At 69.6% G+C, this 112898-nt stretch carries 101 protein-coding genes and 1 tRNA gene (1 of these 102 running past the window's edge); 61 read left to right on the forward strand and 41 right to left on the reverse strand.

Annotation, left to right across the window (positions count from 1 at the left end):
- Positions 1–269: 269 nt before the first annotated feature.
- Positions 270–1634, forward strand: a complete 1365-nt coding sequence (locus E2L08_RS02290) for an L-serine ammonia-lyase (RefSeq protein WP_133395447.1) — start codon at positions 270–272, stop codon at positions 1632–1634.
- On the opposite strand, the gene aroQ is transcribed toward E2L08_RS02290, so the two are convergent.
- The 6 genes from aroQ to E2L08_RS02320 all read right to left on the reverse strand — a co-directional run bounded on the left by aroQ (position 1619) and on the right by E2L08_RS02320 (position 6412).
- Positions 1619–2077, reverse strand: a complete 459-nt coding sequence (aroQ, locus tag E2L08_RS02295) for a type II 3-dehydroquinate dehydratase (protein ID WP_133395448.1) — start codon at positions 2075–2077, stop codon at positions 1619–1621. The genes E2L08_RS02290 and aroQ overlap by 16 nt on opposite strands.
- Before the next feature lie 39 nt (positions 2078–2116).
- Entirely contained in the window at positions 2117–2800 is a 684-nt protein-coding gene (gene gph / locus E2L08_RS02300) for a phosphoglycolate phosphatase (protein WP_133395449.1), read from the reverse strand.
- Between the two features lie 8 nt (positions 2801–2808).
- Positions 2809–3507, reverse strand: coding sequence for a ribulose-phosphate 3-epimerase (gene rpe / locus E2L08_RS02305; RefSeq protein ID WP_133395450.1), 699 nt, complete (start codon positions 3505–3507; stop codon positions 2809–2811).
- Positions 3508–3663: 156 nt separating this feature from the next.
- Positions 3664–4749, reverse strand: a complete 1086-nt coding sequence (locus E2L08_RS02310; RefSeq protein WP_133395451.1) for an N-acetylglucosamine-6-phosphate deacetylase — start codon at positions 4747–4749, stop codon at positions 3664–3666.
- A complete protein-coding gene (locus tag E2L08_RS02315) occupies positions 4746–5462 on the reverse strand; it encodes a GntR family transcriptional regulator (RefSeq protein WP_133395452.1) in 717 nt (238 codons plus the stop codon). Before E2L08_RS02315 ends, E2L08_RS02310 begins: the two co-directional genes overlap by 4 nt.
- A complete protein-coding gene (locus tag E2L08_RS02320; RefSeq protein WP_133395453.1) occupies positions 5462–6412 on the reverse strand; it encodes a glucosamine kinase nucleotide-binding domain-containing protein in 951 nt (316 codons plus the stop codon). Before E2L08_RS02320 ends, E2L08_RS02315 begins: the two co-directional genes overlap by 1 nt.
- Positions 6413–6574: 162 nt before the next feature.
- On the opposite strand from E2L08_RS02320, the gene E2L08_RS02325 reads away from it, so the two are divergent.
- The 6 genes from E2L08_RS02325 to E2L08_RS02350 all read left to right on the forward strand — a co-directional run bounded on the left by E2L08_RS02325 (position 6575) and on the right by E2L08_RS02350 (position 12738).
- Positions 6575–7456 carry an N-acetylmuramic acid 6-phosphate etherase gene (locus E2L08_RS02325; protein WP_133395454.1) on the forward strand — a complete coding sequence of 294 codons (882 nt, stop codon included), beginning with the start codon at positions 6575–6577 and terminating at the stop codon, positions 7454–7456.
- A gap of 40 nt (positions 7457–7496) precedes the next feature.
- On the forward strand, positions 7497–8756 hold the full coding sequence (locus tag E2L08_RS02330) for an ABC transporter substrate-binding protein (protein WP_133395455.1): 1260 nt from the start codon (positions 7497–7499) through the stop codon (positions 8754–8756).
- A gap of 78 nt (positions 8757–8834) precedes the next feature.
- Complete coding sequence (locus E2L08_RS02335; RefSeq protein ID WP_240758077.1) at positions 8835–9794, forward strand: carbohydrate ABC transporter permease; 960 nt, start codon at positions 8835–8837, stop codon at positions 9792–9794.
- Between the two features lie 85 nt (positions 9795–9879).
- Complete coding sequence (locus tag E2L08_RS02340) at positions 9880–10683, forward strand: carbohydrate ABC transporter permease (protein WP_240758079.1); 804 nt, start codon at positions 9880–9882, stop codon at positions 10681–10683.
- Between the two features lie 4 nt (positions 10684–10687).
- Positions 10688–11773: an ABC transporter ATP-binding protein gene (locus E2L08_RS02345; protein WP_133395456.1), complete on the forward strand. Its 1086-nt coding sequence runs from the start codon at positions 10688–10690 to the stop codon at positions 11771–11773.
- The gene (locus E2L08_RS02350) at positions 11770–12738 is read left to right on the forward strand and encodes a serine hydrolase domain-containing protein (RefSeq protein ID WP_133395457.1); all 969 of its coding nucleotides are present in this window, start codon (positions 11770–11772) and stop codon (positions 12736–12738) included. The genes E2L08_RS02345 and E2L08_RS02350 overlap by 4 nt, the downstream gene beginning before the upstream one ends.
- On the opposite strand, the gene E2L08_RS02355 is transcribed toward E2L08_RS02350, so the two are convergent.
- Together E2L08_RS02355 and E2L08_RS02360 are read right to left on the reverse strand one after the other, a co-directional pair.
- Positions 12735–13541, reverse strand: coding sequence for a MipA/OmpV family protein (locus E2L08_RS02355; protein ID WP_133395458.1), 807 nt, complete (start codon positions 13539–13541; stop codon positions 12735–12737). The genes E2L08_RS02350 and E2L08_RS02355 overlap by 4 nt on opposite strands.
- A gap of 131 nt (positions 13542–13672) precedes the next feature.
- Positions 13673–14893, reverse strand: coding sequence for a capsule polysaccharide biogenesis protein (locus E2L08_RS02360; protein ID WP_133395459.1), 1221 nt, complete (start codon positions 14891–14893; stop codon positions 13673–13675).
- A 187-nt stretch (positions 14894–15080) separates the two neighbouring features.
- Between E2L08_RS02360 and E2L08_RS02365 the strand changes: the two genes are divergently transcribed.
- From E2L08_RS02365 to E2L08_RS02405, 9 genes are read left to right on the forward strand one after another with little or no spacing between them, the layout of a single operon-like run.
- Entirely contained in the window at positions 15081–22097 is a 7017-nt protein-coding gene (locus E2L08_RS02365; protein WP_168771028.1) for a type I polyketide synthase, read from the forward strand.
- Complete coding sequence (locus tag E2L08_RS02370) at positions 22081–23382, forward strand: aminotransferase class I/II-fold pyridoxal phosphate-dependent enzyme (RefSeq protein ID WP_168771029.1); 1302 nt, start codon at positions 22081–22083, stop codon at positions 23380–23382. The genes E2L08_RS02365 and E2L08_RS02370 overlap by 17 nt, the downstream gene beginning before the upstream one ends.
- 31 nt (positions 23383–23413) lie before the next feature.
- Positions 23414–25222, forward strand: a complete 1809-nt coding sequence (locus E2L08_RS02375) for an SDR family NAD(P)-dependent oxidoreductase (protein WP_133395462.1) — start codon at positions 23414–23416, stop codon at positions 25220–25222.
- On the forward strand, positions 25219–26196 hold the full coding sequence (locus E2L08_RS02380) for a glycosyltransferase family protein (protein ID WP_133395463.1): 978 nt from the start codon (positions 25219–25221) through the stop codon (positions 26194–26196). Before E2L08_RS02375 ends, E2L08_RS02380 begins: the two co-directional genes overlap by 4 nt.
- On the forward strand, positions 26196–27824 hold the full coding sequence (locus E2L08_RS02385) for a hypothetical protein (protein WP_168771030.1): 1629 nt from the start codon (positions 26196–26198) through the stop codon (positions 27822–27824). Before E2L08_RS02380 ends, E2L08_RS02385 begins: the two co-directional genes overlap by 1 nt.
- Positions 27821–29065 (forward strand): glycosyltransferase, encoded by a 1245-nt coding sequence (locus E2L08_RS02390; RefSeq protein WP_168771031.1) that lies wholly within the window; start codon positions 27821–27823, stop codon positions 29063–29065. Before E2L08_RS02385 ends, E2L08_RS02390 begins: the two co-directional genes overlap by 4 nt.
- The gene (locus E2L08_RS02395; RefSeq protein ID WP_133395466.1) at positions 29065–30141 is read left to right on the forward strand and encodes a hypothetical protein; all 1077 of its coding nucleotides are present in this window, start codon (positions 29065–29067) and stop codon (positions 30139–30141) included. Before E2L08_RS02390 ends, E2L08_RS02395 begins: the two co-directional genes overlap by 1 nt.
- A 4-nt stretch (positions 30142–30145) precedes the next feature.
- A complete protein-coding gene (locus E2L08_RS02400) occupies positions 30146–31144 on the forward strand; it encodes a hypothetical protein (protein ID WP_133395467.1) in 999 nt (332 codons plus the stop codon).
- Positions 31141–33582, forward strand: coding sequence for a glycosyltransferase (locus E2L08_RS02405; RefSeq protein ID WP_133395468.1), 2442 nt, complete (start codon positions 31141–31143; stop codon positions 33580–33582). Before E2L08_RS02400 ends, E2L08_RS02405 begins: the two co-directional genes overlap by 4 nt.
- On the opposite strand, the gene E2L08_RS02410 is transcribed toward E2L08_RS02405, so the two are convergent.
- The 6 genes from E2L08_RS02410 to E2L08_RS02435 form a co-directional block, all read right to left on the reverse strand.
- Positions 33572–34375, reverse strand: a complete 804-nt coding sequence (locus E2L08_RS02410) for a Stf0 family sulfotransferase (protein ID WP_133395469.1) — start codon at positions 34373–34375, stop codon at positions 33572–33574. The two genes, E2L08_RS02405 and E2L08_RS02410, sit on opposite strands and share 11 nt — an antisense overlap.
- A 130-nt stretch (positions 34376–34505) precedes the next feature.
- A complete protein-coding gene (gene gdhA / locus E2L08_RS02415; RefSeq protein WP_133395470.1) occupies positions 34506–35855 on the reverse strand; it encodes an NADP-specific glutamate dehydrogenase in 1350 nt (449 codons plus the stop codon).
- Positions 35856–35948: 93 nt separating this feature from the next.
- Positions 35949–36572, reverse strand: a complete 624-nt coding sequence (locus E2L08_RS02420) for a 5-formyltetrahydrofolate cyclo-ligase (RefSeq protein ID WP_133395471.1) — start codon at positions 36570–36572, stop codon at positions 35949–35951.
- Positions 36569–37051, reverse strand: coding sequence for a hemerythrin domain-containing protein (locus E2L08_RS02425; RefSeq protein ID WP_133395472.1), 483 nt, complete (start codon positions 37049–37051; stop codon positions 36569–36571). The genes E2L08_RS02420 and E2L08_RS02425 overlap by 4 nt, the downstream gene beginning before the upstream one ends.
- Positions 37052–37066: 15 nt before the next feature.
- Positions 37067–37528, reverse strand: a complete 462-nt coding sequence (locus E2L08_RS02430; RefSeq protein WP_133395473.1) for a group III truncated hemoglobin — start codon at positions 37526–37528, stop codon at positions 37067–37069.
- A gap of 188 nt (positions 37529–37716) precedes the next feature.
- A tRNA-Ser gene (locus E2L08_RS02435) sits at positions 37717–37806 on the reverse strand.
- A gap of 121 nt (positions 37807–37927) precedes the next feature.
- Between E2L08_RS02435 and E2L08_RS02440 the strand changes: the two genes are divergently transcribed.
- From E2L08_RS02440 to E2L08_RS02470, 7 genes are all read left to right on the forward strand, one after another.
- The gene (locus E2L08_RS02440; protein WP_168771032.1) at positions 37928–38743 is read left to right on the forward strand and encodes a DUF2059 domain-containing protein; all 816 of its coding nucleotides are present in this window, start codon (positions 37928–37930) and stop codon (positions 38741–38743) included.
- Positions 38744–38936: 193 nt separating this feature from the next.
- Positions 38937–39674, forward strand: a complete 738-nt coding sequence (locus tag E2L08_RS02445) for a 50S ribosomal protein L21 (protein WP_133395475.1) — start codon at positions 38937–38939, stop codon at positions 39672–39674.
- Positions 39675–39680: 6 nt separating this feature from the next.
- Positions 39681–39950 (forward strand): 50S ribosomal protein L27, encoded by a 270-nt coding sequence (gene rpmA / locus E2L08_RS02450; protein WP_133395476.1) that lies wholly within the window; start codon positions 39681–39683, stop codon positions 39948–39950.
- A 143-nt stretch (positions 39951–40093) separates the two neighbouring features.
- Positions 40094–40672 carry a GNAT family N-acetyltransferase gene (locus E2L08_RS02455; RefSeq protein WP_133395477.1) on the forward strand — a complete coding sequence of 193 codons (579 nt, stop codon included), beginning with the start codon at positions 40094–40096 and terminating at the stop codon, positions 40670–40672.
- Complete coding sequence (obgE, locus tag E2L08_RS02460; protein ID WP_133395478.1) at positions 40669–41712, forward strand: GTPase ObgE; 1044 nt, start codon at positions 40669–40671, stop codon at positions 41710–41712. The genes E2L08_RS02455 and obgE overlap by 4 nt, the downstream gene beginning before the upstream one ends.
- Entirely contained in the window at positions 41700–42827 is a 1128-nt protein-coding gene (gene proB / locus E2L08_RS02465; RefSeq protein WP_133395479.1) for a glutamate 5-kinase, read from the forward strand. The genes obgE and proB overlap by 13 nt, the downstream gene beginning before the upstream one ends.
- Positions 42824–44089, forward strand: coding sequence for a glutamate-5-semialdehyde dehydrogenase (locus E2L08_RS02470; RefSeq protein ID WP_133395480.1), 1266 nt, complete (start codon positions 42824–42826; stop codon positions 44087–44089). Before proB ends, E2L08_RS02470 begins: the two co-directional genes overlap by 4 nt.
- Before the next feature lie 18 nt (positions 44090–44107).
- Here the strand turns inward: E2L08_RS02470 and E2L08_RS02475 are convergent, their stop codons facing one another.
- Entirely contained in the window at positions 44108–44725 is a 618-nt protein-coding gene (locus tag E2L08_RS02475; protein ID WP_133395481.1) for a histidine phosphotransferase family protein, read from the reverse strand.
- A gap of 15 nt (positions 44726–44740) precedes the next feature.
- Between E2L08_RS02475 and E2L08_RS02480 the strand changes: the two genes are divergently transcribed.
- The 3 genes from E2L08_RS02480 (at position 44741) to olsA (ending at position 46725) form a co-directional block, all read left to right on the forward strand.
- Positions 44741–44917 carry a DUF3553 domain-containing protein gene (locus E2L08_RS02480; RefSeq protein WP_133395482.1) on the forward strand — a complete coding sequence of 59 codons (177 nt, stop codon included), beginning with the start codon at positions 44741–44743 and terminating at the stop codon, positions 44915–44917.
- Between the two features lie 159 nt (positions 44918–45076).
- Positions 45077–45844, forward strand: coding sequence for an L-ornithine N(alpha)-acyltransferase (gene olsB / locus E2L08_RS02485; protein ID WP_133395483.1), 768 nt, complete (start codon positions 45077–45079; stop codon positions 45842–45844).
- The gene (olsA, locus tag E2L08_RS02490) at positions 45841–46725 is read left to right on the forward strand and encodes a lyso-ornithine lipid O-acyltransferase (RefSeq protein WP_133395484.1); all 885 of its coding nucleotides are present in this window, start codon (positions 45841–45843) and stop codon (positions 46723–46725) included. Before olsB ends, olsA begins: the two co-directional genes overlap by 4 nt.
- Here olsA and E2L08_RS02495 read toward each other — a convergent pair.
- Positions 46669–47289 carry a thiamine phosphate synthase gene (locus E2L08_RS02495; RefSeq protein WP_133395485.1) on the reverse strand — a complete coding sequence of 207 codons (621 nt, stop codon included), beginning with the start codon at positions 47287–47289 and terminating at the stop codon, positions 46669–46671. The genes olsA and E2L08_RS02495 overlap by 57 nt on opposite strands.
- A gap of 93 nt (positions 47290–47382) precedes the next feature.
- Here E2L08_RS02495 and E2L08_RS02500 point away from each other — a divergent pair, with 93 nt between their 5' ends.
- The 3 genes from E2L08_RS02500 to E2L08_RS02510 are packed head-to-tail and all read left to right on the forward strand — an operon-like array spanning position 47383 to position 50786.
- On the forward strand, positions 47383–48120 hold the full coding sequence (locus tag E2L08_RS02500) for an RNA methyltransferase (RefSeq protein ID WP_133395486.1): 738 nt from the start codon (positions 47383–47385) through the stop codon (positions 48118–48120).
- 57 nt (positions 48121–48177) lie between these two features.
- Complete coding sequence (ctaA, locus tag E2L08_RS02505; RefSeq protein ID WP_133395487.1) at positions 48178–49320, forward strand: heme A synthase; 1143 nt, start codon at positions 48178–48180, stop codon at positions 49318–49320.
- Positions 49317–50786, forward strand: a complete 1470-nt coding sequence (locus E2L08_RS02510) for a carboxypeptidase M32 (RefSeq protein ID WP_133395488.1) — start codon at positions 49317–49319, stop codon at positions 50784–50786. Before ctaA ends, E2L08_RS02510 begins: the two co-directional genes overlap by 4 nt.
- On the opposite strand, the gene E2L08_RS02515 is transcribed toward E2L08_RS02510, so the two are convergent.
- The 5 genes from E2L08_RS02515 to E2L08_RS17350 all read right to left on the reverse strand — a co-directional run bounded on the left by E2L08_RS02515 (position 50774) and on the right by E2L08_RS17350 (position 55969).
- Positions 50774–51973, reverse strand: a complete 1200-nt coding sequence (locus E2L08_RS02515; RefSeq protein WP_133395489.1) for a cytochrome P450 — start codon at positions 51971–51973, stop codon at positions 50774–50776. The two genes, E2L08_RS02510 and E2L08_RS02515, sit on opposite strands and share 13 nt — an antisense overlap.
- 71 nt (positions 51974–52044) lie before the next feature.
- A complete protein-coding gene (locus tag E2L08_RS02520) occupies positions 52045–53364 on the reverse strand; it encodes an HlyC/CorC family transporter (RefSeq protein ID WP_240758001.1) in 1320 nt (439 codons plus the stop codon).
- A 37-nt stretch (positions 53365–53401) separates the two neighbouring features.
- Positions 53402–54331 carry a tyrosine recombinase gene (locus E2L08_RS02525; protein ID WP_133395490.1) on the reverse strand — a complete coding sequence of 310 codons (930 nt, stop codon included), beginning with the start codon at positions 54329–54331 and terminating at the stop codon, positions 53402–53404.
- A complete protein-coding gene (locus E2L08_RS02530) occupies positions 54328–55845 on the reverse strand; it encodes a hypothetical protein (RefSeq protein WP_133395491.1) in 1518 nt (505 codons plus the stop codon). The genes E2L08_RS02525 and E2L08_RS02530 overlap by 4 nt, the downstream gene beginning before the upstream one ends.
- Complete coding sequence (locus E2L08_RS17350; RefSeq protein ID WP_276321511.1) at positions 55835–55969, reverse strand: hypothetical protein; 135 nt, start codon at positions 55967–55969, stop codon at positions 55835–55837. The genes E2L08_RS02530 and E2L08_RS17350 overlap by 11 nt, the downstream gene beginning before the upstream one ends.
- A gap of 104 nt (positions 55970–56073) precedes the next feature.
- On the opposite strand from E2L08_RS17350, the gene E2L08_RS02535 reads away from it, so the two are divergent.
- Positions 56074–56667: a shikimate kinase gene (locus E2L08_RS02535; protein ID WP_276321516.1), complete on the forward strand. Its 594-nt coding sequence runs from the start codon at positions 56074–56076 to the stop codon at positions 56665–56667.
- On the forward strand, positions 56664–57782 hold the full coding sequence (gene aroB / locus E2L08_RS02540) for a 3-dehydroquinate synthase (RefSeq protein WP_133395493.1): 1119 nt from the start codon (positions 56664–56666) through the stop codon (positions 57780–57782). Before E2L08_RS02535 ends, aroB begins: the two co-directional genes overlap by 4 nt.
- A gap of 51 nt (positions 57783–57833) precedes the next feature.
- On the opposite strand, the gene ssb is transcribed toward aroB, so the two are convergent.
- Complete coding sequence (gene ssb, locus E2L08_RS02545; RefSeq protein WP_133395494.1) at positions 57834–58340, reverse strand: single-stranded DNA-binding protein; 507 nt, start codon at positions 58338–58340, stop codon at positions 57834–57836.
- Between the two features lie 138 nt (positions 58341–58478).
- Here ssb and E2L08_RS02550 point away from each other — a divergent pair, with 138 nt between their 5' ends.
- Positions 58479–59078 carry a lytic transglycosylase domain-containing protein gene (locus E2L08_RS02550; protein WP_133395495.1) on the forward strand — a complete coding sequence of 200 codons (600 nt, stop codon included), beginning with the start codon at positions 58479–58481 and terminating at the stop codon, positions 59076–59078.
- A gap of 3 nt (positions 59079–59081) precedes the next feature.
- Here E2L08_RS02550 and E2L08_RS02555 read toward each other — a convergent pair whose 3' ends face one another.
- From E2L08_RS02555 to miaA, 8 genes are all read right to left on the reverse strand, one after another.
- Entirely contained in the window at positions 59082–59918 is an 837-nt protein-coding gene (locus E2L08_RS02555) for a DUF1206 domain-containing protein (protein ID WP_133395496.1), read from the reverse strand.
- Positions 59919–59981: 63 nt separating this feature from the next.
- Positions 59982–60728 (reverse strand): class I SAM-dependent methyltransferase, encoded by a 747-nt coding sequence (locus E2L08_RS02560; protein WP_133395497.1) that lies wholly within the window; start codon positions 60726–60728, stop codon positions 59982–59984.
- Positions 60729–60732: 4 nt separating this feature from the next.
- Positions 60733–62850, reverse strand: a complete 2118-nt coding sequence (locus E2L08_RS02565) for a dipeptide ABC transporter ATP-binding protein (RefSeq protein WP_133395498.1) — start codon at positions 62848–62850, stop codon at positions 60733–60735.
- A 51-nt stretch (positions 62851–62901) separates the two neighbouring features.
- The gene (locus tag E2L08_RS02570) at positions 62902–64356 is read right to left on the reverse strand and encodes an ABC transporter permease (protein ID WP_133395499.1); all 1455 of its coding nucleotides are present in this window, start codon (positions 64354–64356) and stop codon (positions 62902–62904) included.
- Positions 64357–64405: 49 nt separating this feature from the next.
- The gene (locus E2L08_RS02575) at positions 64406–65455 is read right to left on the reverse strand and encodes an ABC transporter permease (RefSeq protein WP_133395500.1); all 1050 of its coding nucleotides are present in this window, start codon (positions 65453–65455) and stop codon (positions 64406–64408) included.
- 104 nt (positions 65456–65559) lie between these two features.
- The gene (locus tag E2L08_RS02580; RefSeq protein ID WP_133395501.1) at positions 65560–67236 is read right to left on the reverse strand and encodes an ABC transporter substrate-binding protein; all 1677 of its coding nucleotides are present in this window, start codon (positions 67234–67236) and stop codon (positions 65560–65562) included.
- A gap of 191 nt (positions 67237–67427) precedes the next feature.
- On the reverse strand, positions 67428–68231 hold the full coding sequence (locus E2L08_RS02585) for a helix-turn-helix domain-containing protein (protein WP_133395502.1): 804 nt from the start codon (positions 68229–68231) through the stop codon (positions 67428–67430).
- An 88-nt stretch (positions 68232–68319) separates the two neighbouring features.
- Positions 68320–69207, reverse strand: coding sequence for a tRNA (adenosine(37)-N6)-dimethylallyltransferase MiaA (miaA, locus tag E2L08_RS02590; protein ID WP_206076956.1), 888 nt, complete (start codon positions 69205–69207; stop codon positions 68320–68322).
- 77 nt (positions 69208–69284) lie between these two features.
- Between miaA and pyrH the strand changes: the two genes are divergently transcribed.
- From pyrH to lpxB, 13 genes are all read left to right on the forward strand, one after another.
- Positions 69285–70019, forward strand: a complete 735-nt coding sequence (pyrH, locus tag E2L08_RS02595) for a UMP kinase (protein ID WP_133395503.1) — start codon at positions 69285–69287, stop codon at positions 70017–70019.
- A gap of 90 nt (positions 70020–70109) precedes the next feature.
- Positions 70110–70673 carry a ribosome recycling factor gene (frr, locus tag E2L08_RS02600; protein ID WP_133395504.1) on the forward strand — a complete coding sequence of 188 codons (564 nt, stop codon included), beginning with the start codon at positions 70110–70112 and terminating at the stop codon, positions 70671–70673.
- Between the two features lie 141 nt (positions 70674–70814).
- The gene (gene uppS, locus E2L08_RS02605; RefSeq protein ID WP_133395505.1) at positions 70815–71537 is read left to right on the forward strand and encodes a polyprenyl diphosphate synthase; all 723 of its coding nucleotides are present in this window, start codon (positions 70815–70817) and stop codon (positions 71535–71537) included.
- Positions 71534–72322 (forward strand): phosphatidate cytidylyltransferase, encoded by a 789-nt coding sequence (locus E2L08_RS02610; protein ID WP_133395506.1) that lies wholly within the window; start codon positions 71534–71536, stop codon positions 72320–72322. The genes uppS and E2L08_RS02610 overlap by 4 nt, the downstream gene beginning before the upstream one ends.
- Positions 72323–72326: 4 nt before the next feature.
- Entirely contained in the window at positions 72327–73484 is a 1158-nt protein-coding gene (gene dxr, locus E2L08_RS02615) for a 1-deoxy-D-xylulose-5-phosphate reductoisomerase (RefSeq protein ID WP_133395507.1), read from the forward strand.
- Positions 73485–73630: 146 nt separating this feature from the next.
- A complete protein-coding gene (gene rseP, locus E2L08_RS02620; protein ID WP_133395508.1) occupies positions 73631–74983 on the forward strand; it encodes an RIP metalloprotease RseP in 1353 nt (450 codons plus the stop codon).
- A gap of 100 nt (positions 74984–75083) precedes the next feature.
- Positions 75084–75209 (forward strand): hypothetical protein, encoded by a 126-nt coding sequence (locus E2L08_RS17355; protein ID WP_276321512.1) that lies wholly within the window; start codon positions 75084–75086, stop codon positions 75207–75209.
- A gap of 158 nt (positions 75210–75367) precedes the next feature.
- Entirely contained in the window at positions 75368–77704 is a 2337-nt protein-coding gene (gene bamA / locus E2L08_RS02625; protein WP_133395509.1) for an outer membrane protein assembly factor BamA, read from the forward strand.
- The gene (locus E2L08_RS02630; protein ID WP_133395510.1) at positions 77679–78302 is read left to right on the forward strand and encodes an OmpH family outer membrane protein; all 624 of its coding nucleotides are present in this window, start codon (positions 77679–77681) and stop codon (positions 78300–78302) included. Before bamA ends, E2L08_RS02630 begins: the two co-directional genes overlap by 26 nt.
- Positions 78303–78406: 104 nt before the next feature.
- On the forward strand, positions 78407–78859 hold the full coding sequence (fabZ, locus tag E2L08_RS02635) for a 3-hydroxyacyl-ACP dehydratase FabZ (RefSeq protein ID WP_133395511.1): 453 nt from the start codon (positions 78407–78409) through the stop codon (positions 78857–78859).
- Entirely contained in the window at positions 78856–79653 is a 798-nt protein-coding gene (lpxA, locus tag E2L08_RS02640) for an acyl-ACP--UDP-N-acetylglucosamine O-acyltransferase (protein WP_133395512.1), read from the forward strand. Before fabZ ends, lpxA begins: the two co-directional genes overlap by 4 nt.
- Positions 79650–80459: an LpxI family protein gene (locus E2L08_RS02645; RefSeq protein WP_133395513.1), complete on the forward strand. Its 810-nt coding sequence runs from the start codon at positions 79650–79652 to the stop codon at positions 80457–80459. The genes lpxA and E2L08_RS02645 overlap by 4 nt, the downstream gene beginning before the upstream one ends.
- On the forward strand, positions 80456–81589 hold the full coding sequence (gene lpxB, locus E2L08_RS02650; protein WP_133395514.1) for a lipid-A-disaccharide synthase: 1134 nt from the start codon (positions 80456–80458) through the stop codon (positions 81587–81589). Before E2L08_RS02645 ends, lpxB begins: the two co-directional genes overlap by 4 nt.
- Here the strand turns inward: lpxB and mnmA are convergent.
- Entirely contained in the window at positions 81586–82725 is a 1140-nt protein-coding gene (gene mnmA / locus E2L08_RS02655) for a tRNA 2-thiouridine(34) synthase MnmA (RefSeq protein WP_133395515.1), read from the reverse strand. The two genes, lpxB and mnmA, sit on opposite strands and share 4 nt — an antisense overlap.
- 126 nt (positions 82726–82851) lie before the next feature.
- On the opposite strand from mnmA, the gene sciP reads away from it, so the two are divergent.
- The 4 genes from sciP to recG all read left to right on the forward strand — a co-directional run bounded on the left by sciP (position 82852) and on the right by recG (position 88346).
- A complete protein-coding gene (sciP, locus tag E2L08_RS02660) occupies positions 82852–83130 on the forward strand; it encodes a CtrA inhibitor SciP (protein ID WP_133395516.1) in 279 nt (92 codons plus the stop codon).
- Positions 83131–83221: 91 nt separating this feature from the next.
- Positions 83222–83935 (forward strand): response regulator transcription factor CtrA, encoded by a 714-nt coding sequence (ctrA, locus tag E2L08_RS02665; RefSeq protein WP_133395517.1) that lies wholly within the window; start codon positions 83222–83224, stop codon positions 83933–83935.
- A gap of 74 nt (positions 83936–84009) precedes the next feature.
- A complete protein-coding gene (ligA, locus tag E2L08_RS02670; protein WP_133395518.1) occupies positions 84010–86265 on the forward strand; it encodes an NAD-dependent DNA ligase LigA in 2256 nt (751 codons plus the stop codon).
- On the forward strand, positions 86262–88346 hold the full coding sequence (gene recG, locus E2L08_RS02675) for an ATP-dependent DNA helicase RecG (RefSeq protein WP_133395519.1): 2085 nt from the start codon (positions 86262–86264) through the stop codon (positions 88344–88346). Before ligA ends, recG begins: the two co-directional genes overlap by 4 nt.
- A gap of 393 nt (positions 88347–88739) precedes the next feature.
- Here recG and E2L08_RS02680 read toward each other — a convergent pair whose 3' ends face one another.
- Positions 88740–89189 carry an iron-sulfur cluster assembly scaffold protein gene (locus E2L08_RS02680; RefSeq protein ID WP_133395520.1) on the reverse strand — a complete coding sequence of 150 codons (450 nt, stop codon included), beginning with the start codon at positions 89187–89189 and terminating at the stop codon, positions 88740–88742.
- 66 nt (positions 89190–89255) lie between these two features.
- Here E2L08_RS02680 and hisI point away from each other — a divergent pair, with 66 nt between their 5' ends.
- Positions 89256–89612: a phosphoribosyl-AMP cyclohydrolase gene (gene hisI, locus E2L08_RS02685; RefSeq protein ID WP_133395521.1), complete on the forward strand. Its 357-nt coding sequence runs from the start codon at positions 89256–89258 to the stop codon at positions 89610–89612.
- Here hisI and gluQRS read toward each other — a convergent pair.
- The 3 genes from gluQRS to gyrA all read right to left on the reverse strand — a co-directional run bounded on the left by gluQRS (position 89596) and on the right by gyrA (position 94678).
- Entirely contained in the window at positions 89596–90426 is an 831-nt protein-coding gene (gene gluQRS, locus E2L08_RS02690; protein ID WP_133395522.1) for a tRNA glutamyl-Q(34) synthetase GluQRS, read from the reverse strand. The genes hisI and gluQRS overlap by 17 nt on opposite strands.
- A 4-nt stretch (positions 90427–90430) precedes the next feature.
- The gene (gene trmFO / locus E2L08_RS02695) at positions 90431–91786 is read right to left on the reverse strand and encodes a methylenetetrahydrofolate--tRNA-(uracil(54)-C(5))-methyltransferase (FADH(2)-oxidizing) TrmFO (protein ID WP_133395523.1); all 1356 of its coding nucleotides are present in this window, start codon (positions 91784–91786) and stop codon (positions 90431–90433) included.
- A gap of 111 nt (positions 91787–91897) precedes the next feature.
- Positions 91898–94678, reverse strand: coding sequence for a DNA gyrase subunit A (gyrA, locus tag E2L08_RS02700; protein WP_133395524.1), 2781 nt, complete (start codon positions 94676–94678; stop codon positions 91898–91900).
- A 193-nt stretch (positions 94679–94871) separates the two neighbouring features.
- On the opposite strand from gyrA, the gene E2L08_RS02705 reads away from it, so the two are divergent.
- Entirely contained in the window at positions 94872–95144 is a 273-nt protein-coding gene (locus tag E2L08_RS02705; RefSeq protein ID WP_133395525.1) for an usg protein, read from the forward strand.
- Positions 95145–95188: 44 nt separating this feature from the next.
- On the opposite strand, the gene E2L08_RS02710 is transcribed toward E2L08_RS02705, so the two are convergent.
- Both E2L08_RS02710 and E2L08_RS16935 read right to left on the reverse strand, forming a co-directional pair.
- Positions 95189–96373, reverse strand: a complete 1185-nt coding sequence (locus E2L08_RS02710) for a type III PLP-dependent enzyme (protein WP_133395526.1) — start codon at positions 96371–96373, stop codon at positions 95189–95191.
- 206 nt (positions 96374–96579) lie between these two features.
- Positions 96580–96756, reverse strand: a complete 177-nt coding sequence (locus E2L08_RS16935; RefSeq protein WP_168771033.1) for a hypothetical protein — start codon at positions 96754–96756, stop codon at positions 96580–96582.
- Between the two features lie 199 nt (positions 96757–96955).
- Here E2L08_RS16935 and E2L08_RS02715 point away from each other — a divergent pair, with 199 nt between their 5' ends.
- The 4 genes from E2L08_RS02715 to E2L08_RS02730 are packed head-to-tail and all read left to right on the forward strand — an operon-like array spanning position 96956 to position 100904.
- Positions 96956–98374 carry a circularly permuted type 2 ATP-grasp protein gene (locus E2L08_RS02715; RefSeq protein WP_133395527.1) on the forward strand — a complete coding sequence of 473 codons (1419 nt, stop codon included), beginning with the start codon at positions 96956–96958 and terminating at the stop codon, positions 98372–98374.
- 4 nt (positions 98375–98378) lie between these two features.
- Positions 98379–99332 (forward strand): alpha-E domain-containing protein, encoded by a 954-nt coding sequence (locus E2L08_RS02720; RefSeq protein WP_133395528.1) that lies wholly within the window; start codon positions 98379–98381, stop codon positions 99330–99332.
- Positions 99329–100147 (forward strand): transglutaminase family protein, encoded by an 819-nt coding sequence (locus E2L08_RS02725; RefSeq protein WP_133395529.1) that lies wholly within the window; start codon positions 99329–99331, stop codon positions 100145–100147. The genes E2L08_RS02720 and E2L08_RS02725 overlap by 4 nt, the downstream gene beginning before the upstream one ends.
- Before the next feature lie 40 nt (positions 100148–100187).
- Complete coding sequence (locus E2L08_RS02730) at positions 100188–100904, forward strand: proteasome-type protease (protein WP_133395530.1); 717 nt, start codon at positions 100188–100190, stop codon at positions 100902–100904.
- Between the two features lie 87 nt (positions 100905–100991).
- On the opposite strand, the gene E2L08_RS02735 is transcribed toward E2L08_RS02730, so the two are convergent.
- On the reverse strand, positions 100992–101978 hold the full coding sequence (locus tag E2L08_RS02735) for an alpha/beta fold hydrolase (protein ID WP_240758003.1): 987 nt from the start codon (positions 101976–101978) through the stop codon (positions 100992–100994).
- Complete coding sequence (locus tag E2L08_RS02740; protein ID WP_133395532.1) at positions 101975–102259, reverse strand: SCP2 sterol-binding domain-containing protein; 285 nt, start codon at positions 102257–102259, stop codon at positions 101975–101977. The genes E2L08_RS02735 and E2L08_RS02740 overlap by 4 nt, the downstream gene beginning before the upstream one ends.
- An 85-nt stretch (positions 102260–102344) precedes the next feature.
- On the opposite strand from E2L08_RS02740, the gene E2L08_RS02745 reads away from it, so the two are divergent.
- The 5 genes from E2L08_RS02745 to E2L08_RS02765 all read left to right on the forward strand — a co-directional run bounded on the left by E2L08_RS02745 (position 102345) and on the right by E2L08_RS02765 (position 107347).
- Positions 102345–102899, forward strand: coding sequence for a tetratricopeptide repeat protein (locus E2L08_RS02745; RefSeq protein WP_133395533.1), 555 nt, complete (start codon positions 102345–102347; stop codon positions 102897–102899).
- 69 nt (positions 102900–102968) lie between these two features.
- Positions 102969–105827: a helicase-related protein gene (locus E2L08_RS02750; protein ID WP_133395534.1), complete on the forward strand. Its 2859-nt coding sequence runs from the start codon at positions 102969–102971 to the stop codon at positions 105825–105827.
- Positions 105824–106204, forward strand: coding sequence for an RNA-binding S4 domain-containing protein (locus E2L08_RS02755; RefSeq protein ID WP_133395535.1), 381 nt, complete (start codon positions 105824–105826; stop codon positions 106202–106204). Before E2L08_RS02750 ends, E2L08_RS02755 begins: the two co-directional genes overlap by 4 nt.
- 68 nt (positions 106205–106272) lie before the next feature.
- Complete coding sequence (gene fdxA, locus E2L08_RS02760) at positions 106273–106608, forward strand: ferredoxin FdxA (protein ID WP_133395536.1); 336 nt, start codon at positions 106273–106275, stop codon at positions 106606–106608.
- A 220-nt stretch (positions 106609–106828) separates the two neighbouring features.
- On the forward strand, positions 106829–107347 hold the full coding sequence (locus E2L08_RS02765) for a CarD family transcriptional regulator (protein WP_133395537.1): 519 nt from the start codon (positions 106829–106831) through the stop codon (positions 107345–107347).
- 69 nt (positions 107348–107416) lie between these two features.
- Here the strand turns inward: E2L08_RS02765 and E2L08_RS02770 are convergent, their stop codons facing one another.
- Entirely contained in the window at positions 107417–109369 is a 1953-nt protein-coding gene (locus E2L08_RS02770) for a cation:proton antiporter domain-containing protein (RefSeq protein ID WP_133395538.1), read from the reverse strand.
- A 99-nt stretch (positions 109370–109468) separates the two neighbouring features.
- Positions 109469–112552 carry a hypothetical protein gene (locus tag E2L08_RS02775; RefSeq protein WP_133395539.1) on the reverse strand — a complete coding sequence of 1028 codons (3084 nt, stop codon included), beginning with the start codon at positions 112550–112552 and terminating at the stop codon, positions 109469–109471.
- Between the two features lie 160 nt (positions 112553–112712).
- Here E2L08_RS02775 and E2L08_RS02780 point away from each other — a divergent pair, with 160 nt between their 5' ends.
- Positions 112713–112898, forward strand: the 5' portion of a protein-coding gene (locus E2L08_RS02780) for an SIMPL domain-containing protein (RefSeq protein WP_133395540.1). It continues 531 nt past the right edge of the window; the window shows 186 of its 717 coding nt (coding positions 1–186); its start codon is at positions 112713–112715; its stop codon lies beyond the right edge, outside the window.

A 112898-nucleotide genomic window follows, 5' to 3' on the forward strand; every position in this document is an offset into this window, starting at 1 on the left:
GGTACTGCGTCTCAAGACGTGGGAGAGTAGGTCACCGCCAGACCTGGCGAACGACATCTAAACGTATCTCTGAAACGATACAAAACACCCCCGCCAGAAATGGCGGGGGTGTTCGTGTGTTTGCCTTTTGCCTCGCTGTATGGATCTGGCACCGTCTTCCCGCCCGAACCCCGCTTGCGCATCGCGAACGTATCGCGGTCGGTCGCCCGTGGATGGCGGTTGGCTCCCACCTCGGCTAGCCTTCGGGCAAATCACCGGAGGCCCATGCCATGTTCCTGTCCGTGCTCGAACTCTTCAAGATCGGGATCGGCCCGTCCTCGTCGCATACGATGGGCCCGATGACGGCGGCCCGGCGGTTCGCGGCCGCGCATCTCGACGGGCAGGCGTCCGATCTCGGGGTCGAGGTCACGCTTTGGGGCTCGCTCGCCTATACCGGCAAGGGGCATGCCACCGATACGGCCGTGCTGCTGGGGCTGGCGGGATTCGAGCCCCGCCATTTCGACCGCGACGCGGCCGACGCCGTTCTCGCCCGGCTCAATGGCGACCAGATCCTCGGCTGCCATGACGGGGTGCAACGCGCGCTCGACCCCGAAGCGGCGGTCGTCTTCGCACGGGGCAAGAAGCTGCCCGGCCATACCAATGCCCTGACTTTCCGAACCTTTTCGCCCGAGGGCGAGACGCTGGCCGAGGAAACCTGGTACTCCATCGGCGGCGGCTTTGTCTTGCGCGATGACGAGATGGCGGCTGCAGCGGACGCGCCCGATACGGGCAGCCCGGTCCCGTTCCCCTTTTCCTCGGCGGCCGATCTGCTGGCGATGGCCACGGAAAGCGTCCTGTCGGTCAGCGAGATGAAACTTCGCAACGAGCTGTCGCGCCATGACGCGGTGTTCCTCTGGTCCGAGCTCGACGCCATCGTGGATGCCATGCGCCTGTGCATGGATCGCGGGCTGCGCGCGCAGGGCACCTTGCCGGGCGGCCTTAACCTCGACCGGCGGGCGCGCGGGCTGGCGTCGGGCGGCGATGCGACCGGCTTGCCCCATGCCGCGTTCGAGAAAGTCGCCGCCTATGCCGTCGCCGTCAACGAGGAAAACGCGGTCGGTGGCCGGGTCGTCACCGCGCCCACCAACGGCGCGGCGGGCATCGTTCCGGCGGTCATGCGCTACGCAGTCGAGGCGCTCGGCATCGGCTGGGACGACGTGAGGCTGCGCCGCTACCTGCTGACGGCGGCGGCCATCGGCGGGATCATCAAGACCAACGCCTCGATCTCGGGGGCCGATTGCGGGTGCCAGGCCGAGGTCGGCTCGGCCTCGGCCATGGCGGCGGCTGGGCTGACCGAGCTTCTTGGCGGCACGCCGCCACAGGTCGAGAACGCCGCCGAGATCGCGCTCGAGCATCACCTGGGCATGACCTGCGACCCGGTCCGTGGACTGGTGCAAGTGCCCTGTATCGAGCGCAACGGAATGGGCGCCATAAAGGCGATCACGGCGGCCGCGCTCGCGATGCGGGGCGACGGGCGGCATTTCATATCGCTCGACGACTGCATCGCGGCGATGTTGCAAACCGGGCGCGACATGCACGATAATTACAAGGAAACCAGCCTCGGCGGGCTGGCCGTCAATCACCCCAATTGCTGATCCACGTCTCCGCGGCCGATCAGCGTCAGCACCCGGCGGATCGCGGCCTCGTAGCCCTCGATCCCCAACCCGGCGATCACGCCCTCGGCCCGCGCCGAGACGAAGGAGTGGTGGCGAAAGCTCTCGCGGCGGTGGATGTTCGAGATATGCACCTCGATCACCGGCCCCTCATAGGCCGATAACGCGTCGAGTATCCCGACCGAGCTATGGGAATAGGCGCCGGGATTGATCACGATCCCCGCGGCCGTTCCGCGCGCGTCCTGGATCGCGTCGATCAGCGCGCCTTCGTGATTGGATTGCACGGCGCGCAGGTCGACCCCCTCGGGCAGGAGCGCGCGGCACCGCCTTTCGACATCGGCCAGCGTCTCCGCGCCGTAGATCTCGGGTTCGCGCTGTCCCAGCAGGTTCAGGTTCGGACCGTTGATCAAGAGGATCGTCTGCATGGGATGGGCCTGCCGGGGTCGGGTGAATCGTGCCGCAGCCTAGCGCGCCGTGGCCGGATCGGGAATGCCCGCCAGCATCCCGGCGACCAGATCGGGTAGCGCCGCGTGATCGTCGAAGAGCGCGTCATGCGGCAGATCGCGCGGTGCGGCCTTGCGATAGCCGCCGGTGAAGAGGAGAAAGGGCACGCTTGCGGCCCGCGCCGTCTCGGCATCGGTTTCGCTATCCCCCACGAAAAGGCAGGGCCCTTTGCCCAACGCCTCCAGCGCGGCGCGTAACGGCGCGGGGTCGGGCTTGCGCACCGGCAGCGTGTCGCCCCCGATGGAGACCTCGAACCGGCGCGCCAGATCGAACGCGTCGAGCACGGCGGCCAGCGGGCCGACCGGCTTGTTCGTGCAGATGCCCAGCCTGTGGCCCGCGGCGCGCAACGCGTCGATCGCCTCGACCGCGCCCGGATAGGCCCGCGTCAGCCCGGTTGCGCCCTCGTAGGCGTCGATGAAGGTTGCGAGCAGCGCCGGGTGGGCGGCGGCATCGATCCCCCGCGCGGCGCGCATTCGCGCGACGAACTGATCGGCACCCGACCCGATGAAGCCGGTGGCCTCGCCAAGGCTCAGCGGCGCGGGGCGGGGGGCGGGCAGTGTGGCGAGGGCGGCATTGCCGGCGGCGCAGATATCGGGCGCCGAATTCAGCAGCGTGCCGTCGAGGTCAAAGACGATGCGGGCCATGGACGGGCTCAGGCCATCGTTCCGGTGGCACCTTCGGCGGCACGGCGGAGCGCGGCGATGTTGCGCCCATAGGCCTCGGGCGCATCGACCGAGCCGCCGCGAAACACCGCGCTGCCCGCGACCAGCGCATCGGCGCCGGCTCGTGCGACCCGCGGCGCGGTCTCGGGGGTGATCCCGCCATCGACCTGGATATGAACGGGCCGGTCCCCGATGGCCGCGCGCAGCGTCGCGATCTTGTCCGTCAGATCGATGAAGGACTGCCCGCCGAAGCCGGGGTTCACCGTCATCACCAGCACGAGGTCGACGAGGTCGAGCAGATGCATTGCGGCTTCGGCCGGGGTGGCGGGGTTGAGCGCCACCCCCGCCGTCATCCCCGCGTCGCGGATCGCCTGAACCGTGCGGTGGATATGCGGTCCGGCCTCGACATGGGCGGTCAGCCGGTCGGCCCCCGCATCGGCAAAGGCCGCGATATAGGGATCGACCGGCGCGATCATCAGGTGGACGTCCATCAGCGTTTTCACGTGGGGGCGGAACGCAGAGACGGCCTGCGGGCCGAAGGTCAGGTTCGGGACGAAATGCCCGTCCATCACGTCGATATGGACCCAATCCGCGCCCTGATCCTCGACGGCGCGGATCTCGGCGCCGAAATCGGCGAAATCGGCCGAAAGGATCGAGGGGGCGATCCTGATGCGGCGGTCGAAGGACATGGGCAGGCTCCGGTTCGATGCGGCTGACCCCCTGATAGGCGAGCGCGGGGCGAAGGTTAAGAGCGCTCGGCGCAGGGGGCCGCGATGCGCGGGACGCGGGCCTCGGGATATGGGTATTTGGGAAAGAGAAGATTCGGTGCAGGGGCGTCGGTCGGCTCAGCCGATCTCGGCGCCGCCGATGACGGTGCGGATCAGCGCGAGCTCGCCGTCGAAGATCGCGAGATCTGCCCGCGCGCCCGGCCGCAGGCGTCCGCAATCGGCCGCGCCGATCCAGTCGGCGGGCAGGGTCGACAGGCGGCGCGACGCCTCGGCCAGCGGCAGGCCGATGGATACGAGGTTGCGCAAGGCCCGGTCCATCACCAGCGCCGATCCCGCCAGCGTGCCGTCGGGCAGGCGCATGGCCCCCTGTGCGCGGGTCACGGTCTGCCCGCCGAGGTGATAGGTGCCGTCGGGCATCCCCGCGCCGGCCGTCGCGTCGGTCACGCCGTAGAGGTTGGGGATGGCCCGTCGGGCGGCGAGGATCGCGCCTGCCTCGACATGGATCAGGTCGGGGATGATCTCGGCCCAGTCGGCATGGGCGAGGGCCGCCCCCGCCAACCCGTTGCCGCGATGGCTGATGCCGCTCATCGCGTTGAAGAGATGCGTGGCGCCCGCACCGCGCGCGAATCCCGCGCGGGCGCAGGCGTGATCGCAGAGCGAATGGCCCATCTGCGCCTTGATCCCCAGCCGGTCGAGCGCGTCCATGAGCGCGCCGTCGGCGTCGATCTCGGGGGCGAAGGTCATGATGATGACCCGCGCACGGGCGGCCCAGGCCTCGATCTGCGCGATATCGGGATCGCGGGCATGGGGCGGTTGCGCACCGAGCTTGCCGGGGTTGATGAAGGGCCCCTCGAGATGCGCGCCCAGCACGCGCGCACCCTGCGGCTCGGGTCTTTGCATGACCGCGGCGACCGCGTCGAGAAACGCCTCGGTCTGCGCGTCGGGCGCCGTGACCGATGTCGCGGCAAGCGCCGTCGTGCCGTGGCGGGCATGGGTGCGGACGGCGCGGCGCAGCGCCTGCTCGCCCTCCATCATGTCGGCGCCGCCGCCGCCGTGATTGTGCAGATCGACGAAGCCCGGCAGGATATGGGGCGCCCGCGGGGCGTCCGTCGGCGCCCCCTCGATGGCTTCGATCGTCGCGCCGAGATGGATCTCGCCCGCGCGCCAGCCGTCGGGCGTCAGGATGGAACCTTCGATCTTCATGACATCTCCGTTACGAAATCCCAGCGGTCGCCGCGAAAGGTCGAGCGCGTGAACTCGACCGCGCGATCGCCCGCGGCGTATCCGACCCGCGTGACAAGCAGCCCCGGCGCGCCGGGCGCCACGTCGAGCAGGGCGGCCAGCGCCGCGTCGACGGCGACCGCGGTCAGGCGCTGGACCGCGCGCACCGGCCGAAGCCCATGCGCGGCCATCGCGGCGTAAAGCGAGGTTCCGACCGCGCCGGGATCGGGCAGCGCCTCGGGCAGCACGGTCGATGCCTCGACCGCCAGCGGTTGCCCGTCGGCGGTGCGCAGCCGCGTGATCCGCGTCACCGGATGGCCGGGCGTCAGCCCGAGGCCCAGCACCTCGTCGGGCGTCGCGATGCCGGTGCCGCTGCTGACGACGCGCGATCCGGCGACCATGCCGCGCGCGGCCACGTCCTCGGAGAACGAGGTGAGCCGCGCCGTGGGACGCAACCTCTGTCTTGTGACGAAGGTGCCCGCCCCGCGCCTTTGCTCCACCAGCCCCGCGCGGCTCAGCCGGTCGAGCGCCTTGCGCACCGTCACGCGCGACAGGCCATGCGTCTCGGCCAGCACCCTTTCGGGTGGCAGCGCGGCGCCCGGCGCGATCTCGCCCCGCTCGATCTCGCGCGCGAGGCGGTCGGCCAGCGCGCGGTAAAGCGGTTGCGCCTCGGGATGGGGGCCGGGCTGTCGCATCAGGCCCGCAACCCCGTCCGGGCCGCTTGCCAGCCGCGCCAGCCGGGGGGCGGCGTCGGCCCGGCCGGGGCGGGGGCGATGGCCTCGCCGCGCCAGCCGCGCGCGGCCATCAGCGCCAGACCGTCCAGCGCGCCGCCCTGCGGCGGTGTCAGCCGGGCGGCCAGCCGGTGCGGCAGGCGCGGGGCGACGACCGGGGCGAGCCCGCCGAGCAGCGCCAGCGGCCCCGCGGGCGCCACGGCATCGACCGCGCGCGTCAGCTCGGCGATCGCGTCCGACAGGATGGCGCCCGCGACGGGGCACCCGTTTTCGGCCTCTTCGACCACGGCCGGGGCGAGCGTGGCGAAAGTCGTCGCGGTCGCGCCCGAAAGCCATGACTGGATCGCGTCGAACCCGCCGCCCACGATCCCCGCCAGCCGGGGGCAAAGCGTCCCGCCCTCGATCTGCCGCCCGTCAAGCCATTGGCTGAGCGCCGTGACCGCGCGCCGCCCCATCCACGCTCCGCCGCCCTCGTCGCCGATGGCGAAGCCCCAGGCGCTGGCGCTGCTCACCGCGCCGTCGTCCCCCAGTGCAAAGGCGGCGACGCCGGTCCCGACGGCAAGCGCGGTGCCCGGTCGGCCGGCATGGGCGCCGACCAGCGACGCGAACCCGTCGGTGACGATGACGATCTCGGTGCAGTCGAACGGGTCGGTCGCGCGGAACTCGGCCTGGCGCGCGGGGCTGCGGCCCCCGGCAAGCCCGCACCACAGCCGCGGGGCGCGCGGCGCCGGACCCGGCGCGCAGGCGCGGGCCAGCGCGTCGGCGATGCTGTTCCAGGATAGCGCCACGCCCAGCGTCAGGCTGGCCGGTCCGGCCGTCGCCTCGCCGGCGATGGTGCCGTCGGGGGCCACGAGGCGCAGCCGCGAGCCGGTGCCGCCGCCGTCGACCAGTGCAAGAAATCCGCCATCGCTCATCCGGGCGCTCCGTCCTTGGCGGGAAAGGTATGGCCCGCGAGCATGGCCCGCAATACCAAAGGCGAAAGCGGTAGGGACAGGCGCGATAATGGTATTGCGTCGGGTATGGTCTGCGATGATCCTGACCGAACCCGCCCCGATTCGTCACCCCCAGAGGATTGCATGACAACCGAAACCGTGAGCCCCCGTTTCGCCGGCCTCGATCTCTGGCCGACCGACGAGGCCGTCGCGGCATTGGTCGAGGGGCAGCTCGGCGCGGCGGCCGCCGTGCGCGCGGTGCAGGCCGATCTCGCCCGCGCGGTGGATGCGGCGGCGGCGCGGCTGGCCGATGGCGCGGGGCGGCTCGTCTATTGCGGGGCCGGGGCCTCGGGGCGGATCGCGGTTCAGGACGGGGTCGAGCTGTTTCCGACTTTCGGCTGGCCCGATGCGCGGCTCGTCTATCTCATGGCGGGGGGCGACGCGGCGCTGGTGCGCTCGATCGAGGGGGCCGAGGACGATGCCGGCGTCGCCCGCAGCATCGACGATCTGGGGCTCGGGCCGTCCGATGTGCTGGTCGCCGTCGCGGCGAGCGGGCGCACGCCCTATGCGCTGGCCGCCGCCGGGGCCGCCCATGCGCGCGGCGCGCTGACCGTGGGGCTGTTTAACAACCCCGGCGCGGCGCTGGCGGGGGCGGTCGCCCATCCGATCGCGCTGGACACGGGGGCCGAGGTTCTTGCAGGCTCGACCCGCATGGCGGCGGGCACGGCGCAGAAGATCGCGCTCAACGTATTCTCGACGGCGCTGATGGTGCGGCTGGGGCGGACCTATTCCAACCTCATGTCGCATCTCGCCTCGTCGAACGCCAAGCTCGACGAGCGGCGCGTCGAAATCCTGCGCCGGATCGTGCCGGCCGAGGACGCCGCGGCGCGGGCCGCGCTGGCGCAGACGGGCGGCGATATCGGGACGGCGGCTCTTGTCCTGACGGGCGAGGATCGCGAGGGGGCAAAGGCGCGGATGGCGCGCCATGGCGGCGTTCTGCGCGCCGCACTGGCCGAGCCGCAATAAGACGCGCGCACGGCGCGGGAACCAAAGGGAGAGAGACAAGATGAAACCGACGATGTTCACCACCACGGCCGGGCTGGCGTTGTGCCTCGGGGCGGGCGCCGCGCTCGCGCAGGAGGTCACGCTGACGGTGGAAAGCTGGCGTTCCGAGGATCAGGCGATCTGGAACGACACGCTGATCCCGGCCTTCGAGGAAAAGCATCCCGACATCAATATCGAGTTCACGCCCACCGCGCCCACCGAGTACAACGCCGCGCTCAACGCCCGGCTCGAGGGCGGCACGGCGGGCGATCTCGTCACCTGCCGGTCCTTCGACGGCTCGCTGCCGCTTTTCAACAAGGGTCAGCTTGCCGATATCTCGGATCTTGACGGGCTGTCGAACTTCCCGGATTTCGCGCGGGCGGCGTGGTCGACCGATGACGGCGCGTCCACCTTCTGCGTGCCGATGGCCTCGGTCATCCACGGCTTCATCTACAATGCCGACGCCTTTGCCGAGCTCGGCCTCGAAGAGCCAGAGACGGTCGACGAGTTCTTTGCCGTGCTCGACGCCATCAAGGAGGATGGCAGCTATATCCCGCTCGCTATGGGCAGCGCCGACCAGTGGGAAGCGGCGACCATGGCCTATACCAATATCGGCCCGAACTACTGGAAGGGCGAGGAGGGGCGCCAGGCGCTGATCGACGGCACCGCTGCCTTTACCGATCCGCAATTCGTCGCCCCCTACGAGCAGATGGTGCGCTGGACCGACTACATGGGGCCGGCCTACCAGGCGCAGGGCTATTCCGACAGCCAGAACCTGTTCACGCTGGGCCGCGCGGCGATCTACCCCGCCGGCAGCTGGGAGATCACGGGCTTTACCGAGGCCGCGGATTTCGAGATGGGGGCCTTTCCGCCGCCGGTGCAGAACGCGGGCGATACCTGCTATATCTCGGACCACACCGATATCGGGCTCGGCATGAACGCGGCGACCGACCATCCCGAAGCCGCGCGCACCTTCCTCGAATGGGTGGCAAGCCCCGAGTTCGCCGAGCTCTATACCAACGCGCTGCCCGGCTTCTTCTCGCTGTCGGATGCCCAGTTCGAGGTCGACAACCCGCTCGCGCAAGAGTTCATCGAGTTCCGCGAGAACTGCGAAAGCACCGTGCGCGTCGCCTCGCAGATCCTGTCGCGCGGCGAGCCGAACACCTGGAACAACATGTGGGTTCTTTCGGCCAACGTGCTGAACGACGCCGCCACCCCCGAGGAGGCGACGGCCGAGCTTCAGCAGGGTCTCGCAAGCTGGTACGAGCCCCAGCAGAACTGAGCCGCAGCCCGGCCCCGCCGCATCGCGCAGGGGCCGGGCCCTCACCACGCGCCCAGCCAGGAGCGGCCCTTGACCGACGTGATAACCGACACCGTCGAGCGGCGCCCGACGCCGCGGCGCAAGCGTCGCCTCGGCGGCCGGACCCATATCGTCGTGTTCCTCGCGCCCGCGGTGCTGATCTATACCGTCTTTTCCATCTATCCGCTGATCGAGTCGCTGCGCCTGTCGCTTTTCGACGGGCTCGACGACGGCTCCGCCGTATGGACGGGGCTCGGCAATTACACGACGCTCTTGTCCGATCCGAACTGGGCGGTGCGGTTCTGGAACGCCCTCTGGAACAACCTGATCCTGTTTTTCATCCACATGGTCGTGCAGAACCCTCTGGGCCTGTTGCTGGCGGCGCTGCTGTCGCTCGCGCCGCGCTTTGCGGGGGCGTATCGCACGCTGATCTTCGTGCCGACCCTGCTCTCGGTCGTCATCGTCGGCTTCGTATGGGAACTGATCCTCTCGCCGCTCTGGGGCGTGGCGCAGACCATGCTGGGCGCGGTCGGGCTGGGTTGGCTCTATGCGCCGTGGCTGGGGCTGGAAAGCTCGGCGCTGACGGCGGTATCGCTGATCTCGGTCTGGCAATATGTCGGCATCCCGATGATGCTGATCTATGCCGCGCTGCTCTCAATCCCCGACGAGCTTCTGGACGCGGCGCGGGTCGACGGGCTGTCGGGCGTGGCGATCTTCTGGAAGGTCAAGCTGCCGCTCATCCTGCCCACGCTCGGGATCGTCGCGATCCTGACCTATATCGGCAATTTCACCGCGTCCTTCGACCTGATCTATTCAATCCAGGGCGTGCTCGGGCCGCCGGATTATTCGACCGACATCATGGGCACGCTCATGTTCCGCACCTTCTTCGGGCAGCAGACCCAAATCGGCGACATCCACATGGGCGCGACCGTGGCCAGCATGATGTTCTTCATCATCCTGATCGGGGTGACGATCTACCTCGTCGGCGTGCAGCGCCGCCTGACCCGCTACGAGATGTGAGGATCGCCGCGTGACCCAAACCGCCCCGCCCGAGACCCGACGCTCGCGCCGCGGCCGTTCCAGACGCACGGGCGCCGCGGCGGGCGTGCACCTCGTGCTCGCGGGCTACACGCTGATCGCGCTGTTTCCCGTCGTGCTGGTGGTGATGAACAGTTTCAAGAACCGGCGGGGCATCTTCGGCGATCCGCTGGGACTGCCCGACGCCCGGAGCTTCAGCCTCGAAGGTTATGCGACCGTGCTGGGAGAGGGTAATTTCGCGCTCTATTACGGCAACTCGCTGATCGTCACCGTCGCCTCGCTTTTCCTGATCCTGCTTCTGGGCGCCATGGCGGCACATGCGCTGGCCGAGTACCGGTTCCGGCTGAACACGCTTCTGGGGATCTACATGATCCTCGGCATCATGGTGCCGATCCGGCTGGGCACGGTGGCGATCCTTCAGCTCATGGTCGATCTGGATCTCGTCAACACGCTGCTGTCGCTCATCCTCGTCTATACCGCGCAGGGGCTGCCCATCGCGGTGTTCATCCTGTCGGAGTTCATGCGCACGCTCAGCCGCGACATCAAGGATTGCGCCCGCGTCGACGGGCTGTCGGAATACCGCATCTTCTTCGAGGTCGTGCTGCCGCTGATCCGCCCCGTGCTGGCGACGGTCGCGGTGTTCTCGATGATCCCGATCTGGAACGACCTGTGGTTCCCGCTGATCCTCGCCTCGTCGGATGCCACCAAGACCGTGACGCTGGGCGTGCAGCAATTCATCGGGCAATACACCGTGAACTGGAGCGCGGTGCTCGCCTCGCTGTCCATCGCCATCCTGCCGGTACTGGCGCTCTATGCCATCTTCTCGCGCCAGCTCATCGCCGGGATCACCTCGGGCGCCGTGAAAGGATAGATCCATGTCGCAACTCGTCCTGCGCAAGGTCCGCAAGAGCTTTGGCCGCATCGACGTCATCCATGGCGTCGATCTCGAGGTGCGCGACGGCGAGTTCGTGGTCTTCGTCGGGCCGTCGGGCTGCGGGAAATCGACGCTCTTGCGGATGATCGCCGGGCTCGAGCCGATCTCGGGCGGCGAGATCGCCATCGGCGACGAGGTGGTGAACGACATCGCCCCCGCCGACCGGGGCATCGCGATGGTGTTTCAGAGTTACGCGCTCTACCCGCACAAGGACGTCTATGGGAACATGGCCTTTGCCTTGCGTCACGCGGGCGAGGACAAGGCGGTGATCGACAAGCGCGTGCGCCACGCCGCCGATATTCTTGGGCTCGAGCCGCTGCTCAAGCGCAAGCCCAAAGAGCTTTCGGGCGGGCAGCGTCAGCGCGTGGCCATCGGGCGCGCCATCGTCCGCGACCCCGAGATATTCCTGTTCGACGAGCCGCTGTCCAATCTCGACGCGGCGCTGCGGGTGCAGATGCGGGTCGAGATCCTGCGCCTGCACAAGCGGCTCAAGACGACGATGATCTACGTCACCCACGACCAGGTCGAGGCGATGACGCTGGCCGACCGCATCGTCGTCCTGCGCGACGGCCGGATCGAACAGGTGGGCACGCCGCTCGAACTCTATCATCACCCCGAGAACCGGTTCGTCGCGGGGTTCATCGGCAGCCCCAGGATGAACTTTCTGCCCGCCGCGCGCGACGGGCAGGGCCATGTCACCGCCGCCGGGTCACGCCCCCTCGATCTGCCGGTCGAGCCGGGCAGCGACGTGGTCGAACTGGGCATCCGCCCCGAGCATGTCGGGCTCTGCGCGGCGGGCGAGGGCCATCTGACCGGCGAGGTCCTGGTGGCCGAGCGTCTGGGCGGCGAGACGTTCCTCCATGTCGATCTGGGCGAGCCCGAGCCGTTCGTCGTGCGCGCCGATGGCTCGGTCACGCAGCAAAGCGGCGAGAGCGTCGGCCTGCGCTTGCGCCCCGAAAGCCTGCATGTCTTTGACGGCGAGGGCCGCGCGCACCCGCATCGCGAGCGCCACGCCTTGATCGCGTGAGGGGGTTCGACCGGGCGGCGGCGCTGCTCGACGCCGCGGTGTCGGCCGGACGGATTCCCGGCGGCGTGCTGGCGGCCCGCGACCAGGGCGGCGCACGGCGTTACCATTTCACGGGCCATGCCAGCCTGCTGCCGACACGCCGCACGATGACGCGCGACACGGTGTTCGACCTCGCGTCGCCCACCAAGGTGCTGTTCACCACGAGGCGCATCCTCGACCATGCCGAGGCGGGGCGGATCGCGCTCGACGCGCCGCTGGGCACGGTGCTCGACGATGCCGCGGGCGCCGTGCGGGGGGTGAGTTTCGCCGATTGCCTGGCCCATCGCACCGGCTTTCCCGCGACATGGCCGCTTTACGCGCGGGGCGACGGTCCGGCGGCACTGCGAGCCTTCGTTCTGGGGCAGGACTGGCCGCGCGGCGATCCGGTCTATTCCGACCTCAACTTCATCCTGCTGGGCATCGCGCTCGAACGGATCGAGGGGCGGTCGATCCTGTCCATGCCGCCCCGCGCGGGGCTGACCTTTGCCCCCGATCCGGCCGATTGTGCCGCGACCGAGGCCTGCCCCTGGCGCGGGCGCATCCTATGCGGCGAGGTGCATGACGAGAACGCCTTTGCTCTCGAAGGTGCAGGCCATGCCGGGCTTTTCGGAACGGCGGCGGCCGTGCTGGCGGCGGGCGAGACGCTGCTCGACCTCGGACCCGACCATCCCGAACGGCGGCGCATGTCGGCGCGTCGCGGCATAGGGTGGGAGGCCCGCCATGACGGCTGGCCGGGCGGGGACGGGGCGTCCGAGGCGGCGCGGGGTCACACCGGCTTTACCGGCACGGGGGTCTGGGTCGATCCCGCGCGGGGGCTCGCCTGGGCGCTGCTGACCAACCGCGTGCATCCCTCGCGCCATGCCGAGAGCGGCATCGACGCGCTGCGCCGGGCGGTTGGCGACGCGCTGACCTCGGGCGCGCCCTAGAAGCTGAAGGCCCGCCGGATGCCGAACTTGACCGTGAACTGGTCGTTGTCGCCATTCGCGATCACGTCGCTAGGATGCGCATGTCCGGTGAGATTGTCATAGCGCAGCGCGCCCTCGAGCGCGAGCTTGTCGGTCAGGCGATATTCCATCCCCGCCTCGAGCCCGATACTGACCAGACCGCCATCGGGCTGGTAGAACTTGTAATCCGGCCCGATCTCGGAGGTCGAGATGCCGAAATAGGTCTGGTTGTAGTCCTCGTCGCCGAACAGAACGCGCGGGCCCAGCGTCAGCGTCATGCGGTCCGAGGCGCGGTAGATGGCATCGCCGCCCACCTCGACCACGAAACCTTCGTGCCCGCCGAAACCGCGGCGCAGATCGGCAAAGACCGACAGGTTCTCGCCCTCGTAGCCCAGCCCGAACCCGACCTCGAGCGTGGCGTCGATATCGTCCAGCGTGCCGACATCCTCACGTTCCGAGATGTACCGGAACGACCCGCGCAACGACAGGCCCTCGCCGGGCGCGAAGGGATCGGGGTCGCCAAAGCTGCGGCCATTGCCGAAATTGAGGAAATGCAGCTTGAAGCCGAGGCTGGGGCCGAACTCGTAATCGTCGCTGCCGAAATATTCGGGCGCCGCCTTGACCCCGCCGAGCACCGAGAACACCAGCCGCGGCGCGGGCGGCACCGACTTCGGGGCAGGGGTATAGACCATCGTCTCGGGAAGCGGCTCGAGCATCCCGGCGGCAAGCACCGGCCCCGAAACGAGGGCGCCCGTGGTGGCGAGAAGGATGGCGAAACGGGTCATGGAAACCTCGGGCTTCGGGCGCGCCGCGCGCGCGTGGCTCTTGATCCCGCTTCTAGGCAGTTTGCGTGGTGCGGGACACGGGCGGCGGCGTTTCCCGCGGGATCGTGGCCGAAACGCCTCAGGTGGCCGCGTCACCCGTCGCGCGGATCGGCGGCCAGCAAGCGCGCGACCAGCCCCGAGACGGCCAGCGCCCGGCCCTCGGGGTGGTAGAACGATCCCTTGACCTGCCGCGCGGCGAGGGCGCGAAAGAAATCCCGCGCGAGGGGGGCATCGACGGGGTCGGGCGCGGCCCAGAACCGGTCTAGTCCGCCCTGGTGGGTCAATCCCGGCACGTCATAGACCGCCCGGCCCAGCGCGCAGACGGGAATACCCGCGCCGATCGCGGGGATCGCGGCGGTGGAGTTGATCGTGACCGCCCCCTTTGCACCGCGCAACCAGGCGCGCAGATCGCCGCCCTTGATGCAGGCGACCCGGTCCGGGACGCCCATCTCGCGAGCGATCCCCGTGGTCAGGTCGGGCCAGCGCTCGGCCCCGTTGTCGAGCGGATGGCGCTTGACGACCAGATGGTGCCCGGCGGGGGCATGGGCCGCAAAGGACGCGAGCACATGGCGCAGGAACGCCTCGGGGGTGGGAAACCCGGCGCCCTGCCGCACCTGGTAATCGCTGAAAAGTTGAAGAAGCACAAGGTGATAGGTCACGGCCTCGGCGCTCAGCCGCGCCGACAGCCCGTCGGCGCGCCGCGCCTCATGGGGCCCGCGCGCCCAGGTGCGAAACGCGGCCGGCGCCTGCGCGATCAACCCGTTGGGCCGATCGGCGCGAAACCCCGGATAGAGCGGCCGCCCGAGGGTCTCGAGCGCCTGCCACGCGATCTCGGTGGCGATCTCGCGCGCGGGGCTGTGGGTATGGCGCACGACGAAATCGGGGTCGGGCTGCCCGCGGGCCAGGGTGCGGATCGCGTGGGGATCGCGCGGAAAATCCGAGAACGCCCCCATCCCGCCACGCTCCAGCACCAGCCAGTCGGGGCGGAAATAGCCGAACTCGACCACCCAGGGCAGGGCCCCATGCCGCCCCGCGACCGCCTGCGCGGTGCGGTGATAGGGATGCGCCTCGCCGTGATAGAGGATGTCGGTGATCCCCTCGCGCGCGACCAGCGCGTCGAGCCAGCCCTCCCACCGCTCGAGCCGCCCGCGATAGGACCGCGCGCCTTTCGGCCCCCAATGCGCGGCATCGGCCAGCGACAGCGCGACACGCCGCACGGGGCAGCCCTCGGCCTCGAGCGCGCGCGCGAGCGCGGGCCAGAGCGGCGAGGCATGGCCGCGCAGGAACAGGAACCGCCGGGTGCGCGCGCTCATCCCGCGGACACCGTGCTGGCGGCATGGCGGGGCAAAAACTTTGCACGGGGGCGTGACGGGGCTGTGACAGGGATCACAAATGCCATTACGGTAGCGGTCCAATCATGCGGTGCCGGACGTGAAGACAGGGGCCGGAAGGGGAAAAGGCCGCGATGCGGCCGTCGCGTCCAGTTTCGGGGAATTGCGCTTGAAGATCCAAGGGAAAGATCCTGCCGCCGTCGCGGTATTGGGCTATGCCTGCCGGCTGCCCGGCGCCGACAGCGTCGCGGAGGCGTGGGACGTGCTGCGCGAGGGGCGGTGCACGGTCTCGGAAATCCCCGAGGATCGCTGGACCTCGCTGCGCTATCTCGACCCGTCGGGCGCGAACAGGGGGCGGTCGCTCGTGCGCGCGGCCGGGATCGTCGAGGATGTCTGGAGCTTCGACGCCAACCTCTTCGGGATCTCCCCGCGCGAGGCCGAGGGGATGGACCCGCAGCAGCGCATGATGCTCGAGGTGGCGCATCGCGCGATGGATCACGCGGGGGTCGACCCCCATGCGCTCGAACCCGCGCGGGTGGGCGTCTATGTCGGCGCCTCGAACCCCGATCACATGACCATCGCGATGCTCGATCCGCGCCGGATCGACGCGTTCTCGGGGCTGGGCAATACGCTGTCGCTGCTGTCGAACCGCATCTCGTATCACTGGAACTTCCATGGACCGAGCTATACCGTCGACACGGCCTGCTCTTCGGCGATGGTCGCGCTCGACCGGGCGCGGCGCGATATCGCGGATGAGCTGATCGACACGGCCATCGTCGGCGGGGTGAACGCGCTGCTCTCGCCCATGGCCTTCGTCGCCTTCAGTGCCGCGGGCATGTTGTCGCCCAGGGGGCTCTGTCGCGCCTTTGCCGAGGATCCCGATGGCTATGTCCGCGCCGAGGGGGCGGTGGCCTTTGTGCTGCAACGCGAGGATGTCGCCCGCGCGGCGGGGCGGCGGGTGCGCTCGATCCTCGCGGGCACCGGCGTGTCGACCGATGGCCGGACGGTGGGCGTCGCCGTCCCGTCCGAGCGGCGGCAGGCCGATCTCGTGGCCTCCGTGCTGGCCGCCGCGCGGGTCGCACCCGACGAACTCGCCTTTGCCGAGGCGCATGGCACGGGAACCGCCGTGGGCGACCCGCGCGAGGCGTTGTCGCTCGGCCGCTCGGTCGGAATGCAGCGCGACCGGCCGCTTCCCATCGGCTCGGCCAAGTCCAATTTCGGTCATCTCGAACCGGCCGCAGGGCTGCTGGGGCTGCTGAAATGCCAGCTTGCGCTGGAGCATGGGCTTTTGCCCGCGACGCTTCACGCGGAAACCCCGAACCCCGAGATCGACTTTGCCGGGCTGAACCTCTCGGTGGCCCAGGCGCCTATCGAGATCGCCGCGCGGGGCCGCCCCTGGGCGGGGCTGGTCAATTCCTTCGGCTTCGGCGGGGCCAATGCGACCGCCGTGCTGACACAGCCGGGCGCGCAGCCGGTCGCGGCGGGGCGTGTCCCGATGCCGCCTGCGCTGATGCTGTCGGCGGGATCGCCCGCATCGCTCGAGCGCTTGGCGCGGGCCTGGCGCGACCGGGCAGCCACCGTGCCCGAGGGTCTTGCGGGGGCCGTCGCGGGGGCGAACCGCCATATCGGACGGCTGCGCCACCGGCTCGTCGCGCCCGCGGGCGACGCGGATGCGCTGGGCGTCGCTCTGACCGGCTGGCTCGATGGTGAGAGCGGCCCGCGCGCGCCCGTGCGCCGGGCCGAGGCGGTGGGGCGCGACGCGCCCGTGGCCTTTGTCTTTTGCGGCAACGGCGCGGTGCACGAGGGCATGGCGCGCGAGATATACGAGGGCGACCCGATCTTTGCCGCCACCATCGCCGAGATCGCCGATCTGGCGGGGCCGATCGAGGGGCGCGGCCTCGTCGATCACCTGTGCGCCCCCGAGGATGGCGCCTATCGCGGCGGGCTGGTGGCGCAATCGCTTCTCTTTGCGGTGCAGATGGGCCTGGTCGAGGCGATGGCGGCGCGGGGCCTGCGCCCCGGCGCGGTGCTGGGCCATTCGGCGGGCGAGATCGCGGCCGCCACGGTCGCGGGCCACCTGTCGCGGGACGAGGCGCTGGGCCTGATCCGCACGCGCTGCGCATCGGTCGAGGCCCTGCGCGGGCAGGGGGGCATGGCGGCGCTGGGCGTCGGGCGCGCCGCCGCGCAGGGCCTGATCGACCGGCTGGGCCTCGCGCTCGAGATCGGGGCCGAGAACGCGCCCGACAACGTTACGCTGACCGGTCCCGTGCCCGCGCTCGAAACCGCCCTGCGCCGCGCGCGGGCCGATGGCATCGCGGGCAAGCTGCTCGCGATGGATTACCCCTATCACAGCCGGTTGCTCGACCCGTCCGAGGCGATGTTCATGGCCGGGCTGCCCGCCTTCGGGCAGACGCCGCCGCGCGCGGCCGATGCCCCGGCCTTCGTCTCGGGGTGGCAGGGGGCAATGGCGGTCGAGCCGCTGCGCGGGGCCTATTGGTGGGGCAATACCCGCAACCCGGTGGCGTTTCGCGACGGGATGCAGACGCTGATCGACCAAGGCTATCGCATCGCGGTCGAGATCGGCCCCCGGCCGGTGCTGCAACGCGACATGCGCGATTGTTTCGCGGCGCAGGGCGAACGCGCGGCGGTGATCGCAACCCTGCGCGAGGGGGCGGGCGGGCCGAGCGACGCCGTTTCTTTCGTGCGCTCGGCGCTCGCCGCGGGCGGGCGCGTGGACGAGGACGTCGTGCTCGGCCCCGCGCGGCCGTTCACCGGCGATCTGCCGGATTACCCGTTCGACCGGCAGCTCTATCACCACCTTTCGCCCGGGATGCTGCTTCTTCCGGGGCGGGCGGACGATCACCCGTTCCTCGGTTGGCAGGACCGCCAGGACGATCTGCACTGGACGGGCAGCCTGTCGCTGGCGCGGATGCCGTGGCTTGCCGATCATGTCGTACAAGGCGAGGTCTGGTTGCCCGGCACCGCCATTCTCGTCGCGCTGACCGAGGCCGGGCGCCGCGCGCTGGGCCGCGACAGGGTCGAGCTGCGCAATCTCGAGATCCTGCAATCCGTCCGGCTCGAGCCCGCGCGCGAACAAGCCACCCGCGTCACCTGGGAGCCGGGCGCCCGCCGCCTGACATTCTCGGTCGAGACGCAGGGCGGGTGGAGCCTCGTCGCCGTGGCCTCGGTCTGGACGCTGGCCGATCCCGCGCCACCCCCGCTTGTTCTCGCAGAGGGCGACCAGGACGCCGCGCCGATCTACGATGCGCTTTGCCGCGCGGGGCTCAACTTCGGGCCGGCCTTCCGGCTACTCGATCGCGGTCACGTCGATGGCGATACCTGCGACGCGTGGCTCGGGGCCGACGCCCCCGAGACGGCCGAGCGCCGGATGGCGGTGCTCGACGCGCTGCTGCACGCGGTGAGCCCGCTGCTCGAGGGGACCGATCTGATCGTGGACCGGCCGACCGTTCCGCGGCGTTACGGCCGGGTCCGGCAATTCTCGGATGCCATGCCCCGCGCCATCCGGATCCGCCTGCTCAGCGTCTGGGAGGACGGGCTTTGCGCGGATGCGAGCCTCGTCGATGCCGAGGGGCGGGTCGTGCTCACCATCGAGGAGTTGCGCGGGCAGGTGCTGGGGCGCGGGGACGCCGCCCTGCGCGATCTGTGGGACGAGGTCGAGATCCCCTGCGCGGGGCAGGCCGCCCCCGTGCTGGGCCCCGCCGTCGCGGAAAGCCGTGCGCCCGCAGACGCGCCGCCCGGCGATCTCGCCATCCTGCGCCGTGCCATCGGGCATCGCATGGCCTGGGACCGGCTGACCGGGGCGCTGTCTGGCCAGGGTGATGCCGACGGGGCGGCGGGCGTCGCGCTCGACCTGCTCATGAGCGTGGGCGCAGCCCGGATGGACGCGGATGGCATGCCCGAACTGGCGCAGACACCGCCTTGGCCCGATCTCGATACGCTAGCCCATCTGCTCGCCCGGCAGGAACCGGGCGCCGCGCTCGAGCTGCGCGCCGCGCTCGATCGGCCGGGCGACGCGACAGCCGCCCGCCCCGCCCCGGACCGGCGTCTCGCGCAACGGGCCGCGCGGCTCCTGCGGGCGGTCGGGGAGGCGCCGCCGCGCTGGATCGTGCTTGCCGGTGATGTCAGCGTGGCGCTGCTCGCTGCCGCGCAGGGGCTCGGCGCGCATGTCACGGTGGCCGCGCCGGATGCGGGGGCGCTCGATCTGCTGCGGGGGCGGCTGCATGGCGCCCAAGGCGTCCGCTTTGCGACGCTCGACGCGCTTGCGGGGCGCGCGGATCTGCTGGTCGGTGTCGACCTGGCCCGCGGCTGGGCCGTCGATGCGGCCGAGCGTCTGGCCGCGCTGGTCGCGCCGGGCGGCGAGATCCTGACCCTCGACGAGGCGCCGGACGCCTTCGCGCTGATGACGGGGCGCCACGGCTCGGCCGGTTCGGTCGACCGGCTCGCGGCGGGGATCGCACGCGCGGGGCTGACGCTCGATCTCGGGGCCGACCGCGATAACGGCGCGATCCTGATCGGGCACGGCGTCGCGCCCGAGGCGCCCCGCTCGGCCCCGCCGGCCTTCGAGATATCCGGCACGGGGCCGCTGGCCGAGGCGCTGGGCCGCGATGGCACGGGCGATCCGGTGGCTCGCGTTGCCGTGGTGCCCGGCACCGCGGGCGTCGCGGCCGCGCTGGAACGGGCGCGCGCCTTTCTGGCCGAGACGCCACCGGACCGGCCCGCATGGATCGTGGCGGAATGCGATGCGGTCGTCGCCGCCGAGCTGACCGGATGGCGGCGCGTGGCCGTGAACGAGCTGGGTCGCGATCTGCGCGTGGCAAGCGTCGCGCCCGGCGGCGACCCGTCGCTTTTGCGCCGCGCGATGGCAGAGGGCCGCGAGCACGAGATCCGCGTCGAGGGCGCGACCTGCACCACCCCGCGCGCGATCCCGCTGCCGGACGCCCCGGACGGCCACGAGGCACGCCGCCTCGTCGTCGCCCGGCGCAGCGCCGCGCTGGATGGGCTGCGGTGGCGCGCGATCCCGCGCCGCGCCCCCGCGCCGCACGAGGTCGAGATCGCCGTGGCGGCCACCGGCCTCAATTTCCGCGACGTGATGTGGGCGCAGGGGCTCTTGCCGCAGGATGCGCTCGAGGGCGGGGCGGCGGGTACCGCGCTGGGGCTGGAATGCGCCGGCGTCGTGCTGCGCGCGGGCGATGCCTCGGGGTTCGCGCCCGGCGATCGCGTCATGGCGCTGGGGGCGCATGGTTTCGCCAGCCATGTCACGCTGCCGGCGGATAGCTGCGGGCGGCTGCCCGAGTGGCTCGACTTCGAACAGGCCGCGGGCATCCCCGTGGTCTTTCAGACCGCCGATTACGCGCTGCGCGACGTGGCGCGGCTCGCACCCGGCGAGACCGTGCTGATCCATGGCGCGGCGGGCGGCGTGGGGCTCGCCGCCATCCAGATCGCGCAGGCCATCGGGGCGCGCATCCTCGCCACCGCCGGCAGCCCGGCCAAGCGCCGCTATCTCTCGGGCCTGGGCGTGGCGCAGGTTTTCGACAGCCGTTCCCTGGCGTTCGAGCGCGCGGTGAAGGAGGCCACGGACGGCGCGGGGGTCGACGTGGTGCTGAACGCGCTCGCAGGCGAGGCGATGGAGCGCAGCATTGCCTGCCTCGCCCCGTTCGGGCGGTTCCTCGAACTGGGCAAGCGCGATTTCGTCGCCGATACGCCCATCGGGTTGCGCGCGCTGCGGCGCAACATCAGCTATCACGCCATCGACCTCGATCAGCTTGCGGCGCTGCGCCCCGAAAGGGTGCGCCGCGTGATGGAGCGTGTCTGCGCGGGCTTCGTCGAAGGGTCGCTGACCCCGCTGCCGGTCGAGGTCTTTCCCGCCGAGGATGCCGAGACCGCTTTCCGGCACATGCAGCGCGCGGGCCATCTCGGCAAGCTGGTGATCCGCGCGCCCGAGCCGCCCCCCGGCAACCCCGCGCGACCCGAGGCCCGCGCCCTTGCCGGGCGCTGGCTGATCGTGGGCGGGACGCAGGGTTTCGGCCTTGCCACGGCCGAATGGCTGGCGGCGCAGGGCCCTTGCGAGCTGTGGCTGGCCAGTCGCGGCGGGCGGATCGACGAGGCGGGGCGCGCGCGGCTGGCGCAGGCCGGGGCACGGGTTCATGCCGTGTCGCTCGACGTCACGGACAGGGATGCGGTGGCCGCGCTTGGCACGCGGATCGCGACGCAGGCGGGGCCGCTCGACGGGATCGTTCACGCCGCCATGGTGCTGCATGACGGGATCCTTGCCACGCTGGACGATGCCGCGATGGCGCCGGTTCTGCGCGCCAAGCTCGACGGTGCCGAGGCGCTGGCCGCGCTGGCCGATGCGCAGGACGTGGGGCATTTCTGGCTCTATGCCTCGGTCGCGGGGCGGTTCGGCAATCCGGGCCAGGCGCCCTATGCCGCCGCGAACCGCGCGCTCGAGGCCATGGCCCGGACCCGCCGGGACGCCGGCAAACCCGCGCTGGCCGTGGCCTGGGGGCCCATCGGCGATACCGGCTACCTGTCCCGCACGCCCGATGTGGCGAAACACGCCGACAGGCTCGGGCCGTTGATGTCGGCGCGTGATGCGTTGGACCGGTTGGGCGGTGTCCTCGCCACGCGGCCTGACCTTGCCACCGTCACCATCGCGCCGGCAAGCTGGGGGCGGGTGGCCAAGGGGCTCGGCGTGCTGCGCGGTCCGCTTTTCGATCTCGTGGACATGCGGGGCGGCGCGGCGGGCGAGGCCACGCTCGACCTGGCGGCGATGGTGGCCGGGATGGGCGAGACGGCGGCGCGCAAGGCCGTGCTCGACATGCTGGTGATCGAGACGGCGCGCATCCTGCACATGACCCCCGAAGAGATCGACCCGCTCCGCCCGCTCGAAGAGATGGGTTTCGACAGCCTGCTGGCGATGAGCCTCAAGCTGACCATCGAGGACCGGATCGGGGCGCCTCTCTCCGGGTCCGGGATGCGGGCGGGGCTGAACCTTACCCATCTCGTGCGCGCACTGTTCGAGGGCGCGCGGGGCGATGGCGCATTGGCCGAAGAGGCGGCTTTCGTCGGGCGCAACGTGGTCGCGGACGAGGTGGACGAACGCCAGCGCGCCGCGATCCTCGACGAGGTCGAGACGGCGGTGGATCTCTATGCCGAAACCGACTGATCCGGGCGCATCGGACACCATGGCGCGGCTGCGCGCCGAGGTGGGCGTCGCGGGTCGCGCGGCCGCGCCCGAGCCGCCTGCCGATCCGACGCGGTTCGACACGCTGCCCGCCTTTCGCCAGTTCAAGCTGATCGAGGCCGCGGGCAAGGCGCTGGGTCTGCGCTCGCCCTATTTCCGGCAGGCCGAGGCGGTCGACGGGCCGCGCGTTCGGATCGGCGGCCGCTGGATCACCGGCTTTGCCAGCTACGACTACCTGTCGATCAACCGCTCCCCCGCCATCGCCGAGGCCGTGGCCGCGGCCGCGCGCGACTGGGGCGGGTCGGCCACCGGGTCGCGCATCGGCGGGGGCGAATGCACCTATCACGAGGCGCTCGAGACCGCCCTGGCCGCGTTTCTGGGCACCGAGGCCGCGCTGACCTTCGTATCGGGCCATGCCACGAACGAGGCGATCCTGCGCACGCTCACCGGGCCCGGCGACCTGATCGTGATGGACGAGCTGTGCCATAATTCGATCTACGAGGGCGCGCGCGCCTCGGGCGCGGCCTGGATCACCTTTCCGCATAACGACTGGGCGAGGGCGGCGGCGCGCCTGTCCGAGATCCGGCACCGCCACGACCGCGCCCTCGTCATCGTCGAGGGGCTTTACTCGATGGATGGCGACACGCCCGACCTTGCCCGCTTTGTCGAGTTGAAACGGGAACACCGCGCCTGGCTGATGGTGGACGAGGCCCATTCCATCGGCGTGCTGGGCGCGACCGGCCGCGGGCTGTGCGAGGCGGCGGGCGTGTCGCGCGATGCTATCGACATCACCATGGGCACTTTGTCGAAATCCCTCAGCGCCTGCGGCGGCGTGGTCGCGGGCCGCCGCACGCTGATCGACCTGCTCAGGCACGCGGCGCCGGGATCGGTCTATTCGGTGGCGATGGCGCCCTCGGTCGCCGCGGCCGCGCGCGCCGCGCTCGCGCTGATCGAGGCCGAGCCAGAGCGGCTGGCCCGGCTTGCCGCCAACGGTCGGCATTTCCTTGCGACGGCGCGGCGGCTCGGGCTCGATTGCGGCACGGCCCAGGGCCATGCCATCGGCATCGTCATGGTGGGCGACTCGCTGCGCGCCGCCCGCGCGTCCGACGCGCTGTTCGCGCAGGGATACGCCGTGACCCCGGTGTTGGCTCCCGCGGTGCCCGACCGGGCCGCGCGGCTGCGACTGTTCCTGACCGCCGACCACCGACCCGAGCAGATCGACGACGTGCTGACGCGGATCGCCCGGCTGCTGGACGACCCCGCATGAGCGGCACGGCACCCATTCCGCAGGCGGCGTGATGGCGCGGCTGGTCCTGCATATCGGCGCCCACAAGACGGCGACCACCTATCTGCAGATGCGCTTTGCCCGCAATCGCAAGCGGCTCTTGCGGCATGGCGTGCTCTATCCCGAATGCGGCGGCAACGTGCATCATGCCTGCCTCGCGGGGCCATGGATCCGCACCCGCCTGCCCGAGACGCATTTCGGCGGCGAGACGCGCGATGCCCATTTCGCCCGCCTGGTTGCCGAATATGCGCGCCACCCCGGCACCGTCCTTCTGTCGGCCGAGGCGTTCTCGCGCCGTCTGCCCGACCCGGTCGATACGCGGGATCTGGCCGCGCGGCTGTCGGGGTTCGAGGATGTGCGCATCGTTCTGAGCCTGCGCGAACAGGCCGGGTTCCTGTCCTCGGTCTGGATGCAGCGCGCCCGAAACGCCGATTGCACCGCGGACCGCGGTGCCTTTGTCGCGCGGGTCATCGACACGGGGATGGCCCACGGGCTCGAGGCCGATTTCACGCCGCTCTATCGCCGTTATTCCGAGGCGTTCGGGGCGGGGGCGGTGCATGTGCTCGACTACGCCGATTTCCACGAGGCCCCGGACGGGCCGTTCGGCGAGTTCCTGCGCCTGCTGGGCGTCGCCGCGCCGGCCAGGCGCTTTGCCGATGTGAGCGAGGCGCAGGCGAACCGCTCTCCGCCGCCGCTGGCCTTCGAGCTTGCGCGCCGCGTGACCGCGCCCCATCCCCCGACGCCCGCCCGTGTCGACGCGGCCCGGACCGCGCTGCGCGCACGCGGCATCGACCGCACCAGCCTTCTGACCCGCGACGAGGCCGCGCGGCTCGCCAGTGCCTTCGGCCCGCGCAACCGGGCTTTGGTCGCGGCGGTGCGCGCGGGCGGCCAGCCCGAGTTCACATTTGCCATGCCCGATCCGCCCGGCGACATTGCCTATCTCGACGATCTGACGCCCGAGGATGTCGCGGCCGTCGAGGATGCGGCGCGCGATGCGGATGCGCCGGGCCGGAGGGCTCCGTCGGCCGGTGCCGCGATCCTTACGGGGGCGAGCGGGGGGATCGGCGCGGCGCTGGCCCCGCTGCTGGCCGCGCGGCACCGGCCCATCCTGCTTTGCGGGCGCGACCGCGCGCGGCTCGAAACGGTGGCGCGCGCGGTGGGCCGCGCGGGCGGGCGGGCCGAGATCCTCGCCGCCGATCTGCGCGATCCGGGTTTCGCCGCGGGGCTCGCCGCCTTTGCCGAGGCCCATCCGGTCGCGCTGCTCGTCGTGGGGGCAGGGGTGACGGCCGGTCATCGCGACGGGGTCGAACCGCCGGGGCAGGCCGCCCGCGTCGTCGGGGTGACGCTTGCGGGGGCCATCGCCACGGTCGAAGCGGTGCTGCCGGGCATGATCGCGCGCGGGCAGGGGCGCATCGCGCTGATTTCGTCCATCGCCGCGCTATCGCCCACGCCCCATTTGCTGAGCTACAGCGCCGCCAAGGCCGGGCTGTCGGGCTATGCCGCCGCGCTCGAACGCGCGGTCGCGGGGCGGGGGGTCGCGGTCAGCCTCGTTCTGCCGGGCTTTGTCGCCACACCGATGACCGCGCGCCATGGCGGCCCGACGCCCTTTGTCATCACGCCGGACGACGCGGCGCGGCGCATCGCGCGCGGGCTTGCGCGGGGTCGGCGGCGGATCGTCTTTCCCCGGCGGCTGGCGCTGGCCGCACGCGCGCTCGAGGCGCTGCCCTGGCCCTTGCGCCGCCGCCTGCCGGCGGGCCGCGCGGTGCGGATCGCGCCCGACGCGGACGAGCGGGCCGGCACCCGCCCGGCGCGCGACGCATGAGCCTGCGCGCCCTGTCGATACCGGACGCGACGGCGCCCGATGCGGGGCCGGGCCCCACGGCCGACCTATACCTGCGGTGGAGCTGTGCCGACCGGATCGCGCGGGGCGATCTGGTGGCGCTCGGGCCGACGCTGTTTCGCGCGGGCGGCACGCTGATCGTGCTGCGCCATGTCTCGGGGATGCGCGCCTTGCCCCCGCATGACCGCGTGATCCTGGTGGCCGATGACGACTGGCACGGTGGATTGTGGGACCGCACCCTGCCGCTGGCCTACCGGATGAAGCTCGCCCTGACCGAATGCCGCGACGCGTCGCGGGTCGAGGCCCGCGCGGATACGGTGCTCGTGTCGTCGGACCGGCTGGCGCGACTTTACGCGGCGCGGTTGCCGGGGCGGCGGATCGTTCGGATCGACCCCGCCTGGACGCCGCCGCAATCGGCGCCGGACGGGATCCGCGCCGATATTGCCTGGCTTGGCTCGCCGGCGCATGCGGGCGACCTGCGTCTTGCCATCGAGACGATCGAGCTTTGCCGGCAAGCGCGTCCGGGCCTGCGGGTGATCGTCGCCGGGGGCGCGCGGGTTCCGCGGCACTGGCGGCGCGACCCGCGTATCCTGCGCCTTCCCGACATGCCGTGGCCGCGCTGGCTGGCCTTTCTGCGGCGGGCGCGGATCGGGATTGTCCTCTATCCGCTGGCGCCCGGCGCGTTCAACGCCGCGCGCTCGGTCAACAAGCTGCTCGAGGCGGACCAGGTGGGCGCGGTGCTGCTCGCGTCCGACTGCTGGGCGGCGGGTCACGCGGCGGCGCGCGGCGGCTACTGCAAGCTGCTGGGCGACTCGCCGCGGGACTGGGCGGCGGCGGTGCTGGGGCTGATCGACGACCCGGAAACGCGGCAGCGGATCGCGGCCCGGACACGCGCGCATATCGCCGCCCGGCGGGGTCTCGCCACGCAGGCCGCGCTGTGGGAGGGGCTCTTGTGATGGGCGCCCGCCTTGGATTTCGGCGGGGCACGCGACCCGTGCGGGTCGGATCGGCGCGGGTGTTCGTCGAATGCGCCGCGATGCTCGACGATTTGCTCGTGGTGACGGGCTGGGTCTCGCGCGCGGGCCTGTCGGTCGATCTCTGCCGCGACGGGCGCGCCATCGGGGCGGCACAGCTCAGGATCGACCGCGCTGATGTCCGTAAGGCGATGGGCGGCGGCGAGGGGTTCGCGCTGGTGGCGCGCAGCGCGGCGCGAACGGGCATGGCGCTTGCGGCGGGCGAGGCGCGCGTTCGGGTCGCCCTGCCGCCCCCCGGCCCGGCAAGCCCGGCGGCGCTGCGCACGGCCGCGCCGCTTCTGGTGCGCGCCATTCGCGCCGAGGGGTCCGCGGCGCCCTCGCGGTTGCCTCAGACGCTGCGCGCCCTCCCCGCGATACCCGCCCCGTCGTCCGCGACGATGGCCGAAGGCGCGCTCGACGCGGTGCTCGTCGCGGACGGGGCCGGGTGCGGCATCGCCTTTGGCTGGGTCATGGACGCGGAGGGCGAGCTTTTCTGGATCGAAACCGATGGCCCGGCGCCGTCGGTGCTGCGGCTCGGCCCGGCGTTCCGGCTGGTGCGACGCGATGTTGCCGCGGCCGCGATGACGCAGGAGGTCGGGGCGCCGGGTTTCGTTCGTTTCGTCGAAGGCCTCGGCCCCGATACACGGCTGCGGCTTTGCCGCCTGACGGGCCGTGGCAAGCGTGTCCTGAACGAGATCGCACGCCCCGAGATCCTGCCGCCCGGATTGGCCGCCGCCGCACGGCGCTTGTCGTCCATGTCCCTGCCGCCGGGGGCGGCGGCCGCGCGCATGGCCCGTGCGGACGGGGCGCTGGTCGCGCGGATCGCGCCCTCGTGCGACGAGGCGCGTCCGCCCGCCATCCTGCGGGACACGACCGTCGGAGAGCCGCCCGCCGCCCCCGATCTGACGGTGATCGTCTCGCCCGGCCCCGACCCGGCGGTCGCGGCGGCGCAGATCGTCGCGCTGGCCTCGGACCCCGAGATCACCGGCCGGGCCGAGGTGATCGCGACGATCTGCGACGACGGCCGGGCGGTGCCGCTCGCGCCCGAGATCGAGCATCTGGCCGCCCTCTGGTCGCTGCCGCTGCGCGTGATCCTGTGCGGTCGCGGGGGCGGGCCGCTCGGCCCCGCGCGGGTGGGCGCGCAACAGGCGCGGGGGGCGGTGCTGTTGTTTTTCGGTGCGGGCGTGGTCCCCGACCGGCCGGGCTGGGTCGGAGATTTGCGCGCGGCAATGGACGGTGGCGCGGCGGTGCCGATCCTGACCGGCCCTGAGGGCTGCGCGCGCGCCACCGGCCTGCCGCCCGAGTGGGACGTGCCGCAACCCGCGCGCGCCCCTGCGGGCTGCCTCATGGTCGGGCGCGCGGCCTATTTCGCGGCCGGCGGGCTCGACGCCGCCCGGTTCGGTGCCGAGGGCGCGGTGGCCGATCTCTGCGCGCGGCTGACCGCGCGGGGCAGCGCGCCGCGCGTGGTTCAAGCGGTGCGACTGGTCGCCCTCGGGGCGGGGCGCGGAAATTCGCGCGCGGAATGGTGCGCGGCCGCCGATGCGTGGCTCATGGCGGGGGGCGCGCCATGACCGGGCACCGCATCGTCACCCTGTCGAACGGCCATCCCGACCTCGGCGCGGGCGGTAGCGAGGTTGCGGCAAAGGCACTGGCCGACGCCTATCGCGACCTGCCGGGGGTGGCGGAGTCGCAGCTTGTCGCGACGCTCGACACGGGGCGGGCGCCCACCGGCGCGCTGTCTTCGCACGCGCCGGGCGAATGGCTTTGGGACACGGGCATCTCGGACTGGTTCACCCTGCGCCCCGCCCATGCGGCAGAGAACCACGCGACGCTGGCCGCGTTCCTCGCGCGCGTGCAGCCCGATATCGTGCATCTGCATCACTATGCCCGGCCGGGGCTGGACGTGATCCCGCTGATCCGGCGGGTCGTGCCGGATGCGCATATCATCCTGACCCTGCATGAATATCTCGGGATCTGCGCGGCCGACGGGCAGATGGTGACGCGTGGCGAGGGGCGGCTTTGCACGCACGCGGCGCCCGTGATCTGCGCGCGCTGCTTTCCCGACCGCGATCCGGGGCAGTTCTGGCTGCGCCGCGAATGGATGCTGCGCCATTTCGCGCTGGTCGACAGCTTTGTCGCGCCGTCGGTCTTTCTGCGCGAGCGCTACGTCGCGTGGGGTCTTTCGCGCGACAGGGTGGCGGTGATCGGGAACGCCATCGCCCCGCCCGCCGCCGCCCGCGCGCCGCGCCGCGACCCCGACGCAACCCGTTTCGCCTTTTTCGGACGGCTGACCGAGTTGAAGGGGCTCGAGGTCCTGCTGCGCGCGGTCGCGATGCTGCCCCGGCTGCGCCGCCGCGAGATCTCGGTCGAGATCAACGGCACGGGCCTGGATCGCCAGCCCGCCGCGTTCGCCGCCCGCATCGAGGCGCTTGCCGCGCCGCTCGGGGCGCAGGGCGTGCTGGACTGGGCCGGCGCCTATGACGCGGCGGGCCTTTCGGCGCGGATGGGGCGCTGCGACTGGGTGTTGGTTCCATCGACATGGTGGGAAAACGCGCCGATGGTCATCCACGAGGCCTTCGCCCATGGCCGCCCGGTGGTCTGCTCGGATATCGGGGGCATGGCAGAAATGGTGCGCGACGGGGTGGACGGTGTCTACGTCCCGGTGGGCAGCGCCCGCGCCTGGGCGGATGCGCTGGACCGGTTGGGCGGCGACCACGCGACATGGGCGCGCCTCGCAGGCGGGATCGCGCCGCCCCCCGCGCCCGCCGAGATCGCGGCCGCTCATCTCGCGCTGGTCGCGGGGGGGCGCTGATGGCCGATCTGGCGATCCATATGGGCCTGCAAAAGACCGCGACGAGCTATGTGCAGGCGCGGATGGCGCACAATCGCGCGGCGCTGGCGCGGCACGGGGTGATCTATCCCCGGATGCGCGGCGATTGGGATCATGCCTTTCTGCTGACGCCCTGGCGGCGCACCGCCTTTCCGAGATGGCTCTATGCGCCGCATGGCCCCATGGGTCATGTCGAGAGGGTTCTGGCGCGGTTGCGCGATGCGCCTGGTACGGTCCACCTGAATTGCGAGCTGTTCTTTCTGCTGGCGCGCGACCCCGATGCGCTTGCCGATTTCTGCCGCCGGATCGAGGGGTTCGGCACGCTGCGCGTCACGCTGGCCCTGCGCACGCAGATCGAATTGTTGCAGGCTATCTACCTACAAGCGGTGCGGGTGCGGCGCGCGCCGCTCGATCCGCAGCGGTTTCTCGCCCGCTCCATCGAGCGGCGCGAGACGCTCGAGCGGACGCTGGATTTCGGCGATCTCCATGCGCGGCTGACCGATGCGTTCGGCGCCGGGAACGTGACCGTGGTCGATTACGAGACGTTGCGCACCCATCCCGAGGGACCGTTCGGCTGGTTTCTCGACCGGCTCGGTATCGGCGCGCCCGCCACGGATTTTGCCGATGTCCCCGACGCTGCGGCCAACCGCTCGCCCGACCCGCTGGCGGGCGCCGTCATGCGGATCCTCTGGCCGCGCGAGCGGCTGCTGGCCGATCCTGTGACGCTGCACCGCCTGACGCGGCTGCTGCGCGGGACGCCGCCCCGGCCCACGACCATGTTCACCCGCGCGCTCGAGACCCGTGCGCGCGAGGTGTTCGACCCGATGAACCGCGCGCTGGTCAAGGCGGTGCGCCGCACCCAGCCCGATTTCGCCTTTGCGATCCCGCCGATGCACGAGGGCACGCTCTACCCCGAGGATCTGGGCGCCGAGGATTGGGCCGCCATCGCGCGGCTGGCCGCGGGGCGGCGCGCGCCCTCGGCCGCCCGGCTCTGGCTGGGCGATCTGCAAGCCGGTCTGCCGCCCGCGTGGCGCCGGCCGCGCCCGGCGCGGGGCTAGCGGTATGGAGCGTCTGTGCATCCTGCATATCGGCACCGAAAAGACCGGGACGACCGCGCTGCAGATGCGGCTGGTCGCGCGGCGCGCGCGCCTTGCACGGCAGGGCCTGCGCTATCCCGAGGCGCTGGGCACGCCCTCGCATCGCGCGCTGGCCGTGGCCTGCCAGCGGCTCGACCCCGGCGACGATGGCGCGCAGGCGCTCGGCGCGGTGACGGCGCCGGGCCTTGCGCGGTTGCGCGCGACGCTTGCTGAACGGCTTGGGCAGGAGCTTGACGCATGGGGCGGCTGCGATCGCTGGCTGATCTCGTCCGAGCATCTGCATTCGCGCCTGCGTACAGAGGACGAGGTCGCGCGGGTGCGCGATCTGCTCGCGCCTCATTTCGACGAGATCGTCGTGGTGCTGCATCTGCGCCCGCAGATCGACATGCTGGTCTCGCTCGCCTCGACGGCGGCGCGCGTGGGGCAGCGCGTCGATGCGGGTTTCCTGCGTGCGCGGGCAGGGGACGGCCATTACTGCGAATATCTGCGTCTCTGGCGGCTCTGGGCCAACGTGTTCGGGGCCGCCCGGCTCAAGCTCGTGGCGTTCCGGCGCAGCCCCGATATCGGCGACACGCTCGAGCGGCTGGCCGATGCCGACCTCGCCGCGGGGCCGAAGGAGGCGGCGCGGATGAACGCATTCCTCGATATCCGGGCGCTGGCGCTGGTCAATGCCGCGGTCGATGCCGGGCGCCCGCTGGGCAGGCGCAGCGAATGGTTCGATGCGCTGCGCGTGGTCGAGCAGTTGCGGCCGGGAAGGGGGTTTGCCGCCGAGATCCAGCGCCGCTTCGACGCCGATAACGCGCGGCTCGTGGAATTGTGCCCCGATCTTGTGCCGGGCGATCTGGACCCCGCGCCGGACGCGTTCCCCGAACGGGGCAATCTGCATCTGCTGGAACGGCGCCAGAGCCTCGCCGCCGCGTGGCAGGCCATCCGGCCGATCCTGCCCGAAAGGGTCGCGGGATGACCGGGTTCCTGGCCCGGCTGGGCGATCTGCGCGCGATGTTGGCCGACCGGATCGGCGCGGCGTGGCTGGTCGTGATGCATTATCATGCCGTTCAGGCCCGTGGCGGGCACGGGCCGATAGAGCTCTGCGACGGTGGCGCGGCACTGGCGCGGATCGACCGGATCACGGTCCGCGGCGGGCGAACCCGCATCGACGGCGTGCAGATCGCGCCCGAGATCCGGTTCGCCACCGAGCGCGATCATGCCCTCGTCCGGCGCGACGACGCGCAGGGGGGCCGGTTCTCCGTCGATATCGAGGGGGCGTTGCGGCTGCGCTGGGCAACGGGCAGATCGGCGCGGATGCACGCGATCCCGCTGGCCGGTCCGTTCGGGCGGGTCCGCAATGCCTCGCGCACGTCCCGCCGGCTCGCCGCTTTCGCGTGGGGCGCGCGGGCCGACTTGGCCCGCTACGCGCTGCGGGGCGATCCGGCCGCGGGGCAGCGGCTGGAACACGCGCTGCTGCCGCGACCCGCCCCGTCACCGTTGCGCCGGGTCGAGGCGAGCCTGTTCGAGCCGGCGCCTCTTCCGCCGCGCGCACCCGTCGATATCGTCCTGCCGGTGCATGACGCCCTGTCCGATCTGCGCCATTGCCTTGCCGCGCTGGCGCCGACCCTTGGGCCGGGCGACCGGGTGATCGCCATCGACGACGCCTCGACCGATCCCGAGGTGCTCGTGGTCCTGCGCGACTGGGTGGCGCGGGTTCCGGGGGCGGTTTTGCTGGAAAACGCTACCAATCTCGGCTTCGTGGGCAGCGTGAACCGCGCGCTGGGGATGCGGCGGGGCGACGTGGTTCTGCTCAACTCGGACGCGGTGGTGCCCGAGGGCTGGCTCGACCGGATCATGGCGCCCTTTGCCGATGGGCCCGATATCGCCAGCGTCACGCCCCTGTCCAACGATGCCGAGATCGGGTCGGTCCCGGTGATCTGCCGTCCCCGAAGGCTCGCCCCCGGCGAGGCGGCCGCCATCGACGCCACGCTGGCCAATCTGGACTGGCGGCAGACGCTTTCGCCCGCACCGACGGGGGTCGGGTTCTGCATGGCGCTGTCGGGGCGATGGCTCGACCGGGCCGGGGCGTTCGATCCGGCTTTCGGCCCCGGATATGGCGAAGAGGTCGATTGGTGCCGCCGCACCGCCGCGATGGGCGCGGCGCATATCCTGCACGGGGGGCTTTTCGTCGAACATCGCAGCGGGCGATCCTTTGGCGAAGCGCGGCCCGCCCTCATCGCCGAGGGCAACCGGATGATCGCCCGGCGTTACCCCGGTTACGATCGGATGGTGATGCGGTTCATCGAGGACGATCCCGGCGCGGTGCCGCGTCTGATCGCCGGAGTCGCTCTGGCCGGTCAGGGGAACGGGCCGCTCGACCTGTTCCTGGCCCATGATTGGGGCGGGGGGGCGAATGACTGGCTGATGGACGAGGTCCGGGGCGCGGTCGACGCGCGCGGCGCCGCGCTGGTGCTGCGCGCGCAGCCGCGCGAGAACGTGCTGGCGGCCGAGCTCTACAGCGCCGAGGGACGGGTCGCGGCGCTGGTCCCTCTCGGGGCTCTGAAGGCGCTGCTGGCCCCCGTGGCGCGGCGGTGCGTGGTCTATTCGAGCCTTGTCGGCGCGCATGATCCGCTGGCCGCCATGCGCGCGTTGCTCGGGGCGATCCACCCCGGCGACCGGGTCGAGGCGGTGTTCCACGATTATTTCCCGCTCTGCCCGAGCTACAACCTGCTGGGGCATGACGGGCGGTTTTGCGACCTGCCCGCGCCCGCGTCTTGCGAGGCGTGCTATCGCCGCCTTTCCGCGCCCGAATGGGTCGTGCCGAGCAACAATGCCGCCTGGCGCGACGGCTGGCACGCGTTCATGTCGCGGGCGGATGCGATCACCGTCTTTGCGCCCTCGGGCAAGCGCCTCGTCACGCGGGTCTGGCCCGAACTCGCCCCCCGGATCGCGATCCAGCCGCACCGCCTGCTCGCCACGCCCGAGCGCCTATCCCCGCCCGGAGGCGGCGGCACGGTGGTCGGTGTTCTTGGCAATATCGGCTATCCCAAGGGGGCGGCGGTCATCCGCGATCTCGCTGCCCATAGCGGGCCGGATTTCCGCATCGTGGTCATCGGCAAGCTCGCCCCCGGCTATTCGGACCCGCGGCTGATCGTGCACGGCCCCTATCTTCGGTCCGAAATCGCCGCGCTGGGCCGCCGATACGGGGTGACATGCTGGCTGATCCCGTCGATCTGGCCCGAGACGTTTTCCTTTGCGCTGCACGAGGCCCTGGCTACCGGACTTGAGGTGTTCGGCTACGACATGGGCGGGCAGGGCGACGCGCTGCGGGCCGCGCCGAACGGGCATGTCGTGGCACCGGGTACGCGGCTCGATCCGTCCACGTTCGACGTCACGCCCGCGCTCAGCCGGTGAGAAGGTCCAGCCGTGCGCGCCGGCGCCGCGCGATCCGGGCGACGAGCCGGGGATGGTCCGCGCGAAAGCGGGCGGCATGGGCCGCGTTTTCGGCCCCGCCGATCTTGGCGTGGGACAGGGGCGCATCGGATGCCGGGCCGAGCGCCACGCCCGCGTGATCCGCGATCCGCGCGGCCAGCGCGGCGGGCGGGACGGCGATGCTACGCTCGTAGCTCAGCCGCAGCGGCGCGATGCCGAAGCTGTCGAAGAACGCCGCGTCGCGATCCTCGGCCCGCAGGATATGGTCGAGCCAGCGCCGGATCCCGGCCGCGTCATAGGGAAAGGGCGGCGCGGAGTCGGCATGGGGCTCGACGCTGTGGGCCACGCCCGATCCGACCATCCGCGCCAGCGACACCGCCTGCGCCACGATGTCCTCGCGGATCAGCCAGACCGATCGCGCCTCGGGAAAGGCCCGGCGGAAGCCGCGCGGACCGCCGAACACGCGGCGCATCTGGTGGGCCGTGATCTCGAAGCCGAGCGTGCCGCCCACGGCCAGACCGCGCCGTGCGGCGGCGATATAGCCGTCGAGATCGCCCGCGCCGAGCGTCGCTGCGATGGCGGGCATGAAGTTGGGGTTGAAAAGCTCATGCGCGTGGCCGAGCCGCCCGGTGCGCGCAAGGATCTCGGTCAGGCGCGAACTGCCCGAACGCGGCGTGAAATGGATCGCCAGCACCCGGTCGCAGGGGGGGCACGCCATCGCGGCGGCAAGCCGCACCGGGTCGGGCACCGGCGGAAACAGTGCCGCGCGGCTCATGCGGGCACCCGCCGGCGGGGCATGTCGGGGCGGGCGAATGGGGCGCGGGGCATGGCGACGTGATAGCCGGGCGCGCGTGCCCTGTCAGCGGGAAAGGTCCGGGCGGGGCGCGTCCCCGCCCGGCGCCGTTTCAGATCACGCCCATCGCGCGCATGGCATCGGCCACGCGGACGAAGCCCGCGATATTCGCACCCAGCACGTAATCGCCCGGCGCGCCGTATTCCTCGGCGGTCTGCACGCAGGAATCGTGGATATTCGCCATGATCTCGGCCAGACGCTCCTCGGTCTTTTCAAAGGACCAGCTGTCGCGGCTGGCATTTTGCTGCATCTCGAGCGCCGAGGTCGCCACGCCCCCGGCATTGGCGGCCTTGCCCGGCGCAAAGCGGACACCGGCGGTCTGAAAATTCCGTACCGCCTCGGGCGTGCAGGGCATGTTGGCGCCTTCTGCCACGACGATGACGCCGTTCGCGATGAGCGTCTGGGCGTCGGTTCCGTTCAACTCGTTCTGCGTGGCGCAGGGCAGGGCGATCTCGCAGGGCACCTCCCAGATGTTACCGCCCTTGAGATAGGTGCACTCCGCGCCCTTGGCCTCGGCATATTCCGAGATGCGGCCGCGCCGCACCTCCTTGATCTCGCGCACGAGGTCGAGATCGATCCCGTTTTCGTCGACGATCACGCCGCCGCTGTCGGAGCAGGCCACGACCTTGCCGCCATAGGCCATGATCTTTTGCATGGCGTAGATGGCGACGTTGCCCGAGCCCGACACGATGCAGCGCTTGCCCTCGAAATCGGTGCCGAGATCGGCCAGCATCGAGCGGACGAAATAAACGGTGCCAAAGCCCGTCGCCTCCTTGCGGGCGCGCGACCCGCCATAGGCCAGCGCCTTGCCGGTCAGCACGCCGGCCTCGAAGCGGTTGTTCAGGCGCTTGTACATGCCGAACATATAGCCGATCTCGCGCGCGCCGACGCCGATATCGCCGGCCGGCACATCGACATACTCGCCGATGTGGCGGTGCAGCTCGACCATGAAGGATTGGCAAAAGCGCATGATCTCGCGGTCGGACTTGCCCTTGGGGTCGAAATCGGACCCGCCCTTGCCGCCGCCTATGGGCATCCCCGTCAACGCGTTCTTGAAGGTCTGTTCGAAGCCGAGGAACTTGATGATCCCGACATTGACCGAGGGGTGAAAGCGGATGCCGCCCTTGTAGGGGCCGAGCGCGGAGTTGAACTGCACCCTGAAGCCGCGATTGATCTGCACCTGATTGTTGTCGTCGATCCACGGCACGCGAAAGATGATCTGGCGCTCGGGCTCGCAGATACGCTCGATCAGCGCCTCGTCGCGGTATTCGGGGTTGCGCGTGACCACCCGGCCGAGGCTCTCGAGAACCTCGCGGGCGGCCTGGTGAAACTCCGGCTCCCCGGCATTGCGGTGCATCACCGTGCTGAGGATCGGTTGCAGCTTTTCGTCGACAGCATTCATGCGCGTGGCCCATTCCGGTTTTTTCCGGTGGGGTGTCGCGTCATTTCACGCAAAGTTCAATAGGTGTGAGCGACCCAATCTTTCGCCCCGGTCTCATGCTTCGGGACCTGCGCGGTGAAGCCCCGTTTCGGTCAGGATGACGTCGAGCGCGATGTCATGCGGCTGCGGCCGGATCGTCGGCATCCTCGCGGCCTCGACCCCGATCCCGATGGTAAACGGGCGCGGATCGAGCGCCGCGAGCGTCCGGTCGAAATACCCGCCGCCATAGCCGAGCCGGTAGCCCTGCGGATCCCACCCGACGAGGGGGGGCAGCGTGATCTCGGGCGCCATCGCCTCGGCCTCGGGCGGGGGGACGGGGATGTTCCAGTCGCCGCGCACCATCCGCGTCTCGCGCCGCCAGCGCCGAAAGACCAGCGGGGCGGCCTTGCGCTCGACCAGGGGCAGCAGCACGAGGGCGCCGGCCGCGTCCAGATCGGACATGAGCGGGCGCAGGTCCGGCTCTCCCTTGATCGGCCAGTAGAACGAGATAGACCGCCCCCGCATGTCGCCGAACCGCGATGCCAGCAGCCCGCGCAGATGCCCCGCGATTGCGGTCTCAAGATCGCGCCGGGCCTCGACGCCGATCTCGCGGCGCGCGGCCAGATGCGCGGCCCGCCGCTCCTTGCGCCATGCCGCAACGTCGCGGTCGTCGGGTGACAGTGGCTCCGTCCCGGTCATGCCGCGCCCTGCGGCTCGAAGCGGGGGAACAGGATGTCGTTCTCGAGCCGGATATGGGCCTCGAGATCGGCGATGAACTCCTCCAGCCTGGCATAGAGGCGCGTCCAGCTTCCGCAGGCGTCCGGGGGCAAAGTCGGCCCGCCGGTGATCCGGCGGATCTCGGCCAGGTCGTTTTCGTGGTGATCATGGTCGGCCCGCATCGCGGCGATGGGGTTTTCGACCCCGCGCAGGCCGCCCGCGCGCAGGGCGGGAAAGAGGATCAGCTCTTCCTTCTTCATGTGAACCTCCATCTCGCCGATCATCCGCCGCAGGATCGCCGCAAGCCCCGCGGGCGCGCGCGGATCGTCTGCATGGACGGTTTCGACCCGCTCCGACAGGTCGGCCAACGCGGGCAGTTGCCGGCGGTGGCGCGCATGATAGCGCGCCTCGATGTGATGCGTCAGCGCGGCGGTATCGTGAACGGGAACCTCGTCGGTCATGGGGCCGTCCTTTCGTCAGTGCAGGGAGGGGACCGCATGCGGGCAGGTGGCGCGCGCATCCTGGACGGCCATGTGCAGCGACCGGGCGATGCGCTCGGCACGCAGGATCACATGCGCCGCACCCTCGGGCGTGCAGACCTCGTGCGCGGTCTCGCGAAACAGCGCGAGCCAGCGGTCGAAATGCGCGCGCCCCACCGGCAGGCTCGTATGCGCGGGCACCGGAGCACCGTGATAACGCCCGGTCATCAGCGCGACCGAGGACCAGAAGGCGACCATGCGATCGAGATGCGGCCCCCAATCCGTGATGCGCGCGGCAAAGATCGGCCCCAGCATCCCGTCGTCGCGCACCTTGCCGTAGAAACGATGCACGAGCTCGGTCAGCCGCTCTTCATCGAGCCCGGTCTCGCGCATGACCGCCAGCGTCATCTCGGGCCGGGCGGAGGCGATGCGGGGCGTGTCGTCGGCGGGCTCGGCCATGGCGGCCTCCGGTCTCGGGTCTGTCGGCATGGAGATAGGGCGTTTAATCGGCATTGTAAATGCCGGTTATGGGGCGGGCGAGGGGGAGGGGGGCAGACGAAGACCTGCACAGGCGCAGCACGCGCGGAAAAACCGGGATTTTCGGGAGACGGTAGCCCGCTAGAAACGTCACGCGGGCGGATGCGGTATGGCGGAGAGACAGGGATTCGAACCCTGGGAGGGCTTGCACCCTCAACGGTTTTCGAGACCGCCCCGTTCGACCACTCCGGCACCTCTCCGCGGTCTGGGGGGCGTCTAGCCAAAGCCGGGCCGGGGTGCAAGAGCGGTTCGCGAACTTGGCAAGACGGGGGTGACGCCATAGGTATCGCCCAGCCGATGCACCGCCCCGGAGCCCGTTTCATGCGCCTGACCGTTCTCGCCCTGCCGTTCCTGGCCCTTGCCGGGCCCCTGTCCGCACAGCAGGACGAGACGCGCGCGCTCTACGATGCGCTACGGCTCGACGAGGTCGTGGGAATCATGCGCGACGAGGGGCTCGCCTATGGCCGCGACATGGCAGCCGACCTTTTCGGTAGCGCTGGCGGGCCGTCCTGGGATGCGCGGCTCGACGACATCTACGATCGCGGCCGCATGACCGATGCGGTCGAGGCCGATTTCCGGCAGGCGCTGGACGGGGTCGATATCGGGCCTCTGCTCGAGTTCTTCGGCAGCCCCGAGGGGGCGGGGATCATCGCGCTCGAGATCGAGGCGCGGCAGGCGATCCGCGACGAGGCGGTGGAAGAGGCCGCGCAGGCGCGTGCCGAGACGCTCGCGGCGCAGAACGATCCGCTGGCCGCCGATGTGGCCGAGTTCATCGAGGTGAACGACCTAGTCGAGCAGAACGTGGTCGGCTCGCTCAATTCGAACTTCGCCTTCTATCTCGGGCTTGCCGACAGCGCGGCCGATGGCGGCATGAGCGAGGACCAGATGCTGGCCGAGGTCTGGGCGCAGGAGCCCGAGATCCGCGCCGACACGCGCGAATGGCTCGAGGGGTACCTGACGCTGGCCTATGCGCCGGCCGATCCCGACGCGCTCGATGCCTATCTCGCGCTCAGCCGCAGCGATGCGGGGCAATCGCTCAACCGCGCGATCTTTGCGGCCTTCGATACGCTTTACGTCGATCTCTCGCGTGAGCTCGGGCGGGCGGCGGGGGCGCGGATGGCCACGCAGGACCTGTGACGCGGCGCCGCCGGGCCTTGACAGGCGGGCGGTTTGCGGGCATTCGCGCGGCTCGCCGGTGCATCTTGCACCACCGGGCGATCCAATTGACATGACGCCCCGTTGGGGGCGCGCTGTCCGAGGCGGGAAATAATCCCGGAACCGGTCCCACGAGGGGCAGGCCACAGGACGCGGCAGACAAAGGAAGACGACGATGTTCGCGGTTCTCAAGACCGGCGGCAAGCAGTATCGGGTTCAGGCAGGCGACGTCCTGCGTGTCGAGAAACTTGCGGCCGATGCCGGTGACACGGTCCAGTTCAACGAAATCCTCATGGTCAACTCGACCATCGGCACGCCCTTCGTGGACGGGGCCGGCGTGCAGGCGCAGGTGATCGACCAGATCAAGGGCGAAAAGGTCATCCATTTCGTCAAGCGTCGGCGCAAGCACGGCTCCAAGCGGACCAAGGGCCATCGCCAGCAGCTCACGCTTCTGCGCGTGACCGACATTCTCGAATCGGGGGCCGCGTCCTCGGGCGTCAAGGAAGCGATCGGGGCGGGCATCGCCGGCTGGACCGGGGTCAAGGCCGATAGCGGCGACATCGTTCACGACCGCGCGGGCCAGGCCGAGATGAAAAAGCGCGTGGCCACCGGCGGCGCGTCCGAGAAATCGGCGGCCAAGACCGATGCGGCGGCCGGCGGCGAGACCGTCAAGCCCGGCAACCTGCTGACCGAGGCGCGCGACGGCAAGCCCGACGATCTCAAACGGATTTCGGGCGTCGGCCCGGCGCTCGAGAAAAAGCTGCATGACGCGGGCGTGTTCCATTTCGACCAGATCATGGCTTGGGGCCCCGCCGAAATCGCCTATATGGACGATCAGCTTTCGTTCAAGGGCCGGATCGAGCGGGACAACTGGATCGACCAGGCCAAAGAATTCAACGCCGAGAAGGAGTGACGACGCATGGCACATAAAAAGGCAGGCGGTTCCAGCCGCAACGGTCGCGACTCTGCAGGGCGTCGACTCGGCGTGAAGAAGTTCGGCGGCCAGGAGGTCATTCCGGGCAACATCATCGTGCGCCAGCGCGGCACCAAGTGGTGGCCGGGCGAGGGCGTGGGCCTCGGCCGCGACCACACCATCTTTGCGACCTCCGAAGGGCGCGTGACCTTTCACAAGGGGCTCAAGGGCCGGACCTTCATCTCGGTCCTGCCCGAGGCCGAAGCCGCCGAGTAACGGCGTCCGCGCCCGTTCAGGCCATTCGTATCGTTGGGGGATCGGCGTCGGCCGGTCCCCCTTTTGCCGTCAAGGATCCTTCGGAAACGGGGTATCCGATCCTCCCGCTTCCTTCGCTTCCGTGCCCCTGTATCCATGACGACATGAGCTTTGACACCGCCTATCTGACCGGCGCGCGGCTGCGCCTGCGGCCGCTGCGCGCGGGCGACGCGGACGCCATCGTGGCGGGCGTCGGCAATTATGACGTGTCCAAATGGCTCGCTGTCGTGCCGTTTCCCTATGCCCGGCACGACGCCGAGGCGTTCATCGCCTCGCCCGCGGCCGAGCCGCGCCGGACATGGGCGATCTGCGACGATGGCGGGCTTTGCGGGGTGATCTCGATCGCCGGAGAGTTCGGCTATTGGCTGGATCGCCGCGCCTGGGGGCAGGGCTACGCGACCGAGGCCGGGCGGCTGGTGCTCGACGCGGCCTTTGCCGATCCGACGCGCGACAGCCTCGCGTCGTGCTACATGGCGACGAACGCGCGTTCGGCGCGGGTGCTCGACAAGCTGGGGTTCCGCCATGCCGGGACCGCCGAACGCATGTTCCGCGCCTATGGCCAAACGGCCGCCGCGCATCTCGTGGTCGTGACCCGCGCCGACTGGCGGGCCGTACGCGGGTTGAGACGGCGGGGCTGGTCGTCTATCGGCTTGTTCTCGAAATCACCGGAGGCGCCGCGATGAAGTTTCTCGATCTAGCGCGAATCCAGATCCGCTCGGGTGCGGGGGGCGGCGGGGCCGCGTCCTTCCGCCGCGAAAAGTTCATGGAATACGGCGGGCCGGATGGCGGCGACGGGGGCGATGGCGGCGATGTCATCGCCGAGGCCGTGGACGGGCTGAACACCCTGATCGATTTCCGCTATCAGCAGCATTTCTTTGCCAAGAACGGCCAGCACGGGATGGGCAAGCAGCGCACGGGGGCCAACGGCGCCGATATCGTGCTGCGGGTGCCCGTCGGCACCGAGATCCTCGACGAGGACGAAGAGACAGTGATCGCCGATCTTGCGACGCTGGGCCAGCGGGTCGTGCTGGCCGAGGGCGGCAATGGCGGCTGGGGCAACCTGCGGTTCAAGACCTCGACCAATCAGGCGCCGCGCCGGGCCAATCCCGGCCAGCCCGGCATCGAGCGGACGCTCTGGCTGCGGCTCAAGCTGATCGCGGATGCGGGGCTTCTGGGCCTGCCCAATGCCGGCAAATCGACCTTTCTCGCCGCGACCTCGAATGCCCGGCCCAAGATCGCCGACTATCCGTTCACCACGCTGCACCCCAATCTCGGCGTCGTGGGCATCGACGGGGCCGAGTTCGTGATGGCCGATATTCCGGGCCTGATCGAAGGCGCAAGCGAGGGGCGCGGCATCGGCGACCGGTTCCTCGGCCATGTGGAGCGCTGCGCCGTGCTGCTCCACCTCGTCGACGGGTCGAGCGAGGATGTCGCCGCCGACTGGGCCACCGTGATCGGCGAGCTCGAGGCCTATGGCGGCGCGCTGGCCGACAAGCCGCGCGTGACCTGCCTCAGCAAGATCGACGCGCTCGACGACGAGACGCGCGCGGCGCGGATGGCGGCGCTGTCCGCCGCGGCGGGGCCGGTCATGGCGCTCTCGGCCGTTTCGGGCGAGGGGCTGGCCGAGGTGTTGCGCGCGGTCCGCGCCGAGATCTCGCAGGATCGGCTGCGCGCGGCCTCGCCGTCGCCCGACATGTCCGGGGGCGGAACGTGGCAGCCCTGAGCCTTGCCGCCGCGCGGCGCCTCGTCGTCAAGATCGGCTCGGCGCTGCTGGTCGACCGCGACAACGGTGCGCTGCGCGCGGATTGGCTGCGCGCGCTGATCGCCGATGTCGCCGCGCTTCGCACGCAGGGCACGGATGTGGTGCTGGTCTCGTCGGGCTCCATCGCGCTGGGACGCGAGGTGCTGGGGCTCGGCCGCGCCGATCTGCCGCTCGAGCAGGCGCAAGCCGCCGCCGCCGTGGGCCAGATCCGCCTTGCCCGCGCCTACGAAGAGGTTCTGGCCCCGCATGGGCTGAGCGCGGCGCAGGTGCTCGTCACGCTCGAGGACAGCGCCGACCGGCGTCGCTATCTCAACGCGCGCGCGACGCTGGGCACCCTGCTGCGGCTGGGCTGCGTGCCCATCGTCAACGAGAACGACACCGTGGCCACGGACGAGATCCGGTTCGGCGACAACGACCGGCTCGCCGCGCAGATCGCCGTGACCGTGGGCGCCGATCAGCTGGTGCTGCTGTCGGATGTCGACGGGCTGTATACCGCCAATCCGCAAACCGACCCCGAGGCGCGCCACCTGGACGAGGTCGCACGCATCACCCCCGAGATCGAGGCGATGGCCGGCGGCCCGGCCACGGCCCTGTCCAAGGGCGGCATGCGCACCAAGATCATGGCCGCACGCACCGCGACCGGCGCGGGCTGCGCCATGGCCATCGCCGATGGGCGCGCGCTGCATCCGCTGGCCGCGCTCGGGGGCGGCGGGCGGGCCACCTGGTTCCTGCCGCAGGGCGATCCGCAGACCGCGCGCAAGGCTTGGATCGCGGCGATGAAGCCGCAGGGAACGCTGCGCATCGACGCGGGCGCACGTCGCGCGCTCGAGGCGGGGCGGTCACTGCTGCCTGCCGGTGTTGTGGCGGTCGAGGGCGGGTTCGGCCGCGGCGATCCGGTCGAGATCCGCGGCCCCGACGATATCGTGGCGGGCTACGGGCTTGCGCGTTATACCGCGACCGAGGCGCGGGCCATCGCCGGGTGCCGGTCGGACCGGATCGTCGAGGTTCTGGGCTATCCAGGTCGCGCGGCGCTGATCCACCGCGACGACATGGTGCTTCAGGGGGGAACGGGATGACCGTGCAGGACGATATCGCGGCGATGATGGACGAGATCGGCGCGCGGGCGCGCGCGGCCGCGTCCCGGCTGGCCATCGCTTCATCGGCCGCCAAGTCCGACGCGCTGTCGGCCGCGGCCGATGCGCTGGTCGCGCGGGCGGAGGGAATGGTGGCGGCCAATGCCCGCGACATGGATGCTGCCCGCGACAAGGGGCTCGGCGCCGCGATGCTCGACCGGCTGATGCTGGACGAGGCGCGCGTGAGGGCCATCGCCGAAAGCCTGCGCGCCATCGCGGCCCAGCCCGACCCGGTGGGCGAGATCGTCGAGGCCTGGGACCGCCCGTCGGGCATCGCCATCGAAAGGGTGCGCACGCCGTTGGGCGTGATCGGCGTGATCTACGAATCGCGGCCCAACGTGACCGCAGATGCCGGGGCGCTCTGCCTGAAATCGGGCAATGCGGTCATCCTGCGCGGCGGCTCGGAAAGCCATCACAGCGCCGCCGCGATCCACGCCTGCCTCGTCGAGGGGCTGCGCGCGGCCGACCTGCCCGAAGATGCGATCCAGCTCGTGCCGACGCGCGACCGCGCCGCGGTCTCGCGGATGCTGGGCATGACCGGGGTGATCGACGTGATCGTGCCGCGTGGCGGCAAGGGGCTGGTCGGACTGGTGCAGGCCGAGGCGCGGGTGCCGGTCTTTGCCCATCTCGAGGGGATCGTGCATATCTTTCTCGACGCGAGCGCCGATCCCGAAAAGGCGCTGCGGATCGTGCTGAATGCCAAGACCCGGCGCACCGGGATCTGCGGCGCCGTCGAATGCCTGCTGATCCATCGCGACGCGATTGCGACCGTGGGACAGGGAGTGGTGCGCGCGCTGCTCGATGCCGGTGTCGAGGTGCGCGGCTCGGCCGAGGTCGCCGCGATCGAGGGGGTTGTGGCCGCGGGCGAAGACGACTGGGGGCGCGAGTTTCTCGACAAGGTGATCGCGGCGCGGGTGGTCGACGATCTCGACGCGGCGATGGACCATATCGCGCGCTACGGCTCGGATCATACGGATTGCATCGTGACCGAGGATGACGCCGCGGCCGAGCGGTTCCTGAACGAGGTCGACAGCGCCATCGTGATGGTCAACGCCTCGACCCAGTTTGCCGATGGCGGAGAGTTCGGGATGGGCGCCGAGATCGGCATCGCGACCGGTCGGCTTCATGCGCGGGGTCCGGTGGGCGCGCGCCAGCTCACGAGCTTCAAGTACCGCGTCAGGGGCGACGGGGCGGTGCGCAGCTGATCGTCGGGCGCGGCCCGCTCAGGCCGCGAGCGTGATCGCACCGCGATGCCGCGTGATCTCGATCCGCCGGCCAAGCGCCGCGGCCGCGCGTTGGGCCAGCGGCAGATGGACCAGCGCGGCGGCGGGCAAGGGCGCCTCGGCATCCGTCAGCATGTCCTCCCAACCGGGGGGCTCGCGCAGCGCCCCCGCCGTCAGCGTGGCGGCCAGCCGCCCGCCACTGGTCTGCGCCAGCGCGATATGCCCCTCGCGCGGGCAGAGCGTTTCGGCCGAAAGCACCAGCAGCACCCCCAGCCGGGCGAGCCGCCGGTCGGTGGTCGCGGGCAGGTCGCAATCGATTCCGACGCGCTGCGAGGTCCAGGACGACCGGCATATGCGCGAGATCTCGTCGCCCGCCATGGTCTGTCCCTGCGACGCGGGACCGAAGGCCAGGCGAAACAGGTTGATCCGGGCCAGCGCGCTGCGCGAACTGTCCTTGAGCAGCGGCATTTCCATCCCGGCGATGGTTCCCGACAGTTCCAGCAGCTCGAGCCCGTTGCCGATGGCGCCCAGCGGTGAGATGAGGTCATGACAGATCCGCGACGAGACCAGCATCGCCAGTTCGGACTCGCGCGCCGTCACGCCCGTATCCGCCGACATGAAGGAGCCGTCGCCATGTCCGATATGAACGCCCTGCTCGAGCCGGGCATGATCGTGCGCCACCCCGACCGTCCCGACTGGGGCGACGGGCAGGTGCAAAGCAATATCGGCGGCACCGTCACGGTTATGTTCCGCGAGGTGGGCAAGGTGGTCATCGACGGTCGACATGTGGACCTCATCCCCGTGTTCTGACTTCCCCCCGGTATGGCCCGCAAGTCTTAACCGAAGGTTAAGCGCACGGGGCGGGGCTGTTGCGTCACGGCGGCGCGGCGCCTATGACACGGCACACCCCGCGAGCCGCCCGACCGATCCGTTTTCGCGGGCCCCGACGCCCCCCGACCCCGGCGAGTGATGCCCGAGCCCGATTTCTCTCTCGATCTCGCCACGACCGAGACCCAGCTGCGCGCCGCGCAGCGCCTGCGCTATCGCGTCTTTGTCGAGGAACTCGGCGGCGACGGGCCGATGGTCGATCACGCCGCCCGGATCGAGGCCGACCGCTTCGACCCCTTTTTCGACCACCTGATCCTGAGCGACATGAACCGCCCCGAGCCCGACCGCGCCATCGGGGTCTATCGCGTGATGCGCGACGATTGCGCGGCGCGCGCCGGGGGGTTCTACACCGAGGGCGAATACGACCTCGCGCCGCTGCGCGCCTCGGGGCGGCGGCTGATGGAGCTCGGGCGGTCCTGCCTGCATCCCGATTACCGCGGCGGCACGGCGATGTCGGTGCTCTGGAACGGGCTCGCCGAATACGTGCAGCGCCACCGCATCGAGATCCTGTTCGGGGTCGCTTCGTTCCACGGCACCGACCCCGAGGCGCTGGCCGCGCCGCTGTCGATCCTGCATCACCGCCATCTCGCGCCGCCGCCGCTCCGGGTCCGGGCCACGGGCGAGGGCGCGGCCGCGATGGACCTGCTGCCCGAGGCCGCCATCGACCGCGTGGCGGCGATGCGCGCGGTGCCCTCGCTCATCAAGGCCTATCTGCGGCTGGGCGGTTTCGTGGGCGAGGGGGCTTTTGTCGATCGCAGCTTCAACACCACCGATGTCTGTCTCGTCATGGATGCGGCGCGGATGAACCCGCGCTCGCGCGCGCTCTATGCGCGGGGCCGCGCGGGATGAGCACCTGGCGCGGCGCGCCGCCCCCCGATCCCGTCCCCATCTCGGCCGCGGGCTGGCTGCGAGTTTTCGCCAAGGGCGTGCCGCTCGCGCTCGTCGTGTTCGGAGGGCTTGCCGTCCACATGATCCTGCGCGCGATCGAGGCGCCTGCGATGACCCTCGGCGCCCGGATTTCGCGCGGCTCAGCGCTGGCGCGTCCGGTGACGCCCTGGGTCACCGTGGGCGTCTGCCGCGCCGCGCTGACCCTGATCGGGCTGCGCTGCAAGACGACCGGCGCGCCGATGCGCAGGCGCGGCGCGCTGGTCGCCAACCATTCGAGCTGGCTCGACATATTCGTTCTGAACGCGGCGGGGCCGCTCTATTTCGTGTCGAAATCCGAGGTGGCGGGCTGGCCGGGCATCGGCTGGCTGGCGCGCGCCACGGGAACCGTGTTCATCCGCCGCGACCCGCGCGAGGCGCGCGCACAGACGGCATTGTTCGAGGCGCGGCTGCGGGCGGGGCATCGGCTGCTGTTCTTTCCCGAGGGCACATCGACCGACGGGATGCGGGTTCTGCCCTTCAAGGCGACGCTGTTCGGGGCCTTCTTTGCAGAAGGGCTGCGCGATGCGATCTCGGTGCAGCCCGTCTCGGTGGTCTATACCGCGCCCGCGGGGGCCGATCCGCGGTTCTATGGGTGGTGGGGCGACATGGCGTTCGGCGCGCATCTGCTGCATTTGCTCGCCGCGCCGCGGCACGGGCGGGTCGCGGTCGACTGGCACGCCCCGGTCGAGGTGGCCGCGTCGCCCGACCGCAAGGCGCTGGCCCGCGCGACCGAGGCCGCGATCCGCCTAGCCGTGGAGCGCCGCCGTGAGCTCGGCCAGCCGCCGCAGGGGGTCGGGCGCTGACCAGAGCTCTTCGCCCAGCGCCACGAAATCGGTGATCGTGGCCAGACGGGACAGCGCGGCCTCGTCGAGCCCGCCCTCGGCGATGACCGGCAGCTCCACGATCTCGGACCACCATTGGAACAGCTCGTCCTCGGCGCGGGCATCCTCGCCCAGCGTCGGGCCGCCCACGGGGCCGAAGGCGATGTAATCGGCCCCTGCCTCGCCCGCGGTCATGCCGTCATGGCGCGAGGTCGCGCACCACGCGCCGACGATGGCATCCGCCCCCAGATCGGCGCGGGCCTTGCGCACGTTGCGCGAGCCGTCGCCCAGATGCACCCCGTCGAGCCCGGCCCGCTCGGCGATCTTCCAGTGATCGGCGATGACAAGCGCGACGTCGTGCGGCTCGGTCACGCCACGCAGCGCGTCGGCCGCGCGCATCAGCGTTTCCTCGTCGCGCGTGGCGAGCGCGAGGCGCACGCAGGCCACGGGTTGCGCGTCGAGCAACCCGGCGAGCGTCTGGGAAAAGGGGTCGGGGTCGAATTGCGGCGGGGTGACGAGATATAGCTGCGGCGCGTCGTCGGCCATGGCGGGCTCCTGCCGGGAAAAGGGCGTGCGCGCGTCCTTAGCGCAGGCACGACCCGCTTGCCCAGACCCCGCGCCGCGCCTATCACCCGCGCCATGTCCGACCTTGCCCCCGCCATCGTGCTCGTCCGCCCGCAACTGGGCGAAAATATCGGGGCCGCCGCGCGGGCGATGCTGAATTTCGGGCTCGAGGACATGCGGCTCGTCGGCCCGCGCGACGGCTGGCCCAACCCCGCCGCTCGCGCGATGGCGGCCGGGGCCGACCCGGTGCTCGAGGCGGCGACGGTGCATGAGGGCATCGGCGCGGCGGCGGCCGATTGCAGTTTCATGCTGGCCACGACCGCGCGGGTGCGGGGGCTCGACAAGCCCGTGCTGACCCCCGAGGCGGCGGTGGCCGGAATACGGGCGCGCGCGGCGGCGGGCGAGCGCACGGCGATCCTGTTCGGGCCGGAACGCGCGGGCCTTGAGAATGACGACGTGGCGCGGGCCTCGGCCATCGTGTCGGTGCCGGTCAATCCGGGCTTTGCCTCGCTCAACCTCGCGCAATGCGTGCTGCTGATGGCCTATGAGTGGCGGCGGCAGATGGCGGGCGACGCGTCCCCGCCGCCGCAATCGCGCCCCGATCCGATGCATGCCCCCGCGCCCGCCATCGAGGTCGAGCGGCTCGCCGATCACTGGGAGGACCGGCTCGACGCGGTGCAGTTCTTTTTCCCGCCCGAAAAGGCCCCTTACATGAAGCGCTCGCTGCGCAACCTGTGGTCGCGGATGCCGCTCAGCCGGGCCGATGTGCAGATGCTGCACGGTGCCCTGCGGCAGCTCGTCCGGGGGCGCTGACTTGCGGGGAGGGGCGCGGGCTTATAGTTTCCGCGCGATCTTCGGAAAGGACCGGACATGAGCCAGCGACGCGCGATCTTCGAAGAGGTGGGCGACGCCGCCCCGCGCCCCGACACGCCGCGCGGCGGCATGATCGACGCGCGCCCGCGCGGGGCGCGCCGGGCGGTGCGCACATGGCTATGGGTGCTGTTCGCGCTGGTCGTCGTGATGATCGCCGTGGGCGGGCTGACGCGGTTGACGGATTCGGGGTTGTCTATCACCGAATGGGCCCCCGTGACCGGCGCAATCCCGCCGCTCGATGCCGAGCATTGGCAGGGCGAGTTCGCCGCCTACCAGGCGACGCCCGAATACCAGTTGCAGAACCGCCAGATGACGCTGGACGAGTTCAAGGTGATCTATTGGTGGGAATGGGGCCACAGGCAGCTCGGGCGCGTGATCGGGCTGGTCTGGGCCATCGGCTTTGTGGGCTTTCTGGTGGCGCGCAAGATCCCGCCCGGCTGGACGGGGCGGTTGCTGCTGCTGGGCGCGCTTGGCGGCGCGCAGGGGGCCATCGGATGGTGGATGGTGGCCTCGGGCCTGACCGGCGACCGGGTCGACGTGGCGTCCTACAGGCTGGCGACGCATCTGGGCCTCGCCTTCGTGATCCTGGGCGTCATCGCGTGGTTCGCTTTGCAGCTTTCGCGAAGCGAGGCCGCGCTCATGCAGGCGCGGCGCGGCCGCGAGGCGGGGCTGATGCGGCTGGCGGGGATCATGGCGGGGCTGACATTCCTCCAGATCATCCTCGGCGCGCTCGTCGCGGGGATCGACGCGGGCCGCAACTATACCGACTGGCCGCTGATGGCCGGAGGGTTCCTGCCGCCCGATCCGCTCCAGATCGAGCCGCTGTGGCGCAACTTCTTCGAGAATGACGGGCTGGTGCAGTTCATGCACCGGATGTCGGGCTATGCGCTGCTGGCCTTCGGCATCTTTGCTTTCATGCGCGCGCGCCGGTCCTCCTATCGCAAGACCCGCGCCGCGTGGCACGGCATCCTCGCGATGCTGGTCGTTCAGATGGTGCTGGGCATCGTGACGGTGATGTACTCGGCGCCATGGCATCTGGCGATCCTGCACCAGCTTGGCGCCGTGGTGCTGTGGGTGCTCGTCCTGCGCGGCCGCCACCAGAGCGGCTATCCCCTTTCGCAATCCGTGAGGGACGCATGAGCACCTATGACGACCTGATGGCCTTTCAGCGCGAGACCGAGGCGCTGGGCCAGATCGCCGGCCGCCTGGGCTGGGACCAGGAAACGGTGATGCCGCGCGGCGCGGCCGAGCAGCGCGGCGAGGAGATGGCCGCGATCGAGGGCGTGATCCATGCGCGCCGCACCGATCCGCGCATCGGCGACTGGCTGGACGCGGCCGCGCCCGAGGATGCCGTGGCCACGGCCAACCTGCGCCATATCGCGCGCAGCTATCGCCGGGCGACCCGCGTGCCCGCGCGGCTCGCGGCCGAGCTTGCGCGGACCACGTCTATCGCGCAGGGCAAATGGGCGGCGGCGCGTGCGGCCGACGATTTCGCCGCCTTCGCGCCGGTGCTGGGCCGCGTGGTCGCGCTCAAGTGCGAAGAGGCGGAGTGCATCGCCGACGGGCGCGATCCCTATGACGCCCTGCTCGACGATTACGAGCCGGGGGCGACCTCCGCCACGCTGGGCGCGATGTTCGACGCGCTGCGGCCGCGGCTGATCGCGCTGCGCGACCGGGCGCTCGGATCCGACCGGCAGCCGCCGCGGCTCGAGGGCAGTTTCGACCCCGACACGCAGATGAGGCTGGCCGAGCGGCTGGCGCTCGGCTTTGGCTACGATCTCGACCGGGGCCGGATCGACCGCGCGGTGCATCCCTTCAGCTCGGGCAGCGGGGCCGACGTGCGGATCACCACCCGGACCGAGGCGCTCGACCCGTTCAACTGCCTCTATTCGACCATCCACGAGGTCGGGCATGCCGCCTACGAGCAGGGGATCGACCCCGATTACCTGTTCACCCCTTTGGGCGCGGGCGTGTCGATGGGCGTGCACGAAAGCCAGAGCCGCCTCTACGAGAACCAGATCGGGCGCTCGCGTGCGTTCACCGGGTGGCTGCACGGCGAGATGACGCGGGCCTTCGGCGATACCGGCCTCGATGCCGACGGGTTCTATGGCGCGGTGAACCGGCTGCATCGCGGTTTCATCCGAACCGAGGCCGACGAGGTGCAATACAACCTGCACGTCATGCTGCGCTTCGATCTCGAGCGCGACATGATCGCCGGCCGGCTCGACCCCGCCGATCTGGACGAGGCGTGGAACGCGCGGTTCCAGTCCGATTTCGGCTATCCCGTCGACCGGCCCGCGCATGGCTGCCTGCAGGATGTGCATTGGTCGGTGGGGCTGTTCGGCTATTTCCCGACCTATACGCTGGGCAATGTCTATGCCGGGTGCCTGATGGCGGCGCTGCGCCGCGATCTGCCCGATCTCGATCGGGCCCTCGCGCGGGGCGACACCTCGCCCGCGACCGGCTGGTTGCGCGAGAACGTGCAGCGCCATGGCGGGCTCTACGCGCCGCGGGACCTGATCGCGCGCGCCTGCAAGGCCGAGCCCGACGAGGGGCCGCTGCTCGACTATCTCAAGGCAAAGTTCGGCGCGATCTACGGGTTCTGAGGCCGCAGCCGCGCGATCCGCATCCGGTCACGGGGCAGGGCGGGCAGGCTGCGCATATCGAGCGTCAGGTCCTGGTCGGGCACATCCCATGCGACGCGGCGGGACCAGCGGACAAAGGCCTCCATCACGGCAATGGTAGTCCACTCGCCCGGACAGCGATGCCCGGACACATGATCGCCGCCGCCCTGCGGGATGAGCTCGAAGGGGCCGACCTCGCGCCCGTTGAACCGTTCGGGGCGGAAGGCGTCGGGCGCGTCCCAGACCGACGCGTCGCGATTGGTACCATAGATGTCAAGCAGCACGCGCTGCCCCTGGGGGATCGGATGGCCCAGCGCCTCGGTCGCACGGGCCGCGCGGGCGACCAGCATCGGAAAGAACGGCGCGGTGCGGCGGGTTTCCTGAACGAGGTCGTGCGGATCGGCCCCGGCCGCCTTGGGCTCGGTCTTCATGACATGCGCGAGAAAGGTCAGGAACGCCGAGATCGCGACGAAGGGGCGCAGCACGTTCGACAGCTCGACCGCGCCCACATCGGGCGGCATCAGCGCGCCCTCGTGGTCGCGCCATGTGGCGATGCGGTAGAGCGCGCGATCCTGCGGCACCTCGAGCCGGCCCTCGCGCACCGCCCCGATCAGGCTCGCCCCCCAGTCATCGCTTTGCCGGCGCGCCCGCACCGCCTTGAGGAATGCCGGGTGGATCGGCGCCGCGTGCTCGAACAGGTTGGAAAGCTGCGCCGCGCGCATCCGCATCTCGTCCGGGGCGACAGGCACGCCCGCCCAGTCGCAGATCACGCGGGCGAGGATCAGCTCGGCCGCGTCCTGCACCGTGACGAGGTCGGGGCGCCCTTCGGCCAAGGTATCGAGCGCGTCCGAGACGCGGGACGCCAGTTCGGCGGGCGTGTCGCGGGTCATGAGATCGAGATGCAACGCCTTGCGCGCGCGGTGCGCCTCGCCGTCGAGCCCCTGGACCCCGCCCTTGCCGAACAGCGAATAGCCGAGGAACGCGGGCGCGGAGCCCGCGCGTTCCATCGCGTCGGAGTAGAAGACCCGCGCGGCCTCGGCGCCGGTCAGCACGGTCGTTCGCCGCCCGAACAGCCGGGCCTCGAAAGCCCGCGCATCGTGGCGGCGGGCGGCGTCGGACAGCGCTGTATAGGGCGCGCGGGCGATGGCGAGGGTCAGATCGTGAGGCATGGCGGCACCGACAACGGACAGAATTGCCGGACCAACGCGGTCGGACCGCGTTGGTTCGCCGCTCCCGCGCCTCAGAGCTTGCGGATGCGCAGCCGCGTGATGCGGTTGTCGGTGCGCTGGATCACCTCGAAGCGGAAACCGTGGAAGATGAAGACCTGCCCCTGTTCGGGGATCGTCTGCGCCTCGTGGATGACCAGCCCGGCGATGGTGTTGGCCTCTTCGTCGGGGAGTTGCCAATCCGCGGCCCGGTTGAGGTCGCGGATGGTCATGCCGCCGTCGATGATCCAGTCGCCGGCATCGGTGTGGCGATAGGGCACTTCGCCGTCGAGATCGAACTCGTCGGTGATCTCGCCCACGATTTCCTCGAGGATATCCTCGAGCGTGATGAGACCCTGAAGCGCACCGTACTCGTCCACGACCAGCGCAAAATGCGTATGGCGGCGGAGGAACTCGCGCATCTGGTCGTCGAGCGTCGTGGTCTCGGGCACGAAATAGGCCGGCATCGACACTTCGGCGATGTCGAACTCGGTCAGCACGGATTCGTCGGACTGCGCCGCGATGCGGCGGGCATAGACCGCGCGCAGCAGATCCTTGGCATGGATCACGCCGACGATGTTTTCGTGCGAATCGCGATAGACCGGAAGCCGCGTATGCGGGCTTTCGAGGCATTGGCGCAGCAGCTCGGCGGGGCTGTCATCGGCGTTCAGCATCGCGATCTTGGAGCGGTGAAGCATGATCTCTTCGACGGTGCGCTCGGACAGGTCGAGCGCGCCGAGGATGCGGTCGCGATCTTCCTTTTCGACCACGCCCTCGGAATGGCCGAGATTGAGCGCGCCCTCGATCTCGTCGCGGATGGCGAGGATCTGGGTGTCGGGATCGGTCAGCACTCCGAACAGGCGCAGCACGCCCCGCACCAGCGCGCGCACCGCCGTCACGACGGGGGCAAAGACGCGGATGACGATCGAGATCGGCCCCGACACCCCCGCCGCGGCACGTTCGGCATTGGTGATGGCATAGGTTTTGGGCAGAACCTCGGCAAAGATCAGCACCAGCAGTGTCATCACCAGCGTCGCCACGGCGACACCCGAATCGCCGAACAGCGTCGTGAAAAGCGCCGTGGCCAGCGACGTGGCGAGGATGTTCACAAGGTTGTTGCCGAGCAGGACGGAGCCGATCAGCCGCTCGTTATCCTCGGTGATCTTGAGAGCCCGCTCGGCATTCTTGGACCCCCGGTCGGCCTGCGCGCGCAGTTTCCCGCGCGAGGCGGCGGTCAGGGCCGTCTCGGAGCCCGAGAAGAACGCCGAGAGAACCAGCAGCAACAGGATCGAGCCGCCGGTGATGAAGAGTGCGATATCGTAAGAGCCGGTCGTTTCCATCAGGTTCGTTGCCATGTTTTCAGGGGGATTACGAGGGGCCGCGCGCGGGGCGTCAAGCCTCGTCCCGCGGGCGGGCCAGCGGGTGATGCGTCAGCACGAGCTCTTGCAGCCTCGCATCGACGACATGCGTGTAGATTTCGGTGGTCGAGACATCGGCATGCCCCAGAAGCGTCTGGATCGAGATAAGGTCCGCCCCGCCCTCGAGCAGGTGGGTGGCAAAGGCGTGGCGCAGCGTGTGCGGCGTCACGGCATCGGGGGGCAGTCCGGCGGCCAGCGCCAGTTCCTTGACCAACAAAAAGAAACGGTTGCGCGTCAGGTGGCCCAGCGCCCCGCGCGAGGGGAACAGGAACCGCGACCGCGCATCGGCGCCCGCATCGCGGTGGACCAGCCAATCGGCGAGGGCGGCGCGCGCGGCGGGCGAAAGCGGCACCATCCGTTCCTTGTCGCCCTTGCCCCGCACCAAAAGCATCGCCGGATCGCCCCGCGCGGCGGCGGCGGGCAGCGAGACCAGTTCGCTCACCCGCATCCCGGTGGCATAGATCAGCTCCATCAGGCAGAGGTTGCGGGCGCGGTCGGCCGCACTCCGGCCATGGCGGCGCGCGGCCTCGATCAGCGCGACCACATCCTCGACGCCCAGCGTTTTGGGCAGGCGGCGCGCGCGGCCGGGGCCGCGGATCTCGATGGCAGGATCGGTGTCGCGCCAGCCCTCGTTAAAGGCAAAGCGAAAGAACTGCCGGATCGAGGACAACCGCCGCGCACGGGTCGCGGCGGCGAGCCCTTGCGCCGTGCAATGGGACAGGTAGGCCTCGATCATGTCGCGGTCGGCGGCCATCAAATCGGTGCCGCGGCGGGCCATCCATTCGGCGGCGTCGCGCAGGTCGCGCGCATAGGCAAGCTGCGTGTTCCGCGCCGCGCCAAGCTCGGCCGCCTGCGCCTCGATGAATGCCGCGATCCGGTCTGCCGACGGGGTCGATTCGGTCACGGCTGCATCCCCAGGATGGCGAGTTCGAGCGCGGCGTCGATGGCGGTATCGCGCAGCCCCAGCGCCACGAGCAGCGACAGCCCCTCGGTCACGGCGTCGAGATTGCCGCCCGCCCCCTCGTCCAGCAGCTCGGCCGCCTCGAGCAGGGCCTCGCCGAGGCGGTCGTCCTCGATCAGGCGGCGGTTGTCCTGGGTCAGGTCCTCGGCCCGCAGCCCCCGCAGGATCGCGGCGATCTCGGGGGTCGGGTCGGCGATGGCCTTATCCTGACCGCGGGCCAAGGCGGCAAGCTCGGGCTCGCGCCGCGCGGCGGTCTCGGTCGCGCGGAGCCGTTCCTCGCCCCCCGACAGCATGGCGGCGCGCAGGGCGATGCGCTCGGCCGCGCCCTCGAGCGGCAGGCGCAGCAGCCCCGCGCCATAGCGTTCGGCAAAGATCGGGCGCAGATCGGCCGCGCCCATCTGGTCCCAGGCGTCGGGCAGCACGCCGGCAACGGCGGCCGGGTCGCGGGCGCGCATCGCCGTCTCGAACCGCTGGATGGCGTTCACCCGGTCCCAGACCCCGCCCGAGGCCGCCGGGAGCCGCTCCTGATAGACGGACCAGAGCCGCTCGGGCCCGATGGCACCCGCGCGCGCCAACCGCTCGGCCGCCTCGATCCGGGCGCGCCAGCCGACATTGTCGCGCAGATCGGCATGGGCAAAGGCGATGGGCAGGCTGGCGCTGCGCAGCGGCTCTCCGATCGCCTCGTAGAGCGCGTAATCCAGCGGCGAAGGCGAGGCGGGCGGGGCCAGCGGCACGCCCCCCGCGAAATCGTCGAGAAACCGCGTCAGCCGGTTGGCAAGTGCGGGCTCGATCACGTCCAGCGCGCGCGCCGTCTCGAGCGTTAGCGCGGCCGCGGGCCAGTCGCCGGTGCGCGCAAGGCAAAAGATGCGCGCGGGCAGGGTTGGCGTGATCTCGGGTAAAAGCCGCATCCGCCGGCAGGCCGTGTTCTCGGTGCCGGTCAGGATCGCGATGTCGAACCACCGCCGGAACGTCTCGGGGCCGTCGATCTCGGCGCGGGCAAGCAGCGCGCGCGCCTGGTCGAGCTCGCCCAGGCCCAGCAGCGCGTCGACCCGTGCGAGATACATGGCCATGCCGTCGCTGCCCGCGGGCGGGGCCGAAGGAGCCACCAGCATCGCCGTCACCAGCCGCTGCATCGCGGTCAGCTGGGCCGGGCGGATCGCGGCGAGGCGGGGGCGCAACGCCTCCATTTCCGAGCGGGACCAGAGCGGGCGGGGCAGGGTATCGACCAGCGGCCCGGCCAGCCCCAGCAGGTCGGGCGTCGGCGCGTCGAGCCGGCTGACCGCAACCGGGCGGGGCATCGCGTTCGACGCCACGTCGCCGTCTCGCGGCGCGACTGGGCGCGGCGTCTCGACGCTGTCGGACAGCCAGTCGATCACGGGGCGGCGTTCGTCGCCCGCCGCGGGGGCCGTGATCAGCGCAAGCGCAAGCGCGGGCGCGGCAAGCCGGTCAAAGCGCATCGAGATCCACGGGTTCGCTGCTGTCCACCGGGGTGGGTTCGAGATCGCCGAGATAGGCATATCCCGCCAGCCCGACAAACCCGATGACGAGGAGAAACACCACGATCTTGAGAAGAGTAAGCACGAAGGCCCCTTGCAACGAAAACGCGCCGTTCGCGCGCCGGAAAACCTGCCGCGCAACGGCACCTATGGCCGGGTTATAGCTGGTCTTTCCGGCAAGATCACGTCATTCAGACCGACAATTCGAATGACCGGCGGAAAAGGGCGCAGGCGATGGGCGGCTTGCTCAGGACGGTGGTGATGGTGGGGATGCCGGGGGCGGGCAAGACCGCCGTGGGCACCGCCACGGCGCGGCGGCTGGGCGTGCCGTTCCGCGACAGCGACGCCGAGATCGAGCGCGCGGCGCGGCGCACCATCGCCGAGATCTTCGAGCGCGAGGGAGAGCCGTTCTTTCGCGAGCGCGAGACCGCCGTGCTGCGCCGCATCCTGTCCGAGCCGCCCTGCATCCTGTCGACCGGGGGCGGCGCCTACCTGCAAGCCCGCAACCGCGAGGCGATCCGCGCCGAAGGCGTGGCGCTGTGGCTGCGGGCCGAGCTCGACCTGCTGTGGTCGCGGGTCCGGCACAAGACGACCCGCCCGCTGCTGCGCACCGCCGATCCCAGGGCCACGCTGGCCGAACTGGCCCGCGCGCGCGAGCCGTTCTATGCCGAGGCCGAGATCGTCGTCGACTCGCTGCCCGATCTCACCGTCGACCAGATGGCCGGGCGCGTCGCCGCGGCGCTGAAGGCCCATCCGGGCGTCATCGAAGGACCGCGCGCATGACCCTCAGGACCGTTCCCGTCGACCTGCCCGGCCGCGCCTACGAGGTGCGGGTCGGCGCGGGGCTCATCGCCGATGCGGGCGCGCATATTGCACCGCTCTTGTCGCGGCCGCGCGTGGCCATCGTCACCGACGAAACCGTGGCGCGCCATCACCTCGGGCCGCTTTGCGACGCCCTGCGCGCGGAGGGCATCGCGGTCTCGGCGCTCGAGCTGCCGCCCGGCGAGGCCACCAAAAGCTGGGCCGAACTCGCGCGCTGCGTCGACTGGCTGCTGGCCGAGCGGATCGAGCGGCGCGATGTGGTCGTGGCGCTCGGCGGCGGGGTAATCGGGGATCTCGTGGGCTTTGCCGCCGCGATCCTGCGGCGCGGCGTGCGTTTCGTGCAGATCCCGACGAGCCTTCTGGCGCAGGTCGACAGCTCGGTCGGCGGCAAGACCGGCATCAACGCCGATGCGGGCAAGAACCTCGTCGGCGCGTTCCACCAGCCCGCGCTCGTGCTGGCCGATATCGACGCGCTGGCGACCCTGCCCCCGCGCGATTTCCTTGCCGGCTATGGCGAGGTGGTGAAATACGGCCTGCTTGGCGATGCGGATTTCTTCGACTGGCTCGAGGTGAACGGCCCCGCCATGGCCGCGGGCGATGCCGCGCTGCGCGCCGAGGCGGTCGAACGTTCGGTGCGGATGAAGGCGGCGATCGTCATGCGCGACGAGACCGAGCAGGGCGAACGCGCCCTGCTGAACCTCGGCCATACCTTCTGTCATGCGCTGGAACGGGCCACGGGCTATTCCGACCGGCTGCTTCATGGCGAGGGGGTGGCGATCGGCTGCGCGCTGGCTTTTGAGCTGTCGGCGCGACTGAGGCTTTGCGCGCAGGAGGACCCGTCGCGCGTGCGCGCTCACATGGCCGAGATGGGGCTGAAGCGGGACCTGTCGGACATTCCGGGCGAGTTGCCGGATGCCGAGACGCTGCTGGACCTGATGGGACAGGATAAAAAGGTCGTGGACGGTGCGCTGCGGCTGGTGCTGGCCCGCGGCATAGGCGCGGCCTTCGTCACCGCGGAGGCGCCGCGCGACGCGATCCTGTCGGTGCTGCGCGACGCGCTGGCCGCGCGCCGCTGAGCCGTGGGAGGGGGGCCGGATGGCGCCCCCCGGACCGTCCGGCCGGTCCCCTCAGAACGGGATTTCGTCGTCGTCGACCCCGCCGCCATATCCGCCGCCCCCGCCACGGCTGTCGCCGCCGCCGCGCGTGTCGCCGCCGCCATAACCGCCGCGATCCTCGCCGCCGCCGTAACCGCCGCCACCATAGCCGCCACCGCCACCTTCGCCGCGCGCGTCGAGCATCGTCAGCTCGGAGCGGTAGGGACGCAGAACGACCTCGGTGCTATAGCGGTCCTGGCCGGACTGATCCTGCCATTTGCGGGTCTCGAGCTGCCCCTCGATATAGACCTTCGAGCCCTTTTTCAGGTATTGCTCGGCCACGCGGACCAGCGGTTCCGAGAATATCGCGACGCTGTGCCATTCGGTCCGTTCGCGCCGCTCGCCGCTGTTCTTGTCTTTCCACGTCTCGGACGTGGCGATGCGCAGGTTGCACACCTTGCCGCCGTTCCCGAAGGTCCGCACCTCGGGATCGCGCCCGAGATTGCCGATGAGGATTACCTTGTTCACCGATCCGGCCATGTCGCGCCCCCTGATTCCGGTTCATTGCCCGCGAGGCTTACACCCTGCGGGACCGGAACTTAAAGCGGACTTAAAATCGAGGGTGGAAAACGGTCACTGCGCCCGTATAGTCCCGCGCAAAGCCGGGGGGACAGATCCATGAAACACCTTCTTGCTGTCGTAGCGCTGCTTGCCGTTCCGGCGGGCGCGATGGCCGATACCGTGTTCGGCAGCAGCGGTCGGGCGTCGGCCTTTACCAAAATGATCTCGGTGCTCGAGGGCCGCGCGGCCGAGCAATATGCAGGCTCCGCCCGGCTGGCGCCCGAGGTGAAACCCATGCCCGAGCGGCGCGTCGCCGCCAGCGCCGCCGTGGCCCCGACCTATGCGGGGCGCTATCGCGGCGAGTATGTCGATCACGCCCGCAATGCCGCGCGCAAGCATGGCATTCCCGAGGATCTGTTCCTGCGGCTCGTGCAGCAGGAATCGGGCTGGAACCCCGGCGCGGTGTCGCACAAGGGCGCGATCGGGCTCGCCCAGCTCATGCCCGGCACCGCCGAGCTCTTGCGCGTCGATCCTGCCGATCCGCTCCAGAACCTCGACGGGGGGGCGCGATACCTTTCGCAGCAATACCGCGCCTTCGGCGACTGGCGGCTGGCGCTTGCTGCCTACAATGCCGGTCCGGGCGCGGTGATCGAGCACGGCGACATCCCGCCCTATGCCGAAACGCTGGCCTATGTGAAAGCGATCTGGGGAAGCTGAGCCTCAGGTCGCCTTGCGGGCCGCGCGCCCGGCAAGCGTCTCGATATCGTCGCCCGCGGCGCGGTTGACGATCCGGTAGCGCGCATTGACCGCGCAGAAAATGCCGAAACACACCAGCCCGACGCAGACCGCCGCGACGAGGATCTGCCCGTAGGCCTGTTCCGAGATCCACGAAAAGGCCGCCCCGACGCCGCCCGCCTCCTGCGGGTCGGCGCGCATCGCGGCGTAAAGGATCAGCCCGCCGATCACCGCGATCACGCCGCCCTGCGCGATAAGGCCAAGCTTGAGCACCCAGTTCCAGTTGCGCGTGAACTCGTTGCTGCGCAGATGCGCGCGGTATTTCTCGGCGATGCCCTTGTAGGCGTAAAAGATGCCCGCCCCGATCACGACGAGCCCGCCGATGCCGAGGATCCAGCGCCCGCCCGGCCAGCCCAGAATCGCCCCCACGGCCGAGGTGATCGACGATCCGCCACCGCCCCCGGTGCTGAACAGCAGCGAGAAGGCCGCGATGCCGATGGCAAGGTGCACAGCGCCCGTGACCAGCATGCCCAGCCGCGCGACGGTGCCTTCGCCGTCGCTGCCATAGGCCTCGAGATCGTAGGCGGCATCGAGCAGTCGCCAGACCGCATAGGCGACCATGCCCACGAAGATGAGGAAGAGCACCACGCCCCCGCCTGTCGTCGTCTCGAGCCGGGCGAGCGCGGACGAGGTGCCCTTGGCCGAGCCGCCCTGCCAAAGCGCCCAGAGCGAGAAGCCCGCGACGGTGAAATAGACCAACGCGCGCCCGGCATAGCCTGCGCGCATGATCGGAACGGCCCAGCCGAAATCCCTGTCGCTCATCTCGAACCTCCCTTGCGGCGTCATGCCCCCCAACAAGAAAGCCCCGATCCCGTTCCGCCCGATCTAGCGCAAGAGCCGTTTGACCCGGTCGAGTACCGACGCCCGCGCCACCCGCGGCTCCTCCGGCCGGAGGGGCGATGCGCTCGGGGTTCTGGGCAGGTAGACCTCGCGGATATCGAGCCGGCCGTAATTGCCCAGATCGGTGCAGGTGAACCCCGCCGACGGGTCGACCACGATGGCGAATTGCCTCTGGCGGAAGGTATAGGCCGGAAGCCCGTGCGCCTCGGCGAAATAAAGCGCGTAGGGAAAAACCTGCGAAGGCGCGAACTCCGTTCCATGCTGCCAGACGTTGCGGCAGAAATCGTCGCCGAGAATGACGCCGCCCGGCCGCATCCGGGGCAGAACCTCTTTCAGGTCGATGGTGATGCCGCGAAGCGTATGGTCCCCGTCGATATAGGCCATGTCGAGCGACGCCTCGGGGATCTGCGCGATCACCTCCTGCGTGGTTCCGCGCAGAACATGCCGCCGGTCGGCCGCGAAATCGGTGCGGGCCATGGTCTCGTCGTGGTAGTCCTGGAACACGTCGTCGGCGACATTGGCGGGCTTGTCCCAGCCGCCCAGGTGCCGCCACGGGTCGATCATCCAGTAGCTTTCGATCTCGGGGCAGGCGCGCAGCATATGTTCGGCGAACTCGCCCCGAAAGACGCCGATCTCGGCCATCGAACGCGCGCCGATGGCGCCCGCGATCCGCGCGGCGAGGTCGAAGCGCGTGGACGCCTGGTCGCCAGCGGCGGCGATGGGGTCGGTCATGAGGTCACTCCGCCGGTTCGGCCGAGGGTTCGGCCAGGGTGATGACCGGCTCCATTGCGTCGAGATGGGCGCGGTCGAGGTGGCATTTGACCTGGTGCCCGCCCGAAATCGTGACCATGGGCGGCAGCTCGGTCTCGCATTTGTTGCCCGGAACCTCGGATTTCCAGCGGCAGCGCGTCTGGAACGGGCAGCCAGGCGGCGGGTTCATCGCCGACGGGATCTCGCCCTCGAGCACGATGTGCTTTTTCTTGACCCGCGTGTCGGCGATCGGCACGGCCGATAGCAGCGCCTCGGTATAGGGGTGATAGGGGGGCGCAAAGACCTGCTCGGTGGTGCCGATCTCGACCACGTGGCCCAGATACATGACAAGGACGCGGTCGGCGAGATAGCGCACGATCCCGAGGTCGTGGCTGATGAACAGAAGCGTCGTCTTCTGCTCGCGCTGGATCTCCATCAGCAGATCGGCCACCGCCGCCTGCACGCTCACGTCGAGCGCCGAGACGGGCTCGTCCGCGACCACGACGCGCGCATCGCCCGCAAAGGCGCGCGCGATGCCGACCCGCTGTTTCTGGCCGCCCGAAAGCTGTCGCGGCATCCGGTCGGCGAATTCGCGCGGCAGCTTGACCAGGTCGAGCAACGCCAGCATCCGCTCGCGCCGGGCCGCGTCGCTGTCGCCGATGCCGAAGATCTCGAGCGCGCGCATGATCTGGCGCCCGACCGTCATCGAGGGGTTCAGCGTGTCGAACGGGTTCTGGAACACCATCTGCACATCGGCCACGGTCGCGGTGTCGCGATCCTCGATGGCGGTGTTCTGGATCGGGGTGTTGCGCAGGCTGATGGCGCCCGAGGTCGCCGTCTCGAGCCCCATCAGCACCTTGGCAAAGGTGGATTTGCCGCAGCCGGATTCGCCCACGATGGCCAGCGTCTCGGATTCGCGCGCGTCGAAGCTGAGGCTTTCGTTGGCCTTGACCACCTTGGTCTCGCCGCCGCGAAGCAGCGCCGAGGCCGCGACCTCGTAATGTTTCTGAAGCTCGTCGACCTTGAGCACCACGTCGCCGGGTTCGGTGCGCGCCGTCTCGACCCCGTCGATGGCGAGCCGGGTCCAGTCGATCTCGTCATGGCGCAGGCAGCGCGTCTCGTGCCGGTCGCCCTGGTCCAGCCCGAACATCGGAATGGCCTGCGCATCGCAGCGCCCGGCTTCGAAATAGTCGCAGCGCGGGCCGAAATTGCAGCCCGGCGGGCGTTCGTGGGGCAGGGGAAAGTTGCCGGGAATGGCGACCAGCGGTTTCTGGTTCTTGTCGGCGCCGGGCAGCGGGATCGAGCGGAACAGCGCCTGCGTATAGGGGTGACGCATCCGGTCGAACACGTCCTCGATCCGGCCTGTCTCGACCGCCTCGCCGGAATACATGACGCAAAGCCGGTCGCAGGTTTCCAGCACCAGCCCCAGGTTGTGGCTGATGAACAGCATCGAGGTGCCGTATTTCTTGCCGAGATCCCTCACCAGCTCGATCACCGCCGCCTCGACGGTCACATCCAGCGCGGTCGTCGGCTCGTCGAGGATCAGCAGCGCGGGGTTGGCCATCAGCGCCATGGCGATGACGATGCGCTGTTGCTGGCCGCCCGAAAGCTGGTGGGGATAGGCGTCGAGGATGCGTTCGGGATCGGGCAGCTTGACGTCGGCCACCACCTCGAGCGCGCGGGCGCGGGCCTCGGATTTCGACACCTTTTCATGGATCATCGGCACTTCCATGAGCTGGCGTCCGATCTTCATGGCGGGGTTCAGCGAGGCCATCGGTTCCTGGTAGATCATCGCGATCTTGGAGCCGCGGATATCGCGCAGCTCGGCCTCGGACATTTCCGACAGATCGCGGCCACGGAACCGGATGCTGCCGCCCACGATCTCGCCGTTGACGCCGAGATCCTGCATCACGCCCAGCGCGACGGTGGATTTCCCGCATCCCGACTCGCCCACCAGCCCCACGGCCTCGCCCGGCATGACCTTGACCGAGAAATCCATCACCGCCGGGATCTCGCGCAGGCGGGTGAAGAACGAGATCGACAGGTGGTCGATCTCGAGGATGGGAGTCTCTTCGGCGTCGGCTTGGGCGGGGGTGTCGCTCATGGGGTCATCCTTGGTCAGGGCCGGAGGCTGCGGGGCGGGCCTGCCCCGGTCTCAGTCGCGCAGGCTTTCCTCGCGCAGCCCGTCGGCCAGCAGGTTGAGCCCCAGGACGAGGCTCAGCAGGGACAGGGCGGGCACGATCGCGGGGTGCGGGTAGATCGCCAGCAGCTTGCGGCCGTCATTGATCGTCGATCCCCAGTCGGGGCTTTCGGGCGGCAGGCCGAGCCCGAAAAAGCCCAGCGTGCCCAAGAGGATCGTGGTGTATCCGACCCGCAGGCAGAAATCGACGATCAGCGGTCCGCGCGCGTTGGGCAGGATTTCCCACAGCATGATGTACCAAGAACCCTCGCCGCGGGTCTGGGCGGCGGCGACATAGTCGCGCGTCTTGATGTCGAAGGCGAGGCCCCGGACGATGCGGAACACGGTGGGCGAGTTGACGAAGACCACCGAGACGAACACCACGAGGATGCCGCCAGGTATGTCGAAAAGGTCGAGCGCCTGCGGCAGGATATCGAGCGGACCGAACCGCTCGGAGATCAGCGACAGGTACACCCAGCCGAGCCCGCCGATCACCGCGATCAGCAGCGGCGTGTTCAGCGCGGGCCGCGTGCGATAGCGCGAGTTCAACAGGATCGCGATGAATGCGATGGGAAAGAGGAACATCACCGCCGCCATGTAGGCCGGAATCCCCGTCTCGACGATCTCGGGCGTGACCAGCAGGTAGAACAGCAGGATCACCGGAAAGGCGAGGATCAGGTTAGCGAGGAACGACAGAAGCTCGTCGAGGCGCCCGCCCTTGTAGGCCGCGGGCAGGCCCAGCGTGATCCCCACCATGAAGGCGAAGGCCGTGGCCATCGGCGCGATCTGCACAACCACCCAGGACCCGGCGATCATCCGGCTGAACACGTCGCGCCCCAAATTATCGCCGCCGAGCAGATAATAGGGGTAGGATCCTTCGGCCACCTCGCCCAGCATCCGCGTATAGGGCATGCCGGGCAGTTCGTTCTTCATCGCGCCGGACTGGCCCAGCGGATCATGCGTCACGATGAGGCCGAAAGCCCCCATGAAGGCGGCAAAGACCCAGAACATCACCAGCGCGAAGCCGATCATGCCGATGGTGCTGTCGAAGAGCTTGCCGTAGAGCCCCAGCCGCCGCTTGAAGGTCAGAGACAGCGCAAATGTCGAGGCGAGCGCGATCCAGACGGGCAGCAGTCGGCGCGACATGGCGCCAAGGATCCCGGCGCCCTCGGCGAGGGCCGCACCGCCTGCCACGAAGATCGCCACGACGGCCAGCGCGGCCAGCAGCGCCCACCATGTCGCGAGGTCGAGCATCTCGAGCGGGCCGCGCGTCACCGCAAGCGTGCCGTCGGACTGGGTCTGCGTGTCGCCCTCGGACAAGAAAAACCCCGCGATCCAGCGCAACAGCGCCAGGATCGCGACCGCGGCGAGCGCGGTCCACAGGACGGGCACCAGCGGGGCGAAGGCCCCGGTCCAGCTCAAAGGCTCCATGCGAGATCTCCGTCGGGCAGGGCGGGGCGGGCAGGGGTGGCGGGCGCGCTCATGCGACCGAGATCCGCGGGTTCAGATAGACATAGCCGATATCGGATATGAGCTGCGTGACCAGCACGACGAAGACCGACACGACCGACACCGCCAGCAACAGCTCGATGTCGTTATTGCCCGCGGCCTGCACCAGCGTCCAGCCGAAGCCTTTGTAGTTGAACAGGGTCTCGACGATCACCACGCCGTTCAGCAGCCACGGGAACTGCAGCATGATGACGGTAAAGGGCGCGATCAGCGCGTTGCGCAGCGCGTGCTTGAGCACGATGTCGCGGAACCGCACGCCCTTGAGCCGGGCGGTGCGGATATATTGCTGCGTCATCACCTCGGCCATGCTGGCGCGGGTCATGCGCGCGATATAGCCGGTTCCGTAAAGCGCGATGGTCACGACGGGCAGCAGGAAATTCTCGAGCGTCGCGTTTTCCATCGCCGAGGCCGCGGTGCCCTTGAACCAGCGCAGCCCCACGGCCGACGAGGCGAAGACCGCGATCAGGATCACCCCCGAGACGTATTCGGGCGTCGCGGTGGACAGGATCGACACCGTCGACAGCGACCGGTCGGTGCGCGATCCCTCGCGCATCCCCGCCAGCACGCCCAGGATCAGCGCCGAGGGCACCATCACCACCATCACCCAGAACATCAGCTTGGCGGTAAGCCCCAGACGGGTCGCCACGATGCTGCCGACATCGTCGCGAAACACCGACGAATAGCCCCAATCGCCCTGCAACACGCCGCAAAAGGCCGGCGCGTCGGGCGGCACGGAATCCGCACGCTCGAAACAGCGGCCGCGCACCGAACCGTCGGGCTGTTCGATGACGAAACCGGGCAGGACGCCCAGCCATTCGCCGTATTTGACGAACACGTTGCGGGCATAGCCGCGCGTCTCGAGGAACGACGTCACCTCGGCATCGGTCATGCGCGAGTTGCCTTCGGCCTTGGCCAGTTTCTCGAGATTGGGCTGAAGGTTCGTGAGGAAGAACACCACGAAGGTCAGGCACAGCGCGGTCAGAAGCATAACGGCGATGCGGCGCAGCAGGAAGGCGAGCATTGACGCTCCTTCAGGGGCCCGGCGACGCGGCGCGCATCGCTCGGGGTGTCAACTGGATGCGGGCCGCCGCAACCGGGCGGCCCGCAAGGACTCGTCGTGCCCGATCAGGTCGCGGCGAACCCGAGCTGGTAGGTCGGGATCTCGTAGAGCGGATGCACCTCGGCGCCGGTCACGCCCTGTTTGTAATGTCGGAACAGCGACCGCCAATAGGGCTGGATGATGACGCCGTCATCGATCAGCATCTGCTCGAGCTCCTTCATGACCACCTTGCGTTCTTCGGCCGAGGCGATGCCCATGGCCTCGGCCAGCTTGGCATCGAATTCGGGGCTGGCATAGGCGGTTTCGTTCCACGCCTCGCCCGAGCGATAGGCCAGCGCCAGAACCTGCACGCCGAGCGGGCGCTGGTTCCAGTTGGTCGAGCTGAACGGGAACTTGGCCCAGTCGTTCCAGAAGGTGTTGCCCGGCAGCACCGTGCGCCGCACCTTGATGCCCGCATCGCGCAACAGCGCCGCGGCGGCATCGGTGGTGTTCTTGCGCCAGTCGTCGTCGATCGAGATCAGCTCGTGCTCGAAATCGGCAAAGCCGGCCTCTTCGAGCAGCGCCATCGCGCCCTCGGGGTCATAGACCACGGGGTTGTCGACCTCGGCATAGTCGGGGTGGATGGGGCAGACATGGTGGTTCTCGGCGGTGACGCCCAGCCCCGAATAGCCCAGCTCCAGCAGGACGTTGTTGTCCATCGCCATCTGCAACGCCTTGCGGACGCGGACATCGGCATAGGGCTTCTGCCCGTCGACCTCGGCCTCCTGATTGGCGCGGATGCAGATCGTCGAGGCGGTCACGGCCTCGCTCTTCACGAGGTCGAGGCTGTCCATGATCTCGATGAACTCGCCGACGCTTTCGTAAAGCATGTCGACCTCGTCCGATTCCAGCGCGGCAAGCCACGCGGCCGGGTCCGAGCCGTAATCGAGATACACGATCTCGTCGAGCGAGGCACCGCCGAATCCTTCGGCCTCCTTGCCCCACCAGTCGAAATCCTCGCGCCGCCGGAGCACCGATTTCACGCCGACCTCGTGGCTTTCCAGACGGAAGGGCCCGGTGCCGATCATGTCGCCATTGGCCGGATCGCTGCCGTCATAGCTGGGATGCACCACAGCGCCGGGGTAATCGGCGACATTGGCAATGATTGCGATATCGGGCGATGCCAGGTTCAGCCTGAGCGTGGTGTCGTCCACGACCTCGAGCACGCCCTCGCGGATCTGGTCGGTTTCGGGGTCGACCATGTCGCCCATGCGGCTCGCCATCGAGTTGCCTTCGACCGTGCGGTCGCACCAGCGGCGGAAGTTATGCGCGACATGCTCGGCCGTCAGCGCATCGCCGTTCGACCAGGTGATGCCGGGGCGAAGCTTGAGCGTGTAGGTCCTGGCATCGTCCGACACCTCCCAGCTTTCGAGCAGCATGGGTCGGATCGAGCCGTCGCGCTGATATTCGCTGAGATATTCGAGCCATCCGCGATAGATATTGGCGATCTGGGGCCAGTCGGTGATGCGCGGATCCTTGAGCGCGCGCACCTCCATCTGGATGCGCAGGCTGCCGCCGTCCTGCGTCGCGGTCTGGGCGAGCGCCGGTGCGTCCAGCCCGATCATCCCGTAGGCCACGGTCGAGGCGACGCCGAGGCAGGTGGCGCGGGTCAGGAACTCGCGGCGGTCGATCTGGCCTGCGCGATATTCCTCGGCATGCATCCTGGCGGCCGGGTGAATCCGGTCGGGCGCGGTGTCGGACATATATGTACTCCCTTGAGAACGTGTTGTTTTTCTTGTTCCGCGCGGTCGGGCGAAACCCCTGCCGCGCCGTGCGTTTCAGCCGGCATTATCTGCGGCACGGCGGGGGAAGGTCAACCGCCGCCCCCCCGCGGCGCGTCGAAAAGCGACATCCCGGTGTCGCGAACAGGCCGGACCGCGGTGCGGGCGCGCCGCTATTTCCGCCGCCGGAACCCGGTGGGGGTCAGACCGCTGCGCGCCTGGAAAGCCCTTGTGAAATAGGCGGCCGAGGTGAATCCGAGCCGCTGCGCGACCTCTTTCACAGGCAAGTCGGTTTCGCCCAGCAGGCGCCGCGCCTCGAAGGTGACGCGGTCGTGCAGGAGACCCGACGCCGTCCGCCCCGAGGTCTGCTTGCAGCACCGGCTCAGATGGGTGGCGGTCACGCCCAGCCGTGCCGCATAGCTGGCGACGCTCCTGCCCTCGCGGTAATGCCGCTCGACAAGGGCGACATAGGCCTCGGTCAGCGACTCCGCCGCGCGCGGCGGGTCGGCGGCGGCATCGAGCGCGGTTTCGGCGTGGCGGTCCATCCAGACGCCGAGCAGGCTGGCATGGTTGGCCAGCGCACGAGCGGATGCGGCGTCGCCCAGTTCGATCTCGCGGCGGATGTTCTCGACCTGGATGTTCATCTCGCCCTGGCTGGCCGCATCGCGCAGCCGAAGATGCAGCGCGGAATCGGGCAGCGTCGCGGCGTCGCCCTGCGTGAAGTGCAGCGCATAGCCGCCGACGGTTCCGGTTACCTCGAACCCGTGCATCGTATCGCCGGGCAGGTAGACGGCGTTGTGCGGGCCCCATCCGCGCGTGACGCCCTGGACGGTGATCCGCCCCTGTCCGCGGGTGAACCAGTAGAGCAGCGGCTGGCCGTAGCTGCGCATCGCCTCGGTCCGCCACCGCCCCCCGGCGGCAAGCTGTCGGAGCGACACGACACGGTAGCCCGGCTGCGGTGCAGCGGTGTGCTTCATCACGACTTATCCCCGATTGGCAGCAGGTCGGGACAAGGGTAGGGCGCCGCGCCCGATTCCCAAAGCGCAATCGACCCCGCCCGGCGCGTTATTGCGCGACCGTCACCCCATCCCATCCCGCCATGCGCTTGGCGAACCAAGTGCGCTGGCGCTTGGCATAGCGGCGCGTGGCGACGATCGCGGCGTCGATGGCGGTGTCCAGATCTACCTCGCCCCGCAGATGGGCGGCGAGTTCGGGCGCGCCGATGGCGCGGGCGGCGGGGCGGGGGCTCTCCACGAGGGCGAGATTGCCGCGCACCTCGTCCAGCGCCCCGGCCGCGACCATGGCGCGCAGCCGCGCGGCGATGCGCGGGGTCAGCACCTCGCGCGGCGCGTCGAGGCGCAGCAAAAATGCACGCTCTGGCGGCAAGAGCGGCGGCGCCGTCTCGGCCTGCCAGACGGCCAGCCCGCGGCCGGTGGCGCGCCATACCTCCCAGGCGCGCTGGACGCGGGCGGGGTTCGCGCCGTCGATCCGGTCCCGCGTCCCGGCGTCGATCTCGGCCAGAAGGGCGGCATGCCCCTCGTGCGCGATGCGGGCATCGGCTTCGGCGCGGATCTCGGGCGGCACGGGCGGGATCTCGGCCAGCCCCTCGGTCAGCGCAGTGAGGTAGAGCCCCGTGCCCCCCACGATCACCGGGCGCGGCCCGTCGAGAAGCGGCGTGACCTCGCGCAGCCAATGGCCCACGGAATAGTCCTGATCGGCCCCGACATGGCCATAAAGCGCGTGCGGCGCGCGGTGCAGATCCTCCGCACCGGGCCGGGCGGTCAGCACCTCCCAGCAGTCATAGACCTGAAGCGCGTCGGCATTGACGACCCGCCCGCCCGCGGCCTCCGCGATGGCCAGCGCAAGCCCCGACTTGCCGCTGGCGGTGGGGCCGGCGATGACTACGGGGCGCGTGCAGGCCGCCGCGCGGGCGATGGCCTCGGAAGGTGTCACTTATCCCCGTCCCCCGTGTTGTGGTCCGCCGGCTTTTCCGACATTTTGCCGCCCGACGCAAAAGCAGGAGCGGACCCATGTCAGACACCGACGAGAAACGGCGCTACGACAGGGTTCTTCTCAAGATATCCGGCGAGGCGCTGATGGGCGACCAGGGCTACGGCCTGCATCCGCCCACCGTCGACCGCATCGCCCGCGAGGTGCAGGAGGTGCACAGCCTCGGCGTCGAGATCTGCATGGTGATCGGGGGCGGCAACATCTTTCGCGGGCTGCAGGGCTCGGCCCAGGGGATGGAGCGCACGACCGCAGATTACATGGGGATGCTCGCCACGGTGATGAACGCGCTGGCGATGCAGGGCGCGCTCGAGACGCTGGGGGTGCATACGCGGGTGATCTCGGCCATCCCGATGGACCAGATCTGCGAGCCCTATATCCGCCGCCGCGCGGTGCGCCACCTCGAGAAGAAACGCGTCTGCATCTTTGCCGCGGGCACCGGCAACCCGTATTTCACCACCGATACCGCCGCCACGCTGCGCGCAAGCGAGATGAGCTGCCAGGCGATCTTCAAGGGCACCAAGGTCGACGGCGTCTATGACAAGGATCCGGTCGTGCATCCCGACGCCGTGCGCTATGACAAGGTCAGCTATGACGAGGTGCTCAACAAGCATCTCAACGTCATGGATGCCTCGGCCATCGCGCTCGCACGCACGAACAACCTGCCCATCGTCGTCTTTTCGCTCGAGGAGCCGGGCGGCTTTCGCGGCATCCTCGCGGGCGAGGGGACCTTTACCGAGGTGAGCGACTTCGGCTGAGCGCGCCCCAGCCGCTATACAAGGCGTGCCCGCGCCATTAGACCGGGCGCGACAGATGACAAAACGACAGTCACCGGGACAGAGACGACCATGGCCGACGAAATCGAGTTCGACACAGACGACCTGCAACGCCGCATGGAAGGCGCGATGACCGCCCTGCGGCACGAGTTCGCCTCGCTGAGGACGGGTCGGGCCTCGGCCCAGATGGTCGAGCCGATCATGGTCGACGCCTATGGCCAGCCGACACCGATCAACCAGGTGGGCACCGTCAACGTGCCCGAGCCGCGGATGGTCACGATCACGATCTGGGACAAGCAGCTCATCGGCAAGGCCGAGCGCGCGATCCGCGAGTCGGGGCTCGGCATCAACCCGGTGATCGACGGGCTGACCATCCGCCTGCCCATCCCCGAGCTGAACGAGGAACGCCGCGCCCAGCTTGCCAAGGTCGCGGGCACCTATGCCGAGAACACGCGCGTCGCCATCCGCAACATCCGCCGCGACGGCATGGATCGGCTGAAAAAGGCCAAGGCCGCCGGCATGTCCGAGGACGACCAGAAGGTGTGGCAGGGCGAGATCCAGGACATGACCGACAGCTTCATCAAGCGCATCGACGATGCGCTCGAGGGCAAGCAGGAAGAGATCATGCAGGTCTGAGCGCATTCGCACCCGGCGTCGCGCCGACGCACCAATCCGGCGAATAATCGCCCAAGATCGGCCAAGCCGGGTAGACGGGGCGCCCCGCCACGCGCAAAGACGGCGCAATCGACACAGACGCCTGACCCGAGGAGCGCCCGAATGGCCGCCCAGCCCGAACAGACCGGCCCGCGACACGTCGCCTGCATCATGGATGGCAATGGCCGCTGGGCCGCCCGGCGCGGCCGGCCGCGGCTCATGGGCCACCATGCCGGCGCCAAGCGCGTCAAGGAGGTCGTGCGCGCCTGCCCGCAGCTCGGCGTGAAATACCTCACGATCTTTGCCTTCTCGACCGAGAACTGGAAACGCACCCAGACCGAGGTGGCCGGGCTGATGAAGCTCTTTCGCCGCTATATCCAGGCCGAGGCGCGCGACCTGCTGGCCGAGGGGGTGCGCGTCCGTTTCATCGGGGATCGGGTGCGGCTCGATGCCAAGCTCGTCAAGATGATGGACGAGCTCGAGCTGCTGACCTCGCGCAACGACCGGGTGCACCTGACCATCGCGCTGAACTACGGCGGCCGCGACGAGATCGGGCGCGCGACCAAGCGGCTCGCGGCCGAGGTGGCGGCGGGTCGGGTCGATCCCGCCGATGTCGACGAGACGGTGCTGGCGCGGTTCCTCGACACCCATTTCCTGCCCGATCCCGATCTCGTGGTGCGCACGAGCGGCGAGGCGCGGATCTCGAACTTCCTGCTGTGGCAATCGGCCTATGCCGAGTACGAGTTCATCGACACGCTCTGGCCCGATTTCACGGCCGAGGTCTTTGCCCGCGTGGTGTCGAACTACGGCAACCGCGAACGACGTTTCGGGGCCGTGCCGGCATGAGGCAGGGCGGCCGCTGGGACGATCTCGGCGAACGGCTCGGGGTGGGCGCGGTCGTCGCGGCCATCGGTCTTGCCTGCGTCTGGGTCGGCGGCGTCGTCTTTTCGCTGCTGACCATCGTCATCGCCGGCGTGATCGTCTGGGAGCTCGTGCGCATGCTCGACCGGACGGCGCCCGCGGGGGTCATCGCCATCGGCTCGGCCGCCGCGCTGGCGGTGGCCGAGTTCCTGCCCCCCGGCTATGCGCTGCCTTTGCTGCTGGCGCCGGTCTTTGCCGGGTTCAGCCAGCTTGCGCAGCGGCGCGCGACATTCGCCATTTTCACCCTGCTGATCCTGATCGCAGGGTTCGGGCTGAACGTCTTGCGCGTCGATTTCGGATTCCTGTGGATGATGTGGCTGGCGCTCGTCGTCATCGTGACCGACGTGTTCGGCTATTTCGCCGGGCGTTTTATCGGCGGGCCCAAGTTCTGGCCGCGCGTCAGCCCGAAAAAGACATGGGCGGGCACCGTCGCGGGATGGGTCGGTGCGGCCTTTGTCGGTGGCGGCTTCGCGTGGTACACCGATGCCACGACGCAGCTTGTCCCCGTGTCGATCGCGATCTCGATGGCCTCGCAGATGGGCGATATCGCCGAAAGCGCGGTCAAGCGGCGCGTCGGCGTCAAGGACAGCTCGTCGCTCTTGCCGGGCCATGGCGGGCTTTTCGACCGGTTCGACGGGATGCTCGGCGCGGCGGTGTTCCTGCTGCTGACCGAACAGCTCATCGGCTTTCCTCCGGGCTCGGCGGGCTAGGCTCATGCGGCGCGTGTCGATCTTCGGGGCCACCGGCTCCATCGGGCAAAGTACGCTCGACCTCATCGGGCGGCGCCCCGAGGCGTTCCGCGTCGTGGTCCTGTCGGGGGGCGGCAATATCGCCATGCTGGCCGAACAGGCCCGCAGGTTCCGCCCCGAGCTGACCGTGACCGCCGACGAGGCGCGCGGCCCCGAACTGGCCGAGGCGTTGGCGGGCGAGGGGCTGGAGACGGCGGCGGGGCGCAGCGCGCTGATCGAATCCGCCTCCCGGCCCGCCGACTGGATCATGTCGGGCATCGTCGGGGTCGCCGGGCTCGAGCCGGGGCTGGTCGCGTTGCGGCAGGGCACGACGCTGGCGCTGGCCAACAAGGAATCGCTCGTCGCCGCCGGCCCCCTGCTGATGGAGACCGCGCGCCGGCACGGCGCGACCGTGCTGCCCGTGGACAGCGAACATTCGGCCGTGTTCCAGGCGCTCGTCGGGGAGGATATCTCGGCGGTCGAGCGGGTCATCATCACGGCAAGCGGCGGCGCGTTCCGCGACTGGCCTCTCGAAAGGCTGGCCCATGCGACACCGGCCGAGGCCGCGACCCATCCCAACTGGGACATGGGACAGCGCATCACCATCGATTCGGCCTCGATGTTCAACAAGGCGCTGGAACTTATTGAAACAAAAGAGTTCTTCGGGATCGACCCCGCGCTGATCGAGGTGCTCGTCCACCCCGAGTCGCTGGTTCACGCGATGGTCGGGTTCTCGGATGGCGGGCTCATGGCGCATGTCGGGCCGCCCGACATGCGCCACGCAATCGGCTATGCGCTGAACTGGCCCGACCGCGCCGCGATCCCGGTCGAGCGACTGGATTTCGCGGCGATCGGCGCGCTGAGCTTCCGGGCGCCGGACGATCGGCGCTGGCCCGCGCTGCGTCTCGCGCGCGAGGTGATGCAGGCCGGCGGGCTGGCCGGGGCCGCGTTCAACGGCGCCAAGGAACGCGCACTCGATCATTTCATCGCCGGGCGCATCCCGTTCCCGCGCATGGCCGAGCTGGTCGAAGAGGTGCTGGGCGCGCGGGACTGGTCGGCAGGCGACGGGGTCGCGGCGCTCGAGACGGTGCGCGAGGCAGATGCCGACGCACGCCGCCGCGCGGACGCCGCGGTGGCGGGGTAGGCCGGCGGCCTTCCATCTCGCGATCGTTCAAATACCGGACAGTTCGCCGCAGCGGGCTTACGCTTGGCTAACGGTTCGGGTGATATCGCCGGAACGCGGCGTGATGACCTGACGCGGGCGCATGCGCGCCCTGCGAGGAGCTTTGAATGGACGGACTACTTTCCCTGCTGCCCGGTTTCGGATCGGTCGCCTTCACCGTGCTGGCCTTCATCATCGCGCTGAGCGTGATCGTCGCCATCCACGAATACGGCCATTACATCGTGGGGCGGTGGTCCGGCATCCAGGCCGACGTGTTCTCGGTGGGGTTCGGGCCGGTGCTGTTCGCCCGCACCGACAGCCGCGGCACGCAATGGCAGGTCGCGGCCCTGCCGCTGGGCGGTTACGTCAAGTTCCGCGGCGATGCCGACGTGGCAAGCATGGCGCAGGCCGATACGCCCGGTCTCGACGACGAGGCGCGGCGCGCGACCATGTCGGGCGCGCCGCTCTGGGCGCGGTCGGCGACGGTTGCCGCGGGGCCGCTGTTCAACTTCGTCCTGTCTTTCCTGCTTTTCGCCGCGGTCCTGATGCTGCGCGGCGTGGCCAGCGACCCGTTGACGGTCGAGGATCTGCGCCCGCTGCCGCAGGAGATGGCGACGCTCGAGCCGGGCGATGCGCTTTTGCGGATCGAGGGGCGCGAGGTACCGTCGCTCGACGGGTTCGACGCCTTCATCGCGGATCTGCCGGTGGCGCCACGGCTCGACTATACCGTGAATCGCGACGGGGCCGAGACGGTGATCGAGGGGCCCTATCCCTATCCGCCGCTCGTCGCCGGCGTCTCGCCCGAAAGCGCGGCCATGGCCGCGGGGCTCGAGGCGGGCGATGTCATCACGGCGGTCAACGGCACCGAAATCTTCGCCTTCGACCAGTTGCGCGAGGCGGTCGAGGCCACGGGCGGCGCGCCGCTCGATCTGGAGATCTGGCGACCGGATGCGGATGGCGGGGGCGACACGCTGTCGATCACGCTCGAGCCCAAGCGCACAGATCTGCCACTCGCCGATGGCGGGTTCGACACGCGCTGGATGATCGGCGTGTCGGGCGGGTTCTATATCGTGCCCGAAACGCGCCGGCCCGGCGTGATCGAGGCCGCGCGCTATGGCGTCGAGCAGACGGCGTTCATCGTGCGCGCCAGCCTTTCGGGGCTCTACAACATGGCCACGGGCCAGATCTCGAGCTGCAACCTGCGCGGCCCGGTCTCGATCGCGCGCACCAGCGGCGTGGCCGCCAGCCAGGGCGCGCTGAGTTTCCTGCATTTCGTGGCGCTCCTGTCGACGGCGGTGGGGCTGCTGAACCTCTTTCCGATCCCGGTGCTCGATGGCGGGCACCTGGTGTTTCACGCCTACGAAGCGGTGTCGGGCAAGCCACCGGGCGTGCGGGTGATGAACGTGCTCATGGCCATCGGGCTGGCACTTATGGGTCTCTTGATGGTGTTCGCGCTCAATAACGATTTCTTCTGCCCCTGATCGCGCCGCTGCCTTGGAAGGATCGCTTCGGCGCCCGATTCCCGTCACAATCGGGCGTCAGACCAGACGCGACCGATCCACCACACGGGAGCGATCCGCGATGCGTTATCTCGACATGTCCCCCCGCGGGCTGAACCTCATCCTGCGCCTCAATGCCGACAGGCTTCTTTTTCCCGTTGCGATCGGGCTTGCCCTGATCGCCGCGAGCATGATGGCCAGCCAGTAAGCGATTGCTTCCGCTAGTAAATTTTGCGCCGTCGCGGTGCGGGCCCGGTCATGCCGGGCCCTAGTGCATCGCCGGCAAGCCTGCGGGTTTCGCATTTTGACAAGGACGGGCAATCCCGATACTCACGCAAAAGGGATGTCTGGGATTGGATCAATCGAATGGCTCGTAAGGTCACGGTGATCGGTGCGCGAGCCGGTCTTGTCGCTCTCCTCAACGGGGGGAGCCTTCTCGGTCTGTCCGCCGCGGCAGCCGTCATCGTCCCGAGCGTGTCCCTGGCCCAGAGCTACCAGATCTCGCGCATCGCGATCGAGGGCAACCAGCGCGTCTCGGCCGCCACGATCCTCAGCTATCTCGCGCTTCGCCAGGGCAGCGCCGTTTCGGCGGGCGAGCTCAACGCCGCCTATCAGCGCGTCCAGAACTCGGGCCTGTTCGAGACCGTCGCGCTCGACCCGCAGGGCGGAACGCTGGTCGTGCGCGTGCAGGAATATCCCATCGTCGGGCAGATCAGCATCGAGGGCAATCGCCGCCTCGACGATGCCGCGCTGAACGAACTCATCTCGTCCGTGCCGCGCCGGGTCTACAACCCCGCGCTGGTCGAGCAGGACGCCCGCGCCATCGCCGACAGCTACGAGGAACGTGGACGCCTGGCGGCGGTGGTCAATCCGCGGATCATCCGCCGCGACAACAACGTCGTCGACGTCGTGTTCGAGGTGGCCGAAGGCGCCGTGACCGAGGTCGAGCGGATTTCCTTTGTCGGCAACCGCAGCTTCTCCGACAGCCGCCTGCGCCGCGTGTTGCAGTCGAAACAGGCCGGACTGCTGCGCCAGATCATCCAGAGCGATACCTATATCGCGGACCGGATCACGCTCGACCGGCAGCTCCTGACCGATTTCTACCAGACCCGCGGCTTCGTAGATTTCCGCATCCTCAACGTCAGCAACGAATTCTCGCGCGACCGCAACGCGTTCTTTACCCAGTTCAACCTGCAAGAGGGGCAAAGCTACGATTTCGGTCGTGTCACCGTATCCTCCGACGTGCCGAGGCTCGACGTCACGGATTATCGCGCGCTGGCCCGGATCCGGCCCGGATCGACCTATTCGCCGCGCGAGATCGACAACGCGATCACCCGGCTGGAACGGCTCGCCACGCGGCGCGGCCTGAACTTCGTGCGCGCCACGCCCGAGATCACCCGCGACGAGCGCAACCTGTTGCTCAACGTCGATTTCCGGCTCGAACGCGGACCCCGCATCTTTGTCGAGCGGATCGATATAGAGGGCAACCAGACGACGCTCGACCGCGTGATCCGGCGCCAGTTCGACACGGTCGAGGGCGATCCGTTCAACCCGCGCGAGATCCGGGCCGCCGCCGAACGCATCCGCGCGCTCGGCTATTTCGAGGATGCCTCGGTCGAGGCGCGCGAGGGCAGCGCCCCCGATCAGGTCGTCGTCGATGTCGACGTGATCGAGCAGCCGACCGGGTCGCTGAACTTCGGCGGCACCTACTCCACCGATAGCGGGGTGGGCGTGAATATCGGCTATCGCGAGGACAACTTCCTCGGTCGTGGCCAGCAGCTTGCCGCGCAGGTCAACACGGCCTCGGGTTCCGAGACGGTGCGGCTGTCTTTCGCCGAGCCGGCCTTTCTGGGCCGCGACCTGACCTTCCGCTTCGACGCGTTCTACGAGACGACCGATTTCGACGAGGCCGCGTACAACACCCGCGTCGTCGGGTTCTCGCCCTCGATCTCGTTCCCGGTCAGCCTCAACGGGCGGGTGGCGCTACGCTATCGCCTGTCCGAGGACACGATCTTCGACGTCGATCGCAAATCCTCGCCGATCCTCAAGCGCGAAGAGGGCGGGCAGTTCACCTCCTCCGTGGGCTACAGCTACACCTACGATACGCGGATCGACGGTCTGGACCCCAATTCGGGCATCAAGTTCAGCTTTGGCCAGGATTTCGCCGGGCTGGGCGGCGATACCGAATACATCAAGACGACGGCCGAGCTGACCGGGCAAAAGCTGGTCTGGAACGAGGAAATTGCGCTGCGCGGCACGCTCGAGGGGGGCGCGATCCACGCGCTTGGCGGCGACGCGACCCGCGTGACCGACCGCTTTTTCCTGAACTCCCGCCAGCTTCGCGGGTTTGAGCCGCTGGGCGTCGGTCCTCGCGACCTCATCGCCCCCAACGAGGATGCGCTTGGCGGCAACTATTACGTCGCCTCGCGGATCGAGGCCGAGTTCCCGCTGGGTCTGCCCGAGGAATACGGGATGACGGGCGGCGTGTTCTTCGACGCCGGGTCGGTCTGGGGGCTCGACGACACGCGCGGCCGCAAGGGGCAAGAGGTCGATGACGGCTTCGCGCTGCGCTCGGCCATCGGCGTCTCGCTCTTCTGGGATACGCCGCTCGGGCCGCTGCGCTTCAACTTTGCCGAAGGGATCGCGTCCGAGGATTACGACCGCGAACGCAGCTTCAATGTCACGATCTCGACTGCCTTCTAGACGAACCGCCATTCTCGGCGCGGTGGTCTCGCTCGCGCTCTGGGCGGCGCCGGCCGCGGGGCAGAGTTTCGGGCAGGGGGTCAACCCGGTCGTCGTCGTCGACCAGGAGCGGCTGTTCCAGGAAAGCGCCTTCGGCGCCGCGGCCCTCGACGAGATCGAGCGGCAGAGCGAGGCGCTTGCCGCCGAGAACCGGCGCATCGAGGCCGAGCTTACCGAGGACGAGCGCGACCTGACCGAACAGCGCGCGACGCTGCCCATGGACGAGTTCCGGGCCAAGGCCAACGCCTTCGATCAGCGGGTTCAGCGGTTGCGCGACGAGCAGGACGTCAAGACCGCCGCGCTGACCCGGCTGCGCGACGCGGCGCGGCAGGGCTTTTTCCGGCAGGCGGCGCCGGTGCTCTCGGACCTGATGGCCGAGCTCGGCGCGACCGTGCTGCTCGACAGCCGCGAGGTGCTGGCCGTGGCCGGCGGCGGCGATATCACCGATCTGGCCATCGCCCGCGTCGACGCGGCGATCCCGCCCATGCCGGCCCCCCAAGGCGACGACGATCCGGTGCCGGGCGACGATGGCCCAGAGGGGAATGCGGACCGGCCCTGAGCGGCGCGCCGCGCGGGCTTCCTTGTCACCGGGGGGGGCGCTTGCTAGTCACGCGCCATACCGGCGGCGCGGTGCAGACCGCCGCCCCAATCGACGGAGGCACCGTGCCCGATCTGAAGACTGCCGATATCGACCTGATCCAGCGGATCATTCCCCATCGCTATCCCTTTCTCCTGGTGGACAGGGTGCGCGACATCGATGGCCAGAAATCGGCCACCGGGATCAAGAACGTCACCTTCAACGAGCCGCATTTCCAGGGCCATTTCCCCGGCGCGCCGATCATGCCGGGCGTGACCATCGTCGAGGCGATGGCGCAGACGGCGGCGGTCATGGTGGGGGTCGATCTCGACCTCGCCGACAAGAATTTCCTTGTCTATTTCATGGGGATCGAAAGCGCCAAGTTCCGCCGCAAGGTCGTGCCGGGCGACGTGTTGCACCTGCACGTCACGACCAGGCGCGGCGGCGGCAAGGTCTGGAAATTCTCGGGCCGTGCCGAGGTCGAGGGCGAGCTGGCCTGCGAGGCCGAGTTCACCGCGATGATGGACCTTCCCAAGTGAGCGTCCACCCCCAGGCCCGCATCCACCCCTCGGCCCTGATCGAGGACGGGGCCGAGATCGGCGCCGGCGCGTCGGTCGGCCCGTTCTCGGTGATCGGGCCGCGGGTGGTGCTGGGCGAGGGGGTCACGGTCAAGAGCCACGCGGTAATTGCGGGCATCACGCGGATCGGGGCGGGTACGACCGTCTTTCCTTTTGCCGTGGTGGGCGAACAGCCGCAGGATCTCAAGTTCTCGGGCGAAGAGACCCGGCTCGAGATCGGGGCGCGCTGCTCGATCCGCGAGCATGTGACGATGAACCCCGGCACGCGGGGCGGCGGCGGCGTGACGCGGGTGGGCGACGACGGCCTCTTCATGGCCGGCTGTCACGTCGCGCATGATTGCCAGGTCGGCAACCGGGTCATCATGGTGAACAATTCCGCGCTGGCCGGGCATTGCCGGATCGGTGACGGCGCGATCATCGGGGGCCTTTCGGGCGTGCATCAATGGGTGCGCATCGGGCGCGGCGCGATCATCGGCGCGGTGACGATGGTCACGGCCGACGTGATCCCCCACGCGCTGGTGCAGGCCCCGCGCGGCGAGCTCGAAGGGTTGAACCTCGTCGGGCTCAAGCGCGGCGGCGTCGGGCGCGACGACATCACCGCGCTGCGCGCCGCGTTCCAGATGCTCAAGCAGGGCGAGGGCGCGTTCCAGGATCGCGCCCGCCGCCTCCAGGACGAAACCTCGAGCGACTATGTCCGCGAGATCTGCGAGTTCATCCTGGCGCCCAGCGATCGCGGCCACCTGACCCCGGCATGAGCCTCGCGCTGATCGCCGGGCAGGGGCGTCTGCCCGCGCTGGTCGTCGCCGCCGCCCGGCCCGCGCGCGTTCTCGCGATGGAGGGGTCGGCCCCCGACACCGTGGCGCCCGATACCGTCTTTCCGCTCGAACGGCTCGGCTCGGTTCTGGCCGGGCTCAAGGCGGACGGGATCTCGCGGATTTGTCTCGCGGGCGCCGTCCGTCGCCCCGGTTTCGATCCCGCGCGGCTCGATGTAGCGACGCGGCCGCTGGTGCCGCGCCTGACGGACGCGATGGTGCAGGGCGACGATGCGGCGCTGCGCGCGCTGATGGCGATTTTCGAGGACGCCGGGCTGACCCCGGTCGCCGCGCAGGATCTCGTGCCCGATCTTTGCCCGCCGCCGGGGCCGCTTGGCGCTTGCGCGCCGGACGACAGCGCCCGGTCCGATATTGCGCGGGGGCTCGACGCGCTTTCGATCATGGGCGCGGCGGATGTGGGGCAGGGCTGCGTCGTGGCGCGGGGCCAGGTTCTTGCCGTCGAAGCGCTGCCCGGCACCGACTGGATGCTGCGCAGCATGGCCGCGCTGCGCGGGCCCGGCGATCTGGCCTGTCCCGCGCCCGCGGGCGGTGTGCTGGTCAAGGCCGCGAAGCCCGGTCAGGACCGCCGCGCCGACCTGCCCGCCATCGGCCCCGAGACGGTCGAACTGGCCGCGGCGGCGGGTCTTTGTGGCATCGCGGTCGAAGCGGGGGGCGTGATGGTGCTCGACCCGCCCGAACTGATCCGCGCGGCCGATGCGGCCGGGCTTTTCGTGGTCGTCGTGGCATGAGGGTGTTCCTCGTCGCGGGCGAGGCCTCCGGCGATGCGCTCGGCGCGGCGCTGATAGACGGGCTGACGGCGCTCGCCCCCGAAACGCGGTTCATGGGCGTGGGCGGCGCCGCGATGGAGGCGCGCGGGCTGCAATCGCTTTTCCCGATGACCGATCTGAGCGTCATGGGGCTGGCCGAGATCCTGCCGCGATACCTGCATCTGCGCCGACGCCTGACCCAGACGGTCGAGGCGGCATCGGCTGCGCGGCCCGACGTGCTCATCACCATCGACAGCCCCGATTTCGGCCTGCGCGTCGCGAAACGGGTCCGCGCGCGGCATCCCGTGCGCACGGTGCATTACGTCGCGCCATCGGTCTGGGCTTGGCGGCCGGGGAGGGCGCAGGCCATGGCGCCCTTTATCGACCAGGTGCTGGCGCTTTTGCCCTTCGAGCCGCCCTATATGGAGGCCGCGGGCATCCGCTGCGATTTCGTCGGCCATCCCATTGCCACCGAGCCACGGGCCGATCCGGCGGCGGTGGCGGCATTCCGGCAGGCCCGCGCCGATGGCGGCGCGCGGATCGTCACGGTGCTGCCGGGCTCGCGCGGATCGGAGGTCGCGCGGCTCGCCCCGGTTTTCGGCGCGGCGCTGGCTCGTCTCGGGACCGGGGGTCGGCGCCTGCGCGTCATCGTGCCGGCCGCGCCCGGTGTCGCCGCGGCCGTGCGCGCGCAGGTCGCCGGCTGGCCCGGCGCCGAGGTGATCGACGGGGGCGACGACGCGCTCAAGCGGGTGGCCTTTGCCGCGTCGGATGCGGCGCTGGCGGCGTCAGGGACCGTCTCGCTTCAGCTTGCGGCCGCGGGCACGCCGATGGTCATCGCCTATGATATGAACCCGTTGAGCCGTGCCATCGTGTCGCGCCTCTTGCGGGTCGGGACCGTCACGCTGGTCAATCTCGTGACCGGCCGCTGCGACGTGCCGGAATGCCTCGGGCGCGACTGCACGCCCGAGCGGATCGCGGCCGAACTTTCCGCGGTTCTCGACGACCCGGCGGCCCAGTCGGCCGCCCTGCGCGAGACGATGCGCGCGCTGGGGCAGGGCGGCGAGGATCCCGGCCTGCGGGCCGCGCGCGCCGTTCTGGACGGGTTGCGCTAGCCGCGGTGGATCCAGCCGCCGCCATGAACCCGCGTGCTGTCCGGATCGTAGAATACGCAGGCCTGCCCCGGCGACACGCCCTCTTCGGGGGTCATGAGTTCGACCTCGGCGGTGGTGTCGGATAGCGGCCGGATGATCGCCTCGCGCGGGGGGCGGGTCGAGCGGACCTTGACCGCAAGCGGCCATTCGCTGCGCGAGGTGAAGGGCGCATCGCCCAGCCAGTTGATTTCGCGAACGGGAATGCGGCGCGTGGCCAGCAGCTCTTTGGGACCGACGACGACCCGGCGCCGTTCCACGTCGAGTTTCACGACATAGAGCGGATCGGCGAGCCCGCCGATGCCGAGCCCGCGACGTTGACCGACGGTGTAGTGAATCACCCCCTCGTGCCGTCCCAGCACGCGGCCCTCGGTGTCGACGATCTCGCCCGGATCGGCGGCGCCGGGGCGCAGCTTTTCGATGACGGCCGCGTAGTCGCCGTTGGGGACAAAGCAGATATCCTGGCTGTCGGGCTTGTCGGCCACGCCCAGCCCGTGCCGCGCGGCCAGCGCCCGCGTCTCGGCCTTGGTGGCGAGCCCGCCCAGCGGAAACCGCAGAAAGCCGAGCTGTTCCGCCGTGGTCGAGAACAGGAAATAGCTCTGGTCGCGCGCGGGGTCGGCCGCGCGATGAAGCTCGGGGCCGAAGGCGCCCGTCTCGCGCCGGATATAATGGCCCGTGGCCATGCAATCGGCATCGAGATCACGTGCCGTCTCGAGCAGGTCGCGGAACTTGACCCTTTCGTTGCAGCGGATGCAGGGCACCGGGGTCGCGCCGGCAAGGTAGCTGTCGGCGAACTCGTCGATCACCGCCTCGCGAAAGGCGTTCTCGTAATCGAGGACGTAATGCGGAAATCCCATCGTCTCGGCCACGCGGCGGGCATCGTGGATGTCGCGCCCCGCGCAGCAGGCGCCCTTTTTCGCGAGGGCCGCGCCGTGATCGTAGAGCTGCAGCGTCATGCCGATCACGTCATAGCCCTGCGCGGCAAGCTCGGCCGCGACAACCGAGCTGTCGACGCCGCCGGACATGGCCACGACGACGCGGGTATCGGCCGGGGCCTTGTCGAAACCGAGCGAGTTGAGCGGCTGCCGGTCGAGCGCCATGATCGCGGTCCTTTCGGAAAATGAGCGTCCAAATATAGGAAAATGCGCCGTATTCGCAAGGCGGTAGGCAACGAATCCGAAACCATCGACGGTCATATTGGCCCCGTGAACGAAACGGGGTGAGACATGTATATCAAGAAAGTCGACGGAAAGCGCGCGATCAAGCTGCCGGGGGGCGGAACGATGACGCGGGCGGACCTGCCCGATCCCGCGACGCGCCGATGGGTGGCGAGCCGCAAGGCGGCGGTGGTGCGCGCGGTTCAGGGCGGGCTCATCGCGCGGGAAGAGGCGCGCGCGATGTATGCGCTCAGCGACGAGGAATACGCCTCGTGGGAAGAGGCGAATGCCCGCCACGGAGAAGAGGGCCTGAAAGCCACACGTCTGCAGCAAACCCGCGAAGGGTGACTCGCTTTTTGGTAAACCTCACCTTTTGATAAGGTCCTGTTAAGGGTATGGTCTTATGGATTGTCCCGCCAAGCTGCCAACGGGGTATCCCATGAGAGTTCTCCTTGTCGAAGACGATCCGACCACGTCGCGCAGCATCGAGCTGATGCTGACCCATGCCAACCTTAACGTTTACTGCACCGATATGGGCGAGGAAGGCGTCGATCTCGCGCGTCTTTACGACTACGACATCATCCTGCTCGATCTGAACCTGCCGGACATGCACGGCCATGACGTGCTGCGCAAACTGCGCCGGTCGCGGATCGAGACGCCCATCCTGATCCTGTCGGGGGCCGACGATACCGAGACGAAGCTCGCCGGGTTCGGGTTCGGCGCGGATGACCACCTGACCAAGCCCTTCCATCGCGAGGAACTGGTGGCGCGCATCCATGCGATCGTGCGCCGCTCCAAGGGGCATTCGCAATCGCTGATCCGCACTGGGCGCATCGTGGTCAATCTCGACGCCAAGACGGTGGAGTTCGACGGCCAGCCGATCCACCTGACCGGCAAGGAATACCAGATGTTCGAGCTGTTGAGCCTGCGAAAGGGCACGACGCTCACCAAGGAGATGTTCCTAAACCACCTTTATGGCGGCATGGACGAGCCCGAGCTCAAGATCATCGACGTGTTCATCTGCAAGCTGCGCAAGAAGATCGCCAAGGCGACCGGCGGCGACAACTACATCGAAACCGTCTGGGGCCGGGGCTACGTGCTGCGCGACCCGGAAACGGCCGATATCCCCGAAGGCGTGGCCTTCGCGGGCTAGACCCGCGGCGCGGGCGACTGGACGGACCGGTTCCGCTCTTCTAGATCCCGCGGGGGATGTTCGCGGAGGGTCGCATGGACGGGTCGGCAGATCGCACCGAGGTCGAGGCGCTGGATCGCGACGGCGCGCGGGCCGAGCTCGAGCGGCTGGCCAATCTGCTGTCGGAGGCGAACACCGCCTATCACGGGCAGGACGCGCCGTTTCTGACCGATGCCGAATACGATGCGGCCAAACGGCGCAACGCCGCCATCGAGGCCCGGTTTCCCGATCTGCGGCGCGATGACAGCCCTTCGGGGCAGGTGGGCGCGGCGCCTGCGTCGGGCTTTGGCAAGGTCGCACATTCCTCGCGGATGCTGTCGCTCGACAATGCCTTCGCCCCCGAAGACGTGGCCGAATTCGCCCGCGGCGTGCGCAGCTATCTCGGGCTCGATCCGGCCGCGCCGCTGGCCTTTACCGCCGAGCCCAAGATCGACGGGCTGTCGCTGTCGTTGCGTTACGAGGCGGGCGCGCTGGTTGTGGCGGCCACGCGGGGCGACGGTCGCACCGGCGAGGACGTGACCGCGAATGCGCGGTTCATCGACGATATCCCCACGACCCTCGAGGGCGCGCCCGAGCTCGTCGAGATCCGCGGCGAGGTCTACATGACCCATGACGATTTCGCCGCCCTGAACCGGCGGCAGACCGATGCGGGGGCCAAGGTGTTCGCCAACCCCCGCAATGCCGCGGCCGGCTCGCTGCGCCAGCTCGACCCCGAGGTGACGCGCGGCCGCCCGTTGCGCTTTTTCGCGTATGCCTGGGGCGAACTGTCCGAGCCGCTGGCCGAGACGCAGATGGGCGCGCTGGCCCGGCTGGCAGAGCTGGGCTTTGTCACCAACCCGTTGACGGCGCGTTGCGAAACGATCGACGACATGCTTGCGCATTATGGCCTGATCGAGGATCGGCGCGCCGCGCTCGGCTATGATATCGACGGGGTCGTCTACAAGGTCGACGACCTCGCGCTGCAACGGCGCCTCGGCACGCGCTCGACCACGCCCCGCTGGGCCATCGCGCACAAGTTTCCCGCCGAACTGGCCTGGACGCGGCTCGACCGGATCGAGATCCAGGTCGGCCGGACCGGGGCGCTGTCGCCGGTCGCGCGGCTCGACCCGGTGAATGTGGGCGGTGTGCTCGTCTCGAACGCGACGCTCCATAACGAGGATTACATCGCCGGGCGCGATGCCAAGGGCACCGCGATCCGCGAGGGGCGCGACATTCGCGAGGGCGACCGTGTGCAGGTCTATCGCGCGGGCGACGTCATTCCCAAGATCGCCGATGTCGACCTGTCCCGCCGTCCGGCCGGGGCGGTGCCTTTCGTCTTTCCCGAAACCTGCCCCGAATGCGGATCGGACGCCATCCGCGAAGAGGGCGACGCGGTGCGCCGTTGCACCGGCGGGCTCATCTGCCCCGCGCAGGCCATCGAGCGGCTGAAACATTTTATCAGCCGGGCGGCCTTCGATATCGAGGGGTTCGGCGCGCGTCTGGCCGAGGATCTCTATCGCGACGGCTGGATCGCCGAGCCCGCCGATATCTTTACCCTTCAGGCCCGGTTCGGCCCCGGCTGCCCGCGCCAGTTGCAGAACCGCGAGGGCTGGGGCCCTCAATCGGCGTCCAAGCTCTTTGCCGCCATCGAGGCGCGGCGCCGCATCCCGCTCGACCGGTTTCTTTTCGGCCTGGGCATCCGTGAGGTGGGCGAGGTCGCAGCCGCCGACCTGGCCCGCAGTTTCACAAGCTGGACAGCCCTGTGCGACACGCTCGACCGCGCGCCCGAGGCCGCGCGCGCCCGCCTGGCCGAGGTCGAGGCCGTCGCGGCGGAGCGGGAGCATGCCCACGCCGAGAACCGCAGGCCGCGCATCGCCGATGTGGTCGCCAGGACATGGCAGGACGTGCCCGAGACCGCGCGCGACGCCTGGCGCCACCTGACCGATATAGACGGGATCGGCCCCGCCGTCGCGGTGTCAATCGTGACGGCCTTTGCCCAGCGGGCCGAGCGGGGCGCCATCGACCGGCTCGCGGCCGAACTGACCATCGAGGACGTCACGCCGCCCGCCACCACCGGCAGCCCGGTCGCCGGCAAGACGGTGGTGTTCACCGGCACGCTCGAACGGATGACCCGCGCCGAGGCCAAGGCGCGCGCCGAGGCCCTGGGCGCCAAGGTTTCGGGTTCGGTCTCGGGGCGCACCGATCTGCTGGTCGCGGGGCCGGGCGCCGGCTCCAAGGCCGCCAAGGCCGCCGAGCTGGGCATCGAGGTGATCGACGAGGATGCCTGGCTGGCTCTCGTCGACGGGGCATGAGCCGCCCCGACATCCTTTTCCCGCTTTTCGCCGACCTGACGGGGTTGGAGGGCGTCGGGCCGAAAACGGCCAAGCTGTTCCAGCAGATCAAGGTCGCGACGCCGCGCGATCTGCTGATGACGCTGCCCCATTCGGGCATCGACCGGACGCGGCGGGCCTCGGTTCTCGACGTGGTGCCGCCCGCGACCGTCACGGTCGAGGTCGAGATCGGCCGCCATATCCCGCCCCGCGGTCGCGGCCCCGCCCGCGTCGAGGTCAGCGATGCACGCACGACCTTCCAGCTCGTGTTCTTTCACGCGCGCGGCGACTGGCTGGAACGCAGCCTGCCCACCGGGGCGCGACGGCTCGTCTCGGGGCGGGTCGAGCTTTTCGACGGGATCGCACAGATGACCCATCCCGACCATATCCTCGCGCCCGAGGATGCGGCCGAGATCCCGCCATTCGAGCCGGTCTATCCCCTGACCGCCGGCCTGTCGCAGCGTCTCGTCGCGCGCGCCGTGGGCGCGGCGCTGGCCCGCTGCCCCGACCTGCCCGAATGGATCGACCCCGATCTGCGCGCGCGCGAGGGCTGGCCCGGCTGGTCCGAGGCCATCGCCGCCGCCCATGCGCCGCAGGGCCCGGCCGATATCGCGGCCGACGCGCCAGCCCGCGCGCGGCTCGCCTATGACGAACTTTTCGCCCACCAGTTGACGCTGGCGCTTGCCCGTGCGCGCCGGGCCGCCCGGCCGGGGCGGTCGAGCGTGCCGACGGGGCGGCTTCAGTCGCGGGTGCGCGCGGCCTTGCCCTATGCGCCGACGGCCGCGCAGGAACGCGCCATCGCCGAAACCGGCGAGGATCTCGCCGCCCCGCGGCGCATGAACCGCCTGCTCCAGGGCGATGTGGGCGCCGGAAAGACGCTGGTGGCGCTGATGGCCCTGCTGGGCGCGGTCGAGGCGGGCGGGCAGGGCGTCATGATGGCCCCGACCGAGATCCTCGCCCGGCAGCATCTCGAAAGCTTGCGGCCGCTGACCGATGCGGCGGGCGTCGTGCTCGAGATCCTCACGGGGCGCGACAAGGGGGCGGAGCGTGCCGCCAAGCTCGCGGCGCTGGCGCGCGGCGATATCCAGATCCTCGTCGGCACGCATGCCGTGTTCCAGCCCGACGTGGTCTTTTCCGATCTGCGGCTCGCGGTGATCGACGAACAGCATCGGTTCGGGGTGTCGCAGCGGCTGGAACTTGGCGCCAAGGGTCAACGCGTCGATGTGCTGGTGATGACGGCCACGCCGATTCCGCGCTCGCTCAGCCTTGCGCAATACGGCGATATGGATGTCAGCGTGCTGGACGAAAAGCCCGCCGGGCGCCAACCCGTGACCACCGCGCTCGTCTCGACCGAGCGTATGGCGCAGGTGGTCGACCGCCTGCGCGCCGCCATCGCGGAAGGGCGGCAGGCCTATTGGGTCTGCCCGCTGGTCGAGGAAAGCGAGGTGTCGGACCTGACCGCCGCCGAAGAACGGTTCCGCATCCTGCGCGCGGCCCTCGGCGAGGGGATGGTCGGGCTGGTCCACGGGCAGATGCCACCCGAGCGCAAGGATGCGGCGATGGCGCGGTTCAGCACCGGCGAAGTTCCGGTGTTGGTCGCCACGACCGTGATCGAGGTCGGCGTGAACGTGCCCGCCGCGTCGATAATGGTGATCGAGCGCGCCGAGACATTCGGTCTGGCGCAGCTCCACCAGCTTCGCGGTCGGGTGGGGCGGGGGGCGGCGGCCTCGACCTGCCTGCTGATGTACCAGCCCCCGCTCAGCGACGGGGGCAAGCGGCGGCTCGAGATCCTGCGCCAGACGGAAGACGGGTTCCGCATCGCCGAAGAGGACCTGGCCATGCGCGGGGCCGGCGACCTGATCGGTCACGCGCAATCGGGATTGCCGCGCTTTCGCATCGCCGATCTGGAACGGCAGGCGGCGCTTCAGGCGACGGCGCAGGCCGATGCGCGTCGCCTGATCGCGGTGGACCCATCCCTTGAAACCCCGCGCGGCATGGCCGCCCGCACCTGCCTGTGGCTGATGGAGCAGGACAAGGCCATCCGCCTCATGGGGGTCGGATAGCGCTTTGTTCCGCTTTGTTCGCGAAAGTTCTTGCCCGGCCCACCGAATCGTGAGAACAAAGTGACAACGGAAAGCGGAACGGGAGGCCGAGCAGATGATACGGGACGTCAAGGCGATCGTGGCGCGCGGGGATGACCTCGTCGGGGATTTCATCGGTGCGGCGGCGCTTGTGGTCCTGTTCGTGGGCGCATTGCACCTGACCGCTTTCCTCTAGGGTTCTGTCCGCGTCGCCGTCACGTCGGCCCGCCGCATCCAAGGCTTAGCGATGCGCCTGTCCTGCCGCGGGGAAACCCCTTTGGGCCGATCGGTAAGACGCCACTCGCCGCCGCCATCCCGCAAGGGGATGCGCGGCGGCTTTTTCTTGCGGCTACGGGGGTATGTCAGGCCGCGATGTCAGGCGCAGGCGGCTTTCTCGGCCTCGGCCACCGCCTCGGCCGTCGCGTCGAGCGTCAGAAGGATCGAGGCATGGCGGTTCTTGTAGTCGCGCGCCGGGCTCAGCACCTCGAGCCCGTCGAACGGGGCTTGCGGGGCAGGGCCGTCGTCTTTCAGCATCGCGCGCAACTCGTCCCGTGCGGTTTCGATCTCGGCGCGGCTGCGGCCGATGACGACGCGACCGACCACCGACGCGGCCGCCTGACCGAGCGCGCAGGCCTTCACGTCCTGCGCGAAATCGGTCACGCGCCCGTCGGACACCGTCACGTCGACCGTTACCGTCGATCCGCAAAGCGGAGAGCGTTTGCGCACGCTGGCCTGCGGCGCGTCGAGACGGCCGACATGCGGCATGTCGGCGGCCAGTTCCAGGATGCGGCCCGAATAGAGCTTGATGAGATCGGTTTCGGCCATGGCTTTTCCTCCGGGCGTCCGGCCTCTAGATAGGGCAATCGCGGCCCGCGGAAAAGGAGTGCGCAGATGGCTTTCGACCCCGATGGATTGCGCTTTGACGACGCGGGGCTGATCCCCGCCATCGCGCAGGATGCGTCCAGCGGCGCCGTGCTGATGATGGCCTGGATGAATGCCGAGGCCGTTCGCCGCACGCTGGAGACCGGCCGCGTCACGTACTGGAGCCGGTCGCGGCAGGCCTTTTGGGTCAAGGGCGAAACCTCGGGCAATTTGCAGCACCTGGTCGAGATGCGAATCGATTGCGATGCCGATTGCCTGCTGTTGCAGGTCCGCCAGGACGGGCCCGCCTGCCATACGGGCCGGCAGAGCTGTTTCTACACCGCGATCCGCGATGGCGATGCGGTCGAGATCATGCGCCCCGCGTAAGCCCGACCATCGCGCGGATATCGGCGGGGCGCGCCCCCGCCTCGCGATAGGTGCGCAGCGCGCGGGCATCGTTGCGCTTGGCCAGCCGCTTTCCCTGCGCGTCGCGGATCAGTCGGTGATGGTGATAAACGGGCGAAGAAATCCCCATAAGCCGCTGTAGCAGAACGTGTATCGCCGTTGCATCCTGCAAATCGCGCCCGCGCACCACGTCCGTTATGTCCTGCGCCGCATCGTCGAGCACCACGGAGAGATGATAGGACGTGCCCATATCGCGCCGCGCCAGCACGATATCGCCGACCTCCTGCACCAGACGGTCCGCGCCGATCTCGATATCGCGGCCCGTGTCGTGAAACCGGATGGGCCCGGTGCGGGCAACGGCGCGGTCCATGTGCAGCCGGATCGCCGCGCCCGCGGCATCGCGCCCGGCCGTCTTGCAGGTGCCGGGATAGATCGGGCCGTCGGGGCCGGTGGCGACCCCCTCCTGCGGGGCCGATGCGGCCTCGGCGATGTCGCGGCGCGTGCAGGTGCAGGCATAGGTCAACCCCATTGCGCCCAGGCGGTCGAGCGCCGCGCGATAGACGCCCAGCCGCTCGGACTGGCGCATCACGGGGCGCGGCCAGTCCAGCCCCAGCCACGACAGATCGTCGAATATCGCGGCCTCCCATTCGGGGCGGGACCGGCTGAGGTCGATATCCTCGATCCTCAGCAGGAACGTCCCGCCCGACTCCTGCGCCATGTCAAAGGCGGTCAGCGCCGAAAACGCGTGCCCAAGATGCAGCGGACCCGTCGGCGAAGGCGCAAATCGGGTGCGCATCCGCTCAGGCCGGCAGAGGCGCGGCCGTCGTCTCGAGCCACGCGGCCCAATCGGCCTTGGCGCGGTCGGTATAGGCCTTGTACCGGGCCGGACGGTTCCGCCGCCCGCCCTTGAGATCGACCGGGGGGAACAGCCCGAAATTGACGTTCATCGGCTGGAACGTCTTGGCGTCGGCACCGCCGGTGATATGGCTGACCAGTGCGCCCATGGCGGTCGTCGGGGGAACGGGCGGCACCGCGCGCCCCGCGATCTCGGCCAGCGCGAACCGCCCCGCCAAAAGGCCCATCGCCGCGGATTCGACATAGCCCTCGACCCCGGTGATCTGCCCGGCAAAGCGCAGGTTCGGCCGTGATTTCAGTCGCAGTTCGTGATCGAGCAGGGTCGGCGAGTTGATGAAGGTGTTGCGGTGGATCCCGCCGAGCCGGGCGAAACCGGCATTCTGAAGACCGGGAATCATCCGAAATACAGCGGCTTGCGCGCCATACTTCATCTTGGTCTGAAAGCCCACGATATTGTAGAGCGTGCCGAGCGCGTTGTCCCGCCTAAGCTGCACGACCGCCCAGGGTTTCACGTCGGGGGCGTGGGGGTTGGTCAGGCCCACGGGTTTCATCGGTCCGTGCCTCAGCGTCTCGCGCCCACGCTCGGCCATCACCTCGATCGGCAGGCAGCCGTCGAAATACTGCGCCGTCTCGCCCTCGTGGAACTCGGTCTTTTCGGCGGCAAGAAGCGCGTCGATGAACGCCTCGTAGGTGTCGCGATCCATCGGACAGTTGATATAGGCGGTGAGTTCGTCCTCGGTCTCGCCCTTGTCATAGCGCGATTGCCGCCATGCCGCGCTCAAGTCGATCGTGTCGGCATGGACGATGGGGGCGATGGCGTCGAAAAACGCGAGCTGATCGGCCCCGGTCTCGGCGCGGATCGCCTGCGCCAGCGCGCCCGAGGTCAGCGGCCCGGTCGCGATGATCCAGTGACCTTCGCGCGGTATGTGATCTATTTCAGTGCCTTGCACATCGATATTCGCGTGGGACTTGAGCTTTTCGGTCACGGCCACGGCAAAGGCGTCGCGGTCGACGGCCAGCGCGCCCCCGGCGGGCAGGCGGTGCCGGTCGGCCATCTCCATGATGAGCCCTCCGGCGCGGCGCATTTCCCAATGCAGCAGCCCCACGGCGTTCTGTTCGTCGTCATCCGACCGGAACGAGTTGGAGCACACCATTTCCGCAAGATGCCCGGTGTGATGCGCGAATGTGCCGATCTTGGGGCGCATCTCGTGGATGACGACGCGCAGCCCGGCCCGTGCGGCCTGCCAGGCGGCTTCGGACCCGGCCATCCCGCCGCCGACGATATGCAGAGTTTCGGTCATGATCGCTCCGGTTTGGTGTAATTCGAGACGAAAGCGGCCGAGATTGCCCCGCCGCGTTCACCTTTCGTCAAGCCCGGATCGGGGAGGCTGGACCTGCGCGGGTGGCGTCGATCACGCCTCGTCCGTGTCGCCCGTTCCGGTGGCGCCGTCGATCTCGGCCTCGACGATGTCCTCGGCATTCTGCTCGGCGATCCAGGCCACGGACACGACGTCCTCGCTCTCGCCGGTGTTGAACACCTTGACGCCGCCCGCACCGCGCGAGCGGAACGAGATGCCCTCGACCGGGACGCGGATCGACTGCCCGCGCGAGGTCGCCAACATGATCTGGTCGTCGAGATCGACCGGGAACGACGAAACGAGAGGACCGCCGCGCATGGCCTTGTCCATCGCCATCACGCCTTGCCCGCCGCGCCCGCGCACGGGGTAGTCATGCGACGAGCTGAGCTTGCCCGACCCCTGTTGCGTCACGGTCAGGATCAGGTCCTCGGCCGCGGACATCTCGGCATAGCGTTCGGGCGAGAAATCCGACGCCTCGCCGGCCTGCTCGTCCTCGTCGGCCTCGGGCTCTTCGGTGACGCCGGCGGTGGCGCGGCGCATCTTGAGATAGGTCATCCGCTCTTCGGGGGTGGCCTCGAAATGGCGGATGATCGACATCGACACGACCCGGTCGCCATCGGCCAGCCGGATGCCGCGCACGCCGGTCGACTTGCGGCCCTTGAACACCCGCAGGTCGGTGACGGGGAACCGGATGGCGCGCCCGAGCGCGGTCACGAGCATCACGTCATCGGCCTCGGAGGCGATCCGCGCATTCACGAGGCTCACACCCTCGGGCAGGTCCATCGCGATCTTGCCGTTGCGCATGACGTTGGTGAAATCCGACAGCGCGTTGCGCCGGACATCGCCCGCCGAGGTGGCGAACACGATCTGCAGCTCGTCCCAGTCCTCTTCGGGCCGGTCGACGGGCATGATGGCCGCGATCGACACACCGGGCGGGATCGGCAGGATATTGACCACGGCCTTTCCGCGCGAGGTCCGCCCCCCCTGCGGCAGGCGCCAGGTCTTGAGCTTGTAGGCCATGCCGTCGGTGGTGAAGAACAGAAGCTGGTCGCGCGTATTGGCCACGAAAAGCGTCGTGACCACGTCCTCGTCCTTGAGCCCGCCGCCCGACAGCCCCTTGCCGCCGCGGCGCTGCGACCGGAACTCGGCCAGCGACGTGCGCTTGACATAGCCGCCCTGGGTAACGGTCACGACCATGTCCTCGGGCTCGATCAGGTCCTCGTCGAGCATGTCGCCCGCCCAGTCCTGGATCTCGGTGCGGCGCGGGACGGCAAAGCTTTCGCGAACCTCGCGCAGCTCGTTGGAGATGATCTCCATCACGCGGTCGCGCGATCGAAGAATGTCGAGGAAGTCCTTGATCTTGCTCGCAAGATCTTCGAGCTCGTCGGTCACTTCCTTGACGCCGAGCTGGGTCAGCCGTTGCAGCCGCAACTCGAGGATGGCGCGGGCCTGCACTTCGGACAGGTTATAGGTTCCGTCCTCGTTCATCGTGTGGCTCGGGTCGTCGATCAGCCGGATGTAGGGGGCGATCTCGGCCGCGGGCCAGCGCCGTTCCATCAGGCTCGCGCGCGCCTCGGCGGCGTCGCGGCTGGCGCGGATGGTGGCCACGACCTCGTCCACGTTCGACACCGCGACCGCGAGACCGCAGAGCACATGCGCCCGCTCGCGCGCCTTGCGCAGCTCGAACGCGGTCCGGCGGGCGACGACATCCTCGCGGAAGGTGATGAAATGCGTGAGGAATTCGCGCAGCGTCAGTTGCTCGGGGCGGCCGCCATGCAGCGCCAGCATGTTGCAGCCGAAGGAGGTCTGCATCGGGGTGAACCGCCAAAGCTGGTTCAGCACCACGTCGGGGGTCGCGTCACGCTTGAGCTCGATCACCACGCGGACGCCGACGCGGTCGGATTCGTCCTGAACGGCCGAGATGCCTTCGATCTTTTTCTCGCGGGCAAGTTCGGCGATGCGTTCGACCATGCTGGCCTTGTTGACCTGATAGGGCACCTCGTCGATGACGATGGCAAAGCGGTCCTTCCGAATCTCCTCGATCCGGGTCTTGGCGCGGATCACCACGCTGCCGCGCCCTTCGAGATAGGCCTTGCGCGCACCGGCACGGCCCAGGATCTGCCCGCCCGTGGGGAAATCGGGCGCCGGCACGATCTCGAGCAGGCGGTCGGTCGACAGGTCGGGATCCTCGATCAGCGCGAGCGTCGCGTCGATCACCTCGCCGAGATTGTGGGGCGGGATGTTCGTGGCCATGCCGACCGCGATCCCCCCCGCGCCGTTGACCAGCATGTTGGGAAAGCGCGCGGGCAGGACCGTCGGCTCGAGATCCTTGCCGTCGTAATTGTCCTGGAAATCGACGGTGTCCTTTTCGATATCGGCCAGGAGGGATTGCGCCGGCCGGTCCATGCGCACCTCGGTATAGCGCATCGCGGCCGGGTTATCGCCGTCCATCGACCCGAAATTGCCCTGCCCGTCGAGCAGCGGCAGCGACATCGAGAAATCCTGCGCCATCCGCACGAGCGCCTCGTAGATCGCGCTGTCGCCATGCGGGTGATACTTGCCCATGACATCGCCCACGGGCCGCGCGGATTTGCGGTAGGGCTTGTCATGCGTGTTGCCGGTCTCGTGCATGGCATAGAGAATGCGCCGATGCACCGGCTTGAGCCCGTCGCGCAAATCGGGGATCGCGCGGCTGACGATGACCGACATCGCATAGTCGAGAAACGAGGTCCGCATCTCGTCGGCGATATCGATGGTCGGCCCGTCATGGCGCGGGCCGTCGGGCCCCGCGGGTCCGGCGTCGATCTCTTCGGGCGGTTCGGGCGTATCGCTCAAGGTGGTGGCCTTTTTGGCTTGGGCGTCGTCGGTCCTGTCGGGCGGGGTATATCAGCTTCGCGGGGCCGGTCGCAATGGCGCGCGGCCCGCTGGCAGCCGCCACCCACCGCTGCCAACAGATTGTTTTCGTTGATTTTCACTCGCGGCGTTCCAGAATCATCCATTGGGGGGAGCGATTCGAGGAGAGATTGCCATGACGGAGGCAACGGAAACCGAACTGATGCTCAAGGGCTATGGGCTGACCACGGCCGAGCTGTTCTACAGGATGCCCGATTATCGCAACGTGCTGAACAGCTATATCTGGCAGGATTACGACCTCGCGCCGGATCACGACCGGCTGCTGAACTTCGTGTCCTTCTGGAAACGCGAGATCGAGGGGGAGCTTCACTCGGTGCGCTTCACCCATCGCAAGCTGATCGCGCCGGGCGAATGGCGCCAGATCGCGGGCGAGTTTCCCGTGCATTGATGCCAGGCGCCCCGGCCCGAAACCGGACCGGGGCAGGGGGGATCTCAGATCACCATGAGGTCGAGCGGCGGAAAGCCGTTGAACCCGACGCTGGCATAGGTCGAGGTATAGGCCCCGCAATTCGCGATCACGATGCGGTCCCCCGCGCGCAGCGTCAGCGGAAGCTGGACGGGACGCTTTTCATACAGCACGTCGACCGAGTCGCAGGACGGACCGGCCAGGATGCAGGTGCCGGTATCGTCGCCGTCGCGCGCGGTCTCGAACTGGTAGCGGATCGCCTCGTCGGTGGTTTCGGCGAGGCCCGAGAACTTGCCGATATCGAGATAGACCCAGCGGTGCAGGTCGGTTTCCGACTTGCGGCTGACCAGCAGAACCTCGGCCGCGATCTTGCCCGCATCGGCGACCATGCCGCGGCCGGGCTCGGCCATGACATGCGGCACATGGCCGAAGCGCTCGGTCACGAGCGCCATCACCTGTGCGGCATACTCGGTCGGCGCGTCGATCTCGTCGCCGTAAAACGCCGGGAACCCGCCGCCGATATTCAGCAGCGACAGCGCGAAACCCTCGGCCCGCGCCGCGTGCCACAGGCCCGCCACCTGGTCGAGCGTGCCCGCCCATTGCGCCGCGCGCCGGGTTTGCGAGCCGACATGGAACGACAGCCCCACCGGGTCGAGCCCGAGTGCCGCGGCGTGGTTCAGCAGCGGAATCACCCGGTCCGAGGCGCAGCCGAACTTGCGGGTGAGCGGCCAGTCGGCGCCGTTCGGCTCGGAGATCACGCGGATATAGACGCGCGCGCCGGGGGCGTGCTGCGCGATCTTTTCCAGCTCTTCCTCGGCATCGGCGGCAAAGAGGTCGATCCCGACGCCATGCGCAAAGGCGATGTCGGCCGCGCGCTTGATCGTGTTGCCAAAGCTGATCCGGTCGGGCCGCGCGCCCTGGCTCAGGCACAGCTCGATCTCGGCGCGCGAGGCGGCATCGAATCCAGAGCCCTCGCGCACCAGCGTCGAGATGATCTCGGGCGCGGGGTTGGCCTTGACGGCATAGTGAATGACCGCGTGGCCCAGCCCGTCGGACAGGGCGCGATAGTTCTCGGCCACCAGCGCGGTGTCGAGCACGAGCGTCGGACGCTCGAACGCCGTGCGCGCGATCACCGCATCGATGCGGGCATCGCGGGGCAGGTCGAACTCGGTAAGGACGTTGCCGGCGGAGCCGGGGAAATAGGCGGTCATGGCATCTCCAATGGGACCGGAGCCAAGAAGGCTCGAAGCGACACGGGAGACGTTACCGTCGCTGCATGTTGCGGATCGGGTCCGGCGACCAGAGGCGCGTGCGTTGGCGTCTGGGCGGGCATATGAGGCCGGCGGCAGACGTAATCAAGGGGCCATTTCGCGCCCGCCCAGCATCGCGCGGGCCGTGGCTGCGGCGCATCACCGCCTCAGCGCGGCGCACGGCCCGGCCGCTCGGGCGTAAGCCAGTCGGGCCAGCCCCAGACCCGTTCGATCGCAAAGAGCAGAACGCAGATCGCCACGATGGCGAGCACGAATTTCACCCGGCCCATCGAAGGCGGGTTGTGCGCCCAGCGTCGCGCGCGCAGCAGCCAGGACAGGTTCATCGACTCTCCTCCGGACGCGGGCGGGATGGGGGCGGCGGCACCCGCGCGGCCGCGCCCGCAGGCCCGCGCGATGCAGTTTCCTGCCACGGCCCGGCGGCCGATGGAACGGGCCGGGGATCGAGGCCGCGGTTGAATCCGGGGGCCATCCCCTTAAGGTCATGGCCCAAGAACCAGAAAAATCACAGGGGGCAGCGGCGTCATGCCGGAGCGCTATTTCAACGAGATGTACCAAGGCGACCATGTCCGCCCCCCGTATGCCGGGCTCGACGCCTGGGCGCGCGACATGCCCGACGAGCTTCGCACGATGAAGCAATCCGAGGCCGAGACCCTGTTCCGCCGCATCGGCATCACCTTTGCCGTCTATGGCGAGGGCGGCAGCCCGGACCGGCTGATCCCCTTCGACATGTTCCCCCGCGTCTTCTCGTCCGGCGAATGGAACCGGCTCGAGCGTGGCATAAAGCAGCGCGCGCGGGCGCTGAACGCCTTTCTCGCCGATGTCTACGACCGCGGCGAGATCGTGCGCGCCGGCCGGATCCCCGGACCGCTGGTCTATATGAACGACGCCTACGAGATCGCCGCCTCGGGTTTCACGCCGCCGCAGGGCGTGTTCAGCCATATCGTCGGCATCGACCTCGTGCGCACCGGCCCCGACGAGTTCTACGTGCTCGAAGACAATTGCCGCACGCCCTCGGGGGTGAGCTACATGCTCGAGAACCGCGAGATCATGATGCGGATGTTCCCGCAGCTTTTCCAGCAGAACCGTATCGCCCCGGTCGAGACCTATCCCGCTTTGCTCAAGCGCACGCTGGCCTCGGTCGCGCCCAAGAAATGCGAGGGCGAGCCGCGAGTTGCAATCCTCACGCCGGGCCATTTCAACAGCGCCTATTACGAACATTCGTTCCTCGCCGACATGATGGGCGTGGATCTGTGCGAGGGGCAGGATCTTTTCGTCGAGGGCGATTTCTGCTGGATGCGCACGACGCAGGGGCCGCGCAAGGTCGACGTGATCTACCGCCGGCTCGACGACGCCTTCCTCGATCCGCTATGTTTCCGGCCCGATTCCATGCTGGGCGTGCCGGGGCTGATGAATGTCTATCGCTCGGGCGGCGTGTCGATCTGCTCGGCGCCGGGGGCGGGCGTGGCCGATGACAAGGCCATCTATACCTATGTCCCCGAGATGATCCGCTTTTACCTCGGCGAAGAGCCGATCCTCAGGAACGTGCCGACATGGCAATGCGCCAAGGCCGACGATTGCGCCTATGTGCTCGAACATCTTGCGGAACTCGTCGTCAAGGAGGTGCACGGCTCGGGCGGCTACGGGATGCTCGTGGGCCCCAAGGCGAGCCGCGCCGAGATCGAGGCCTTCGCCGCCAAGATCCGCGCGAGGCCCGAGAATTACATCGCGCAGCCGACGCTGGCCCTGTCGACCTGCCCGACCTTCGTGGACGAGGGCGTGGCCCCGCGCCATGTCGACCTGCGGCCCTATTGCCTCGTCGGGCGCGAGATCGAACTGGTGCCCGGCGGGCTGACCCGCGTGGCCCTGACCGATGGCAGCCTCGTGGTGAACTCGTCCCAGGGCGGCGGGGTCAAGGATACCTGGGTCCTGGCGGGGGTATGAGCCGATGCTGAGCAGAACCGCCGCCAACCTCTACTGGATGAGCCGCTATGTCGAGCGGGCCGAAACCAATGTCCGCCTGCTCGAGGTGGCCGCACGCCAGGCGCTGCTGCCCGACACCGGCGGGGGCAATCGCAACGAATGGGAATCGGTGCTGCTGGCATCGGGCACCAAGCCCGCTTTCGACCAGAAATACGGCGAGGCGGTCGAGCGCAACGTCGAGACGCACCTGTTCTTCGATCTCGACAACCCCTCTTCGGTCGCGTCCTGCCTGACTCAGGCGCGCGAGAACGGGCGGATCGTGCGCACCGCGCTGACCACTCAGGTCTGGGAGGCGCTGAACAACGCGTGGAGCGAGACGCGCGACCTGGCGCGGCAGGAACGCTCGAGCCTAGCCACCCGCGACCTGGTGGACTGGACCTTGCGCACCACCGCGCTCATCCGCGGCTCGATGCTGGCCACGCAACTGCGCAACGATGGCTGGGATTTCATGAACATCGGCACCTACCTGGAACGGGCCGATTCGACCGCGCGGCTGATCGACGTGAAATACTACGTCCTGCTGCCGCATGTCTCGATGGTGGGCTCGGGGCTCGACAATTACCAGTGGCGCACGCTGCTGCGCGCGCTCAACGGCACGCGCGCCTTTTCGTGGGTCTATGGCGGCGAGGTGACGGCGACCAAGATCGTCGACCTGCTGGTACTCAACCGGATCTTCCCGCGCTCGCTCGTGTCCTCGGTCGACGAGGTCGTGGCCCATCTCGAACGTCTGGGCCGCGCCTATGGCCGGACCACCGACGCCCAGGCCGCCGCGCGCAGCCTGTCCGCGCGGCTCGCCGCGACCGACGCGCCCGCCATCTTCGACGAAGGGCTGCACGATTTCCTGCAGGACTTCATGCGTGAGGTCGGCGCGCTGGGGATCGCCGTGAACCGGGCCTATCTCAGCGGGGACGCAAGATGAAACTCCAGGTCAGCCATACCACGAGCTACAGCTTCGATCCGCCGGTGGCCTCTCTGGTGCAGTCGCTGCGGCTCTGGCCGACCGACTATGCCGGGCAAAGCGTCGCGACATGGTCCGTCACGGTCGAGGACAGCGCCTACGAGCGCGGCGCGGGGTTTCGCGACGGGGCGGGCGACTGGGTCGAGACGGTCTCGATGCGTCAGGTCGGCCGCGCCACGATCCGCGTCGAGGGTGAGGTCGAGACCCGCGACCTGTCGGGCGTGGTGCGCGGCCTGCGCGAAAAGGTCCCGCCCACGGCCTATCTCAGACCCTCGCCGATGACCCGGCTCGACGCGGGGCTGCGCGCGCTCGCCGCCGAGGCCTGCACCGGCGTCGAGAGCGATCTCGACCGCGCGCATTGCCTCGCGCAATCGGTCGCGCGCGCCATCGCCTACGAAAGCGGCACGACCGCCAGCGGCACCACCGCCGCCGAGGCGCTGGCCCAGGGCCGCGGCGTTTGCCAGGACCAGGCACATGCGCTCATCGCCGTGGGGCGCGCCATGGGGATGCCGGGGCGCTATGTGGTGGGCTACCTCCATTCCGGGGCCGATGGCGCGGCGCACCAGGCCAGCCATGCCTGGGCCGAGCTATGGGTCGCGGGCTTGGGCTGGGTGGGCTTCGACGCGGCCAACGGATGCTGCCCCGACGATCGGTATATCCGGCTCGGATCGGGGCTCGATGCGGTGGCCGCCGCGCCGATCCGCGGCAGCGTGTCGAGCGCGTCCGAGGAACGTCTCGACGTCGAGGTCCGTATCCGCGAAGAAGGGCAGCAATAGCCGCGCCCCCGGCCGGCGCGGCGTTGGGAACGACACGGCGATGACCTATTGCGTGGGCCTGCTGCTCAAGGCGGGCATGGTGCTTCTATCCGATACCCGCACGAATGCGGGCGTCGACAATATCTCGACCTATCGCAAGATGTTCACCTTCGAGGATCCGGGCGAGCGGATCGTGGCCATCATGACGGCGGGGTCGCTGTCGGTGACGCAGACGGCGATCGCCCGGCTCGAGGACGAGATCGCCTCGGGCACCGGTCCGTCGCTGATGAGCGCGGACACCATGCTCGGGGTGGCCCAGCATGTCGGCGCCGTGCTGGGCGAGGTCTCGTCGCAGGTGGCCGACCGGATGGGATCAAGGGCGCAGAACGCGCGGGCCTCGATGATCCTCGGCGGTCAGCGCCGCGACGGCGCGATGCGCCTGTTCCTCATCTATCCCGAGGGCAATTTCATCGAGGCGACCGAAGACACGCCCTATCTCCAGATCGGCGAGCACAAATACGGCAAGCCGATCCTCGACCGGGTGGTCACGCCGGATACGAACCTCGTCGACGCGCAGAAGGCCGCGCTTTTATCGATGGATTCGACCCTGCGCTCGAACCTGTCGGTCGGGATGCCGCTCGATCTCATGGTCATCGAGGAAGGGACTCAGCGCAGCGGCCTGCGCCGCCGGATCGAGCCCGACGACCCGGCCTTTCACCGGATGAGCGTCGCGTGGTCCAAGGCGCTCAAGGACGGCTTCACCGAGATCGAGATCTAGGCGCCGTCCCGCGGGCCCGACCCGGCCGACATGGGTATTTGAGAAAGAGAAGACGGGCAGGGCGCATGCCTGTCTGTCTTCTCTTTTTTAAATACCCGATGGCGCAGGGTAGCGGTCCGTGCGCGCGGGGTCCGCTCGGGTCGCGCCGTCGAAATGGGCGGCGATCTCAAAGAGCGCCATTTCGCGCCGCGGGGGCGTTTCCATCAAGACCTCGTGGCGTCCGCCCTCGACCGCGATCAGACGTCCGCCGGGCCACTCGGCCATCCGCCGCGTCACGGCCTTGCGGTCGACGATATGCTCGCGGCTGCCCAGCAGGCACAGCGCCGGCACATCGGGCGAGGGCTCCCTTGCCAGCGCCCGGCATTCGCGCAGCGCGGCGCCGAGCCAGCCCAGCGACGGGCCGGCGAGTGCCAGTTCGGGATGGGTGCGGGTCTGGTCGGCGAGCCAGTCGAAAGTTTCTTCGTCGCCGGTCAGCAGGTTCATCGCAAAGGGTGCGATATCGGCATAGGGGCGTCGGCTCGTCAGGGGCGCGATGGCGTGCCCGCGCCCGCTGGCGATGCCCATCCACGACACCGCCCGTGCGAAGGGCCGCAGAGGCGGGGCGATCGAGATGCCCCACATCGGCGCCGAAAAGGCCGCCCGCGCGACGGGCAGGCCCTGCAAGAGCGCGCGCAACCCGATGGCCCCCCCCATGGAGTGCGCGAGCAGGTGCCACGGCTCGGGCCAGCCTTCGGCGCGTCCGAGGGCGACCATGGCGGCCACGTCGCGCTGATAGTCGCCGAACGCGTCGACATGCCCGCTGAGCGGGTCGGGCGCGATCCGGTCGGCGAGCCCCTGTCCGCGCCAGTCGATCGCCGCGACCGACAGCCCCGACCGCTCCAGCGCGGCCATGGTCGGGCCGTATTTCTCAACATATTCAGTGCGCCCCGGAAACAGCAGCACCGTGCCGCGCCGGCCCGCCATGCAGCACCCGACCCGCAGGCGCACGCCATCCTCGGCGCGGAGCCATTGCGCCTCGGTTCCATCGGGCGCGCGCGCGATATCGGCGTGAAACGGGGCGGAGTCGCGCGTCACAATGCGCGGGCGAGCCGCATCGCCTCGCCCATGTCGCCCTCGATCCCGAGCCGCCCGGTCATGAAGGCCGTGGTGGGGTCGAGATCGCCCTCGAAGATGCGGCGGAACGTCTCGAGCCCGGCCGTCAGCGTCACGCGGGCTGGGTCGTCGGCGGCGCGCGCGCCCGAGGCGTCGAGCGTCACCGCGCCCTCGCCCTCGATGACGAACTTGGCCGATCCGTCATAACTTCCGCCGATCCGGCGGTTCATCTCGGCGACCACCTGGTCGATCGTCTCGCTCATCTCGCGCCCTTTCCTGGCCGATCACCTTCATTTTTGCGATCCCGAGGGTGCATTTCCCCGCCGCGTCGCTATCTTGATGCACGATATGGACCCGCGACCCCTCAATCTCAAACCGTTCCTCGCGATTGCGGCGCTTGCGCTATGGATTGCGCCCGCATCCGCGCAGGATCGGCTCGATTCGCTTTTCGATGCGCTGCGAACGGCCCAGGGATCGGATGCCGAGCAGATCGCGGGCAAGATCGCCAGCGAATGGTCGAAATCGGGATCGCCGACGCTCGACTACCTGCTCGACCGGGGGCGCGCGGCGCTTGACGAGGGCGAGACGGCGCGCGCGATCTTTCATCTCGGGGCCGCGATAGACCACGCCCCCGATTTCGCCGAAGGCTACAACCTGCGCGCCACGGCCTATTTCCTCGAGGGTCAGTTCGGCCCCGCGCTCGAGGATATCCGCCGCGCGCTGACGCTCAACCCGCGGCATTTCGGGGCGATGACGGGTCTTGCCGTGATCTTGCAGGATATCGGAGAGCCCGAGGCGGCGCTCGAGGTGTGGCGTTCGGTCGCGCGTCTCTATCCCGCCAATCCGCAGGCCGAGATGGCCATCCCGAAACTCGAGCGCGAGGTGGACGGGCTGCCGCTTTGAGGCCGCGCACGGGGTTGCACCCGGCGCGGCGGCGCGCAACCTGTCGCCCGACTTTCACGGAGCCCCGAGATGGGACGGATCACGGCGGTTCTCGGCCCCACGAATACGGGCAAGACCCATTACGCGCTGGAACGGATGCTGGGCCATCGCACCGGCATCATCGGCCTGCCGCTGCGCCTGCTCGCGCGCGAGGTCTATGACCGGCTGGTCGCGTTGCGCGGGCCGTCGGTCGTGGCGCTCGTCACCGGCGAAGAGCGGATCGTGCCCGAGCGCACCGCCTACTGGGTCTGCACGGTCGAGGCCATGCCCGAGGCAATGGGTGCCGATTTCCTCGCTATAGACGAGATCCAGCTTTGCGGCGACCCCGAGCGGGGCCATGTCTTTACCGACCGGCTCTTGCGGGCGCGGGGCACGCACGAGACCCTGTTCCTCGGCGCCGAAACGATGCGCCCGGCAATCGCCGCATTGGTGCCCGAGGCGCATTTCCTGCGGCGCGAGCGGTTTTCCGAGCTGCTTTATACCGGCAGCCGCAAGCTCAGCCGGATGAAGCCGCGTTCGGCCATCGTCGGCTTTTCGGTCGAGAACGTTTATGCCATCGCCGAGCTCCTGCGCCGTCAGAAGGGGGGCGCGGCGGTCGTCATGGGCGCGCTCAGCCCGCGTACGCGCAACGCCCAGGTCGAGATGTACCAGAACGGCGATGTCGACTATCTCGTGGCGACGGATGCGATCGGGATGGGTCTGAACCTCGATATCGAGCACGTGGCTTTCAGCTCGACTCGCAAGTTCGACGGGCGGCGGATGCGCGATCTTCAGTCGAACGAACTGGCGCAGATCGCCGGGCGGGCGGGGCGCTATACGACCGACGGCACCTTTGGCGTGACGGGCGAGGCATCGCCGCTCGATGACGGCGTCGTCGATGCCATCGTGCAGAACCGGTTCGCGCCGCTCAGGACGCTGCAATGGCGCAACGCGGCGTTGCGTTTCGGCACGGTCGAGGCGCTGATCGCCTCGCTCGAGATGCGGCCCGAGGACGAGCGCCTGACCCCTGCGCGCCAGGCCGACGATCTGGCCGCGCTCAAGGAGCTGGCCGACGATCCCGCGATCCATCGCACGCTGGGCGATGCGCGCGACGTGCGGCTGCTTTGGGACGTGTGCCGGATTCCCGATTTCCGCGGCATCTCGCCGGGGGAACATGCGGGGCTGCTCGCGCGTATCTTTCGTGACCTCAGGGAATGGGGGCGGGTGCCCGACGATTGGCTCGCGCGCCAGGTCAAGCGGATCGACCGGATCGACGGCGATATCGACGCGCTGTCCAAGCGTCTGGCCTATATCCGCACCTGGACCTACGTGGCGCAGCGCAAGGGTTGGGTCGATGACGAAGCGCATTGGCGCGGGGCGACCCGCGCTGTAGAAGATCGGCTGTCGGATGCCCTTCACCAGGCGCTGACCCAGCGATTCGTGGATCGGCGTACATCCGTGCTGCTGCGCCGGCTCAAGCAGAAGGAGAGCCTCTTGGCCGATGTGAACGACAAGGGCGAAGTCACCGTCGAGGGCCAGTTCGTCGGCCGGATCGAGGGGTTTCGGTTCCGGCAGGACAAGGCGTCGTCGCCCGACGAGGCCCGGACCCTGCGCCAGGCGAGCGCCGCGGCGCTGGCCCCGCAATTCCACCTGCGCGCCGACCGGTTCTACAACGCGCCCGATACCGAGATCGACGTGACCGAGCAGGGCGGCCTGATGTGGGGCGACCAGGCGGTCGGCAAGCTCGCGCGTGGCGATGACGCGATGAAACCGCGGATCGAGCCTTTCGTCGACGAAGAGGCCGGGGACGAGGTGCGCCAGAAGGTCGAGCGGCGGCTGCGCCACTATCTCGACCGGCGGATCGCCGCCCTGTTCGAGCCGCTGATCGCGATGCAGTCGGACGAGGCGCTGACCGGTCTGCCGCGCGGCTTTGCGTTCCGCCTGGTCGAGCGCATGGGCGTGATCGCGCGGAACGAGGTGTCCTCCGAGGTCAAGGAGCTGGACCAGCAGGCGCGCGGGGCGCTGCGCCGCCACGGGGTCCGGTTCGGCCAGTTCACCGTGTTCCTGCCCGCCTTGCTCAAGCCCGCGCCGACGCGGATGCGGCTCGTGCTTTGGTCGCTCTGGCAGGGTTTCGACCAGTTTCCCGAAAGCCCTCCGCCGGGATTGGTGACGATCCCGGTGATCGAGGGCGTGCCCGAAGGCACCTATCTCATGTCTGGATATATGCGGGCGGGCGAACGCGCCATCCGCATCGACATGCTAGAGCGTCTTGCCGACATGATCCGCGGCGAGAACACGCGCGCAGGTTTCGAGGCGAGCGCCGACATGCTGTCGATCACGGGCATGACGCTGGACCAGTTCGCCGGGCTGATGCAGGGGCTCGGCTATTCCGCGGAACGGGGCGAGCGGGCCAAGAAACGCGCAGCCCCCGCGGGCAGCGCGGCGGCGGCCGATGCTTCGGGCACAACCCCCGAGTCGGCCCCGGACGAAGCGCCGGCGCCCGAACCCGAGGCCGGGGAAGCCGGCCCCGAGGTCGAGACCGCGCAGCACGAAGAAGATGCCGCCCCGGCAACGGAGCAGCCGGACGCGCAAGCCGATCCGGCGCCCGAGACCGACGCGCCCGTATCCGGGGAATCCGACGCGCCCGCGCCCGAGACCGAGGTGTTCTATACCTTTGCTTGGGTCGGGACGCGCCGCCCGCGCGAACCCCGACGCGATGGAGAGCGTCGCGGGGCCGGTGCCAAGGGTGGCGGAGCGGGCAAGGGCAAGCGGCCGCCGAAGGGCGCGCCCAAGGGCGAGCGTCGCGGCAAACCGGCGGCCGCCAGCGCGGCGCCCCCGCGCCGCGACAAGCCCATCGACCCCGACAATCCCTTTGCCGAGGCGCTGATGGGGCTCAAGGACAGCAAGTGAGCGAGGGCTCGGTCGACGGGGCGATCCGCCTCGACAAGTGGCTGTTCTATGCGCGGTTCTTCAAGACCCGCTCGCTTGCCGCGGGGATCGTGCGCGCGGGCAACGTGCGGGTGAACGGCGTGCGCGTCTCGAAACCCTCGGCCTGCGTCCGTCCGGGCGATACGCTCAGTTTCGCGCAGGGCCGCGCGGTTCGGGTGGTGACGGTCCTCGCCCCCGGCGAAAGACGCGGCCCCGCGCCCGAGGCGCAGGGGCTCTACGACGACCGCTCGCCCCCGCCGCCGCCCGCGACGCCCCGCGCGCCGGCCTATGACGGTGGCGGGCGCCCGACCAAGCGCGACCGCCGCGCCCTGCCGCAGAAGGGCGACGGCGATCTGTGACCGACACCGGTTGAAGGCCCGCGCCGCAAGGTCTAGGTGACACTCGGATCACGACCGGGACACCTATCATGACTTATATCGTCAACGATAACTGCATCGCCTGCAAATATACCGACTGCGTCGAGGTTTGCCCCGTGGACTGTTTCTACGAGGGCGAGAACATGCTGGTGATCCATCCCGACGAGTGCATCGATTGCGGCGTCTGCGAGCCGGAATGCCCCGCCGATGCGATCCGCCCCGACACCGATCCCGAAGCCGAGAAATGGGTCGAGTTCAACCGCAAGTACTCCGAAGCGTGGCCGGTCATCGTGACCAAGAAAGACCCGCTGCCGACGGCCGAGGAGATGGACGGAAAGCCCGGCAAGATGTCCCTCTTTTCCGAGGCGCCGGGCGAAGGCGGTTGAGCGCGGCACCCGGCCGCGCATGATGCCCGCCCCGTTGCACCGGGCAAGCGGCCCGGAATCTGACGGCTTCTCCGGGCGGCGTTTTTATGATATGGTGTCGTCAAGGTAACAGAACGGTCGGCCGTATTCATCGGTGCGACTCGGGGCGGCGGGATGCGAATGCAGTCCCGGCGCCCTTTCTGCGGCCTGTGCCTGGGGCCTGGAAAGGAACAAGTCTGCCATGTCGAAAGCCAAGAAACCGGATTTCCGTCCGAACGAGTTCGTCGTCTATCCCGCGCATGGCGTGGGCCAGATCGTGCGTATCGAAAAGCAGGAAATCGCCGGGCTGGAACTTGAACTCTTCGTGATCTCCTTCGAGAAGGACAAGATGACGCTGCGCGTGCCGACCGACAAGGCGGTCGTGGTGGGGATGCGTCCGCTCAGCTCGCCCGACGTGGTGAGCAAGGCGATGGCGACCCTCAAGGGCAAGGCCCGCGTCAAAAAGGCGATGTGGTCGCGTCGCGCGCAGGAATACGAGCAAAAGATCAACTCGGGCGACCTGATCGCCATCGCCGAGGTCGTGCGCGATCTGCACCGCGCGGACGATCAGCGTGAGCAGAGCTATTCCGAGCGCCAGCTTTACGAGCAGGCGCTCGAGCGGCTGACCCGCGAGATCGGCGCCATCTCGGGCGAGGACGAGGCGAGCGCGCAGGCCCAGATCGATTCGGTCCTGACCAGCCGCAAGCCCGCCGCGGCCTGACGCCATAGCTTCGCACGAGACAGGGGGCCGCGCCGGCAATGGCGCGGCCCCTTTCGTTTTTGGGGCCGCTCAGGCCACGTTTGGATCGGCGCGGCGATGGTCGTCGGCCTCGAAATCCTCGTCGTCATCGTCATCCTGCCGACGGCGCCTGAGCTCGTCATACTTGGCCGACAGCACGCTTTCGAGCTCGGTATCGAGGGCGCGCGCGCGCTCCATGTAATCGTCGTTCTTGGCGATCGGCACGCCGGGTTTCCACAGCTCGGCCAGTTCGCGCAGCGCCGAACGGTCGATCTGGTAGAACGCCTTCTCCATCTCGGCAGCCTCGAACTCGGAAAGGCCGATATTCTCGAGCACGTAACGCCCGGCCCGCAGCGACGAATCGAACACCTCCCGCACGATATCGTCGGCCCCCGCGCGGTAGAGTTCGTAGACATGGTTGCGGTCATAGGCACGGGCGATGATGTGGATGTCGGGGCGTTCCTTGCGGGCATAGCGCACCAGCGCCGTGACCTGTGCGGGCTGATCCATCGTTGCCACCAGCACCCGCGCATCGTGCAACCCCGCGGCGAGCAAAAGCTCGGGCCGGGTCGGGTCGCCGAAGAACCCCTTGAAGCCGAATTTCCGCATGAGCTGGATCGTGTCGAGGTCATGGTCCAGCACGACGGTTTCGAACCCCGCGAGTTGCAGCATCCGGTTGACCACCTGACCGAAGCGCCCGATCCCGGCGATGATGATCGGGGCGGTGTGGTCGATCTCGTCATGGGGCAGGGCGGGGCCGTCATCGTCCGAAAGCCGTTTTGAGATCTGCTCGAACAGGATGAAGAACAGCGGCGTTAGCAGCATCGACATGGCGATGACCAAAAGCAGGATCTCGCCCAGCGCCATCCCCAGCACCCCGGTCTGAAGCGCGAAGGACGACAGCACAAAGCCGAACTCCCCCGCCTGGGCCAGCCCCAGCGTGAACAGCCAGCGATCCGTGGGCTTGAGCTTGAAGATCAGAGCCAGCGCATAAAGCACCAGCCCCTTCACGATCATCAACCCAAGCGCGAGCCCGAGCACGAAGCCGGGATTCTCGAGCAGGAGCGGAACCGAGATCCCCGCGCCGACGGTGATGAAGAAAAGCCCCAGCAGCAGACCCTTGAACGGCTCGATATCGGATTCGAGCTCGTGCCGGAACTCGGAGTTGGCCAGCACGACGCCGGCAAGAAAGGTGCCCAAAGCCGGCGAAAGCCCCAGCAGCGTCATGACAAAGGCGATGGCGATGACGATCAGGAGGGCGAGCGCGACATAGAGCTCGCGCAGCCGCGCGCGGTGGACGAACCGAAACAGGGGCCGCGTGCCGAAAATGCCAAGCAGGATGATCCCCGCGATGGCCGCCAATGTCAGCAGCGTGACCCCCCAGGCCGGAAGGCGGTCGACCAGCAGCATCGCCGCCTCGACCTGCGCCGCTGGCGTGGTTTCGGCGCCGGACGGGAGGCTGCCGCCGGGATCGGGCGCGCCGCCGACCTGGCCCACCGCCAGGAGCGGCATGAGCGCCAGCATCGGGATCACCGCGATATCCTGCATCAGCAGGACCGAGAACGAGGACCGACCGCCCGCCGTCTGCATCAGCCGCTTTTCGTTCAGCGTCTGCAGCACGATAGCGGTCGAGGACAGCGAAAAGATCATGGCGACCGCGATGGCCTCGCCCGGCGCGAGCCCGAGCGCGAGCCCCGCGCCACCCACCAGAGCCATGGTGATCATGATCTGTGCACCGCCCAGCCCGATCAGCCGGTGGCGCATCTTCCAGACCGCGCGCGGCTCGAGCTCGAGCCCGATCAGGAACAGCATCATGACCACGCCGAACTCGGCGAAATGCTGCAAATCCTGCGTTTCCGACCCGACAAGGCCCAGAACCGGCCCGATCAGGATTCCGGCGGCCAGGTATCCCAGCACCGAGCCGAGGCCCAGCCGCGCGGCCAGCGGCACCGCCACCACCGCGGCCGTCAGGTAGACCGTCGCCTGAAAGAGAAAGGTTTCCATCGCGTCTCCGTCTCGCCGTGCCCCGATCCATCGGCCGGGACGGCGTCATCGCGGAGGATAGTCCGCCGGGGGGCAGATCGCCACCGCCGGGACGCGGGGTCAGCCCGCGGGCATCTGCAGGGTAAAGACGCGGCTGCCCTTTTGATATTGCAAAAGGTTGTCGCCTATGGCGCGGACCTGACCACCATCGACCCGGTCGCCGACCTTGACCTTCTGGAACCGCCCCGAGGGCAGGCGGATCAGCGCGCGGCGGCTATTTGCGCTGCCATAGACGCCGATCAGGTTGATCTGGTTGAGACGCAGCACGTTGGCCTCGGTCGCGCGGGCGGCGACGCTGCCACCCGTCGGCCCCGAGGGGCGGACCACGGCGGCGGCCTGCGCCACGCGGACCGGTTGCGCCGCCGGCTGCTGCGTCGCGCGCCGTTCGACCGTTGCGGGCCGCGTCGTGGGCCGGATGGAGCGGGCGACGGCGGCAGGGTTCGTCGGCGCGGGCGCGACCTGCGGCACGATGGCCGCCAGTGCCGAGGCGGCGGCGGCGGCCGCGGCGGCGGCCTCAGCCTCGCGTCGGGGGCCGTCATCGGCGGGGGCGGCGGGCTCCTGCCGCAGGGCGACCGCCTCGGCCAGCGCATCGGCGATGGCGCCGGCATCCGGTCCGGCGGGGGCGGGCACGCTCAGCGATGCGGGCCGCGCGCGGGGCAGTCCGGGCGATGCCGCGGCATCGGCGGGCGCCGCCGCGGGCGCCGCGCTGTCGGTCGGGCGGGCACGTGGCGTCATGCCGATACCCGCGCGGGACAAGAGCGAAGCGGCCGATGCTCCCTCGACCGTGTCGGCGCGGGCCACCTCGATCACTTCGGTATCGGCCTGCGTCTCGGGGGCGGGATCGGCCGCATCGTCGGAACGCTCGGTCGTCTCGCCGGGGCGAAGCGGCGGCACGCGCGGCGGCGTGCCATCGGTGATCGGGATCACGACCCGGCTTTCGTCCTGCGATTCGGCGGTGGCGTTGGTCTCGGGGGCGTCCTGCGGTGCGGTCGCGTCGGGCGCGTCGACCATGCGCGCCGGCCGATCGGGCGTTGCGGGCGGGACGAGGGCGGGGCGGCCGGCGGTGACGCGCACGCCCGCGGGCGAGACCACGCCTTCGGGCGTCGCGATGACGCGCCCGGCCTCGTCCAGATCGAACCGCGTGCCCGCCGGGGGCGGCGGGATCAGCGGTGGCGGGGCGGTCACGGTCGACAGATCGGGCACCGCGACCTCGGCCAGGTCCGAACGCGGGGCCGAAAGCACCGTCTCGCCGCCCACCTCCTCGACGGTGTCGCTGGCGGGTTCGTTCGGCACGGGCGGGGATTCGGCATCGACGCCGGTCGCGGCGTAGCGGCCCGTCTCGCTCGCCCCGGCCGGGCGGTCGAGCGGATCGTCGACGCCCGCGGCGTCCGGGTCGGGCGCGGTATCGGGTGCGTCGATATCGGGCAGGTCGGCCGCGGTTTCGATCTCGGGGCGGTCGGGCGCGGTCTCGGGGGCGACCGGGTCCGCGTCGGTCGCAGCCGTTTCGGGTACTTCGGCCGCGGGCGCGAGGGCCGAGGTCTCGGTCGGGTCCACATCGGCCTCGCCGCCCAGCAGGAACACCGCCGACCAGATGACCAGCGCCAGCACCAGCGCGACGATCACGCCGATCACGATGGGCAGGACGCTGGACAGGCGCGAGCCCTGCTCGAAATTGCGCGCGCCGAACACGGTCAGCGCCTCGGCCTCGGTCATCGGCGGATCGGCCTTGACCGGGCTGGGTGGCGGCACGACGGCCGGCGCCGGCTTGCCGTTATCCGGCTTGCCCTCGGGCGGCTTGACCTGCCGCGCCTTGGGCGAGGGGGCCGCCGCGGCCGGGGCGCGCTTGTCGGCGGATGGCGCGGGCTTGGATGTCTTGACCTCGGCCACGGGTTTCGGACCGCCGGCGGCCGGTTTCGCCGGGGTGACGGGGCCGATCACGCCCGAGATATCGGGCTCTTCGCGGATCGAGCGTCGGGCGGGACCGGCGCCGCCATCGGGCAGCATCGCGATCCGCGAGGCGATCCGGTCGAGCGACGAAGTCGCGGGCGCGGCAGACGCGGCTGCCAGCGCGGCGGGGCCCGCCGCCGCCGGCGCGCGGCGCGAGCTGAAGGATGGTGCGGGGGCGGCGTCGGCATCTTCGTGCCGCGCCTCGGGGATGCCCTCCGCTGCGGAATTGCGGACGGGTGCCGGTGCGGGGGGTGTCGGCTCCGCCGGTTCCTCTTCGCGGCGTTTGGGGTCGAAGACCGGGTTCGGCTCGGGATCGATCTCGGGGCGCCGGGGGGCGGGCTTGGCCGCGGGGGCCGGCATGGGCGCCGGTTTCGGCGTGGCCTCGGGCCGCGCCGGGCGATCCGTCATATCGGACGAGCCGCCCGCGTCGCCATCCTGCCTTGCGGGTTTCGCATCCGTCGCAGATTTCGCCTCATCCGCTGCGGGTTTCGCCTCCGTCGCCGGGCGCGCGACCGCGGCATGCGAATCATCTGCCGCATCCGGTTTGGCGGGGGGGATCGCGTCCTGCTTTGCCGCATCGTCCGCGGGGGGCGCCTTGTCGGTTTCGTCGCCGTCGCTGCCCGATGGAGCGGGTTGCGCGGGCCGGGACGCCGCCGCCTCCGCAGCCGCCTCTGCCGCGGCCTTCTGCGCGGCAGTGGGCGGCAGCGGCTGGCCCGCGATCGAGGTCTTGCCAAGCGCGACGCCCGTATCGAACACGCCCTTGCGCGGGGCGGCGCCAAAGCTCTGCGGGTTCAGCCCGTGGGCCGCGGCGAAATCCTCGGCCTGTTTCAGCGTTTCGCGGGCGACGGCGGCCAGCGCGACCTTGCCCTTGCCGCGCGCCTTCCAGACATAGCGCAGATCCGCGAGGTCATAGGGCGTCAGCCCGTCGAGCTCGGCGCGGATCGCGGTTTCGCGGGCCTCTTTCTCTTCGGGCTCGATCTCGAGGTTGAGAAACAGCACCTCGGTATGCGGGATCAAGAGCTCGGTCGTCACCGGCCCGTCGATCTCGGCCTCGGCCTCTTTCCTGAGATCCTCCATCCGGGTGTCGAAATGGGGATCGTCCAGCCGGATCTCGCCGAAAGGCTCGGTATCGGGCGCACCGCGGCGCAGCAGGCGCACGCCGTCATCGGTGAAATCGAGAAGGAAGGGCGTCGTCATGTCCGGGCCTTACCACGAAAGAGCGAGCGGCAAACAGGGACCGCCGGCCGTGGTTGAGAAGTACAGCAGAATCCCGCCGAATGAAAGAAATGCGCCTGTCTGCCAAAGGTTATGCCCTATCTTTGAAGAGAAGGTAAAAGGCTTTTAGAGGAGGATCGGCATGATCCGGCCAATCGGGACGATTCACGCCGTGGCACTGGCCGCCATGGTTTCGACGGGCGCGCCGCTCGTCGCGCAGGAGGCGGGGGGCGAGGTCCCGCGGATCGCGGTCGAGGGTGTGGGGCGTGTCGCCACGGTGCCCGACATGGCGAACCTGTCGCTCGGCGTGGTGGCCGAGGCCGATACG

Origin of the sequence: Palleronia sediminis, assembly GCF_004358695.1 — a bacterium.
Classification (GTDB): Bacteria; Pseudomonadota; Alphaproteobacteria; order Rhodobacterales; family Rhodobacteraceae; genus Palleronia; species Palleronia sediminis.

What these genes read in the sequence shown, in the direction of transcription:
- E2L08_RS02720 (WP_133395528.1), top strand. Translation starts at nt 98,379, where the DNA reads ATGCTGAGCAGAACCGCCGCCAACCTCTACTGGATGAGCCGCTATGTC.
- E2L08_RS02370 (WP_168771029.1), top strand. Translation starts at nt 22,081, where the DNA reads ATGCCGAAACCGACTGATCCGGGCGCATCGGACACCATGGCGCGGCTG.
- hisI (WP_133395521.1), top strand. Translation starts at nt 89,256, where the DNA reads ATGGCTTTCGACCCCGATGGATTGCGCTTTGACGACGCGGGGCTGATC.
- E2L08_RS02480 (WP_133395482.1), top strand. Translation starts at nt 44,741, where the DNA reads ATGTCCGATATGAACGCCCTGCTCGAGCCGGGCATGATCGTGCGCCAC.
- olsA (WP_133395484.1), top strand. Translation starts at nt 45,841, where the DNA reads ATGAGCACCTGGCGCGGCGCGCCGCCCCCCGATCCCGTCCCCATCTCG.
- sciP (WP_133395516.1), top strand. Translation starts at nt 82,852, where the DNA reads ATGTATATCAAGAAAGTCGACGGAAAGCGCGCGATCAAGCTGCCGGGG.
- E2L08_RS02515 (WP_133395489.1), bottom strand. Translation starts at nt 51,973, where the DNA reads ATGCCTCACGATCTGACCCTCGCCATCGCCCGCGCGCCCTATACAGCG.
- ctaA (WP_133395487.1), top strand. Translation starts at nt 48,178, where the DNA reads ATGAGCCAGCGACGCGCGATCTTCGAAGAGGTGGGCGACGCCGCCCCG.
- E2L08_RS02715 (WP_133395527.1), top strand. Translation starts at nt 96,956, where the DNA reads ATGCCGGAGCGCTATTTCAACGAGATGTACCAAGGCGACCATGTCCGC.
- E2L08_RS02440 (WP_168771032.1), top strand. Translation starts at nt 37,928, where the DNA reads ATGCGCCTGACCGTTCTCGCCCTGCCGTTCCTGGCCCTTGCCGGGCCC.
- ctrA (WP_133395517.1), top strand. Translation starts at nt 83,222, where the DNA reads ATGAGAGTTCTCCTTGTCGAAGACGATCCGACCACGTCGCGCAGCATC.
- E2L08_RS02405 (WP_133395468.1), top strand. Translation starts at nt 31,141, where the DNA reads ATGACCGGGTTCCTGGCCCGGCTGGGCGATCTGCGCGCGATGTTGGCC.
- E2L08_RS02390 (WP_168771031.1), top strand. Translation starts at nt 27,821, where the DNA reads ATGACCGGGCACCGCATCGTCACCCTGTCGAACGGCCATCCCGACCTC.
- E2L08_RS02645 (WP_133395513.1), top strand. Translation starts at nt 79,650, where the DNA reads ATGAGCCTCGCGCTGATCGCCGGGCAGGGGCGTCTGCCCGCGCTGGTC.
- E2L08_RS02425 (WP_133395472.1), bottom strand. Translation starts at nt 37,051, where the DNA reads ATGACCGACGAGGTTCCCGTTCACGATACCGCCGCGCTGACGCATCAC.
- E2L08_RS02775 (WP_133395539.1), bottom strand. Translation starts at nt 112,552, where the DNA reads ATGACGACGCCCTTCCTTCTCGATTTCACCGATGACGGCGTGCGCCTG.
- E2L08_RS02325 (WP_133395454.1), top strand. Translation starts at nt 6,575, where the DNA reads ATGACAACCGAAACCGTGAGCCCCCGTTTCGCCGGCCTCGATCTCTGG.
- E2L08_RS02585 (WP_133395502.1), bottom strand. Translation starts at nt 68,231, where the DNA reads ATGAAGCACACCGCTGCACCGCAGCCGGGCTACCGTGTCGTGTCGCTC.
- E2L08_RS02740 (WP_133395532.1), bottom strand. Translation starts at nt 102,259, where the DNA reads ATGAGCGAGACGATCGACCAGGTGGTCGCCGAGATGAACCGCCGGATC.
- E2L08_RS02290 (WP_133395447.1), top strand. Translation starts at nt 270, where the DNA reads ATGTTCCTGTCCGTGCTCGAACTCTTCAAGATCGGGATCGGCCCGTCC.
- E2L08_RS02345 (WP_133395456.1), top strand. Translation starts at nt 10,688, where the DNA reads ATGTCGCAACTCGTCCTGCGCAAGGTCCGCAAGAGCTTTGGCCGCATC.
- frr (WP_133395504.1), top strand. Translation starts at nt 70,110, where the DNA reads ATGGCCGACGAAATCGAGTTCGACACAGACGACCTGCAACGCCGCATG.
- E2L08_RS02385 (WP_168771030.1), top strand. Translation starts at nt 26,196, where the DNA reads ATGGGCGCCCGCCTTGGATTTCGGCGGGGCACGCGACCCGTGCGGGTC.
- E2L08_RS02530 (WP_133395491.1), bottom strand. Translation starts at nt 55,845, where the DNA reads ATGCGCTTTGACCGGCTTGCCGCGCCCGCGCTTGCGCTTGCGCTGATC.
- E2L08_RS02555 (WP_133395496.1), bottom strand. Translation starts at nt 59,918, where the DNA reads ATGAGCGACAGGGATTTCGGCTGGGCCGTTCCGATCATGCGCGCAGGC.
- E2L08_RS02710 (WP_133395526.1), bottom strand. Translation starts at nt 96,373, where the DNA reads ATGACCGCCTATTTCCCCGGCTCCGCCGGCAACGTCCTTACCGAGTTC.
- E2L08_RS02750 (WP_133395534.1), top strand. Translation starts at nt 102,969, where the DNA reads ATGGGACGGATCACGGCGGTTCTCGGCCCCACGAATACGGGCAAGACC.
- ssb (WP_133395494.1), bottom strand. Translation starts at nt 58,340, where the DNA reads ATGGCCGGATCGGTGAACAAGGTAATCCTCATCGGCAATCTCGGGCGC.
- E2L08_RS02610 (WP_133395506.1), top strand. Translation starts at nt 71,534, where the DNA reads ATGAGGCAGGGCGGCCGCTGGGACGATCTCGGCGAACGGCTCGGGGTG.
- E2L08_RS02395 (WP_133395466.1), top strand. Translation starts at nt 29,065, where the DNA reads ATGGCCGATCTGGCGATCCATATGGGCCTGCAAAAGACCGCGACGAGC.
- mnmA (WP_133395515.1), bottom strand. Translation starts at nt 82,725, where the DNA reads ATGGCGCTCGACCGGCAGCCGCTCAACTCGCTCGGTTTCGACAAGGCC.
- uppS (WP_133395505.1), top strand. Translation starts at nt 70,815, where the DNA reads ATGGCCGCCCAGCCCGAACAGACCGGCCCGCGACACGTCGCCTGCATC.
- E2L08_RS02570 (WP_133395499.1), bottom strand. Translation starts at nt 64,356, where the DNA reads ATGGAGCCTTTGAGCTGGACCGGGGCCTTCGCCCCGCTGGTGCCCGTC.
- E2L08_RS02560 (WP_133395497.1), bottom strand. Translation starts at nt 60,728, where the DNA reads ATGACCGACCCCATCGCCGCCGCTGGCGACCAGGCGTCCACGCGCTTC.
- E2L08_RS02550 (WP_133395495.1), top strand. Translation starts at nt 58,479, where the DNA reads ATGAAACACCTTCTTGCTGTCGTAGCGCTGCTTGCCGTTCCGGCGGGC.
- E2L08_RS02400 (WP_133395467.1), top strand. Translation starts at nt 30,146, where the DNA reads ATGGAGCGTCTGTGCATCCTGCATATCGGCACCGAAAAGACCGGGACG.
- E2L08_RS02410 (WP_133395469.1), bottom strand. Translation starts at nt 34,375, where the DNA reads ATGAGCCGCGCGGCACTGTTTCCGCCGGTGCCCGACCCGGTGCGGCTT.
- rpe (WP_133395450.1), bottom strand. Translation starts at nt 3,507, where the DNA reads ATGTCCTTCGACCGCCGCATCAGGATCGCCCCCTCGATCCTTTCGGCC.
- trmFO (WP_133395523.1), bottom strand. Translation starts at nt 91,786, where the DNA reads ATGACCGAAACTCTGCATATCGTCGGCGGCGGGATGGCCGGGTCCGAA.
- E2L08_RS02430 (WP_133395473.1), bottom strand. Translation starts at nt 37,528, where the DNA reads ATGGCCGAGCCCGCCGACGACACGCCCCGCATCGCCTCCGCCCGGCCC.
- E2L08_RS02770 (WP_133395538.1), bottom strand. Translation starts at nt 109,369, where the DNA reads ATGGAAACCTTTCTCTTTCAGGCGACGGTCTACCTGACGGCCGCGGTG.
- E2L08_RS02705 (WP_133395525.1), top strand. Translation starts at nt 94,872, where the DNA reads ATGACGGAGGCAACGGAAACCGAACTGATGCTCAAGGGCTATGGGCTG.
- E2L08_RS02725 (WP_133395529.1), top strand. Translation starts at nt 99,329, where the DNA reads ATGAAACTCCAGGTCAGCCATACCACGAGCTACAGCTTCGATCCGCCG.
- E2L08_RS02745 (WP_133395533.1), top strand. Translation starts at nt 102,345, where the DNA reads ATGGACCCGCGACCCCTCAATCTCAAACCGTTCCTCGCGATTGCGGCG.
- E2L08_RS02630 (WP_133395510.1), top strand. Translation starts at nt 77,679, where the DNA reads ATGTCACGATCTCGACTGCCTTCTAGACGAACCGCCATTCTCGGCGCG.
- gdhA (WP_133395470.1), bottom strand. Translation starts at nt 35,855, where the DNA reads ATGAATGCTGTCGACGAAAAGCTGCAACCGATCCTCAGCACGGTGATG.
- E2L08_RS02500 (WP_133395486.1), top strand. Translation starts at nt 47,383, where the DNA reads ATGTCCGACCTTGCCCCCGCCATCGTGCTCGTCCGCCCGCAACTGGGC.
- E2L08_RS02470 (WP_133395480.1), top strand. Translation starts at nt 42,824, where the DNA reads ATGACCGTGCAGGACGATATCGCGGCGATGATGGACGAGATCGGCGCG.
- olsB (WP_133395483.1), top strand. Translation starts at nt 45,077, where the DNA reads ATGCCCGAGCCCGATTTCTCTCTCGATCTCGCCACGACCGAGACCCAG.
- E2L08_RS02445 (WP_133395475.1), top strand. Translation starts at nt 38,937, where the DNA reads ATGTTCGCGGTTCTCAAGACCGGCGGCAAGCAGTATCGGGTTCAGGCA.
- E2L08_RS02765 (WP_133395537.1), top strand. Translation starts at nt 106,829, where the DNA reads ATGTCGAAAGCCAAGAAACCGGATTTCCGTCCGAACGAGTTCGTCGTC.
- pyrH (WP_133395503.1), top strand. Translation starts at nt 69,285, where the DNA reads ATGTCAGACACCGACGAGAAACGGCGCTACGACAGGGTTCTTCTCAAG.
- E2L08_RS02730 (WP_133395530.1), top strand. Translation starts at nt 100,188, where the DNA reads ATGACCTATTGCGTGGGCCTGCTGCTCAAGGCGGGCATGGTGCTTCTA.
- E2L08_RS16935 (WP_168771033.1), bottom strand. Translation starts at nt 96,756, where the DNA reads ATGAACCTGTCCTGGCTGCTGCGCGCGCGACGCTGGGCGCACAACCCG.
- obgE (WP_133395478.1), top strand. Translation starts at nt 40,669, where the DNA reads ATGAAGTTTCTCGATCTAGCGCGAATCCAGATCCGCTCGGGTGCGGGG.
- E2L08_RS17355 (WP_276321512.1), top strand. Translation starts at nt 75,084, where the DNA reads ATGCGTTATCTCGACATGTCCCCCCGCGGGCTGAACCTCATCCTGCGC.
- aroB (WP_133395493.1), top strand. Translation starts at nt 56,664, where the DNA reads ATGACCCTCAGGACCGTTCCCGTCGACCTGCCCGGCCGCGCCTACGAG.
- gluQRS (WP_133395522.1), bottom strand. Translation starts at nt 90,426, where the DNA reads ATGCGCACCCGATTTGCGCCTTCGCCGACGGGTCCGCTGCATCTTGGG.
- E2L08_RS02455 (WP_133395477.1), top strand. Translation starts at nt 40,094, where the DNA reads ATGAGCTTTGACACCGCCTATCTGACCGGCGCGCGGCTGCGCCTGCGG.
- E2L08_RS02360 (WP_133395459.1), bottom strand. Translation starts at nt 14,893, where the DNA reads ATGAGCGCGCGCACCCGGCGGTTCCTGTTCCTGCGCGGCCATGCCTCG.
- E2L08_RS02580 (WP_133395501.1), bottom strand. Translation starts at nt 67,236, where the DNA reads ATGTCCGACACCGCGCCCGACCGGATTCACCCGGCCGCCAGGATGCAT.
- ligA (WP_133395518.1), top strand. Translation starts at nt 84,010, where the DNA reads ATGGACGGGTCGGCAGATCGCACCGAGGTCGAGGCGCTGGATCGCGAC.
- aroQ (WP_133395448.1), bottom strand. Translation starts at nt 2,077, where the DNA reads ATGCAGACGATCCTCTTGATCAACGGTCCGAACCTGAACCTGCTGGGA.
- E2L08_RS02495 (WP_133395485.1), bottom strand. Translation starts at nt 47,289, where the DNA reads ATGGCCGACGACGCGCCGCAGCTATATCTCGTCACCCCGCCGCAATTC.
- E2L08_RS02320 (WP_133395453.1), bottom strand. Translation starts at nt 6,412, where the DNA reads ATGAGCGATGGCGGATTTCTTGCACTGGTCGACGGCGGCGGCACCGGC.
- E2L08_RS02420 (WP_133395471.1), bottom strand. Translation starts at nt 36,572, where the DNA reads ATGACCGGGACGGAGCCACTGTCACCCGACGACCGCGACGTTGCGGCA.
- E2L08_RS02310 (WP_133395451.1), bottom strand. Translation starts at nt 4,749, where the DNA reads ATGAAGATCGAAGGTTCCATCCTGACGCCCGACGGCTGGCGCGCGGGC.
- E2L08_RS02330 (WP_133395455.1), top strand. Translation starts at nt 7,497, where the DNA reads ATGAAACCGACGATGTTCACCACCACGGCCGGGCTGGCGTTGTGCCTC.
- E2L08_RS02355 (WP_133395458.1), bottom strand. Translation starts at nt 13,541, where the DNA reads ATGACCCGTTTCGCCATCCTTCTCGCCACCACGGGCGCCCTCGTTTCG.
- fdxA (WP_133395536.1), top strand. Translation starts at nt 106,273, where the DNA reads ATGACTTATATCGTCAACGATAACTGCATCGCCTGCAAATATACCGAC.
- E2L08_RS02680 (WP_133395520.1), bottom strand. Translation starts at nt 89,189, where the DNA reads ATGGCCGAAACCGATCTCATCAAGCTCTATTCGGGCCGCATCCTGGAA.
- E2L08_RS02375 (WP_133395462.1), top strand. Translation starts at nt 23,414, where the DNA reads ATGGCGCGGCTGGTCCTGCATATCGGCGCCCACAAGACGGCGACCACC.
- E2L08_RS02380 (WP_133395463.1), top strand. Translation starts at nt 25,219, where the DNA reads ATGAGCCTGCGCGCCCTGTCGATACCGGACGCGACGGCGCCCGATGCG.
- E2L08_RS02510 (WP_133395488.1), top strand. Translation starts at nt 49,317, where the DNA reads ATGAGCACCTATGACGACCTGATGGCCTTTCAGCGCGAGACCGAGGCG.
- E2L08_RS02575 (WP_133395500.1), bottom strand. Translation starts at nt 65,455, where the DNA reads ATGCTCGCCTTCCTGCTGCGCCGCATCGCCGTTATGCTTCTGACCGCG.
- E2L08_RS02565 (WP_133395498.1), bottom strand. Translation starts at nt 62,850, where the DNA reads ATGAGCGACACCCCCGCCCAAGCCGACGCCGAAGAGACTCCCATCCTC.
- E2L08_RS02315 (WP_133395452.1), bottom strand. Translation starts at nt 5,462, where the DNA reads ATGCGACAGCCCGGCCCCCATCCCGAGGCGCAACCGCTTTACCGCGCG.
- E2L08_RS02475 (WP_133395481.1), bottom strand. Translation starts at nt 44,725, where the DNA reads ATGTCGGCGGATACGGGCGTGACGGCGCGCGAGTCCGAACTGGCGATG.
- recG (WP_133395519.1), top strand. Translation starts at nt 86,262, where the DNA reads ATGAGCCGCCCCGACATCCTTTTCCCGCTTTTCGCCGACCTGACGGGG.
- rpmA (WP_133395476.1), top strand. Translation starts at nt 39,681, where the DNA reads ATGGCACATAAAAAGGCAGGCGGTTCCAGCCGCAACGGTCGCGACTCT.
- gph (WP_133395449.1), bottom strand. Translation starts at nt 2,800, where the DNA reads ATGGCCCGCATCGTCTTTGACCTCGACGGCACGCTGCTGAATTCGGCG.
- dxr (WP_133395507.1), top strand. Translation starts at nt 72,327, where the DNA reads ATGCGGCGCGTGTCGATCTTCGGGGCCACCGGCTCCATCGGGCAAAGT.
- rseP (WP_133395508.1), top strand. Translation starts at nt 73,631, where the DNA reads ATGGACGGACTACTTTCCCTGCTGCCCGGTTTCGGATCGGTCGCCTTC.
- E2L08_RS02520 (WP_240758001.1), bottom strand. Translation starts at nt 53,364, where the DNA reads ATGGCAACGAACCTGATGGAAACGACCGGCTCTTACGATATCGCACTC.
- bamA (WP_133395509.1), top strand. Translation starts at nt 75,368, where the DNA reads ATGGCTCGTAAGGTCACGGTGATCGGTGCGCGAGCCGGTCTTGTCGCT.
- lpxB (WP_133395514.1), top strand. Translation starts at nt 80,456, where the DNA reads ATGAGGGTGTTCCTCGTCGCGGGCGAGGCCTCCGGCGATGCGCTCGGC.